Origin of the sequence: Achromobacter sp. Root565 (assembly GCF_001427425.1) — a bacterium.
In the GTDB taxonomy this organism is placed as follows: Bacteria; Pseudomonadota; Gammaproteobacteria; order Burkholderiales; family Burkholderiaceae_B; genus Achromobacter; species Achromobacter spanius_D.
This window is the reverse complement of record NZ_LMGO01000008.1, coordinates 1-112,046: the sequence shown is the minus strand read 5'-3', so window position 1 is coordinate 112,046 and position 112,046 is coordinate 1. Positions and strand designations below refer to the sequence as shown.

Below are 112,046 nucleotides of genomic sequence, written 5' to 3'. Positions count from 1 at the left end.
CGTCTGGCGCACCAGCCACGCCGATTTCAGGAGGGCCTGCATGTCCAGGACCACGTCGTAGCGCACGGCGCGCAGCCGTTCACGCAGCGCGCGGCGCTCGGCCCGCACCTGGGCGGACCACCACGACTTGCGCCAGCGCCGGTGCGCGACCTTGATGATTTCGTTGACGGCGGGATGCCACGTCGGGATCTCGGCAAACGCTTCCTCGACGACCCAGTCGATCTGCGCGTCCGGCACGTGCCGGGCGATATCCGTGATCGCAGGCAGCATGTGGACGAGGTCGCCCAGCGAGGACGTGCGGACAATGAGAATGCGAGTGGGCATCAAGAAGAAAGCAGAGGTTCAGGCCGTGCGCAAGGGTCAATCACGGTTGCATTGACCCGTTGGAAGGCGATGGAAAATCCCGAGAATTCCGGCAATTTACAACAAACCGTCCCCTCCATGAGCCTGGGGCGTCCCAAGGGGTGAAATTTTGCGCGGCGCGCGGCGGATGCCTACGGTTCGAATGCCGACGGCCGATAGCCCAGATCCCGTTGGGCGGCGTCATGCGGAAACACCAGGTCCTCGTTCATGCGTTCGGCCATGCCGACGGACCAATGCCGGTAGCGCGGCACACGCCGCACAACCGCCAGCGCAAGCTTGAAGACGCCCAGCGGCACCGTCAGGATGCGGGGCCGCTTGCCCATCGACGCGAACACTCGCGCGACCATCTCGCGGTAGTGAAGGGTTTCGCCGCCCGACAGGTTGTACGCCTGGTTGGCCGCCGCGGGCGCACTGACGGCCGCAACGCTGGCCGCGGCGATATCCGCAGCCTTGACGGGCTGCCGCAAGCCCCGCGCCGCGCCAAACACGGGAAAGACGCCAAACCGGCGGATGAACCGGGCGATTTCGGAAATATTGCCGTCCTTCTCGCCGCCGTAGATCAGGGTCGGGCGCAGGATGACGTATTCGATGCCGGACGCTTCGGCCCATTCGATCAGGGCGGTCTCGGCGTCGATCAGCTTGCGGGCGAGAGCCTGCTCGGATTCCACTGAGGAAGACGTCTTGGTGAACCGGCTGGTCGACGACAGCGCGACGATGCGCTTGGCGCCGCTGGCGCGCAGCGCCTCGAAATACTGCGGCAGGATCCAGATGGGCGCCAGAGACACCCAGACGGGAATGTGTTCGCCGCCAAACACCGATTCCGGCTTGCCCCCGGCATCGGGCAGCGCGCGCCACTGAACGCCGTCGTCCGTGGAGGGGCCGCGCCGGCGCGAATACGCGATGGGCGCGAATGCCTGGGCCTTGAGCTCGCTCAGCAGCGCGGCGCCCACCAGGCTGGTCGCGCCCAGCACGCCGACCCGGGGCGCGTCGATGCCGGCCGTCACGGCGACTCCGCCGTGCGCGCGGCCGCGGCCGCAGCATCCTCAAGCCCGTTGGCATGGACCTTCGGCGTGTACTCCGGCACCCATCGCAACAGACCCGCGCGGACGACCTCATCGGCGAACGTCTTTCCGCTATCCAGCCACGCGCTCAATTCGCGCAGGAAATCCGGCGGCACCGGCCGGGAGCGCGCGATGCGCAATTTGGTGTGCGGCGTCGGCTGCGTCTGCTCGCAGTCGGCCAGCAATTCTTCATAGAGTTTTTCGCCCGGCCGCAGCCCGGTGAACTCGATCCTGATCTGCGCTTCGTCGTATCCCGACAGCCGGATCATGTTGCGCGCCAGGTCCACGATCTTGACCGGATAACCCATGTCCAGCACGTGGATCTCGCCGCCGTGCCCCATGGCGGCCGCCTGCAGCACCAGCTGCGCGGCCTCGGGAATGGACATGAAATAGCGTGTGATGTCGGGGTGCGTCACCGTCACCGGCCCGCCATGCTGGATCTGCTGATGGAATTTCGGGATGACGCTGCCGGTGCTGCCCAGCACGTTGCCGAAGCGGACGATGCCGAATCGCGTGCCCGCCTTTTCGGCCTGAAACGCTTCGCAGACCATTTCGGCCAGGCGCTTGGTCGCGCCCATCACGTTGGTCGGGTTGACGGCCTTGTCGGTGGAAATCAGGACAAACCGTTCGGCCTTGTGCCGTTGCGCGCACTGGGCCACGACCAGCGTGCCGCCCACGTTGTTGCGCACCGCCTGCCAGGCGTTGTCGACTTCCATCAGCGGCACATGCTTGTACGCCGCGGCGTGGAAGATCACCTGCGGCCGGTAGCGCGCAAAGATCTCGTCCATACGGTCCGCGTCCTTCACGTCGCCCGCCAGCGTCACCACGTCCACGGCCGGCCAATGCTGGGAGAACCATTGCTCGATGACGTAGAGCGCGTATTCGCTCGTTTCGACCAGCACCACGCGCGCCGGCGCAAAGCGCACGAGCTGATGGCACAGCTCGCTGCCGATCGACCCGCCGGCGCCGGTGACCAGAACGGTGGTGCCCCGGAGCAAGGTGCTCACGTTGGCGGTGTCGATCTGCACGGGGTCACGGCCCAGCAGATCCTCGATTTCGACGGGACGCATCTGGCTGATGGCGACGCGTCCGCTCATCAGGTCGTCGACCTCGGGCAGCACGAAGACCTGCGCCCCCGAATGCACAGCCACCTGCGTCACGCGGCGCTGGACCTCGGGCGGCGCGCTGGGCATCGCCAGGATGATGTGGCGCGCCTTGAACTCCTGCAGCACCCCCGGCAGGCTGTCCAGCGAGCCCACGACGGGGTAGCCGCCCAGCTCACGGCCCCACTTCTTGCGATTGTCATCGACCAGCGCCACGACCTGCCATTCGGGGCTGCGTTCCAGCTCGCGCACCAGCGAGGCCGCGCGGCTGCCGGCGCCCACCAGCACGACCGGCTTGCCCTGGGCGATCAGGCCGCCATACAGCCGGTGTTCCTTCCACATCCGCCACGTGGCCCGGCCACCGCCCATGAACAGCAGCAACAGCAGCGGGTACAGCAGGAACAGCGAACGGGGAATCGAATACGAGGGCGGGACCAGATTGGCCACGATCAGCAGCGCGATCGCCGACACCGCCACGGCCTTCAGCACGCGCTTCAGATCGGGCAGGCTGGCGAACAACCAGATGCCGCGATAGAGACCGGCCCAGCGGCACGCGATGGCGTGCACGACCAGCAGCAACGGCAAGCCGAGCAGCATCTGGTTGCCATAGCCGACCGGCCATTCGAAATTGAAGCGCAGCAGAAAGCCACCCACCCATGCGACGAGCGCCGCAAACAGGTCGAACAGAAACACCATGAGTGAGCGAAATGCGATGGGTAACGGCACGGTCTACGTCCTGCTGCGTCCAGTTAAAGGATTGACAAGAAATTCGGTCAAGCGAATCAACTGCTCAGCGCGGTTCCCGGCGGATACACCGTTTCGGGGGGAACGACCACGCCATACCCCGCGCAGCACCCGGCCTGCAGCCAGGCGCCCGCGCCGATCTTCACCCCCCCGGCCAACTGCACGCCGGTACCCAGGTGCGCGTAGCTGTCCAGATGGGTGTCGTGATCCGCGGTGCTGTGCGCATTCAGGATCGACGCCATTCCAATATAGGCACTGGCGCCGACCATTGCCATCGCCAGGATGGCCGTACCCGCTTCGATGGTGGCGCTGGGACTGACCGACGCCGCAGGGTGGATCACGGTGGCCAGGGGCAGCCCCGCATCCTGGATGGCCGCGACCCAGGTAGCGCGCAACGCATTGTTGCCCACCGCCGCAATCGCTTGCGTAGCGTTGGCCGCCAGGCCGCTCAAACCGGCCAGATTGGACACGACCTTGCGGCCCGCGGCCTCCTGGATGGCCGGCCAGCGGTCGTCAACGAACAGGATCTCCTGCCAGTTTCCGCTGAGCTCGGCGGCCTCGGCCACCGCGCGCCCGTGCATGCCCGCCCCGATAATCACTAGCGATCTCGCCATCGTCTCTTTTTGTCCCTTATTGTCGACCCCAACCGAGCGGCGCCTGCCGGCCATCCATGCCGCTCGTCCTGCTTAAGGCTTGGTCATTCAGCGTCTGGTCACTAAGCGTCTGGTCACTCGGCGCTTGGTCACTCGGCGCCTGATCTTCGTGGTCTCGATCAAGACACGAAACGGAAGTGTAGCAATACGCCCACCGCCCACCGCCCGGCGGCTGCCGACTGCGCCGACGTTAGCACGCCGGCGCCTGAAAACAGATAGCAGTTGTCCGAGTGTGCGCCGCGGTGTTACGACGGCTGCGGGTGCTGACCCTTGTTCTCGGGCTCTCCGGCCTTGCAGCCGATGGCAAGCGCCAGCAACGGCGCATAAGCCAGCGGCACGCCAACCCCGGGAGACATCCAGCCCCGCGACACGCAAAGCGCCAGGGGAAACAGCCAGAACAGGTTCAACGCAATCACGGTCAGCAACACCGGTTTGTGCGCGCCAAACCGGCGCGTCGCATGCTGGTAGGCGTGCATGCGATGCGCAAGATACACGCGCTCGCCGCGTCCAAGCCGACGCAGCAGCGTCCACGTTGCGTCCACCACAAAGACGCCCAGCAGAATGATCCAGGCCCACAGCAATGCGGGTTGCTGCCACGCGGCTTGCAGCGCCAGACCCCCCAGGACGATGCCCAGGAAGCTGCTGCCGGCATCGCCCATGAATATGCGCGCCGGCGGGAAATTCCACAACAGGAATCCGGCCACTGCGGCGGCCAGCAGCAGGGGCGCCACCGCCGCGCCGTCGTGGCCGGTCAGGATGTAGATCGCGCTGCCGCCAACGGCCGCACAGATCGCCTCGGAAGCGGCCAGGCCGTCGATGCCATCCATGAAGTTGTACAGATTGAGCAGCCAAACCAGCGCGAAAACGCCCAGCACGCTTGCGGCCGCGGCCCAAAATGCGGACGTCTGGCCCAACACGCCCGCGGGCAGGCCGCCAAACCACGCCATCAGCCAGGCGGCGCTGCCAAAATGCACCAGCAGGCGCCACCGGACCGCGACGTGGCCGCGGTCGTCCAGAAAACCGATGATCGCAACTGCCGTGCCCGCCCCGCCCAGCGCAATGGCGGTGACCGCGGGCAGCAGCCCCAGCAAGACGAGCACCGGCAGTCCGAGCAGAAAGCTCACCACGAAGGCCACGCCGCCGCCGCGCGGGGTCGTCACCACATGCGAGCTACGGCTGTTCGGGACGTCAAGCAAGCTGCGGCTGGCCAGCGCATACCGACGCAGCGCGCCGGTAAGCAACCACGCCAACCCCAGGGCCGCCGCAAGGATGCACCAGATAATCACTGTAGGCATGATTCGGCAGTCAGGTCACGGTTCAGGACTTCGACCACACAGTCCGATTCACGTAGTCCGTATAGCTCAACACCGCGCGCACGACCTGCTTGGACACCGGGCCGCCTTCGTAATCCTTGACCACGGGAATCACGCGTTCGCCGCGACGGTGCTGGCTGGTGACCACGCGCACCGCGTCGGCAACCCGCTCAGCCTTCAGGCCGCTCATGATCAGCGTGCCTTCGTCCATGCCTTCGGGGCGCTCGTGCGCATTGCGCAGCGTGATCGCCGGCAGATTCAGCAGCGACGCCTCTTCGGTGATCGTACCGCTGTCGGACAGCACGCAGAATGCGCCCATCTGCAGCTTGATGTAGTCGAGCAGGCCGAACGGCTTCATGAAGCGGATCAGCGGATGATCCAGCGCGTCGCCCAACGCCTCCAGGCGCTTGCGGGTGCGCGGATGGGTCGACACGATGATGGTATGCCCGTAGGTGTCCGCCAGGTTGCGCAGCGTATCGAGCAGGTCGCGCAGGTTCTGCGGCGTGTCCACGTTCTCTTCGCGGTGCACGCTGACCACGAAATACTTGTCTTCGGTCAGGCCTTCGCGGGTCAGCACATCCGACTTCAGGATGTCGTCCATGTAATAGCCAAGGACTTCCTGCATGTGCGAGCCGGTCTTGATGATCGTCTCGGGACGGATGCCCTCGGCGATCAGGTAGCGGCGCGCATGCTCCGTCAGGACCATGTTGATATCGCTCAGGTGATCGAGCACCTTGCGATTCAGCTCTTCGGGCACGCGCTGATCGAAGCAGCGATTGCCCGCTTCCATGTGGAACACCGGAATCTTGCGGCGCTTGGCGGCGATCACCGCCAGGCAGGTGTTCGTGTCGCCATACAGCAGCAAGGCGTCGGGCTTTTCCTGCTCGAAGATCTCATCGGACTTGATGATGACGTCGCCGATCGTCTTGGCCGCGGTATCGCCCGCCGCCCCCAGGAAATAATCCGGCTTGCGGATCTGCAGGTCGTCAAAGAAAACCTGGTTCAGTTCGTAATCGTAATTCTGGCCAGAGTGCACCAGCACATGATTGACCTGGGCATCGAGTTCGGCAATGACGCGGCTCATCTTGATGAGCTCGGGGCGCGTGCCTACCAGCGTCATGACCTTAAGCATCGATCTGCCCCCGGATGTATTCCAGATTCAACAGCAACTTCTTCACACCTTCAACATTCAAACGTTCCGTGTTGTGGGACGTGTAATCGTCCAACTCGGAAATCTCGGTTTCGCCTTCGACGAAATACTTCTTGTAGTTCAGATCGCGGTTATCTGCGGGAATGCGGTAATAGCGGCCCATGTCCTCGGCCTTGGCCATTTCCTCGCGCGAGATCAGCGACTCGTACAGCTTTTCGCCATGCCGCGTGCCGATCACCTTGAGCGGGCTTTCGCCGCCGATCAGTTCCTTCAGCGCGACCGCCAGGTCGGCGACGGTGGAAGCCGGGGCCTTCTGTACGAAGATGTCGCCCTGCTGCGCATGCTCGAACGCATGCAGCACCAGATCCACCGAATCCTCAAGCGACATCAGGAATCGCGTCATGTTGGGATCCGTCACGGTCAGCGGTTCGCCGGTCTTCAACTGGCTGATGAAAAGCGGAATCACCGAACCGCGCGACGCCATGACGTTGCCATAGCGCGTCGCGCAGATCACGGGACCGCGATTGACGGCGACGCGCGACTTGGCGACCACCAGCTTCTCGGCCATTGCCTTCGAGATGCCCATGGCGTTGATCGGATACACCGCCTTGTCGGTGCTCAGCACGACCACGCGCTGCACGCCGGCGGCAATCGCCGCGTTCAGGACGTTTTCCGTGCCGATCACGTTGGTCTTGACCGCTTCCATCGGATAGAACTCGCAGGACGGCACCTGCTTGAGCGCCGCCGCGTGAAACACGTAGTCCACGCCGATCATCGCCTGCGAAATGCTGTCGTAGTCGCGCACGTCGCCGATATGGAACTTGACCTTGTCGTCGGCCAAGGCAATGCGCATGTCCTCTTGCTTCTTTTCGTCGCGGCTGAAGACGCGGATCTCCCGCACATCGGTGGAGAGAAAACGCTTGAGCACCGTGTGTCCGAAAGAACCGGTGCCGCCGGTAATCATGAGAACTTTATTGTCGAACATAAATTAACCATTAATCCGTTAGGGAACCAGGCGATGCGCGTGCATTTCTTGAATCAATTCTGGCCACGCGGGCGGCACATAACCCGTCGCCTGCAGCAGGCGGGTGGCGTCCAGTGACCGATCGATCTTCAAGCGATCATCGGCAACGATGTCGATGCTCTTTCCGTACACCTCTGCCACGAGCTTGAGGAGCGAATACTTGTCGATCGGCGCGACCGCGCAATGGTAGAGGCCATGCAGCTCGGGATGCGGAATCACAAAATCCTTCATCACCCGCGCCAGCTCGGTGGTCGGCAAGCCCGAGAACACCGCGCGCGTGAATCCCTTGACGGAACCCGTCTGCGACAGGAACCAATCGACCAGTGCGACATTGCTGCCCAGTTCGTGGCCGATGATGGACGTGCGCAGCGTGATGGCGTTGGCGTCGGAGGTCACCTCACCGATGTACTTGGACTTGCCGTAGAGATCTTCGGCATCGGAAGGATCCGATTCCAGGTACATGCCTTTGCTTCCGTCAAACACGCAGTCGGTGCTGACGTGGATCAGGCGGGCCGAGGCCAGCGCGCACAGGCGCGACAGGCGGTGCGGCAGCATGGCGTTCACGGGCAGCGCCGCCAGCGGATCCTTGGCATCGGCCAACTGCTTGATCAGACCAATACAGTTGATGACCACGTCCGGCTTGACCCGGCCGATCACCGACACCAGGGAATCGTTATCCAGCACATCGACGCCGGTCAGCAGGTTCTTGCGAAAGCGCTCGTCAAAATAACGCAGTCCCGCCGCGCCGCGCAGCGTGCCCCACGTCTCGAATGCCGGGTCTTCGCTGAAGCGCGCAAACACCGCGCTGCCCAGCATGCCCGTGACTCCTAGAACCAAAATTTTCATGCTAAACCTTCTCTTTCAAATCCAGTTTCTCGGAAAGAATACTCACTAATCGGTCCACCTGCCGGGTTATCTCGTAGTGCTCAAGATAGAACCGGCGCCCGGCGGCGGCAAGCGCATCGCGCTCGTTCTGATCCATGGCGTGCAGGCGGACAATGCAATCGGCCAGCCCGTCGGCGTCCTCGGCGGCGCATACCAGCCCGGCGCCCGCGCTTCGGATCACTTCCGCCCCCGCGCCGTCCAACGCGCCGATGATCGGCCGGCCGGCGGCCAGATAGGCCTGCACCTTGCTGGGTATCGTCTGCGCCAGAATGGCGTCCCGGTTCAGCGTGACCAGCAGCGCCCCCGCCCTGTCAAAGATATGCGGCATCTGGTCGCTGGGATAGCGGCCGGCCAGTACAACGTTGGACAGGCCGTCGCGTTCGACTTCGTCGCGGATCCGGCCGAGCATGCTGCCGCTGCCCACCAGCACGATCTTGCAGGTGCTCTGTCCCTTCAGCTTGCGCGCCGCGGCCAGAATGGTGTGCAGCGACTGCGCAGTGCCAAGATTACCCGCAAAGACGACGCAGAAACTGCTGTCCAGCGTGGCCAGCAGGTCGGGCGGCAGCGTGCAGGGGCTGCGGGTGGCGGTCTGCGGATCGGGGCTGGAATTGCCGTAGTAGACGATCTTGCGGGCCGACGACAGCCGGGCCACCGGCGCGCGGAAGGCCTCGGACTGCACCAGAAGGAGGGATGCGGCACCATATATCGCCCGCACCATCAGGCCCACGCCGGCAAGAATGCCGCGATTTCGCACGAATCCGGTTGCGCTCAGGCTTTCGGGCCAGAGGTCCTGAATCCAGATCGCCAAAGGCAATTTCTTGCGCCATTTCAGGTAAATCGCGGGAATTACCGACGTGATCGGCGAAAATGCGACCGCCAGCACGACATCAAAATCCTTGTTCCCAACGGCCCGCACGCCGTGGCGCAAGCCGTTGACGACAAACGACAGGTAATTGAGCACCAGATTCTTGCCGCCGCCGGCGCGGCGCGCGCGCAGCGGCACCCGGTGAATCAGTGTGCCATCGTCCCACTGCTCGCTCGTAAAACCCTGCTCGGCATGGCCATCGAATACCTTGCCGTCCGGATAGTTGGGCTTGCCGGTCAGCACCTCGACCACGTGTCCCTGCGCCGTCAACGCGCGGACGAAGTCATTGATGAAGAACTGCTCCGGCCAGAAATACTGGCTGACGATCAGGATTCTCACGTCGCGCTCGCTGCTGAGGAATCGGCGCGCAGCCTGGCCCAGAACTGGCCGGGCGTCTCGGGTTCCACGACCGGGCCGGGCGCGGAAAGCTGGCGCCGCACCGCGCGTGCGATGGACGTGGCCGAGGCCGGGTCGAATGTCTGGACCGGGACGCACACGTCGCGCACGTAATCCAGCTCCGACGCGACGATCTGCAGCCCGGCCTTGGTCGCCTCGATCAACGGCAGGCCAAACGATTCGCCGAACGACGGAAACACCAGCGCGCCGGCCTGCGCATACAACGCCGCCACGCCTTCCCGCGTCAGTTCACCCTGATTTTCCACTCGCAGCCCATGACGGGCCGCGACGTCCAGGAGCTCCCGCGCCAATACCTGGTCCCGGGCGCCCAGCGTAAGGACGAGGGACGGATACAAACCGTCTTCGGCCAGCAGCCGCCACGCCTCGATCAGGCGCCGATGATTCTTGTGCGCCACGCCGTCGGCCACATAAACGAAATCCCACTGGCGCGGGCGGTCCGACTGCTCCACCGGCGTGCCGTCGGTAATGTCGGCCACGAAGGGCGCGACCCGGACGGGCGGCAGGCGCGTCGCCGAGCCAAGCCAATCGAGCACCTCGCGGCGCATGGTCGGCGTCTGGACCACGTATTCCGAGACGCGATGACGGAAGCACCGTCCGATGGTTCGTTCGAACAGCAGGCGCAGCCGCGTGGGCAACGGGAACTGCGACAGCCGCACACCGCGCAGGTAATTCCGGTTCTGCAGGAACACGACGACCCGCGCGCGCGACGGCAGAACGGGAGGCAGGCCGTGAAAGCAGAAAAGAATGGATTGCGGCCCCGCCGCCCGCCGTGCGGCAAATTCACCCTTGAGGCGGGCCAGCGCCGTCGGCGCGACCCAATACACGGCGGCGCCCGCGGGAATCTCCAGGCGCTGCTGGACTCGCGCATCCAGGAAAAGACGCAGCGGCGCGCCCGCCGGCCACGCGCCCAGCAGCGCCTGCAGCAGCACAAAGCCGCCGCCGGTGTGCACGTTGGGCGCGTAAAGGACGACTTCTACAGCCATGATGGGAAGCAGCTTATGGGCATGGATAGGTGGAAATGGGCGTTGCCGTGCGGGCAAGCCAGCGTCAGAGCCCCTCCAGGATCTCGCCGAAGCGCTGGGCGATCCGTCTGCCGCTGAATGTATCGCGGTAGCCCTGATCACACCAATCGGCCCCGTCCTTGCGCAGGACGTGATCCACGGCGCCTTCAACCGCCTTTTCGATCTCTTGGACGTCGGACGGGCGGGCGTGCCAGCATCCCAGCTGCTTCATCGCGTCTTCGGAACCGCCCGGCGGTGTCAGGCCCACGATCGGGGTATCCGCGCCGATGTAATCGGACAGCTTGCTGGGCAGGAACAGGTTCTGGCGCACATTGGCTTCGATGAGCAGCAGGATGTCCGCGTCGTACATCTGCTCAAGCGATTCCACGAACGACACGTTGCCGACGGCGCGCACGGTGCCTTCCGGCAGGCTCTTGGCCGCATCGCTGGCCAGCATCTCGGGCGGCACCAGGCCGATCAGTTCGACGCAGAGCACACCACGCAGGTCCGGCCGCCGCTGAAAGAGGCGCACCAGCGCCTGGAACAGCGGTTCGGGCGACCGGCGGCCATACAGCACGCCCACGTAGCGCATGACGATGCGATCGTTCCTGGCCTTGGGGCGCTGCGGGAACAAGGCTTCGTCGAAGGCATGGGGAATCACGTCGGTGCGGCGGCGCACGGATTCGGGCTGCCCCTGCATCATCAGATCCAGCGAGTACCGCGAGCTGTGCACGATGAAGTCCGCCGCAGCAACTGCGCGCGGCTCGTGCCGGGCGTTCCACATCTTGGTCAGCCCGCTGACCTCCAGCGGGTTGCCGGCCCACGGATCGCTGAACTGCGCCAGCCACTTCACATTGGGCCGCGCCTTCTTCACGCGCGTCATCACCGCGTTGATCGAATGAAACGGCGACCACGTCATCACGGCGTCGTACTGGCTCAAGTCCGTGTCCATGAGCTTGCTGTACGCGGATTCCCGCAGCACGGTCATCAGGTCCGGCACACGATCCAGCTTGCGGATGGACGAACGCAGGAGCGTCATCAGGCCCTTCGCGGGCCGCAGACGATCGATCTTGCCGAAGGTCTTTTCGGCGAACGGCAACAGGCTATGGTCCAGCGGCAATTCGGCGCAGAAGGAATCCGCGCACACGACGTCGACGTCGTAGCCGGACCGGGCCAGCGCGGCCATCGGCTTGTAGACCGCGGCCGTCATCTGCACCTGCATGGGCGGGAAGGCATAGCTGAACAGAAGAATCCTGCCCTTGCGCGAGTTCGGTTGGTCCATGGTGCTTGAAACGTTATCCGGCAACACGGCTGGCTCCCGGAATCAGACGAATCGCGGCCGCAATGAGGCCGCTGATGAAAAAGGTGCTCAAGGAAATCAACAGAATCACAAGGAAAACGGGCAGATGCTCGGACGCGATGCGGATCGTGTTGCTGTAGCGCACATGCTCCAGAACGACCACGTGCACGAAAAATATGATGAAGGCGCGGTCGCTCATCCATTTTGCAATCGCCGCCGACCGCGCGGACAGGTCGAATGTCATGAACGCAAGAAACGCGGCGATCGACGCGATGATGACGTTGGGCGTGAAATACACGTAGGCGCGCTCGACCGCCACGCCGGCTTTTTCGCTGAAGCGCCAGGTCAGATAAAACGTGATGGCCGAGCAGATGGCGTAGACGGCGATGCACGTCCAGCGGGGAATGGCCTTGCGGTCGATGGTCGCCAGCAGGCCGCCCAGCACGAACAGACCGCCATAACCCAGGAAGCTGGTGAGCTGCATGATCCGTAGCACCGGCAGCGGCCAATACAGCGGCACGCAAGTGACGGCAAACCAGACCACAAAGAAATAGACGCCCAGCGACGGGCGGCTTCGCAGCACTTCATAGATTGCCTGCAGGAACGGCAGCAGGATGTACAGCCCGACGATCATGTACACGAACCACAGGTGGTACATCGCCGGTTCGGTAAATATCGAAAACAGGTTGACCCCGAAACCACCCAACGCGTTATTGCGGTACAGGTACGCGGCGCTCCAGAAGACCAGCGGGATGAACACCTTCAAAACCCGGCGCAGGATGCTTGCCGTCGAGGCCACCGGCAGGCCCGGGCGCAACAGCATCGCGCCGGAGATCATCACAAAGAGCGGCACCGCCACGCGCACGGCGGAATCCAGCGCATTGGCCGACAACCAGTCGGGCAACGGACTCTTGCCGAAGGCGTAGAACGCCGCGCCGCAAGAGTGGATCAGCAGCACGCCATAGATGGCCACCACGCGGCACAAGTCCGCCCAGGCCGCTCTCTGCTTTCCAGGGACCGCGTCGGATTTTGGATGCGCAATCCCGGTGGTCAACGTATCCGCCGTGGTCATTTTCCCGACTGCCTTCCCTGGATCACACGTTCATAAACGTCCACCATACGCTGCGCCTGCAGGCGTATGTCGTAGTGCTGCTCCGCCAATTGGCGGGATCTTGCGCCTCGTGCCAGCCGTTCTTGCGGGTCGCTGATCAGGCGCTCCATCGCCGCCGCCAGCGCCGCGGCATCGCGCGACGGCACGGCCAGGCCCGCTTCCGGCGTGAACACGACCTCGGGCAAGGCGGTGCCTTCGAAGCAGATCGTGGGCTTTCCGCACGCCATGGCCTCGACGGCCATCAACCCGAACGAATCCGCCAGCGAAGGCATCAGGAACAGGTCAGTCGCACTATAGACGTCCTGCATCACGCCATCGTCATTCGTCCAGCCTAGTTCGACAACCTGAAACCTTTCCTTGAACTTGTCGACCCGGCCCTTGTCATTCAGCGTCAACAGGCAGATGGGCACCTGCGTCTGCAGGCGGTCCAGCGCCTCGATCACATACTGCAGGCCCTTGAAGTCGTTGACCACGGAGCGAAAGCACAAGACCAGTCGATCGGGCTCGATGCCCAGGCGGGCCTTGGCCGCGGCCTGATCGGCCGGCTTGAAGAAATCCAGGTCCAGGCCAAACGGCACCTTGTGGACGGGCACGCCTTCCAGCAGGGGCGATTGCCGCACCATGTTTTCCATCCAGCTCGAGGCCACCAGGATCTCGAAGTTCGAACGGCGGTAAGCCGAACGCTTGAGCCGGAAGTTCAGCGCCGTCGTATCGTGCTGAATTGCAAAATCGGTCTTCAGGTCGGGACACTGGCCGCAGCCTGTTTTCCAGCGCTGGCACGAAAACGGGTGGATGCAGTGGCCGGTCATCGCCCACGGATCATGCAGCGTCCACAAGGAGGGCTTCGCGGCCGTCATCGCGGGCAGCGACTGCATGCTCAGGAAGCCCGAATGGATGATGTGGTAATGGACGAGGTCCGCCTCGCGGAATGCATCCATGCGGCGCATGTGCATGCCGTTGGAATACAGCTGCGACTGCAGCGACAGCACCTTTTCCACGCCGCGCGTAAGCCGGTTGACCTTGCGCGCCAGCTTGCCGTGCAGGCTCACGACGTCTTCTTCCTGACGGTCCTGTTCCCAAACGAAATGCTTTGAGGAGACCCCCAGCGCCTCGAGGTGAGGCTTCAGGGATAACCCATTGAAGCGACGCCCCGGCGACTGATATCCGTTAACTTGCAAAACTCTCATGGTGTGCCCGCCAATCCTCTTGTGTCGAACCAGGCCCGGTGCGAACGCCATCCATGCATGCTTTTCATGTGTGTCCTGTCCGCCTGGTACTACATGGGATTTAAATCATTCTCGTCATCGCGACAACGCAACCATGCGCTACTGTCGTCGCCCCCGGAAACCTCACACCGCTCAGGCAGACATCAGTTCGACCTTCCGAACAGCGCCCGATACGCGCGCCGCCAACGCGAGCCGGCCTCCGCAAGCGCCCTGCTTTGATATTGTTCCAGCGTGGTGCGCATGGCCGCGATCTCCGCAGCCTGCGTCTGGATCACCAGTTGCTGGTTCGCGTCATGCGCCTTGGCGTCCTCGAGCAGCGACCGCATGTGCCGGCCGTCGATGCGCACCAGCAGCTTGGCGGACTTGACGTAGGTGACCCACGGCGCGCCGATACGGCCTTCAACGCCGCCGTTGATCCAATGCTGCACGCTGGATTCCTGCGCAATGTACTTCTCGACGTGGTCGTCAGTGATGCCGATGCTCTGCATCCGCAGCGCTTCGCGCAGCAGTTCCAGGATCTCCAGCGGCGTGCCTTCGGCCGGCGGGGCGCAGCTGGACACGCTGGCCAGGCTGCCGAACAGACCACGCAAAATGACGTAGGACAGCGTCAGGTCCGATTCCAGCTTCCATTCCTTGTCGAAGAATGCCAGCTCGCCGGGCGCGACTTCCATGCAGTTCAACGGAGTCCAGTCGAACAAGGCCCCGGGCACCGCCTTGTCCAGCGACAGCGACACGGCAGGTCCCAGATCCGCCTCGCGGCAGATCGCGTCGATCCAGGGACGCGCCCAATTGCACACGTCGGTGGCGGACCAGCCCGGTGTATTCAGCACCTTCACCAGGCCCAGCCACCAGAGATTGCCGTTCAGATACGGACCATCGTCGATCGAATGGGTGACCGGCACCTGCGGCGCCGGCTGCTGGGTCACGTGATCCCGTGCCGTGCGGACTTCGCCGCCTTCCAGATAAAAGCGCTTTGCGGTGGCAAACGCGGGATGCCGTTCAACGCTGTAGTGCCAGGCAAGATCCTGCGCCTCGCGCAACGCCGCCACCGCCTTCTCCGACTTTCCGGCAATGATCAGGAACGAGTTTGCCAGGTCTTCGGCCAGGCCATTTTCGTGAATCGAATTCCAGGCCTGCTCCAGCGAGAAGGAAGGAACGATCCAATCGGGACGGGCGCGATCGCGGCCGACCGTGCCGGTCAGGAGCGGCCGGGCGGCAAACGGGCCCTTCGGATCCAGACCCTTCGAGGTCAAGAGCGACACCGGCATGTGATAGTCCGGCAGCGGGAACAACACTTCCTGCGCGCTCAATCCGACGGAGCCCAGAATGCCCTTCAGCTCGTCCAGTCCGAACCGGATGATGGTCTCCGGTCCGTACTGCCCTTCGACGCCGTAATAGGGCACGTCCACGTTGGGCTCTGGAAAGCCCGAGAAATATTTGAGGCCCAATTTGTTCTGGATGGCAATGACCAGCACGCCGTCGTCATTGAGCTGACGCGCGGCATTGGCAAGCAGATCCAGCTCGGCGCGGTCGCCGCAATGGGAAAAGAGGCGGGCGTACTGCAATACGCCGATCATCGTCACAACGTCGAATTTCTTTTCGGCGTTGAAGTCTTCGATGCGGTCGCAAACCACCGTGACGTTCTGCAAGTCGGCGGTGCGCTGGCGCGTGATCGAGGCGCGGTGGGCCGAAGCCTCCAGGGCAACGACGTCGCCGCCCAGCTCGCCCAGGTATCGCGTGATGATGCCGCAGCCCGAGCCCAGTTCCAGCACGCGTCCGCGGCAGAGCTTTTCAAGCGGCCGCAGGATGTTCGCGCGGACCGGCGACAGGTGACAGGCCGAACGCCAGTCCCAGACGGCGCCGACCAGCTCGCGCGAAAACAGCGAGCGATCCTGGGCCTGCGCGATGATGCGTTCGATCTGCTGCTCGAACTCGGCGCCATCGGTGTAGGTGAATTCGGGAATGCTGCCGTCCGTTTCCGGAAACAGCATCCCTTTATGTTCTTTGTAATCGGTCGGAAGATTATGCATTTCAGTTCTCTATCTTGCCGGTCGCCATCATTTATTCAGAGACCGCATCCAGCAAGATCCTGGGTTGGAATCCGATGTCGAAAAGGCCAGTCGCGGGCCGCGGCTCGTCCGCCATCACGCGGAAGACGATCGCGTCGACGATACGATGATGCAACGAACCGTCTTCGCCCTGGGCCGCGAAGGTGCAAAAATACGTTGCCGGATTAAGCGAGCATTCGAATTCGAATTCCAGATCGAACGACGTGCCGGCCGTGAAGTCGATGCCGTGCTCATCCAGAATGGGATGGGCGCAGCCCGCCAGGTCGATGCCGGACGTGGTTCGGATCAGCGCGTAGAACCGGACCGCCGGGCAGTCTTCGGTGAACTGAACGCTGCACTTCAGTTTGTAGCGATGGCCGCGCAGGATGTGATTGACCTGCGCGCCGCCCAGCGTCTGCAGCATGGGCGATCCCAGCTTGGCGCCCACCTCGTCATAGGACAACGTGTCCGGCACGAAGCTCGCGTCAAAGAACGGCTCAAGTCCGCCCGTGGGGGTCTCGCTGGCCGCCGCCTTCTTTTCTTCGGTTTCCGGCTCAGCCGCACTGGCCGCGCTCTCGCCCTCGGCATCGATGCGGCGGATTTCCGCGATCAGTTCAATTGCCTTGTCGCCGGTGGTATTACCCAGCTTCTGGCCAAAATAAACAGCGCGTTTCGGGATGCCCGTGAACAGGCGCTCGCCGGCATTGAGCAAAATGGCGCGGTCGCACAGGTTGATGATGGCCGCGCCCGAATGCGACACAAACAAAATCGTCGCGCCGCGATTCTTGATCGCGTCAATCCGGGCGAAACACTTGCGCTGGAAAGGCTCGTCGCCCACCGCCAGCGCCTCGTCAACGACCAGAATGTCGGGATCCACGTTGATCGCCACGGCAAACGCCAAGCGGGCATACATGCCGCTTGAATAATGCTTGACCGGCTGCTCGATAAACTGGCCAATATCGGCAAACGCCGCAATTTCATCGAAACGCTGCTCGACTTCGCTTTGCGAGAGGCCCAGCACCATTGCGTTCAGGAACACGTTTTCGCGGCCGGTGAACTCGGGGTTGAACCCCGCGCCCAGCTCCAGCAGGGCGGCAACGCGGCCATGCGTCTCGACGGTGCCGGAAGTGGGCATCAGCGTGCCGCAGATCATCTGCAGCAGCGTGGACTTGCCCGAGCCGTTACGGCCGATGATGCCGACGGTCTCGCCGCGGCCGACGTTGAAGGACACGTCGCGCAGCGCCCAGAATTCCCGGAAATAATTGACCGGCGGGCGTCCAAGCATATTGCGCACCCGGGGCGCGACAAACTGCTTCAACCGGTCGTGCGGCCGATCGTAGATCTGATAGCACTTGCTGAGGCGATCTACGCGAATGACATTGCTATCAGAGGACATCAGCAAACCCCTTGCGCGCCTTCTGGAACCACCAAAAACCTGCCCACGCAATCACCATGGCAATAGCCGCATAAATACCCAGCGCGCCCCAGTTCGGCAATTTGCCGTAAAGCAGCACATTCCGGGATTCTTCAATAATCAAGGTCAGCGGATTCAACATCACGATCATCTGCACCTTGGGCGGCAGATTGGAAATCGGATAGAACACCGGGGACACAAACAGCAGCACGGACATCAAGAGACCGATCGTCTGGCCGATGTCGCGCACATACACGCCCGTGGCGGAAAGAAACCATGCGAATCCCATGGTCACCATCAGCAGCGGAATCAGCACGATCGGGAAGAATATGGCCGTCCAGCTGATGGAGCCGCTGAGCACCAGTTGTGCAATCAACAGGACGCACACGCTGATGGCCGCATGGAACAGCGCCGCCCCCATCGCCACCCAGGGAAAGATCTCGAGCGGAAAGACGACCTTCTTCACGTAGGTCACATTGCTCTGGATCAGGCCGGGCGCGCGGCTGATGCACTCGGAAAACAGCCCGTGCACGATCAAGCCGACAAACAGCACGACCGCAAAATTCGCGTGGCTGGCTTCCTGGCTGACGCCCCAGCGCGCCTTGAAGACGACCGTGAAGAAAAACGTATAGACCGTCAACATCAAGAGCGGCGTAAAGAACGACCACGCCAGCCCAAAAATTGAGCCGCGATAGCGGCCCAGGACTTCCCGCTTGCACATTTGAACGGCGAGCTTTCGATTGCTCCAGATGCTGTCGAACATCGCAGCCGGAGATACACGCTGTGCCTGATGAGGATTCACACTACCTATCCCGCTTGAACGCCCCGCTTCAAACAGACGCGGGGCGGACATAAAGTTATTGGAAATAATCGCGATACTGGTCGCCGACAAATCCGCTGAGCGCCGTTTCGGCGGCTGATTCATCAAGCAAAATATGGGGCCCAATATGCGGCTGGCGCGACGCCTTGAAATTCTTCAGCGCGCATTACAGCCAGTAAAATATTGGCAACAATATCTTTGCAAACCATTCAAATTGAACAAAATCAAACTGAAGGCGCAAAGTGCGCATACTAAGTTTTAGCGCAACTGAACATCATAACATGCGGAAAACGCCGTTCTATGCGGATCTTCGGCCTTTTTCCCTCATCCCGACTCAACAAATAATAGTAAGTCTCACTATCCTTCAGTGGGAGAAGGTGCCGCCAATTCATGGCTATTTTCTCCGGACCGGTCCACAATGGATTCACGACACTGTTGGAACAGGGAGACAACCATGCGCATTGCCGATGCCCAATGGATTCCTTCGACGCAGCACCAGACATGGGATGCGTTGACTGACCCGCGAGTGTTACAGAAGTGCATTCCCGGGTGTGTCGAAGTCGCGATGCGTAGCCCCACCGAATATGCGGTCACGCTGCGCGCCAAGATCGCCGGCATCGACACCGACTACGAAGGCGAGATCCTGCTCTCCGACATGAACGCCCCCGACAGCTGCACGCTGGTGTTCGAAGGCAAGGGACGCGCCGCCTGCCTGGCGATCGGCACGGCGCAGATCAACCTGGCCACCAAGGACCAGGGCACCCGCGTGGCCTACACGGTCGCCGGCATGGCCGGCGGCAAGCTGGGCGAGTGCGGGGAAGGCGTCCTCTTGAAGGCCGGCGAGAAGATCATCGAGAAATTCTTCGCGTCCTTCATCGACCACATGGCGGCACAGCCGCGGATGGCGCCCCCTCCCCCGCCTCCCGAACCCGAGGCGCGGGGTCTCTCCAATTCCCGCTGGTCATGGATGCTGGTCGTGCTCGTCATCGCTGTTTTCTGGGGATACCACACGTTTTACAAGTGATAACCCTAGGGTGCCGGTGATATCCTTGGCGGCATGAATCCGCCGCCGACGCCACCGCAGCCAGCCACTGATCCCACACGCTCACGACGGGACCTGCTGATGGCGATGGCGGGCGTTTCGGCAACCGTGGTGCTCGCCGCCCTGGATTCCACCATCATCAGCACCACCCTGCCGCGCGTGGCCGAGGCGCTGAACGGCATGGCGCTATACGCGTGGGTCGGCACGGGCTATCTGCTGGCCACCGCGGCTTCCATCCTGATCTTTGGCCGGCTGGGCGACATGTTCGGCCGCAAGCCGTTGATGCTGGTGTCTGTGCTGATCATCGCGCTGGGCTCCATCGCCTGTGGCCTGGCGCAGTCCATGACCCAACTGATCGTTTTCCGCACCCTGCAGGGGGTGGGCGGGGGCATGATGATCGCCACGGCATTCGCCGCGCCGGCGGACTTGTTTCCCGATGCCAAGCAGCGCGTCAGATGGATGGCGCTGGTATCCGCTGCCTTCGCCATGGCTAGCGGCATCGGCCCGGTGCTGGGCGGCGCGGCCACGCAAGCGCTAGGGTGGCGCGCGGCGTTCTTTATTACGCCCATCGCGGCCGCCGCGGCCTTCTTCCTCTTGGCGCGCTATTTTCCGCGCATCCGGCCCATCCACGACGGCAGCCGCAAGATCGACTGGCTGGGCGCCATTCTGCTCGTATTGGCGGTGGGCGCGCCGCTGGCCGCGCTGGAACTTGCATTTGCCAGCGGCGAACACGCGCACCCGGTGCTCGGCCTGACGCTGGCGCTGGTCGGCGCCGCCGCCATCGCCATCCTGATTCCGACCGAACGCCGCGTGAAGTCACCGATCTTTCCGCTTCGCGTCCTGTCCGGCCGCGAGCCGCGCCTCTTGAACGCGGCCGCGATGATGGTGGGCGCGGTGATGTTCATCCTGATTTTCTACAGCCCGCTGCTGTTGCAGCAGGTGCTGGGCTACACGCCCAGCCAGGCGGGCCTGCTGCTCACCCCGCTGGTGGCCGCGATCTCGGTCGGCAGCATCATCAACGGCCGCATGTTCCCCAAACAGACCGAGCCGCAGCGGCTGATGGTGTTTGGCGGCGGTCTGCTGGCGGCCGGGTCGCTGATGGTGCTGCTGATTTCGCCGGGCACGTCGGCGTGGTGGATCCTGTCCGCGTTCTTCGTCAACGGCTGCGCGCTGGGCTTTTTGCTGCCCAACCTGACCCTCTTCATGCAGATGCTGAGCGAGCGGCGCGACGTGGGCGTGGCCTCGGCGCTGGTGCAGACGACGCGCGCCATCGGCAGCGCATTGGGCACTGCCGTGGTCGGCATTCTGATTTCGCACAGCACGGTGCTTTCCGGCGTGCGCACCGGGCTGGTCCTGTGTATTGTGCTGTCCCTGACCTGCGCGCTGCTGGCGCACCGGGTAAAGATGCGAAACCTGGTCACGAGCCGCGGTCAAGGTTGATTCAGAGCTCAACATGCAACGCCGCGATCTGCTGGACCTGATGATTCTTGCCGCCGTCTGGGGAGGCTCATTTCTTTTCATGCGCGTTGCCGTGCCGGAATTCGGGCCGGTGGCCCTGATCGAGCTGCGCGTGGGACTGGCCGCGCTGTTCCTGCTGCCCGCCGCGATCTGGCGCAACAAGCTGCCGCTTATTGCGCGCCGCTGGAAAGCCATTCTCGTGGTCGGCACGCTGAACGCGGCTTTGCCCTTCCTGCTTTACGCCTACGCCGCCCAGTCGTTGGGCGCGGGCTTCCTGTCGGTCGCCAACGCCGTGACGCCGGTGTGGGGCGCCGTCATCGGCTGGTTGTGGCTGAAAGACCGGCTGCCCTGGACCCGCTCGCTGGGGCTGCTGATCGGCATGTCCGGCATCGTGGTGCTGGTCTGGGACAAGCTCGACTTCCAGTCCGGCGGAACCGGCTTTGCCGTGCTTGCCGCCATTTCTGCGCCCGTCTTCTACGGCATTGCCGCCAACTGGACCAAGCGCTTTCTGACGGGCGTGGATCCGCTGACCAGCGCGACGGGCAGCATGGTGTCGGCCGCGCTGGTCCTGCTTCCAGCGGCCCTGGCCACCTGGCCGCAGCAGCCGGTCTCCTGGGAAGCCTGGGGCGCGACGGTCCTGCTCGCCGTGGTGTGCACCGGCGCCGCGTACATCGTGTTCTTCCGGCTGATCGCGAACGTCGGACCCACCGGCGCGGTCAGCGTCACATTTCTGGTCCCCATCTTCGGGGTCGTCTGGGGCGCCTGGTTCCTGGACGAAGTCATCACCGTGCCCATCCTTGCGGGCGCGGGCGTCATCCTCGTCGGGACAGCGCTGGCGCTCGGACTGGTCGGCATGAAACGCCGGGCCTGATCCGGTTCAGACCACCGCAATCCGGGGCGCCTGCCCCAAGGCGAGGCCTTGGCGGTCTTTGTCCGACACGATCGGCTCGCCTTGCACCGGCCAGGGGATCGCCAGCCCCGGATCGTCCCATCTCACGCAATGCTGGTGCGCCGGCGCGTACGGCGCGGTCGTCTTGTAGACCACATTGGCGTAGCCGGACAGCACCAGAAATCCGTGCGCAAAGCCTTCCGGCAGCCAGAGCTGGCGAAGGTTGTCCGATGACAGGATCTCGCTCGTCCATTGGCCAAACGTGGGCGATCCCTCGCGCATGTCCACGGCAACGTCGAAAATCTCGCCTTCGGTGACGCGCACCAGCTTTCCCTGCGGGTGCTGCGTCTGATAATGCAGGCCGCGCAGCACATGGCGCCGCGAGTGCGACTGGTTGTCCTGCAGAAAATGGACCGGACGGCCGACCGCCGCATCGAAGACCGATTGAACATAGGTCTCGACGAAATAGCCGCGCGCGTCCTGATGCTTCACGGGGTCGATGCGCAGGACATCGGGCAGGGACAAGGGTGTGATGCGCATCAGTGCGGCAGCCGGGTAAGAAGGTTCATCAGATATTGGCCATAGCCGCTCTTGACCAGCGGCCGCGCCAGCGCTTCCAGTTGCGCCGCGTCTATCCACTGCTTGCGGAACGCAATCTCTTCCGGGCAGGCGACCTTCAACCCCTGCCGGCGTTCGAGCGTCGCAATGAACTGCGACGCATCGAGCAGGCTGTCGTGCGTGCCCGTGTCGAGCCAGGCGTGCCCCCGTCCCATGATTTCGACGTTGAGCGCCCCCAGTTCGAGGTACGCCTGATTCAGATCGGTGATTTCCAGCTCATTGCGCGCGGACGGTCGGATGCGGCGCGCCAGCTCGATCACCCGGTTGTCGTAGAAATACAGCCCGGTCACCGCGTAGTTCGACTTGGGCGAGGCGGGCTTTTCCTCGATGCGCAGCGCGTTGCCCTGCGCGTCGAACTCGACCACGCCGTAGCGCTGCGGATCCTGCACGTGGTAGGCAAAGATGGTGGCGCCTGCGTGCCGCGACATCGCGCCGGCCAGCAGTTGGGGGAAGTCATGCCCGTAGAACAGGTTGTCGCCCAGCACCAGCGCGCACGGCGACTGTCCGATGAAGTCCGCCCCGATGAGAAACGCCTGCGCCAGGCCTTCGGGCGCCGGCTGCACCGCGTATTGCAGCGACAGCCCCCACTGCCCGCCATCGCCCAGCAACTGCTGAAAGCGCGGCAGGTCCTCGGGTGTCGAGATGACCAGGATCTCGCGTATGCCGGCCAGCATCAGCGTGGACAGCGGGTAATAGATCATGGGCTTGTCGTAGACGGGCATGAGCTGCTTGCTCACCGCGAGGGTCGCGGGATGCAGCCGCGTTCCCGAACCGCCTGCCAGGATGATGCCCTTGCGCGCGCCCGTTGCCGTCATCGCGCACCCCCCTCGGACGCATGGGAGCGGCTTGCCGCCTTCAGCAGCCATTGCGGGTGATCCAGATACCACCGCACCGTCTTCTCCAGGCCCGACGCAAACGTTTCGGCCGGCTGCCAGCCCAGTTCCTGCCGCGCCTTGCCCGCATCGATGGCGTAGCGGCGGTCATGGCCAGGCCTGTCGGCGACCAGCGCGATGAGGTCCCGGTACGCGCCGCCATCGGCCCGCGGCCGCAAGGTGTCCAGCAAGGCGCAAACCGCCGTGACGACCTCCAGCGTGGTGCGCTCATTTCGCGCGCCCAGGTTGTAGGTCTGGCCGGGCCGGCCATCTTCGAGCACCCTGCGCAAGCCGTCGCAATGATCGGCGACATACAGCCAGTCCCGCGCGTGCAGGCCATCGCCGTACACGGGCAGCGGCTTGCCCGCCAGCGCGTGATGGATCATCAGGGGAATCAGCTTCTCGGGAAACTGCCGGGGTCCGAAATTGTTGGAGCAGTGCGTCATGAGCACCGGCAATCCATAGGTCTGCGCCCAGGCGCGCACCAGATGGTCGCCCCCCGCCTTGCTGGCGGCGTAGGGATTGTTCGGCTGGTAGGGGCTGGCTTCGGTAAAGCCCGGATCGGCAGGCGCCAGCGAGCCGTAGACCTCGTCCGTCGAGACATGCAGAAACCGGAACGCATCGCGCTCGGCGCCGTCCAGTTCGCTCCAGAATGCGCGCGCGGCCTCCAGCAGCCCGAAGGCGCCGCCCACGTTGGTCCGGACGAAATTGCCGGCGCCCGCGATCGAGCGATCGACGTGCGTCTCGGCCGCGAAATTGACGATGGCGCGCGGACGGTGCGCGTGCAGCACCTCGGTCACCCGATGCGTGTCGGCGATATCCGCCACGACCAGGACATGGCGCGGGTCGTGTTCCAGGCCGCCAAGATTGGCGCGGTTGCCGGCGTAGGTCAGCTTGTCCAGATTGACGACCGTCTCATCGCCATGCGCCAGCCAATCCAGCACGAAATTGGATCCGATGAACCCGGCGCCCCCGGTGACGAGAATACTCATTGCGTTGTGCCTGATCGGAGGGCAACCCTCCAAAACGCGTAGTTTACTGCCCTGCCGCCGCCCGACCGCGTTCAGTATTTGTCCGACGTACCCGTGAACGCCACGCCGATCCGCAGCAGCGTGTAGGACGCCGCATCCACCCAGCGCCGCAGGAAACCCCGGCGCTGATAGTCCAGCGGCCGGATGAAGCGGCCACCCTCGCGAATGGCGGTTTCCAGGCGTTCCTGCAGGTCCCAGGCAAACGGCTGGCTGTCGACCACGACATTGGCCTCGCGCGCCAGCAGCAGGCTGAAGGGGTCCAGGTTCGACGAGCCCACGGTGGCGACGTTGTCGATCACCGCGACCTTCGCGTGCAGGTAGCTCGGCATGTACTCGTAGATCTCGATGCCGTCGCGCAGCAGCTTGTCGTATAGCGACCGCGTGGCGTGATACTGCATCCGGTATTCCACCTTGCCCTGCAGCAGCAGCCGCACGCGCACGCCGCGCGCCGCGGCCTTGGCCAGCGCGCGGCGAAAACGCACGCCCGGAAAGAAGTAGGCATTGGCGATCAGGATGTCGCGCCGCGCGCGCGAGATGCCGAACAGGTAGGCACGCTCGAATGTCCTGCGGAAACGCAGGTTGTCGCGCAGCACCAGCGCGGCGCGCAGCATGCCGCCCGGCGGCGCGGGAACGTCGCGCGGCTTGAGCAGCTGCAGCCGATGCCAGTCGCGCGGGTGGCGGCGCAGGCGCGCCCAGTTCAGGCGCACCCACAGGAGTTCCTGCGCATGGGCCGCCTGCGTGACGATCGGGCCTTCAATCTGCACGGCAAAATCAAAACGCGGACCGGTCAGGCCGTCGGTGGGATCCAGGTCATCGTAGTCGTCGATGACGTTGATGCCCCCGATGAAGGCGATGTGGCCATCGACGACCGTGACCTTGCGATGCAGGCGCCGCAAGCGGCTGCGCGACGGGATGAAGCGCGCGAACCAGCGCGGCTCGGGCCGGAAGATGCGGCACTGCGCGCCCGCATTGGCCAGCGCGACGCGCACGCGCTCGCCATGCAGCGCGCTGCCGAATCCATCCAGGACCACGCGCACCTTGACGCCGCGCCGCGCGGCCGCCGCCAGGCATTCCAGCACCTTCGTGCCGGTGCGGTCGAGCATGAAGATGTAGGTTTCCAGATGCACGCTGACGGTGGCCGCGTCGATCGCCGCGCACAGCGCGGGAAAGAAGTCGGCGCCGTTCTGGAGCAGACGGATATCGTTGCCCTGCTCCCACTCCAGCCTGTCCTGCTCGTCCTTCACGGGAGTTCAAGCTCCGCGAGCAAGGGCGAATGATCGGACAGCTTGGCCCACTCGCGGCCGCGCAGCACGCGGGCGCTGCGCACGGCAAAGCCGCGCTGGTAGATGCGGTCCAGGCGGAACCAGGGAAACACGGCAGGGAACGTGCGCGGCGGCGGCGCCAGCAACCGCGAGCTGCCATCCATGCCGAGCTGGTTGTTGCGCTCCATGACTGAGACGCCGCTGCTGGGCAATCCGCGCAGGGCGTTGGACAGCCGCTTGACCGAGTCGCGCAGGCGCGGCAGGTCTCCGCCATGGCTGCGCGGGGCATGCGAAAACACCTCGTACAGCCCGAGCTGCTGCACGAACATCGGCGCCAGCCGGTCATTCCAGTCGTTGAAATCCCCGGCGATCAGGATGGGCTCGCCATCGGGCACCATGCGCTTGATGCGCTCGGTCAGCGCCAGGATCTGGCGGCTGCGGCTGCCGGCGAACAGGCCCAGATGCACCACGAAGCAGTGCACCGCCCGATCACCCACGTCGATGCGCGCATGCAGCAGCCCGCGTTGCTCCAAGCGGTGGTCGGAGATGTCGAGATTTTCGTGGTCGAGGATGGGATAGCGCGACAGCAGCGCATTGCCGTGGTCGGTGGCGTGGCGCACGGCATTGCGGCCGTAGGCGACGTCCAGCCGCAATGCGGCGGCCAGCGATTCGTGCTGGGCATCGAGCAGCGACTTCTGCTCGTTGCGGCCCTGGACCTCCTGCAGGAAGACCAGGTCGGGGCGCAGGCCATACAGGCCCAGGCGAAGTTCATTCAGGGAGTCGCGCCGGCCCAATGCCGAACGGCCCTTGTGTATGTTGTAGCTGACGACTCGGATGAGCGACATGGAAGCAATGGCGCCTTTCAAATCTTGAGAACCGCCGGCCGGGTCCCGGAAGGTCCTCTGGCCAGCCGCCGCCGTGTTTGGCGGCGTTAGCCAGATTACTCCATTTCAGCCGGGCGTTCCCATCTTTGCGGCAGCGCGAGCTACCGGCGCACCTCAAGCGCACCGCAGCGGATCCGGCTCTGCCGGTCCGCCAGCGGGCCCCCTGGAGGGGGGCCCGCCGAGGGGGAAGCGCCGGAGGCGCTCCGGGGGTGGGCCTTCCTACGCTTTTTCGACGTTGCGCAGGCGGATGTGCAGCTCGCGCAGTTGCTTCTCGTCGACTTCCGAGGGCGCTTGCGTCAGAAGGTCCTGGGCGCGCTGCGTCTTCGGGAAGGCAATGACGTCGCGGATCGATTCGGCGCCGGTCATCATCGTGACGATGCGGTCCAGGCCGAAGGCGATGCCGCCGTGCGGAGGCGCGCCGTACTGCAGCGCGTCCAGCAGGTAGCCGAACTTCTCGCGGGCTTCCTCGGCGCCGATCTTCAGCGCGCGGAACACCTTGCTCTGCACTTCCTCGCGGTGAATACGGACCGAGCCGCCGCCGATTTCCCAGCCGTTCAGCACCATGTCGTAGGCCTTGGCGAACGCCTTGCTGGGATCGGATTCCAGGAAGTCTTCGTGGCCATCCTTGGGGCTGGTGAACGGGTGGTGGGCGGCGGTGTAGCGGCCGTCTTCCTCGTCGTATTCGAACATCGGGAAGTCGACCACCCACAGCGGCTTCCAGCCGGCCGTGAACAGGCCCGTCTTCTTGCCGAATTCGCTGTGACCGATCTTCACGCGCAGCGCGCCGATGGCGTCGTTGACGACCTTCTCGCGGTCCGCGCCAAAGAAGATGATGTCGCCGTCCTGAGCGCCGGTGCGCTTGACCAGTTCGGCCAGGGCAGCGTCGTGCAGGTTCTTGACGATGGGCGATTGCAGGCCGTCGCGGCCCTTGGCCACGTCGTTGACCTTGATGTAGGCCAGGCCCTTGGCGCCGTAGATGCCGACGAACTGGGTGTACGCGTCGATCTCGCTGCGCGACATCTCGGCGCCACCGGGCACGCGCAGGGCGACCACACGGCTGCCCGGCGCCGTGGCGGCGGCGGCAAACACCTTGAAGTCCACGTCGCGCATGACGTCGGTGATATCGGTGAACTCGAGCTGCACGCGCAGATCGGGCTTGTCCGAGCCGTAGCGGCGCATCGCTTCGGTCCACGGCATGATCGGGAACGGCGACGGCAGGTCGACGCCCTGCACCACCTTGAACACGTGGCGGATCAGGTTCTCGAAGATTTCACGGATTTCGAATTCGTTCAGGAACGAGGTTTCGCAATCGATCTGGGTGAATTCCGGCTGACGGTCGGCGCGCAGGTCTTCGTCGCGGAAGCACTTGGTGATCTGGTAGTAGCGGTCGAAGCCCGAGACCATCAGCATCTGCTTGAAGAGCTGCGGCGACTGCGGCAGCGCGAAGAAGTGGCCGGCGTTCACACGCGAGGGCACCAGGTAGTCGCGCGCGCCTTCGGGCGTGCTCTTGGCCAGCATGGGCGTTTCGATGTCGATGAAGCCCAGTTCGTCCAGGAACTTGCGGGTTTCGATGGACACGCGGTAGCGCAGCATCAGGTTGCGCTGCATCTGCGGACGGCGCAGGTCCAGCACGCGGTGCGTCAGGCGGGTGGTTTCCGACAGGTTGTCGTCATCCAGCTGGAACGGCGGGGTGACCGACGCGTTCAGGATCTCGACTTCCTTGCAGAGCACTTCGATTTCGCCGGAGGCCAGTTCGGCGTTGGCCGTGCCGGCCGGCCGCTCGCGCACCAGGCCGGTGACGCGGACGCAGAATTCATTGCGCAGGCGCTCGGCGGTGGCGAAGGCGGCGTTGTCCGGATCGAACACGATCTGGGCAAGGCCGGCGCGGTCGCGCAGGTCGATGAAGATGACCCCGCCGTGGTCGCGGCGGCGGTTCACCCAGCCGTACAGGGTGACGGTCTGGCCGAGATGGTCACGGCAAACCTGGCCGGTGTAGCAGGTACGCATGCGGGATGACTCCGTTTTGTGCTTGGTGTGTAAGGGTTACGAATCGGCGCGGGGTGCGTCCTGCACGCCCGGCGCCGGAGAGAGCGCAGCCGGCCGGACCACGGGCGTTGCCGCCGGGGCCGGGGCGACCACGCCCATGGAAACGATGTACTTCAAAGCCGCGTCCACGCTCATCTGAAGGTCGATGACCTCGGCGCGAGGCACCATCAGGAAAAAGCCGGATGTGGGGTTGGGTGTCGTCGGCACATACAGGCTGATGTGGTCGCCAGGCAGGCTGTCGGCCACTTCACCGCTGGGCGTGCCGGTGACGAATGCAATGGTCCAGGCGCCTGCCCGCGGATACTGCACCAGCACCGCGCGGCGGAACGCCTGTCCGTTGGGGGCAAGCACGGTATCACTGACCTGCTTGACCGAGTTGTAGATGGACCGCACAAGCGGGATGCGGCCCAGCAGGGTTTCCCACTGGTCCACCATGGTGCGGCCAATAAGGTTGGCGGCGAACACGCCCGTTAGAAGCACCACCACGATGACCAAAACGAAGCGGAAACCGGGAATGTCGATGCCGAACAGCGATTCGGACGACAGGAAGCCAGGCACGAACCCTTCCAGGGTGGCGACCAGCAGTCCCAGTACCCACACCGTGATGACCAGGGGAACCCAGATCAGCAGCCCGGTGATGAAGTACTTCTTGATGACGCGCATCCGCATCGCGATGCGCTCTAGGAAGCGGCGCTGCCGGCAGCAGGCGTCGTCGGCGCGGGGGCTGCGGCAGGCGCTGCAGCCGGCGTGGCGGCGGGCGCGGCGCTGTCAGCGGAGGCCGGCGCGCTTGCCGGGGCGGCGCCCGGGTTGCTGCTGTTGCCGCTGCTGCTGTTGCCGCTGCCGTTGTTACGGAAGTCCGTGACATACCAGCCGGATCCCTTGAGCTGGAATCCAGCTGCGGTCACCTGCTTGGAAAACGTGCTTTGGCCGCATTCGGGGCAGACCGAAAGCGGCGCGTCGGAAATCTTCTGCAAGACGTCTTTGGCGTGGCCGCAGGCGCTGCACTTATAGGCGTAGATGGGCATCGAGGGCTCCCAGGCGCAAGCCCGGCATATCAAATTCCGCCTGCTGCCGCGCGCGGGCGCAAGGCTCGGCGGCTGGGCATGGCCGGAAAAATACGGGAAAGTCTTGAATTTTAGCGGTTTTTCATAAAGCGTCGGAGTCCGCCCCGCCCTGCCGGCCGCCAGCCGACGGCCGGGGGATGGCCTCCCCGGTGCGGGCGGGCCTTTCCCTACACGGGCAGCAGGAACATCACGGCGGCCACCAAGGTGGGTCCCAGGGCGCACAGGAACAGGCGCCCGGACGAAATGCTGCCATCCGGGAAATGATTCTTCAGGATTGCGAACCCAGCCGGATTGGGCGCGTTGGCAATCACCGTCAACCCGCCGCCCGTGACCGCGCCGGCCACCAGCATGTAGCGCCAGGCCTCGCTGGTGCCCTCCACGAGCGACCCCAGGTAGGTGAGCGCAGCGTTGTCGGTGATGGCCGTGAGCGCGGTGGCCCCCCAAAAGAGGACAAAAGGCTCCAGCCCCCCCAGCAGATCCTGCAACCACCACTTCTGCAAGCCGCCCAGCACCACCAGCCCGGCCAGGAAAAAACCCACCATCAGGCCTTCCTTGATCATCAGGCGGTCCTGGTGCCGCTTGTAGGCCTCGGAAAACCCGATGAACATCATCAAGAGGCCCAGAAAAATGGCCGGATGATGCGCGGTCAGCACGATGGCGATCAGGAACACCAGGTGCACCAGAATCACGATGGCAGGCACCGGCGGGCGCTTGCCCGCGCCGTCCGGGGCATCGACGCCGCCCCGCGTGCCCACCGCGCCTTCAAGCAGCGCCTTGCGGCAGATGAACGTCAGCAGACCCGCATTCAGGACGACCGCCACTGCCGCGCGCCAGCCGAAGTGCTGCAGCATGAACGCCGAATCCCAGCCGAACGTGCCCGCCACCATCAGGACGGGCGGCGCGGCGTACGACGTCAGCACGCCACCGATGGACACGTTGACGAACAGCACACCCAGGGTCAGGTACTTGAAACCGGTCCGGCCGCTGCTGCGGAAGTACGCGTCGCGCAGCAGGATGGCGGCCAGCGTCATCGCGGCAGGCTCGGTGATGAACGAGCCGCCCAGCGGCACCATGGCCATCACCACGAAGAAGGTCGACAGCTCGCGCGGCATCGGCAGGACCCGCGCCACCAGGCGGACCAGCAGCCCCACCAGCTCAAGAATCGGCCGGCTCGCCGCCACCACCATGATCACGAACACGAACAGCGGCTCCGTGAAGTTGCGCGTGTCCATGTAGTCGATCGCGGCCGACGGCCCGGCCAGCGCCGCCATGGTCACGATCAGTGCGAAGGCCCAGACGCCGAAGACGGCCTCGACCTCGGAAAACAGGTGCCAGAAGCCCGCGTGCGGTCCGCCCCGATGCGCCAGGCGCGCGAAGAAGGGAACCGAGAAGGTGTGAAGAACCGCCACGGCAAACAGGAGGGTGGCGATGACTTCTAGCGTCTGGGGCATGTGCAGCAATTCCTATGACGCCCGGGGGATACGCGCTCCGGCGGGCTTGTCGGACAAGCGTCGCAATATAGCCCAGCGGCACGCCGGTGTAACGCAGGGTCAACACTGATCCCTGCCGCCTTTTCTACGCGATCGGGGCCGGCGGTTCGGCGCCCGCCTGCGCCGCCTTCATCTCCATCAGCAGGCTATGCAGCATCTCGGTGGACAGCCCGTGCAGCACCAGCCGGTAGCCCGCCCGCAACGTGGACATCGGCACCAGCGGATGGCTGTTGTTGACCAGAATCAGGTGCTGCGGCGCGCCCAGCAGCTTGGCCGCATAGATGCCGACGGTCTCATCGAGCTGCAGCGAATTGGCCGCGCGCCAGAAATCGTTGTCGGTCAGTAGCAGTTGATACAGCGGCGTGAACAGTTCGATGGCGCTTTGCAGGTCCAGGAAGTTCAGCTTGCCTTGCGGCATGTCCTCCAGCCGGATCGGCGGGTCGCGCAGCATGGAAAAGTCCACCGTCTGCGGCGCGTGCATTTCCACGCCCGCATCGCGCAGCGCCTGGTTCAGCCGGATGACGAAGTTGAAGAGATTCAGGTCGTGCTTGACGAACAGATCGTCCTTCAGGTCGTCGATCGTCATCGGCTCGAGCGGCGTGGTGCTGACGGGCACCGGTGAGTTCGCTGCGATGAAGGCCAGCGCCTGCGCCCCCAGGTGAAAGTGCCGCAGGATCAGCCAGTTGGCCTCGGGCGACACGAAGCGCTTCAATCCCCACGCCAGAATGCGGTGCAGCACCCGGGAATGCGACCAGCGGCGCGGCAGGAACGTCTTGATGACCTGGATCAGGATGATGAAGGCGCGCGCAAGCGGCCGCAGGAACGGCAGCAGGTACTGGCGCGACGCGCAGCTGGAATCCGTCAGCCAGGCCTTCTTGACCTTGTCCGGCAGCGGCGTGCTGCGGTCCAGGTACAGCGCGAGCCAAGGGCTGGGATCCGCGGGATCGTGCTCCCGGGCAAGGAATTCGGGTTCCTTGTTCATGCCGCGTCCGCCTCCATCACGTGATGAAACTGCATCAGGTAAAGCGCCGCCGTGCGGCGCGCGGTGTCGACGATGCGCTGCTCGGCGCGGCCGTCCTCGTCGCAATCGAGCGCCAGCTCCACGGCCGACAGCCAGCGCGCCAGATGGTGCTCATCGTTGTGGCCGTGGTATTCCAGGAAGCGGAAGGCGTCGGGCGGCAGCTTCAGGCTGGCCTTGAGCAGCGGCAGCAGCGCCGGCACGATGCGCTGACCCGTGCCCTCGATGATGTAGATGGCGCCCAGGAGCCCGATCGGATCGCGCGTGGCGGCCAGGCTGTGCAGGTAGGCATTGAGCGCCTCGCCGCCGGGATTGCGGCGCAGGGCGTCGATGCTGTCCACCGTGCCGCCGGCGGTGCGGTAGTCGTCGAACAATATCTGGAAGTCGTTCTGCTCCTCGCCCGCGTGCATGTCGATCAGCGCGGCCAGCGGCGCGTACTGCTCGGTCAGCGACGCGGCGCCCTCACGCATCCACTTGCTGCCCTCGCGCACCTGCGGAATCCAGTTCTCCATCCACGTCAGGTAATCCGCGGTCTGGAACTGGCGGTTTCGCAGGCGGCGGACCACCGGCGTGCGCCACACGCGCGAACGGTAGTCGTGCCAGATCGCCGCCAGCTCCGTCAGCAGTTGGCCCAGGCCTTGCGGCGCCATGTCGGGATCATGCGGCGGCGCGATGGCGTCGGCGTCGATGGACGCCGCATCCTCGCGTGCGGCGGCGCCCGACGCAGCGGCGCCCGACGCAGCGACGCCCGGCGCCCCAGCGGCGACCGCGGGCTTTGCGTGCACCGCTTCGGCTTCCAGCAGCATGTAGGCCGCCATGAAGCGCCCGGATTCGGGGATGTAGCAGAAGATCTGCTCGCCCGGCTTGACCTCGCGCGTTTCCAAAAACTCGGCCAGCATGATCATGATGGAGGCGGCGCCCGTGTTGCCGCGCCACGCCAGGTTGCTGAACCAGCGCTCGCGCGGGATCACCAGGCCGGCCTTTTCCATCAGGTCTTCCACGACCGGGATGAATTTTTCCGACGAGTAATGACACAGGAAGTGATCGACCTGATCCGGATCCACCCAGCCGTCGCGCACCAGCTTGGCGTACTCATGGATGCCGATGTCGAACAGATGCGGCAACAGGCGGATGTCCTGGCGCAGCGACAGCGCGCCATCGGCCTCGGCCTCGTTCCAGGACGGGTAGTCCAGATGCCCCTTGCTCCGGTCGGCGGACAGCCCAAGCTGCATGCACACCGGATAGTCGCCCGAGAACGAGCGCTGATGCACCCACTTCAAGCGCAGCCGCACGCCCTGCGAGGCGCCGGGCAGCGGCCGATCGCCATTGCCCAGCAGCACCGCGCCGGCGCCGTCCGACAGCATCCAGCGCAGGAAGTGCGCGTCGAAGTCGGCGTCGTACCCGCGCGCGGCAAAGCGCGAGCGCTTGAACAGGCGCGACGGCAGTTCGCTGGCCACGGCCAACGCGCTGGCATGCGCGCCCAGCTCCACGCCTTGCGCGGCTGCCTGGATCGCCGACACGCCCGCGGCGCAGATGCCATGCACCGACAGCGTTTCCATCGGCGGCGCGGCCAGCTCGCCCTGGATCATGTTGGAAAAGCCCGGCATCAGCGCATCGCCGCCGGACGAACCGCTCGCCAGCAACGACACGGCCGACAGATCGGTGTCGTGGCGCCGCAGGCAATCGCGAATCGCGTTGGCCGCGAGCTGCGCATTGGAGAACACTGTCGCGCCCTCGCGATCAATCGCGTAGTAGCGCTGCTTGATGCCGTTCTCGGTCAGGATGCGGCTCTTGATCCGGCTGGACATGCGGTTCAGCGGCGCGATGTAGTCGTCCATGGCCTCGTTGGACACGGGCTCGCCCGGCATGAAATAACCGGCGCTTTCCAGGTAGACACGATGAAACGCAATGGGCATGGCGGATCTCTGGTTGGGAAATGGGGGGTGCGGCGCTAGCGGACGTGCTCGGGCGCCATGCAGGAACGGCTGCGCAAGCGCGGCACGAAAGCGGCCAGCACGAAGACGCGGAACATATAGGGCACGAGGCCGCGTTCATTCAGTTCGGCGCGCACGCGGCTGCGGTAGTGGTCATGATGCAGGACGGTCAGTTCGGACCAGTGCGCGCGCGGATGCTCGTGATGCGCGGTGTGCAGGCCGATGTTGAAGAGCAGCGGATTGACCAGCCCCTCGAAATTGCGCGCGTAGTTCAGGCCCGCGATGTGCCGTGGCCCGCCGTCCGCATGCGCGTGCTGCAGATAATTGGTGGCCAGCAGCCAATGCAGGCCGTGCAACTGCGGAACAATCACGAACACCAGCGCCTTGACCGGGTTCACCGCGATCAGCCCGGCCCACAAGCCCAGCCACGCGCCGTACTGCGCCATGCAGTAGCGCCAGGCGCCGGGCCAATGGCGGCGCAGCCGGCCCAGCCACGCGAAAAACAGCGGATACAGCACCCAGGCCGCTTGCACGGGATGGATGATGTAGCCCCACAGGTGATTGGTGTCGCCGCCAAACCGGTACGTGCGCGCCACGTCGCGCTCGCCATGCTTGTAGCGGTGATGATTGGCCACGTGGGCCGGATAGAACACGAACGTCGGATGGCCCTGCAGCAGCGTGATCCAGAAATCGGTCGTGCGGTTGGCCCAGCGGCCGCGCCACATCCGGATGTGCGTGTGGTTGTGATGGATGACGCCAATGCCCAGGGTCAAAAACAGCATCAGCGCGTAGGCCGGCCACCAGAACCCGTTGAACCACTGCCAGGCCGCCAGCAGCGGCAGCGCCGCCAGATAGGCCAGGCTCTGCCAATCGCGCCGGTTGCGCAGCGCCGGCAGCGCGCGCCGCGGGCCAATCGGTGCATTCGGGCCAATACTTGCCGCCACTATGCGGAGCCTCGCACGCCGGCGCCGGACTCACGCTGCCGGTAGGCTTCCAGCTGTCGCTCGGCGGCCTCCGCCCCCAACCGCGTGCGGAACAGGCGATCCATGAAGGTGAACTGGAAGCCGTAGTTGCCGTTGTAGCAGGCATGGTGCAGATGGTGCCGGCGGCTGGCGGCGAACCAGTGCGCGTACGAGACCTTGGGAAAGAAATCGTAGTTGGCGTGGCCGATGCAATTGAAGAACAGGCTGAAAATCGGCACCGACAACAGCGACCAGAAGCTGAAATCGTGCACCACCATGGGCAGCAGGATCACGTTGCCCAGCATCAGCGCTTCGATGGGATGAAAGCTGTAGGTCGAAAACGGCGTCGTCACCACCGAACGGTGATGCGGCAGGTGAAAGCGGCGCAGCAGGCGCGTGTGCAGCAGGCGGTGATTGATCCAGAAATGCACGTCGTTCCAGGCCACCAGCGCCAGGATTTCCAGCACGATCTTCTGCCCGCTCGCGTCCGGGTCCAGGCGCGCCCATCCCAGTTGCAAGAGGCCCCACGGAAAAATCATGCCGGTGCCGAACAGCAGGATCGACAGGCCGGACTGCGCCAGCTCGCGGCGCAACTGGCCTGGCGCAAGCGGCCGTGGATCGAGCGGCCGGCCCAGGCCAAGGGCCGGCAGGATGTGCCGGGTCAGCAACCACGTGGCCGCGCCAAAGACCAGGTAGATGCCGCCGAAGAAGAGCAGCCCCGCCAGCATGACCTGCCAGGCGGACAAGGCTTCAAAAGCTTGACCCATGAAGGTTTTGTTTCACCCCGAAGAATGGCCGCATCATAAGCAATCCGTCAGCTTCCCGGTAGGTCATTTATTACCAATTGAATCCGGACGCCACAAAGCGCTCATGCGGCGCGCAGGGCGGGCTCGTGCGCCGGAAACTGGCGGTCCACCGCGTCCACGGCGGCATCCAATCGCGCCGCGAGCGCCGCGCTGGCCGGCAGCATGGGCAGACGCAGTTCATTCGACAGCAACCCCTGCCGTGCAAGCGCAGCCTTCAGCGGACCGGGATTCGGCTCTCCGAACACCAGCTGGATGACCGGCGCCAGCGCATGGAACAGCGCGCGAGCATCGTCCAGCCGCTGGGCTTGCACCGCGCGGTGCATCGCCACGAACAGATCGGGACGCAGGTGCGCCGCGGCGGCGATCATGCCCGTGGCGCCCAGGCACATCGCGGACAGCGATTGCAGGTCCTCGCCCGCCAGCACATTCAACTGACCATCGTTGATCAGCGCCACCGTCTTGTCCAGCGAGCCGCCGCAGTCCTTGATGGCGGCAATGTTGGGATGCGCGGCCAGCGCCAGCAGCGTCGGCGTTTCCAGCGTGGTGCCGGTCCGGTACGGAATGTCGTAGAGCACCAGCGGAAAACGCGAGGCATCGGCCAGGCAGCGGAAGTACGCCGCGGCCCCTTCCTGGCCCGCCCGCACGTAGTACGGCGCGGGCGCCAGGATGCCGGCCAGCGGCCGCGTGCCGAACGCCGTCAGCCGCTGCAGCACGTGGCCCTGATGATTGCCCGCCAGCCCCATGACGATGGGCAGGCCGCCCGCCTCGGCCAGCACCGCATCCAGCACGGCGAGCTGTTCGGCATCGTCCAGCGCCGCGGCCTCGCCCGTGCTGCCGCACACGACCAGCCCGTCAACGCCCGCTGCCACGTAGTGGCGCACGAGGCGGCGCAGCGCCCCGCCATCGACATGGCCGCCCGAAAACGGCGTGACCAGCGGCACCCAGACGCCCTGGAACAGAGATTGATTTGATTGCATGAGAACACTCCTTCGTATGGACCGTTGGGGGGACCGTACAGAAGTGCTCGGGATGTCAGGGGGTGCGCGCAGAGGCGCCAAAGCGCCGCCAGGAGGCCGCTGTTCCGTCGCCCATCTGACGGAACAGCATGCTCCGGTCAGATGAGCGGCTGTTTTTTGGATTTCAGGCCGGCGGCAGCCAGCACCACGCCAAGGGCGCGGAGTCGGCTAGCAGTCTGGTGGGCCTGATGAATCATGGATGAGCGGGACGCGATAAGCGGCGGTTGCAGAAATCTACCGGGCGGGCGCGTCGGTGTCAACGCGGCGGCAAGGCGGTCGCCCGGCAGCGCTGCGGGACGGGGTTCAGCTGAGCGTCGCCAGGAACACCGCGCACAGCGCTTCCATGCCCTTGCGGTCGTCTTCGTCGAACCGGTCCGGCACGGGGCTGTCCACGTCCCAGACGCCGATCAGTTCGCCCTTGTGCACCAGCGGCACCACGATTTCGGAACGCGAGGCCGCGTCGCAGGCGATGTGGCCGGGAAAGGCATGCACGTCCGGCACGAGCTGCGTCTGACGCTGGCTGGCGGCCGCGCCGCACACGCCGCGATTGAGCGGAATGCGCACGCACGCGGGCTTGCCCTGGAACGGTCCCAGGACCAGTTCCGTGCCGTCAAAGAAATAAAAACCCACCCAGTTCAGGTCGGGCAAGGCCTGGAACGCCAGCGCGCTCAGGTTGGCGGCATTGGCGATGCGGTCGGGCTCGCCTTCCAGCAACGCACGCGCCTGGACGGCCAGTTCGGCATACAGGGCGGCTTTGGACTCGGCGGTGATGGGAGCGGCTTCGAACATGGATGTAACTGTACTGGCGGTTATCGATGCAGGTGATTTTAGGGGTTCCACCCGTTAAAGGGGCCGGACTGTTACCGTGTGGGACAATACTTCGTTGTCAAACGTATCAACCGACCCACCCTTCTTGATCAAGAAGCACTCCATGGACAAGCCTATCGAACCTGCGTTTTCCTTTTCGGAACGCGCCCTGCAACTCACCAGCTCCGCCATCCGCGAGATTCTCAAGGTAACCGAGCGCCCCGAAGTCATTTCGTTCGCAGGCGGCCTGCCCGCGCCCGGCGGCTTCCCGGTAGAAGTGGTGCGTGCGGCATTCGACAAGGTACTGTCCACCAACGGCCGCGCGGCCCTGCAGTACGGTCCCACCGAAGGCTACGCGCCCCTGCGCAAGTGGGTCGCCGATGACCTGACCGCCTCCGGCGCCGACATCGCCCCCGACCAGGTCCTGATCGTATCCGGCTCGCAGCAGGCGCTGGATCTGCTGGGCAAGGTGCTGATCGACAAGGACAGCAAGGTGCTGGTCGAAGACCCCAGCTACCTGGGCGCGCTGCAATCGTTCAGCCTGTACCAGCCGAACTTCGTGCCGGTGCCCACCGACGAAGGCGGCCTGATCTCCGAAGCGATCACGCCCGAACTGGCTGACGGCGCCCGCTTCCTGTACGCCCTGCCCAACTTCCAGAACCCGACCGGCCGCACGCTCAACCTGGAACGCCGCATCGCGCTGGTCAAGCGCGCCGCCGAACTGGGCCTGGTCATTGTCGAGGACGATCCCTACGGCGAACTGCGCTACGCAGGCGAGCCGCAGCCCGGCCTGATTGCGCTGGCCAAGGAGTACGGCGCCAACGTCGTGCGCCTGGGCACGTTCTCCAAGGTGCTGGCCCCCGGCCTGCGCCTGGGCTACATCGCCGGCGGCCGCGCGCTCATCAACAAGCTGGTGCAGGCCAAGCAGGCAACCGACCTGCACACGCCCACGCTGACGCAGATGGCCGTGTACGAGATCGTCAAGGACGGCTTCCTGGCCGAACACCTGCCCAACGTGCGCGAGATCTACCGCGCCCAGGGCAGCTGCATGCTGGACGCTATCCAGAAGGAATTCCCGTCCACCGTCACCTGGACCAAGCCGGAAGGCGGCATGTTCATCTGGCTGACGCTGCCCGAGCACATCGACAGCACCAAGCTGCTGGAAAAGGCCATCGCGCAGAACGTCGCCTTCGTGCCCGGCGCGCCGTTCTACAGCGGCGAAGGCAAGCGCAACACGCTGCGCCTCAGTTTCGCCACCGTGCCGGAAGACAAGATCCGCACCGGCATCGCCATCCTGGGCAAGCTGCTGAAGGCGGAATGACGGGTTACACCGCCGACGTCCCGCCAGGGACCACGCGGAGGCCTTGAACACCGATCGGCCGGGCGCGATGCCCGGCCGTTGTTTTATGCTGTCGGCTTTCCCGACCACTTTTGACCGTGACAGTGAGCGCTTCGCAACAATCCCCCGCCGATCTCAGTGACATCGTCTTCACCGACTGGGTCGAACGCTGGCTCCCGAAGTCGTGGCGGCCCTACGCGCGGCTGTGCCGCCTGGACCGTCCCATCGGCACGTGGCTGACGCTGCTGCCGGCCATCGCCGCGCTGGTCCAGGCTGCGGGCGGTCTGCCCGACCTTCAACGCCTGATCGTCTTCTCGCTGGGCGCCCTGTTGATGCGCGGCATCGGCTGCACGGTCAACGACATGTGCGACCGCGACTTCGACAAGCACGTCGAGCGCACGCGCTTCCGTCCGCTGACCAGCGGCCAGTTGTCGATGAAGAACGCCGTGTGGTTCCTACTGGGCCAGTTGCTGGTCTGCGGGTCGCTGCTGTTCTTCCTGAACGACATGAGCCGCTGGCTGGCCGTGGCCGTGCTGCCCTTCGTCTTCATCTATCCGCTGTGCAAGCGCGTCACCTACTGGCCGCAGGTCGTGCTGGGCATCTGCTTCAATTGGGGCATGCTGATGGCCTGGTCGGACACGCAGAATCACGTGCCGCTCGCCGCCATCGCCATGTGGCTGGGCGCGGTGCTGTGGCAGGTGGGGTACGACAGCATCTACGCATACGTCGACGTGCGCGACGACCGCAGCGTGGGCCTGCACTCGACCGCCATGCGTTTCGGCGACCAGGGCAAGCTCTGGATCGGCGGGTTCTATCTCGGCACCGTGCTGCTGTGGGCCTGGGGCGGTTATGCAATCGGCCTGTCGTGGGCGTATCAGGTCGGCATGGTGGCCGTGGCCGCGCATCTTGCCTGGCAATTGAAGGTCTTCGACATCCAGCATCCCCACCGCAACTTCATGCTGTTCCGCGCCAACCTGTGGCTGGGCGCGTTGCTGGTCGTGGCGGCGCTCGCCGGCACGGTGATCCGCTGATGCGGCGCGGTTGACGCGCAGCATTGGCGATGGGGGCCCAGCCGCCCCCAAACCAATCGTGTCGTGCATTTGCGGGATTGCCAACCGCGGGCGATGATGGGCTTTCCACCCCCACGTCACGGAGTCACCGCATGCCCGCAATGATCAAATCCCTGACCACCGCCGCCGCCGTGTGCGCCCTCTTTGCCACGCTGCCGGCACAAGCCGCCACCGATTGCGCCCCGCTACGCGGTTGCGAGGCCAAGTTCTGCCACATCGAAAACGACATCACCGCAGCGCAGGCACAGAACAACTCGCGCCGCGAGGCGGGCCTGCGCAAGGCGCTGTCCGAGGCCAAGGCAAGCTGCACCGACAGCCGCCTGCAGTCCCAACGCGAAGCCGATGTCCGCGAAAAGCAATCCAAGGTCGCCGAACGCCAGCAGGAGCTCAAAGAGGCGAAGGCCAAGGGCAAGCAGGACAAGATCGACAAGGCCCAGCGCAAGCTTGAAGAAGCGCAGACCGAATACAACGACGCATTGGCCGATCTGAACCGCTGACGCGGCGCCACCCACGGGCCAGCGCGTCCGCACGCGCTGGCCGCACATCTGACACGTCACGCAATGGAAATATCGCCATCCATGGCGCCAACATGGACAATCCAAACCGATTAGCCATGATTTTGGAAAGATGTTTTCAGGTAATAAGGGTTTATCCCAGGGTTGTTTAGGCACAGAATGCCTCTCATCGGGACACAGCAAGCGAGCCCCAGGCAGTCAGGCCTAGGGCTCGAATCCCAAGCTCACAAGACTCGGAGGTCTGCCATGAAAACCCTTGCTACCGCACTGATGCTGTCCATGTCTGTTCTGGCTGCTGGCGCTCAAGCCGCCGAAGCCGACCAAGCTCCCACCCGCGCTCAAGTTCAAGCTGAACTGCAACAAGCCAAGGTTTCGGGCCAATACACGTTCGGCGAAGAAGGCTATCCCGCCCCCATCGCTCAACACTCCAGCCTGACCTCGCAGCAAGTCCAAGCCGAACTGGCCCAGGCCAAGAACGCCGGCCAAGTGACCTTCGGCAACATGGACTACCCGCCCGTCGCCGCCTCGGCTTCCGCCACGTCGCTGACCCGCGCCCAAGTTGAATCGCAACTGGCGCAAGCCAAGACCGAAGGCCTGGTGACCTTCGGCAACCTGGACTATCCCCCCCACCTGGGCAGCTGATCCACGGGCCACGCCGGCCGTGAATCCGCTACCAGGCAGCCCTCTGGCCACAAGCCAGAGGGCTTTTTGTTTGACGTTTCAACGGCTTCAAAGGTCATAACGACGTAACTTACGGCCGATACGACGCTTTAGCCGCTACAAATCGACAGCACTCCCGCATAGGATGGGGCCACTTCCCTTCCCTCTCATTTGCAGGAGCCGCACCATGTCCACGCACACCAAGCCCATCGTTCTGCTGGGCGCCGGAAAAATCGGTTTTGCGATCGCGCTGATGCTGGAACGCAGCGGCGACTATTCCGTCCTTGTCGCGGACCAGGACGCCAGCCGGCTGGCCGTGCTTGCCGAACTGGGCTGCGAGACGCGTCAGGTCAGCGACGATGCCGGCGTGGCCCGCTGCATCGAAGGCGCATACGCGGTGGTCAATGCGCTACCGTTTCATCGCGCGATCTCGGTGGCGGGCCTGTGTGCGAAGGCCGGCGTGCATTACTTCGATTTGACCGAAGACGTGGCCAGCACCCATGCGATCCAGGCGCTGGGCAATGACACCGGCGGCGTGCTCATGCCCCAATGCGGCCTGGCGCCCGGCTTCATCGGCATCGTCGGCAACGCGCTGGCGCGCCGCTTCGACACCTTGCTCGACCTGCGCATGCGCGTCGGCGCGCTGCCGCGCTATCCCTCCAACAGCCTGCGCTACAACCTGACGTGGAGCACCGAAGGGCTGATCAACGAATACTGCAACCCGTGCGAGGCGATCGTCGACGGCCAGCTCACCAGCGTGCCCGCGCTGGAAGGCTACGAAACCTTCGCGCTGGACGGCGTGGAGTACGAAGCCTTCAACACCTCCGGCGGCCTGGGCACCTTGCCCGCCACGCTGCTGGGCCGCGCGCGCAACGTCGACTACAAGTCGGTGCGCTATCCCGGCCACTGCAACATCATGAAGCTGCTGCTCAACGACCTGCGCCTGCGCGACCGCCGCGACCTGCTCAAGGACATCTTCGAGTCGGCCATCCCCACCACCGAACAGGACGTGATCGTGATCCAGGCATCGGCCTCCGGCTACCGCCACGGCCGTCTGGAAGAAGAGTCGTATCCGATTCGCGTGTTCGGCGCCGAAGTCGACGGCCATCGCCTGAGCGCGATCCAACTGTCCACCGCTGCCGGCATCTGCGCCGCGCTCGATCTGGTGGCGCACGGCAGTTTGCCGCAACAGGGTTTCGTGGGGCAGGAGGCCATCGGCCTGGAGGCATTACTCTCCAACCGCTTTGGCCGCATCTACGCGGGCAAGCCGCTGGCGCTGGCCGGCTGCGCCGTGGCCGACCGCTAGAACCGGAATCGCCTGCGGCCGCGCGCGACGCTACGTCCAGCCTTCCAGGCGCAGCGTCGCGCGCACCAGCCGCTGCTCTTCCTGCTCGATATCCGAAAGGCTCTGGCGCACGCTGTCCACATGATCGGCCGCGGCCTTGCGCGCCTGTTCAGGCTGGCGTCCGATCACGGCGTTGAACAGCCGCGTGTGCTGGCGGTCGATCTGCCGTTTTTCCGGTTCGCGGTGGTACAGGTTGTTTACGCATGCAAACACCGATCCCAGCAGCAGATCCGTCAGCGATTGCAGCGTGTGCACCAGCACGGGATTGTGCGAGGCCTCGCAGATCGCCAGATGAAAAGCGTGGTCCAGATGCGCGTGCGTGGCGGTATCGGTGGCGGCGCCCTGCGCGGACACCATCTCGTCATACCGGCGCCGGATCATGATGAAGTCGGCCTCGGTCCCGCGGATGGCCGCCAGCCGCGCGGACTCGGCCTCCAGCAGCGATCGCACTTCCAGCAGGTCGTACAGCGTGCGCGGCTGCGAATTGAACAGGTGCATCAGCGGCCCGGCGTCGACCTTCGAAATGCGCGCGACGAACGAACCCTTGCCCTGCGCCGTATGAATGATCTCGCGCGCGCGCAGCAGTTTCAGGCCTTCGCGCAGCGCCGTGCGCGATACGCCCAGCTTTTCGGTCAGGCGCCGTTCGGACGGCAGGGCCTGGCCGGCCTTGAGGACGCCGTCCAGAATCAGCCGTTCAATACGTTCGGCCACTTCATCGGCCACCTGACGGGGCTTCTCTTCAATTTCCGCGTGCATGCAATCTCCGCACCAGTGGTATGACCATGCGCGGTCGGCGCTCGCGCGGCTCGGCCTTGCCTCGGTAAGTGGCTGATATCAAACCATAAAAATCGGCACTCTGCCCGGCGCTCGACGCACAAACTGGTATGACCACCGGGTTTCCGTATGGACATCGGCGCGGTCGCGGACGATGATGTCAGCACCCCTCACCCGGCGCGGCGCGCCGGTCAGCCTTACTCATCGTCAGAGACCCGCATGACTCAACGCATCCAGCACCACGGCCTGCAAGTGGCGGCCAATCTCAGCCAATTCATCGAACAGGAAGCCCTGCCCGGCTCCGGCCTGGATGCCGACGGCTTCTGGCAAGGCTTCGCCGCTCTGGTGCACGATCTGGCGCCGAAGAACCGGGCCTTGCTGGCCGAACGCGACCGCCTGCAGGCCGAACTGGATGCCTGGCATCGCGACCATCCCGGCCCCATCACGGAGCCCGCCGCGTACCGCAAGTTCCTCGAAGGCATCGGCTACCTGCTGCCGCAACCCGCCACCGTGCGTGCCACCACCGACAACGTGGACACCGAGATCTCGCAGCAAGCCGGCCCGCAACTCGTCGTGCCGATGTCCAATCCTCGCTATGCGCTGAACGCCGCCAACGCGCGCTGGGGCAGCCTGTACGACGCCCTGTACGGCACCGACGCCATCCCGGCCACGCCCGGCGACACGGGCAAGGGCTACAACCCCGAACGCGGCGCCGCCGTCATCGCCCGCGCGCGCAGCTTCCTGGACACTGCGGCGCCCCTCGCACAGGGCTCGCACGCCGACGCCAAGGGCTACACGGTCGAAGGCGGCCAGCTTCGCGTGGCGCTTGCGTCGGGCGCCACCGGCTTGAAGTCCGTCGCGCAATTCGTCGGCTACCAAGGCGACGCGTCCGCCCCCACGGCCATCCTGCTCAAGAACAACGGGCTGCATTTCGAGATCCAGATCGACCGCGCCAGCACCATCGGCGGCACCGATGCGGCCGGCGTAAAGGATGTGGTGGTCGAGGCCGCGCTCACCACCATCATGGACTGCGAAGACTCGGTCGCGGCCGTCGACGGCGACGACAAGGTCCAGATCTACCGCAACTGGCTTGGCCTGATGAAGGGCGACCTGACCGAGGATGTCACCAAGGGCGGCAAGACCTTCACCCGCAAGCTCAACGCCGACCGCAACTACTCGCGGCCGGACGGCTCGGCTCTCACGCTGCATGGCCGTTCGCTCATGTTCGTGCGCAACGTGGGGCACCTGATGACCAACCCGGCCGTGCTGGACCGCGACGGCCAGGAAATCCCCGAAGGCATCCTCGATGCCGTCGTCACCAGCCTGGCCGCGGTACAGGACCGCAAGCTCAAGCTCAACTCGCGCACGGGCTCCGTCTACATCGTGAAGCCCAAGATGCACGGCCCCGCCGAAGCCGCATTCGCCAGCGAACTCTTCGACCGCGTCGAAGACCTGATCCGCGTGCCGCGCCACACCCTGAAAATGGGCATCATGGACGAGGAGCGCCGCACCAGCGTCAACCTCAAGGCCTGCATCGAAGCCGCCGCCTCGCGCGTGGCCTTCATCAACACCGGCTTTCTGGACCGCACGGGCGACGAAATGCATTCCGGCATGGAAGCCGGCCCCATGCTGCGCAAGGGCGACATGAAGTCCAGCGCGTGGATCACCGCGTACGAACGCAACAACGTGCTGGTTGGCCTGGACGCCGGCCTGCGCGGCCGCGCCCAGATCGGCAAGGGCATGTGGGCCATGCCCGACCTCATGGCCGCCATGCTCGAACAGAAGATCGCGCATCCCAAGGCGGGCGCCAATACCGCCTGGGTGCCCTCGCCCACGGCCGCCACGCTGCATGCGCTGCATTACCACCAGGTCGACGTGCAGGCGGTCCAGCAGGAACTCGAACGCACCAAGCTGGACAGCGTGCGCGACGAACTGCTCAATGGCCTGCTCACGGTGCCGGTTGGCGATCCGAGCAAGTGGTCCGCCGCCGACATCCAGCAGGAACTGGACAACAACGTGCAAGGCATCCTGGGCTATGTGGTGCGCTGGATCGATCAGGGCGTGGGCTGCTCGAAGGTTCCCGACATCCACAACGTGGGCCTGATGGAAGACCGCGCGACGCTGCGCATCTCCAGCCAGCACATTGCCAACTGGCTGCGCCACGGCATCACGAACCGCGATCAGGTCACGGAGACCTTCAAGCGCATGGCCACGGTCGTCGACGGGCAGAACGCGGGCGACCCGCTCTACCAGCCGATGACCGGCCACTTCGACACGTCGCTGGCCTTCAAGGCCGCGTGCGCGCTGGTGTTCGAGGGCCTGACCCAGCCCAACGGCTACACCGAGCCGCTGCTGCACAAGTACCGCCTGGAGTACAAGGCCGCGCGCGCCTGATCCAGCGCCACGTCTGACCAAAGCCGGACGGCAATGCCGTCCGGCTTTTTTTCGGGTTTGCGTTTGCCGCCCATCCCGCCCCGATTAAAAATCCCTTATTTTTCGCACGATCGTGCTAAATTCTCGCCATGACTGCAAAAACCGAGAAAAGCGAACTCACCTTCGCGGCCATCGTGAACGCGGCCCTCGACATGGCCGCCGCGCAAGGCATGGAAAGCCTCTCGCTGGGCCAGGTCGCCAAACGGCTCGGCATCAGCAAGAGCGGCGTCTTCTCGCGCGTCGGCTCGCTCGAAGCCCTGCAGCAGGCGGTGCTGGACGAGTACGATCGGCGCTTCGTTGAAGCGGTCTTCACGCCGGCCATGGCCTACCCGCGCGGCTTGCCGCGCCTGAACGCCCTGGTGTCGCTGTGGATCGACCGCGCCAGCAATGTCGAAATGCTCACCGGCTGCATCTACGTAGCGGGCGCGTTCGAGTACGACGATGTCGACTCGCCGCTGCGCTCCGTACTGGAACACAACCTGAAGCGCTGGCGGGCCGCGATGGTGCGTACGGTTAACCAGGCGCTCGAGGCCGGCCATCTGCGCCCTGACACGGACCCGCAGCAACTCGTGTTCGAGGTCTACAGCCTGATGATCGGCTTGATGCACGACGCCCGTTTCCTGCGCGACCCCAAGGCGCACGAACGCGTCAAGGCCGGCTACGAGCGGCTGATCTCCACGTATCGCAGCTTCAAGTACATCGAGTAGTCCCTCCGAGCCGGCGTTGCGCCGGCTTCGCTTTCACTAAATTTCGCACGACCGTGCGAATATTGACAGGAGCAGGTCATGTGGATTCTTATTCCGATTGGCGCGTTAGGCGTATCGTCCGTCCTATGGCGCCAGTGGCGATCGCTGCTGCGCCAGTTGCCCGACCGCGCCGAAGATCTCGTGCTGTTCTGACTTCACCCGCCCCCCCATCATGCCGCGTTCCACTCACCTGCTGATCGTCGACCCGCAAAACGATTTCTGCGACCTGCCCGAGTCGTACCGGCCCATTGACCCGCTGACCGGACTGGCGGTTGCGCCCGCGCTGCCCATCGCAGGCGCCCATGCTGACATGCAGCGGCTGGCGCGCTTCATCGACGCCACGGCCCCCGCGCTCTCGTCGATCACGGTCACGCTGGACTCGCACCACCGTCTGGACATCGCGCATCCCACGTTCTGGCGCGCGGGCAATGGCGATCCGGTTGCGCCATTCACGCCGATCACGGCAGCGCAATTGCGCGCCGGCGAATTCGTGCCGCGGCATGACGACGACCTGCCACGCACGCTCAACTACCTGGATGAACTCGAAGCGCGCGGCCGCTACACGCTGATGGCATGGCCAGTGCATTGCGAAATCGGCACGTGGGGGCACAACGTGCATCCCGACGTGCGCGCCGCGTACGGACGCTGGGAAGAAGATCGCCAGTTCATCGTGCGCAAGGTGCCCAAGGGCGCCAATCCGTGGACTGAACACTACAGCGCGCTGATGGCCGAGGTGCCCGACGCCGACGATCCGCGCAGCCAGCTCAACCGCGGCTTGCTGGATTCGTTGGACCGCGCGGATCTGATTCTCATCGCAGGCGAGGCGGGCAGCCACTGCGTCAAGGCCACCGTCGAACACCTGGCCGAGCACCTGCCCGGCGGCAACCTGTCGCGCCTCGTGCTGCTGACGGACTGCATGAGTCCCGTCGCGGGCTTTGCACACGCGCAGTCGAGCTTCCTGCAACGCATGCGGGATCTTGGCGTGCAGGAGCGCACCAGCATCGACATGGCGCGCGCGTTGGCGTGAAGCGGCGTCACGCCGTCGATGCGCCCAAACACAACGGCCGCCTGCATCAGCAAGGCGGCCGTGAAACGTGAAACGGTGCTGTCAGCGCGTGGCGTTCAGGCGCCGTGGCCCGTCTTGCCGTCGCATTCAACGTAAAGTGCGCTGATCGCCTCGCACAACGCGGGCGGCTGCTGGAACAGGCGCGACACCAGCAGACAGCCCTGGATCGTCGCGAACACCGCCCGCCCCGCCGCTTCGGGCGTGCCGGAAAACTTCAGCGTGCCCTGCGCCGCGCCTTCGGCTAGCACACGGGCCAGCCACGCTTCGTGGGCGCGGAAGAATCCCTGCAGCGCGCCGCGGACCCGTTCGGACAGGCTCATCACGTCGGCGGCCAACATGCCGCCCAGACAGAGTTCACCGGAGCCGCAGGCGGCGGATTCCATCATGGAAAGATATTTTTCGAGCTGCGCCTGCGCCGGTTGCGTGGTGTCGATACCGCGCACCGCGCCCAGTGCGCGCGTGCTGTAGGCCTCGACGGCCTCATACAAGAGGTCGTCCTTGCCCGGAAAGTAGTAATGGATGCTGGACGTCTTGACGCCCACATGTTCAGCCAGGTCGCGGTAGCTGAAGCCGTTGCATCCGCGCATGCGGATCAGCTTCTCGGCGTGGGCCAGAAGCAGTTCGCGAGTGGTGTTGGAAGTCGGGGTATCCATGGCCGCATATTACCTACTAATAGGTCGGTTCGTCATTGGGACGGTCCCTTATCGGCATCACCGAGAAGGCCGCTCAACGCCGCCGACAGTGCCAGCGGACCCCGGCCGGGACAAGATCCCGTTCCCGGGGTCCGCTTTGATTGCCATCTGCTTCAGCCTTGCACGGGCGGGTAGGCAAGTTCACCGCTGTCGGTCAGGCCTTCGGCGCGGGCAGCGGCCAGTTCTTGCTTGACCTGAGCGCGGGTCTTGTCGCCGGCGTGGGCAAATGCGGTGGCGGCGTAGCCTTCCTCACCGGACACCAGTTCCCCATTGGCACGGGCGGAGGCGAGTTCTTGCTGCACTTGAGCGCGGGTCACCGTGCTTTGGGTTTCCAGGGCGGGCGGATAGTCCAGTTCGCCAGCCTGAGCGGCGCCGATAAAGGAGGCGGAAAGGATCAGGGCGGATACGAGCGTCTTCATGAGAAATCTCCAGTCAGTTTGGTTTGCACTGCAATTGCTGCGTCGATGTTGGGTAGAAGCTATCTATCTATAGATAGATTTCAGGTCGAAAAAATCAGCCTTGAACGGGCGGGTAGTCCAGTTCGCCACCGTCAGTCAGACCTTGAGCGCGGGCAGCAGCCAGTTCCTGCTTCACTTGGGCGCGGGTCTTGTCGCTGGTGAACGCAATCGGGGCGGCGGCGTAGCCTTCTTCGCCGAACACCAGTTCACCGTTGGCACGAGCGGCGGCCAGATCTTGCTGCACTTGAGCGCGGGTCACCGTGCTTTGGGTGTTCAGCTCGGGCGGATAGTCCAGTTCGCCAGCTTGGGCAGCACCGATGAAGGAAGCGGAAAGGATCAGGGCGGAAACGAGGGTCTTCATGAGAAATCTCCAGTCAGTTTGGTTTGCAGTTGCTGCGTCGTTGTTGGGTTGAAGCTATCTATCTATAGATAGATGTCAGTTCGAAAAAAATCAGCCTTGAACGGGCGGGTAGTCCAGTTCACCACCGTCGGTCAGGCCTTGAGCGCGGGCGGCGGCCAGTTCTTGCTTGACCTGAGCGCGGGTCTTGTCGCTGGTGAAAGCGATCGGGGCGGCGGCGTAGCCTTCTTCACCGAACACTAGTTCGCCATTGGCGCGGGCGGCGGCGAGTTCTTGCTGCACTTGGGCGCGGGTCACCGTGCTTTGGGTGTTCAGTTCGGGCGGATAGTCCAGTTCGCCAGCTTGGGCAGCGCCGATGAAGGAAGCGGAAAGAATCAGGGCGGATACGAGGTTCTTCATGGTCAATCTCCAGTTTTTGGTGCAGTATGCGTTTCAGTTAGCTATCTACTTGTAGGTAGACATCGAAGGAAATAAAAAAGCGGTCCTACTGTATTTCTGATTTCGGCGCCGGGCGGTTTGGTTGGTTGCGCTGCGTCGATGGATGAATCTTACCTACTACTAGATAGACAACGCAAGCGGGAAAAGTGAAACAATTTATGTCTCGATGCGCAAAGACAACGTGCTTTTCGGCTTGCACGTAACCGCATGCCGCGGCCAGCGGTCCCCCTGGCAAGGCCATCAGGACCGCCCGCCGCCCGCGATCAGGCCGATAGCGCGCGCATCACCGCATACAGATCAGACTTGCCCTCGAAGCCGATGCCCGGCAAGTCCGGCATCGTCACATAGCCGCCCTCCACCTTCACGCCGTCCGGAAAGCCACCGAAGGGCTGGAATAGATCCGGATAACTTTCATTGCCGCCCAACCCCAGACCCGCCGCGATGTTCAGCGACATCTGGTGCCCGCCATGCGGCACGCAACGGCTCGCGGACCAGCCGTGCTGACGCAGCATCGCCAGCGTGCGCAGATACTCCACCAGCCCGTAGCTGAGCGCGCAGTCGAATTGCAGGTAGTCGCGATCCGCGCGCATGCCGCCATGGCGGATGAGGTTGCGCGCATCCTGCATCGAAAAGAGGTTTTCGCCCGTCGCCATGGGCTTGTCGTAGTAGTTGCGCAGCGTCGCCTGCAGCTCGAAGTCCAGCGGATCGCCCGCCTCCTCGTACCAGAAGAGGTCGTACTGGGAAAGCGCTTTGGCGTAGGCGATTGCGGTGTCCAGGTCGAACCTTCCATTCGCGTCGACAGCCAGCTTCTGGCCATCCTGCAGCACGCTCAGCACCGAGTCGATACGGCGCAGGTCCTCGTCCAGCGACGCGCCGCCGATCTTCTTCTTCACGACCGTATAGCCGCGGTCGAGATAGCTGCGCATTTCGTCCTTGAGCTTGGCGTGGTCCTGCCCCGGATGGTAGTAGCCACCGGCCGCATACACGAACACCCGCCGATCCGGCTGGCCATTGCCATAACGTTCGGCCAGCAACTGAAAAAGCGGTTTGCCTTCGATCTTCGCAACCGCATCCCACACGGCCATGTCGATCGTGCCGATCGCAACGGATCGCTCGCCGTGGCCGCCGGGCTTTTCGTTCTTGAACATCGCATCCCAGACCTTGTGCGGATCCAGGTTGCGTCCCGTGGCGTCCACCAGTGTTTCCGGGTCCGCTTCCAGCACGCGCGGGATGAAGCGCTCGCGCATGAGCTTGCCCTGTCCATAACGGCCATTCGAATTGAAGCCGTACCCGACCACCGGCTTGCCGTCACGGATCACGTCTGTGATCACGGCGACCAGGCTCAAGGTCATCTTGCTGAAGTCGATGTAGGCGTTACGGATGGGTGAGCTGATGGGCAGGGTCTGCTCGCGGATGTCGACGATTCTCATGGCTTGTCTCCGGTTGGGGCGCGTCGGGAATCGATAGATTAGTGGCGCATCCCTGCCCTAGAATTCACCCAAGTTCATTTGATTATTTACTTTCAGTGAAAGCCGACCTTGCCTCCGAGCTGCAATTCTTTGTGCTGATCGCCCGGCTGGGCAGCCTGTCGGCCGCGGCGCGGCAGCTGGATCTGACGCCACCGGCGGCCACCAAGCGGCTGGCCCTGATGGAAAAGCGCCTTGGCGTACGGCTGGTCAACCGCACCACGCGCAGTATCAGCCTGACCAACGAAGGCGAAACCTACCTGGCGTACGCCACACGTATCCTGGCCGACCTGCGCGAGATGGAAGATGTGGTGTCCAGCAGCAGCGCCCAACCCCGTGGCCTTATCCGCGTCAATGCCACGCTCGGATTCGGCCGCACGACCATCGCGCCGCTGGTCTCGGAATTCGCAAAGCGCTATCCGCACGTTCGGGTCGAACTGGAGGTGACGGACCGGCCCATCGACCTGGTGGAGGGCGGTTTCGATCTGGCTATCCGCTTCGGCGAATTGCCGGACAAGCGCCTCGCCGCTCGGCGCATCATGACCAACCGGCGCTTTTTGTGTGCCTCGCCCCGCTACCTGACAGCGCACGGCACGCCAGCAACACTGGCCGACCTCTCGCATCACCAGTGCATTCTTCACCGGCAAAACGACGAGGCACACGGCGTCTGGCGGTTTACGCACAAGGGCCGCGTCGAGGTGGTGAAAGTGGAAGGCGGGCTTTCCAGCAACGATGGCGACATCGTCCTGGGCTGGGCCCTGGACGGCCACGGCATCCTCATCCGGTCGGAATGGGACCTGGCCAAGTATCTGGAAAGCGGCAGGCTGCGGGTCGTGCTGCCCGACTTCACGCTGCCTTCGGCGGACCTGTTCGTCTATTACCCGCAGCGCCGCAACCAGACGGCCCGCACGCGCGCGTTTATCGACTTTCTGGTCGAGGCTTTTGTGCCGGCCGCCTGAGCGTGCCGGTTGCCGCAGCGTGCGGCCGGTCAGCGCTTGACGGCCTTGTCCCAGCTCCAGTGCCGATCCGCCATGTGGGCCTTGAGCAGCGCCGGCGTCTGGGCAACCGTATCGATTTCCCCTGTGTACTCCCTGCCGCCGGCAACCGTGGGCCGCATCGCCCGGCGCAAAAGCCGAACAAGCCGCTGCCGACGATATCGCTTCTTCTCGAACGCCACTTTCTTCAGAAACTCGGCTTGGGTCATGCCGACGATGCCCGCAGCCAGCGGGACGGCCTGCTCGATTTCGCTTGCGTACTCGCCGTGCAGCGTCTGGCACACGGCAAACAGCCGCGCAAAATTGAAGCGCGGTACATCGGCGGCGGAGATCTTTGCAATGGTCTCGAGCGCCGCGTGCGCCCAGACGGTTTCGACCGAGAAAAAGCGCGGCACGCCTTCGGTCCAGCCGGCGCTGACGAACGCCTGCGTTTGCGCTTCGTGTCCCAGCTTGCCCTTGTGCGTGTTCATGGCGCTACGGCCGGTATTGCTGCCGCCCGACGCGCCGGGAATGGTGAGCGGATAATCGATCTCCACGAATCGGCCCCCACACAGCGCCAGCCCTATCGCCCCAGACACATCGGGACTGGACCCATGGAAAAAACCGCCCGAAAGCGCTTTGATCTTTTCGAGCAGGCTGCGGCGGACGATCCCGTGGTAGATCTTCGGCAACCCATCCGTTCCCTGGGCGGCGTTCGACAGGGCTTCGGCGAGGCTGTCGGCGGATTCGCGCACCATCATCGCCCCAATTCGGCTCGGCAGATACAACCTGCCGGCGTGCCCCGCGCCAAAAATCTTGGATCTGAAATCGGGCCACACATAATTCGACATGACTTTCGGCGCGATAACGTCGATCTGATTGTCTTTCGCCCAACGCGCCGCCAGCAGCGCGTCTTCCGTAATCGTGTCGTCGTCGCCAACCAGGCACACGAACTCACCCGTCGCGGCACCGATCACATGGTTGTGATTGCCGGTCATATCCAGCTTTTGGGTGGGCCGCAGATACTTGAACCGGGGGTCATCGCACGGCGGATTGTCCCCTTGCCGAACAAGCTCCTCCAGCAGCCCGTCCGTGCTGGTGTCACTGACAACCAGTTCCAGGCTGCGATCCCCGATGGCCAGAATGGAACGAACCGCATGAATCGCATACTTCGAGCGATTGTGCGTGGGAATCACAACGGAGAGCAATATTTCCATTTTCTGAGCAACTTATCGCAATTATTATCAGTCTTCCCGAGCCGGCGGGGAGGGCGTGTGTCAGTGCCAAAACCAACATCAATGCAAGCAACACTTCGAATGCCGCCGAACCCACGAGGGGCTCGAACAGGGAAAACACCAGCAACACAACAAAAACCACACGCAAATAGCGAAACCACGGCGTCGTCTGCTCTGCTCGGAGCAAGTGCCTATAGATTACCCGCAAGTACCATCCATACAATATGGCCCCAAATAGCCCGTAATTCAGCAACAGTTGGAGAATCGAGTTATGCGTCCCCCAAACGTCCTCGATACCATGGTTGAGCTCGATGAACGTTCTGAATGTATTGGGGCCAATGCCAAACCACGGGTGCTGAAGCCATAGGTCAAAGCTGAACGACCACAGCAGCAGGCGATTCACCACGGAACTCAGTTCGCTGGCAAAAAGTCCATCATATTCACGAAGCTGATTCTGAATATCAATCGAAAAGATTAGAATCGCCGAAACGAACGCGACCAATGGCACGACCCACACCAGCCATAGCAACCGCTTCCTATCCATCTGCAGCGCCAAGAGGAACAACGCGAATATGATCACGCCGCCTCGAGACATCGTGCAAAAAATGGCAATCGCAAATAGCCATCGCATCACACGCATTCTTGCCGACGCGAGTGCAAACAGAAATACGAGAAACGCAGCAAGATAATTCGATCTGCCAAGCGGTGTCGCGACAAACAGCTTGCGCGCGTAATAATCACCCGGACTGAATACCGCAACAAAAAACAGCAGTACGACGCCGATTGCCAGCACCGCGCCTCCCGCCAGCATCATGCGTACAATCCATTCCTGCTTGATGAACTGATAAACCTGCGCGTAGAAAATCAACGTGCATATTGCATAAACCACCGGCAAAACGCCGGCGGCTGCGCGCATATATTCGCCCTCGGGGGTCATCGCCACCCCCACTGCGCCAAAAAATATCATTCCCGACAGCAATAACGCCGAGGTGGGAACCGTAATGCGGGGCAGCATTATCGACGCGCCCAACAGGGGAAGAATAATAAATAGCCCCGTCGGAACGGTCATCGTGCTTGCGCCGATGGGCACCTGCACATCGCCGATAAACACAAGAAAAAACGGAAGCAGGATCAAGCCCAATGCAATCCGCATATCGACGCGAGACGGCAGGGCGACATGCGGTCTCATGCCCGGCCCCTATCGCCAACACACGCGCCACCGCGCAGGGCAATCAATAGCACCAACGCCATGACCGCTAACAGCCACGCCGCCCGGACGGACGGGCTGGGCACGATCGCCCCGACAAATCCCAGCACCGCAAGTGCTGTAACCCCCATGAGCTTGAGGCGGGCTCCGCCGAACATCGAGCGGTTCAGCACGACCTTCGCGCCCCAGAACATCAGAACAGCATCAATTGCCACACGGAAAAACCAGGCAACGGCGGCGCCGGTCAAACCGTAATTCCGCGCAAGGAAGAACAACGCCGCAAGGAATAAGGGCACCTCGATCAGATGAATCATCGCCGTCAGGTGCGATCTGCCCGCCCCTTGAATCACCGTAAAAGGGATCTGGGCGATGCAAGTAATGAACATGCCTGCCGAGAATATTTGCAGCAAGACATAGCTTTGCAGGGCGAACGGCTCTCCCACCCACAACGTCAGCAGTTCCTTGGCAAAAATGGCGATGGCCGCGGTGATCGGCAACAAGGTCAGGAAAATCCAACCTGCTGCCTTGGTGATCAGGGGCATCACCGCTTCGTCCTGCCGGGCAATCTGCGCCGCCAGCGCCGGAAACAACACAGCAGTCAGCGCGCCCGGCAGAATCGACAATTTGGTAATCAGCTCCTGGGGGGTAACGTAATAGGCCACGGCCGCCGACGATATGACTGCGCCGACGATAAACCTGTCCGCGTAGCTCATGATCGGGCTCACCACATTGCTGACCGTCATCCAGCCTCCAGAACTGCAAAGCGGCCGGATCAGCGTCTTGTCGAACTTGAATGACCCCACATCGTCCGGCAGGTAGCGTTTTGCGTACCAGGCGTGCAATGCGCAGGTCACCACTCGTCCGCCAGCGAGAACCAGCGTAATCACGTCCAGCCGCGGCGGACCGTAAAGCACGACCGCCAAGGGGCCCAGAAAGGTCAATAGGCCCATCGGCAGCCGGATCAGATTGATAACGGCAAATGCGTGTCTCGCTTCCAGAATTCCCCGAAAGCCGGCAGTCAGCACGACAGCCGGCATGGCAAGCGCCATGATCCAGATGGCGTTGATTGCTTCGGTTTTATCCGGAACGGCGGCGATGAATCCCAACCCCCACGGTCCAACTGCCGCCATCAGCGCGCCCGCCACAACACTGAACAGCGCGATCACGACGATCGCGGTCGCCACCAGTGCGCCCACCCGCCGCCGCTCCTTGCCTTCGAGCATCACCGCCAGATGCTGCGTCAGGGCGCGTCCCAGTCCGAGGTCGAACAGGCTCAAGTAGCTGACGATTGCCCAGATCAGCGTCAACAGGCCGAACCGGGCGTCGCCCAGTTCCCTGATGAGCACCGGAATGCTGAATACTGCGGTAAGTAGCGGAAGCCCTAGGCCGAGTAGGTTGTAAACGGAATGTCTGATTAATTTCACGGAGTTCTCGTGGTCGCCTGGGTACTACCCCGGGGGCCCGAATTTCTACTTGAGAAGAACAAAACGCGTTGTGCCCCGAAAAACCGAAAAGATGAAGCCGCAAAGAATTCCAAGCAGTATTGCGGGAGGCAGGAACTTTCCCAATTTTGGGTATACCGGCTCCACGTAGATTTCAGCCTGGGTGACGACCGCGGTTTGGCGTCCTGCCGTAATACGCTGATCCAACTCGTTTGCCGCTCGGGTCAACATGTTCATCCGCGCCTCGCTCTCATAAATCTCCGCTCTGGCTTGGGGAGCAATAAATAGCTGTGCATCAGCGGGCTGCCGGGAAATGTCCTCGTACTTGCGGCGTAGATCTTGATATCTTCGCTCCTCAGCCGCCAGCTCGCCATCATATTTATTCCGTAGGCCTTTCAGCGCCTCCAGGCGCGCGTCCATGACTTGGTCATGGGCGGCACGCACTTGATTTCCTATTGCATCGACATACGCTTGCAATTGCTGGTGCGAATAGCCCAGATAATCCACTCTGAGCAACTGGCTGCCTGGTATTGCCTTCGCTGTCAGCGTCTCCTTGAAGAGCTTGGCATCCGAAGACTCACCGTTGGCGCGCGCGGCCGCTGCAGAGCCCATCGAAGACAACATTGGGTCGATAAATTCCTTGCTGCTGATCCAGGCCGCGGTCAGCGACAGTTGTTCCAGCAGTTCGCGCTCAAACTCATGGCCCGGCGCCGCATCACCGACGCGGACGAGAACGGTGGCCTGCCATTTTTTTGGCACGACAAAATAAGCCACGACTCCGCAAGCGGCGCCAATTACCGCTGCAACCGCCAATGTTTTCCAGTTGCAAAATAGCCGCCTCCAGAAATTATCAGAGCGAAAGCTGCCAATCGGCATTATCTCCGTGGCGGCGCCGTAATCGCGTGCTGCGGCGTTTATTAATAAATTCTCGCCCACTTTCGATGTTCCTTTCCCGCAGCGTCCCAGGTCAGTTACGGACCATTTTCCAGAACATTCGGTTGACCATCGAAAAGGCTATCAGAGAGTTAAGCCGCGGGCAAGCCGCCCTTACGGATCAGGGCCATGGAAAACCCTCAGACGTTTAAAACAATCGGCGCCGTCTGATTTTAAAGGGAATAGTGTTACCAATACCGACTAAGCTTTGCGATATTTGAGCGGATATACGACCGCGAGTCACAATTTGTACAGTGTGCCTGGAAGCGGTCGACAGGCGAGTTCGAGAATGTACTTAGCGGTTTCGCCAGACTGCACGCAAAAAAAAAACGCCGCAATGCGGCGTTTTCGTTTGATTGGAATGCGGGGTGGCACCTAGCGCCATATAAATCCCGGCCCGTGTGAGGCTGTCATTCAACTGGGAGCAAATCTCTATGCGGAGTCAATAAGGCGAGCAAGCCGCCGGGGATATTCACGAGGAACATTCCAAGCCGAAATGTCAGATAAATGGTGGCAAACGGGCCGACCGTGCCCGATAACTCTTCAACCACCTTGGCAAAGGCGACCTCGCCCACGCCCAGTCCCCCGGGTGAAATCGGAATGGCGGAAAACAGATTGCCAAATACGCCCGCTACTGCCGCCACCAACGGATCCGGCGCAAACGGGAAAATCATCGCAATGAGGACAATACTCAGGGCGACCAGCGCGCTGGCGGCAACCGATATGACGGCGCAGAACAGAAGCTGAAGCCACTTTGCCTTATATACGCTGGCGTTCTGCCGGAAAATTCGTGCGTACTCGAGCAGCCTGTCAGGCAAGAACCTTCCCAAATTAAAGAATCTGGCCAGCGCAAATGCGATAAGCATGGCGACGCCAGCCACGCACGACGCCACAAAAATCCATTCGATGCCTTCAATGTAGGAGGCTGCCTTCGCTCCTTTGTCTGAAGAAAACACCAGATAGACGCTCAGTAGACAGGCAGCACCCAACAATCCGAAAAGGGAAAACGCACGGTCTGACACAATAGATAGCGTCGCGGCGCCCCGGCCCTGCCCCTTTTTCATGCCTCTGAAAATGTACATGGCCCGCACGACATCGCCGCCTGCGGCACCTGGCATATATAGAGAAAAGAATCCGCTCATCAGCTGGATGCGCAATATCGTTGGCAGCTGAACAGGAAATCCGGCTATGCGCAGCAGCAGCCACCACCGGAATGCCCCCGCAAGAATGCCTATGAACATCAGCACGAGCGCCGGGGCGAAATACGCAGGCTTGGTGAAGGCCAACACCAACGCTCCGGCGTCGATGTAGTCACCTTTGAAGAGCGCGAATACAAGCAGCGCACCAAAGCATACCTTCAGTGCGCTGAGTATCCATCGCTTTGGATTCCTCACGATCTGCCCCAATCAGTCTGGCTTTTATCTGCGATGGGTAAACCCAAATCGCGCACAAAGCGATCAATCCGTCTGCGGCATGCAAATATCAGGACGAGCAGGGCGAGGCTTGCGAAGCTTAAGGACAGCGCAAGCGTCAGGGTTTTGGGACGATATTTCAGTTCGACGCGGAAGTCGCCGGCGGGCACTTGAATGCCCCGGAATAACCCATTTACCCTCAGCACCTGCGCGGGCTTCCCGTTGACAGTAGCCGACCAATTTGGGTGCCAGTTATCAGTAAACACGACAAGACCCGGTTCCGCCGCGTTGCTCGCAAGAACGACCTCCGCATTCCGATACCGCACAATTTCTATCGGGGTGGCCGATGACCGGTAATCGTCACGCAGCGTCAGAGCTTCATCCTGGGCCGGCTCCACGCGCGGGACAAAGAAAGCCCTGGCCATGACCGTCGGGTTTTCGTAAACGAATGACCCCGGCGTCTCGAAAGCCAGGCTCAGCCCGTGCTCGAGAAACGCTTTTCTATAGTTCAGGTACGAAGACGGCGTGATGATGTATTTGACTCCAAGCAAATCCAGGGCAGCCCAGTCGATCTTCGTTTTTTCCGGCTCGTCCTGAATACTATATAGGCTCGGAAAAGGTCCTCTGTTCAATGTGTAGTTGAAGCCGAATTGTTGCGAAGGCTCCATGTCGAACGTGTCGTAGAAATAGTCCCGAAAATATGGAAGATTTCCTTCGTTGGTCGAACTGACTTCCTGGATTCCGAACGCCGAGCCTAGATCTGGATATAGCGCACTCGTTCCGAAGTTCGCCGTGCGGTAATTACCAACGTTTTTCTTCACGAATGCGATGACGTCGGTCGGCTTCTTGAAAAAGTCACTACGCTCGTAGCGAATCATTTTCGAAGACATCAGCAATTCGACAAACATTACCACCACGAACACCGCAGCAAGTGCCTTCAGCACCCAACCTACCCTGACAAACCTGGCGCACACCAGACCCGAGACAAGAGCGACCAGCAGGATCCCCGTCCACATAAGAGCGCTCTGCTTGAACTCCAGGTTGGGTTCGCGCAGTCCATAGGTCTGCCACAGGAAGATCGCGCCCGCGATCGCAATTCCTAGAACGGCCAGCGCGGGCAGTATCCGTGTGCTTCCCGAACGGATGTTGTCTAGTCCCAGCCCTACTAGCGCGACCATGGGCATGACGACCGACATCCACCAATATTGATTTCCGATGCTTCCAATAATTGGGATCGACGCCACAATCGGCCGGATGACTCGGGCGCCATATATATTGGCAAGAAAGAAGAGCACCGCAGCGGAGCAGACTAAGGCTACAACGCGGAACCTGTCATTTCTTCTAGATACAGCACACGCGGCCGCTGCGAAGGCGACCAGCCCAAAATGATAAACAGTATTCGGAAAATATTTCGGCCCTAGTGACGCAGGCTCGCGGAGGTTATAAGACTCGAAAAATAGAGAGGGTGAAAACAAACCTGCTAAGCCACCGGGAAATACCACGGGGTAGTAAATTCGGATCAGGTAGTTTTTCAACAGTGCCGTACTCTCGAGATTTTCGAGCACCGGCAGATACAGAAAAGCCAGAATAGACACCGCGAAGCCGCCAGCGACTGCCTGCAAAGCCAAAATATACAGGACCGCCTTAACGGAGATTTCACGACTGGCTGCGCGATGCGCGAGATACGCCAAGGCTACGACATACACCCCGATGATGCTCACTATGGTAGTGGGCGCAAAGGTGCAACTCAACGCCAACGCAAAGCTGAGACAGACCCAAACGAATCGGAGAGCACTCGGCGTCTTTGCGTGCATTAGCACTGCATAAAGACATATAGGAATGAAAGGATAGCTCTGCGCCACATTGGAGCCCAGGTTGGCGACAGCGTATCCGTTCAATAAGAAAAAAACCGCTGCGCCAATCGCTGCAGTCTTGGATAACTCAAAGACCCTGGTCATTGTCAGGATCAAGAAATAAACGCCCAGCACAAAGTAGATCAAGGCACTCACGTTGTAGCTCAAACTCGAGCCGCCCGTCAGGGCGGTCACAATCGTGGGCACCGAAAACTTCATATCCACCAGGCTTTCGGGACCCATCGCCCCCCCGGCTGCATAGGGGTTCCAATAAGGCGAATCTCCAGTTTTCATCACACGCCGCATGAATTCAATCATGGGCTCGGACTGGAATGCCGCTCCACCGGTATCGTTATAAGCTCCCCACCACTTGACGTGCTCTGGCACTGGATAGAACGGTCGCAATTCCTTGCCGCCATAATATTCAGCCGCCATGTGATCCGTCATTCGGAGGCTGGCGCCTTCGAAGATCACATCCGGAAAAACAGCAACGACAAGCGCAAGCGCAATGGCGGCACACACCAGATACTGGCGGGCCGCCCATTTTTTAAGGGAAGACATTGATTTTGAAAAACCGGATACCTGTTTCTGCGTTGCGCTCAAAACCAATATGCAATCTTGTAGCGATGCAAGAAGGAGCGCAGGAGGCAATATGAGAATCCAATGCCTTCCTTGCGGAATATGAATTTTGATACGCCCCGCGCGCGCACACCCTGCGCGCCAGGAATATATTTGACCTGGCCGCCCGTCAGAATCGCCTTGAAGGTAATCTCCGGGCTGATGCTGAAGCGATTCTGGCTCAACCCCATACCAAGCAACTCACGGCGCCGGAACATCTTGAAGGCGTAAGTGGAATCGGGGATGTATTGGCCCAATGCAATGCGTACACCGATCCGGAAGAAGAATTGGAAAAACTTGTATTTGAACGGGATGGTTGAGTCATCCCCTTTTTCCAAATACCGAGAGCACTGTGCCAGCACAGCGCCTTTCTCCATTTCGTCGTAGAGCTTGGGAATCAGTTCGATGGGATCGACGGCGTCCGCCGAAACGAAAATGCCGTAGCGGCCTACGCCATGGGCAGCCCCGTATCGGACCACGGCGCCATAGCCACGCCGCTGCAATTCACGACGCACCACGCGCACCGGAATCACACCCCGGTTGTCCGCCGCCCACTGGATGGCTCGCTCATACGTGGCGTCATCGCTCTGATCATCGACGACAACGATTTCGCTCGTGAACCTCTGACCCGCAACTGCCTGTTTCACGCTATTCAGAATATCTACAATATTCTCCTCTTCATTGAGGCAAGGAATAACGATCGTCAGATCAAGGGCGTCAACGCTGGAATTCAAGATTCTTCTCACAGAAGGGTTATCGGTCGCCCCTGATGCCAAGACACGCCCGACAATTCAAAAATTCATGATTGAAAATGGCCGCGCCAATTATACGTAGATCTATAGGCCTAGTCTGAATTGATGGTGTAAACCCTCATCGATCATCCTTTTCGCGACAAAAAAAGGCGGACCGCAAGGTCCGCCTTTTTGAAGTGCTGATTCCGCTTAGAACGGAATATCGTCGTCCATGTCCGCCAGGTTGGCGCCGCTGCTGGCAGGGGCCGCTGCGGGGGCCGGGCGCTGCTGGGGCGCCGGGCGTTGGGCCGGAGCCGCGCGCTGCTGGCGCGGCGCGTCGTCGTAGCCGCCGCCACCGTAGTTGCCGCCGCCACCGCCGCCGCCGTCTTCGCGGCCGCCCAGCATCTGCATCTGGTCAGCGACGACCTCGGTGCTGAAGCGGTCGGCGCCCGTGTCCTTGTCTTGCCACTTGCGGGTCTTGAGGCGGCCCTCGATGTAGACCGAGCGGCCCTTCTTCAGGTATTCGCCGGCGATTTCAGCCAGGCGGTTGTACATGACGACGCGGTGCCATTCGGTTTCTTCGCGCTTTTCGCCGCTGGCCTTGTCCTTCCAGGACGAGGTCGTGGCGATCGACATGTTGCAGATTGCCGCCCCGTCGGGGCTATAGCGGACTTCCGGGTCGCGACCCAGATTGCCCACGAGTATGACTTTGTTAACCGATGCCATGCCGATGTCCCTCTGTTGTTGACAGCCTGCGCCTTGCGTTGCCGCGAGCGCGCCGGCAACAACATAAAAAAGCGATGTTGAAGACCGGCTTCATGAAACTCGCCGGTCATCGAAGCGATGCCGGCGATGCCCAGGTGAAGCCTGTGTTGATGCGTATTATCGACGAAAAGCGCTCGCCGCGCCAAACGGGATCAGTGACAGATCGAACACTGCTGACAAACCATTTCGGCGCTGTTGGACGCCGTTCGGGGCCAGATCCACGACTTTCCGAAGTCTGCGGGAAAGCCCGCAGCCATCAGGCCAGGGGCCGCAGCGCCCAGGTGACCGCCAGCCATACCGCCGACAGGATTGCTGCAGCGATGAACACCGCGCTGGCGCCGGACTGCGACGCCAGCCAGCCGCCCAGGGCGCCCCCCGCGAAGAGGCCCGCGGCCTGCGCGGTGTTGTAGAAGCCTAGCGCCAGCCCTTTGTAGGCCTGCGGCGCCACGCGCGACACGAGCGAGGGCTGCAGGGCTTCCAGCACGTTGAAGGCGACGAAGAATCCGGTCAGCGCGATGGCCAGCGTGTAAAAGCCATGGCTGGCGGCCGGCAGCAGTGCGCACACCAGCACCAGGGCGGCGACCGACGCGCGCAGCGCGCCCCGGTGCGCCCGGCGCTTTTCGGCGACGAACACCACCGGCACCATCAGGACGAACGACACCAGGATGACCGGCAGGTAGACCTTCCAGAGGTCGCGAGCGTCCAGCCCGCCGACCTTGGCCAGCAACGCCGGCACCACGACAAAGAGCGACACCTGAATCAGATGCAGCACGAAGACGCCGAAATTCAGGCGCAGCAGGTCGCGATGGGTCAGGACCTCGCGTGGCTTGGCTGCCTGCATCGTGCGGGCCTGCGTGCGGGGCACGACCGGCACCACCCAGCGCGCGACCGCCAGGCAGACGACGCCCAGGCAGGCGATGGTCCAGAACAGACCCGACAGCCCCCACCAGCCCACCAGCACCGGCGAAAGCACCAGTGACACGGCGAAGGAAAGCCCGATCGATGCGCCCACCATCGCCATGGCGCGCGTGCGCACTTCGTCGCGGGTGGCGTCGGCCAGCCAGGCGGTGACGGCTGCGGAAATGGCGCCGGCGCCCTGGATGGCCCGGCCGATCGTGATCCAGAAAACATCCGTCGCCTGCGCACACACGATGCTGCCGGCGACAAAGAGAAGCAGCCCGAACAGCACCACGGGGCGACGCCCCCAGCGGTCGGAAGCCAGACCGAACGGGATCTGCATGAACGCCTGGGTCAGGCCGTACATGCCCAGCGCGAGGCCCACGCGGACGGGATCATCGCCGCCCGGCATGCCGCTTGCGGCAACGGCGAAGACGGGCAGCAACAGGAACAGGCCCAGCATCCGCGCGGCGAACAGGCCGGCCAGGGCCACGCTCGCGCGGCGCTCGGAAGGGGTCAATTTCAGTTTTTTGTCTGCCGGCATGCGGAAAGTTCAACGATGACTAGGGCGGCGCGCATGTTTGCATGTCATACGCTCACGGTCTGATTCTTGCGGTGCGGCGCCGGCCTCTGGCCTGTCCAACCCGATGAACGGCCTTGAACGCGAGAGGATTCGGCGCGCTATAGTACCAAGTTGGCCTTTGAAACCGCTGAAATGCGCCCAAAGGGTGCGCGGGATCAAAGGCGCCATCGACGACGCAACTGGACGTTACCCATACCGACGTGACCATACGCATTCGGGGTGCCCGCACCCACAATCTCAAGAACGTCTCGCTGGACCTGCCGCGCCACAAGCTGGTGGTCGTCACCGGCCTGTCCGGGTCCGGCAAATCCTCGCTGGCATTCGACACGCTTTACGCGGAAGGCCAGCGGCGCTACGTGGAAAGCCTTTCGGCCTACGCCCGCCAGTTTCTGCAACTGATGGACAAGCCGGATGTGGATCTGATCGAGGGCCTGTCTCCGGCCATCTCGATCGAGCAGAAGGCCGCGGGACACAATCCCCGCTCTACGGTCGGCACCATCACCGAAATCCACGACTACCTGCGCCTGCTCTACGCGCGGGTCGGCACACCCTATTGCCCCGACCACGGCCTGCCGCTGCAGGCCCAGAGCGTCAGCCAGATGGTGGACGCGGTGCTGGGCTGGACGCCCGAGACGCGGCTGGCGGTGCTGGCGCCCATTGCGCGCGGCAAGAAAGGCAGCTTCGAGGACGAATGCGCCAGCCTGCAGGCGCAGGGTTACGTGCGTCTGCGCGTCGACGGCCAGCTGGTGGAAATCGACGGCATGGCGCCGCTGAAAAAGACCGAGAAGCACGATATCGACGTCGTCATCGACCGCCTGCGCATCAAGCCCGAGAGCAAGCAGCGCCTGGCCGAAAGCTTCGAGACCGCGCTGCAACTGGCCGAAGGCCGCGCCCTGGCGCTGGACATGGACAGCGAGCGCGAACAGGTCTTCTCCAGCCGCTACGCCTGCCCGGTGTGCAGCCACAGCCTGCCCGAGCTCGAGCCGCGCCTGTTCAGCTTCAACAACCCCATGGGCGCCTGCCCCAGTTGCGACGGCATTGGACAGGTGGGCTTCTTTGACCCGAAGCGGGTCGTCGCCTTTCCGGAGCTGAGCCTGGCCGCCGGCGCGATCCGCGGCTGGGACCGCCGCAATGCCTTCACGCATTCGCTGCTGACCAGCCTGGCCGCCCACTACGAATTCGATATCGAGGCGCCCTTCGAGGAGCTGCCCGAAGCGTTGCGCGACAAGGTCCTGTACGGGTCCGGCGAAGAAGAGATCTCGTTCCTCTACCTGAACGAGAAGGGCCGCAGCACCGTCAAGCGCCACACCTTCGAGGGCGTCATCCCGAACCTGGAGCGCCGCTGGCGCGAAACGGACTCGGCGACGGTGCGCGAGGAACTGGGCAAGTACCGCAATATCAAGACCTGCCCCGACTGCGCGGGCTCGCGCCTGCGCCCCGAGGCGCGCAACGTGCTGATCGGCCATGATCCGCGCGGCGGCGAACGCCACGGCCAGGCCATCTACGAAGTCGAGGCCATGCCGCTGTCCGGCTGCCTGGACTGGTTCCGTAACCTGAACCTGACGGGCGCCAAGCAGGAAATCGCGCAGCGCATCGTGCGCGAGATCGAGGCCCGGCTGAGCTTCCTGAACAACGTCGGCCTGAACTACCTGTCGCTGGACCGCAGCGCGGACACGATCTCCGGCGGCGAGGCCCAGCGCATCCGCCTGGCCAGCCAGATCGGCTCGGGCCTGACGGGCGTGATGTACGTGCTGGACGAGCCCTCCATCGGCCTGCACCAGCGCGACAACGACCGCCTGATCGGCACGCTGCAACACCTGCGCGATCTCGGCAATAGCGTCATCGTGGTCGAGCACGACGAGGACATGATCCGCATGGCCGACTGGGTCGTGGACATGGGGCCCGGCGCCGGTGAGCACGGCGGCGAGGTCGTGGCCCAAGGCGACCCCGAGACCGTGCAGCGCGATCCCAATTCGCTGACCGGCCAGTACCTGAGCGGCGCGCGCGCCATTGCCATCCCGAAGCGCCGCCCCGTCGACGACGAGCTGCCGTGGCTGACGCTTACCGGGGCCACCGGCAACAACCTCAAGAACGTCGACCTCCACGTGCCCGCCGGCCGGCTCGTCTGCGTGACCGGCGTGTCCGGCTCGGGCAAGTCCACGCTCATCAACGACACGCTGGCCGTGGCCGTATCGCGCCAGCTTCATCACGCGCAGAGCGAACCCGCCCCCTACGTGTCGATGCAGGGGCTGGAGAACTTCGACAAGATCATCAGCGTGGATCAAAGCCCCATCGGGCGTACCCCGCGCAGCAATCCCGCCACGTACACGGGACTCTTCACGCCCATCCGCGAACTCTTCGCCGGCGTGCCGGAGGCGCGCACGCGCGGCTACGACCCGGGCCGGTTCAGCTTCAACGTGAAGGGCGGACGCTGCGAAGCCTGCCAGGGCGACGGCGTGGTCAAGGTCGAGATGCACTTTCTGCCCGACATGTACGTGCCCTGCGACGTCTGCCACGGCAAGCGCTACAACCGCGAAACGCTCGAGATCCGCTATCGCGGCCGCAACATCAGCGAGGTGCTGGACCTGACCGTCGAGCAGGCGCTCGAGTACTTCGAATCGGTGCCCGCCATCTCGCGCAAGCTGCATACGCTGATCGACGTGGGCCTGTCGTATATCCGCCTGGGTCAAAGCGCGACCACGCTGTCCGGCGGCGAGGCGCAGCGCGTGAAGCTCTCGCAAGAGCTGTCGCGCCGCAGCACGGGCCGCACGCTGTACATCCTGGACGAGCCGACGACGGGCCTGCATTTCCGCGACATCGAGCTGCTGCTCCAGGTGCTCAATCAGTTGGTGGACGCCGGCAACACGGTGCTCATCATCGAGCACAACCTGGACGTCATCAAGACGGCCGACTGGCTTGTCGACATGGGCCCTGAAGGCGGTGACGGCGGCGGCCGGGTCGTGGCGCAAGGCACGCCGGAAGTCGTGGCGGCAACCGAGGCCAGCCACACCGGCCAGTATCTGGGCAAACTTTTGCGGCGCAAGCCCGGCGACTGATCCCCCCCTCCTACCAACGGGAAAGCCAGCATGTACACCCTGATCATCGGCAACAAGAACTACTCGTCCTGGTCCATGCGTCCGTGGATCGCGCTGCGGGCGGCGGGCATCGCGTTCACGGAACAAAAGGTCGGCCTGTTCACCGAAGAGTTTTCACAACGCGTCGCCGCCGTGTCGCCCGCCGGCCTGGTGCCCGTGCTGCTGGACGGCGATTTCGCCGTGTGGGATTCGCTGGCGATCTGCGAATACGCTGCCGACCGTCACCCCGAGGCCGCGTTGTGGCCCAAGGATGCCAAGGCCCGCGCGCGGGCGCGATCGCTGGCCGCGCAGATGCACAGCGGTTTCGGCGCGCTGCGCCAGGCCATGCCGATGAATGTCGAAGCGGATTTACCAGGCATCGACTTCCCCGAAGCGGCACGCGCCGATGTCGCGCGCGTGCAGGCCATCTGGCAGGAAACGCGCGCGCAGTTCGGTCAGGGCGGCCCGTTCCTGTTTGGCGGGTTCTCGATTGCCGACGCGTTCTTCGCGCCGGTGGTCTCGCGCTTCAAGACCTACAACATCGCCGCGGCAGGACCGGTGCGCGACTACATGAACGCCGTGCTGGCGCTGCCCGCGATGCAGGAATGGATCCGGGACGCGCTGGCCGAAGCGACCTTCGTCGAGGCCGACGAGCCCTACCGCAAGCATCGCTGACAGCGCGCCGCCTGCGGGCCGGCGCAGGCTACGCCATGTCGAACAGCCGCTTGTGCTCGCGGATGGCGTAGCGGTCGGTCATGCCGGCGATGTAGTCGGCAATCGCGCGCGCCTGTTCGTTGAACTGCGCGCGGCGGTAATCAGGCGGCAACAGGCGCGGGTCATCCAGAAACGCCGCGAACAGGTCGCGCACAATGCGGCGTGCCTTGCGCGTCATGCGCAGCACGCGGTAGTGGCGGTACAGGTTGTCGAACAGAAATTTCTTCAGCGTGTCGGCTTCGCGGCGGATGTCTTCGGAAAACCCCGCCAGCGGCGGCGCGCGGCGCACGTCGTCCGCGCTGGCCGGCGCCGCGTCGCGGATGCGCGCAAGCGACGTGCGGGTCAGGTCGACAATCAGCGTGTTGATCACCCGGCGTATCGTTTCAGCCACCGCGCGCCGCGGCGCGAGGCCGGGATAGCGGTCCAGCACATAGGCATGGTGCCGCTCGAAGATCGACACTTCCTTCAATTGATCCAGCGTGATCAGCCCCGAGCGCAACCCGTCGTCAACGTCGTGGTTGTTGTACGCAATCTCGTCGGCCAGGTTGGCAAGCTGCGCCTCCAGCGACGGCTGCGTGCGGTTCAGGAACCGCTCACCGACGTCACCCAGCATGCGCGCATGGGCCACCGAGCAATGCTTGAGAATGCCCTCGCGCGTCTCGAAGCACAGGTTCAGGCCGTTGAAGTCGGCATAGCGCTCTTCAAGCTCATCCACCACGCGCAGGCTTTGCAGGTTGTGTTCGAAGCCGCCCGCCTCCGGGGCCAGCTCGCGCATGCAGGCGTTCAGCTCGTCCTGGCCGGCGTGGCCGAAAGGCGTGTGGCCCAGGTCGTGCGCCAGCGAAATGGCTTCGGTCAGGTCTTCGGACAGCCCCATGCTGCGCGCCAGCGTACGCGCGATCTGCGCCACTTCGAGGCTGTGCGTCAGGCGCGTGCGGAACAGGTCGCCTTCGTGATTGACGAAGACCTGCGTCTTGTATTCCAGCCGCCGGAAGGCGCCGGAATGGACGATGCGATCACGATCGCGCTGGAACTCCGTGCGGTTCTCCGGCGGCGGTTCGGCGTGCGTCCGGCCGCGCGATCGGGACGGGTGAGAAGCATAGGAAGCCAGTTCATTCATCTGCAACACCGTCCTTGACTGCGTTTACTGGGTGGTTCGGGCCAGCACGGCGCGCACCGCATCGTCGGGGGCCGGCCGCATCACGGCTTCGCCGATGCGTGTCATGAGCACGTAGCGGATCGAGCCGCCTTCGGTCTTCTTGTCCACCTGCATCAGGTCGAGCCAGCGGTCGGCGCCCAGGTCGGGTGCGATTGCCGGACAGCCAATAGCTTGCACCAGCGCGCGCACGCGCTCGACATCGACGCGATCGAAGCCCGCCACGTCAGCCGACAGCTCGGCCGCCTGGACCATGCCGCAGCCCACCGCCTCGCCATGCAGCCACGCGCCGTAACCAAGGCCCGATTCAATGGCGTGGCCGAACGTGTGTCCCAGGTTCAGGATGGCGCGCAGCCCGGATTCGCGCTCGTCCTTGCCGACCACCTGCGCCTTCAGCTCGCACGAGCGGCGGATCGCGTGGGCCACGGCATCGTGATCCAGGGCGCGCAGCTTCTGCGCGTTGTCCTCGCACCAGCGCCAGAACTCGGGATCCAGGATAAGGCCGTATTTAATGACCTCGGCCAGGCCCGCTGACACCTCGCGCGCCGGCAGGGTGCCCAGCACGTCGGTGTCGATCTCGACCGCGATCGGCTGGTAGAAGGCGCCGATCATGTTCTTGCCCAGCGGGTGATTCACGGCGGTCTTGCCGCCCACCGATGAGTCGACCTGCGCCAGCAGCGTCGTGGGCACCTGCAGGAAGCGCACGCCGCGCATGTACACGGCCGCCGCAAAACCCGTCATGTCGCCGATGACGCCGCCGCCCAGGGCGACCAGGACGCAGCGCCGGTCCAGGCGATTGCCCAGCAGCGCATCGAAGATCAGGTTGAGCGACTGCCAGTCCTTGTAGGCCTCGCCGTCGGGCAGCTCGATGCGCAGCACCCGCTTGCCCGTGCGCGCCAACGCGGCCTCGGCGCGCTCGGCGTACAGGGCCGCCACGGTCGGATTGGTGACCACGGCAATGGCGGTGGCATCCGCGGGGATGCACTGATCCAGGAAGTCCAGGCGGCCAGGTCCGATGTGGATCGGATAGCTTCCGCCCGGGGTTTCGACGTCAACAACGTTCATATGCGCTTCTCGAAAGCTTGTAGTTGCGGCAGCAGCGCCTTGACCAGGGTGTGGATGGGCATGGAGCCCGTTTCCACCACCAGGTCGGCGACTTCCTTGTAGAGGGGCTCGCGCCGGGTCATCAGGTCGCGCAGCGTGCCGCGTGGGTCGGCGGTGGCCAGCAGGGGCCGGTTGCGGTCACGGCAGGTCCGGCGGAACAATTCGTCCACGCTGGCTCGCAGATAGACGACAATGCCGCGCTCGTGCAACAGTTGCCGGTTCTCGGCGGCCAGGATGGCGCCGCCGCCCGTGGCAAGAATTATGTTGCGCCGTTGGGTACACTCTTCCAATGCGGCGGACTCTCGGCGACGAAAACCGGCTTCGCCCTCGATTTCGAAGATTACCGGCACCCGCACGCCGCAACGCGCCTCGAGCTCATGATCCAGATCCATAAAGTCGCGCCCCAGCGCCCGCGCCAGGCTACGGCCTATGGTTGTCTTGCCCGCGCCCATCATTCCGACCAAGAATACCGGCAGGTCGTGCGGCAACGACACGGTCTTGCCCGTGCACTCGACGGCGCAGGGCTGGCTTTCAGGCGCTGCGTCGGAGCGCTCCGGGTCCGGGGCTGCCTCCGGACATGAGTTAGCGGCAAAGTTCATGGCGGCATTATCACATTTGCCGCCAGTTGCCCGTGCACCACACTGAACTATTTTGTTACAGAAACCGATCCCCCGCCATGAGGTGGGCCCGGAGATACCCGTAAAATCGCCGCGATGAGCAAGCCCCAGAATTCCTCCAAAAAAGACAAGCCCGTCAGCAGCGGCTCCCCGATACTGCGGTTCTTCGTTAAAACCGGCATCTTTTTCGCCGGCCTGTTCCTGTGCGGCGTCCTGCTCGCGGGGATGGCGCTGGCGCTCGCGTGGCCCAATCTGCCCGACTTGAACGCCATGACGGACTATCGGCCGCGGGTGCCGCTGCGCGTGTACACGGCAGACCGCGTCCTGATCGGCGAGTTCGGCGAAGAACGCCGCAACGTGCTGCGCTTCAACGAAATCCCGGACGTCATGAAATCCGCGGTACTGGCGGCCGAAGACGACCGCTTCTACCAGCACGGCGGCATCGACTGGATGGGCGTGGTGCGGGCCGGCCTGACCAACCTGATCAGCATGTCCAAGACGCAGGGCGCCAGCACGATCACGATGCAGGTCGCGCGCAACTTCTACCTGTCGTCCGAAAAGACCTATTCGCGCAAGTTCTACGAACTGCTGCTGACCTTCAAGATTGAATCGGAGCTCACCAAGGACCAGATCCTTGAGCTCTACATGAACCAGATCTACCTGGGCCATCGCGCCTACGGCTTCGCGGCCGCCTCGCGCACCTATTTCGGCAAGCCCCTGTCGGAAGTCACGCCGGCCGAAGCCGCCATGCTGGCCGGCATTCCCAAGGCCCCGTCGCGCTTCAACCCCATCGCCAACCGCCCCCGCGCCGAATTGCGCCAGCGCTACGTGCTGGGCCGCATGCACTCGCTGGGTTACCTGACCGAACCGGAATACAAGCAGGCGATGGCGCAGCCCATCGTCATGAAGTCCGCCGAAGGCACGCCGGCCGGCGGCTATTCCATCCATGGCGAATACGTGGCCGAGCTGGCGCGCCAGCTTCTCTACAACGTGTATCAGGACAACGTGTATTCGCGCGGCATCAACATCTACACGACCGTGCAGTCCAAGGACCAGGAAGCCGCCTACCGCGCCGTGCGCGAAGGCGTGCTGGAATACACGCGCCGTGCGCCCTATCCCGGCCCGGAAGAACAGCTGGATCTGCCCGCGGGCACCGAGAACAACCCCGCCGCGCTCGACGAGTTCCTGGACGGCGTGTTCGACAAATTCCCGGACAGCGGCGACCTGCTGACTGCGGTGGTGCTGTCGGCCAGTCCCACCGAAGTGAAGCTGGCACGCAGCTCGCGCGAAGTCATCACCGTGACGGACAAGAAGGTGCTGGGCGTGGTCGCCCGCGCACTGAACGACAAGGCCAAGCCCGAGCAGCGCATCAAGCGCGGCTCCGTGGTCTACATCCGCAAGTTCGGCGACAACTGGGAAATCATCAACTTGCCGTCGGTACAGGCGGCCTTCGTGGCGCTGTCGCCGCAGGACGGCGCCATCCGCGCAATGGTCGGCGGCTTCGATTTCTACCGTGGCAACTTCAACCGCGTGACGCAGGCATGGCGCCAGCCGGGCTCGAACATCAAGCCCTTCATCTACGCCGCCTCGCTGGAACGCGGACTGACGCCGGGCACGCAGATCTCGGACCAGCCCTTTGAACTCACCGCCGCGCAAACCGGCTCCAAGGCCTGGAATCCCAAGAACTACGGCAACCAGTACGAGCCCATGCTGACGCTGCGCCAGGGCCTGTACAAGTCCAAGAACATGGTGTCGATCCGCATTCTTCAGGCCATCGGTCCGCAATACGCGCAGGACTACCTGACCCGCTTCGGCTTTGACAAGGCGCGCCAGCCCGCCGTGCTGCCGCTGGCGCTGGGCGCCGGCTCCGTCACGCCGCTGCAGCTGGCGGGCGCCTTCTCGGTGTTCGCCAATGGCGGCTACCGCGTCACGCCCTACCTGATCGACCGCGTCACCGACAGCAGCGGCAAGGTCATCATGCAGTCCAAGCCGGTTGTCGCTGGCGATGCTGCGGCTCGCGCCATCGACCCGCGCACGGCCTGGGTCATGGACGACATCCTGCGCGGCGTCACCACGTACGGCACTGCGGCGCGCGCCCGGGCTCTGCTCAAGCGCGGCGACATCGCCGGCAAGACGGGCACGACCAACGAATCCGTGGACGCCTGGTTCTCGGGCTACACGCCGACGCTGGCAGCGACCGCCTGGCTGGGCTTTGATCAGCCCAAGTCGCTGGGTTCGCGCGAGACCGGCGGCGGCGTCGCCATGCCGATCTGGGTGGACTACATGCAGAGCGTGCTGAAGGGCGTGCCGGAAGAAAAGCCGCGTCCCCGTCCGGACGGCCTGCTGGTGGAAAACGGCGAGTTCTACTTCTCTGAATTCCCGCCGGGACAGGCCGTGGCCCGCCTTGGACTACCCGAGGCCGACACGTTGGGTGAATTCCTGAATGGCCTGAGCAGCGGTTCCAGCGAGGAAACCCGGATCAAGGTCGCACCAGGCGTCGGTACGCAGACCGCCACGCCCTGGTCGCAGAAGATTCCCTTCTGATGCAAAAAGGCCGGCCCAACGGGCCGGCCTTTTTTTTTACAGCCGGATCGTCACGGGGACGCCGGCGGCAGCGGAGCAGATCTGGGACAAGGCGTCCGGCAACTGCGGCCCGCCCCGGGTATCGTTCCAATGCTGGCCATCAAAGCGGTAGTGGAATCCGCCGCTGCGCGCGGCGACCCACAGCTCCTGCATGACGGCCTGGCTGTTCACCACGACGTGGGTGTTGTCCTCGAAAACCAGGGTCAGCACATTGCCGCTACGGCTGGTTTCGACGTCGACGTCGAGCGAAGCCGCCCAGTCATCGGCCTGGCTTTCGATGCTGTCCAGCACCTGGTCGATCAACGCAAGAAATTCGGTTTCGGTCATAATCGAGCCTGCAAGAATTACGGAGTTCCCAGTGTTCCAATTGGCATATAGCCGCATGGCTCTTCGCATTGTAGCCACGCTCATGGCGGCCGGCATGGTGACGGCCTGCGGGTACAAGGGGCCGCTCTTCATGCCGCCGCCCCCTGAAGGCAGCAAGGCGCCGGCCCGCACGCAGCAGAACCCGCCGCCAGCGCAGATCCCGCCCGCCCCGGTCCTCCCATGACGCCTCCGTTCCCAACCCCGCCAGAGTTGGCCGGCCATCCCTACTTCCAGTACCGCAATAACGTGTTGTACGCCGAAGATGTGCCGCTTGACCATCTGGCCGAACGGTTGGGAACGCCACTTTACGTCTACTCCCGCGCGGCCCTGAAAGCCGCCTGGCAATCCTATTGCAGCGCCATCGGGCAGCGTCCGGTGCTCGTCTGCTATGGCATGAAGGCCAATTCCAACCTGGCGGTGCTTGGCGAATTCGCGCGGCTCGGCGCCGGCTTTGACATCGTGTCGGGCGGCGAACTACATCGTGCTCTCGCCGCGGGCGCCGATGCTTCCCGAATTGTGTTTTCCGGCGTGGGCAAGCAGGCCTGGGAAATGCGCGATGCCCTGCACGCCGGCGTAAAGTGCTTCAACGTCGAATCCGTTGACGAACTGCACCGCCTGTCCGACATCGCCGCGCACCTGGGCCTGCGCGCCCCCGTATCGCTGCGCGTGAACCCGGACGTCGACGCCCGCACGCACCCGTACATCTCGACCGGCCTGAAGGAAAATAAGTTCGGCATTGCCATCGGCGACGCACTCGAAGCCTACCGCACCGCGCAGTCGCTGCCCGGCCTTCGGATCGTCGGCGTGGACTGCCACATCGGCTCGCAGCTCACCGACATCAGCCCCTACTTCGATGCGCTCGAAAAGCTGCTGGACCTGATCGAGGGTCTGGAACAAGCGGGCATGCATATCGAACACCTGGACCTGGGCGGCGGACTGGGCATCCGCTATATGGACGAGACGCCGCCTTCACCACGCGCCCTGCTGGACCGCGTTTTCGAACGTTTGAACGCGCGCGGCCAAGGTCACCTGCAACTGGTGCTGGAACCGGGACGCTCGCTCGTTGGCAATGCCGGCGTGCTGCTCACCACCGTGCAATACATCAAGCACGCCGAAGCCCGCAATTTCGCCATCGTCGACGCAGCCATGAACGACCTGCTGCGTCCGGCGCTCTACGATGCATTCCATGGCGTGCAGCCGCTGCACCCCCGCGCCGGCGACGCCGCCGAATACGACATCGTCGGCCCTGTCTGCGAAAGTGCCGATTGGCTCGCGAAGCAGCGCCTGCTCACGATCCGCCAAGGCGACGTGCTTGCAGTGGAATCGGCCGGTGCCTACGGCATGACCATGGCCAGCAACTACAACTCGCGCGGCCGCCCGGCCGAGGTCATGGTCGATGGCGATAAATTCTATGTCGTGCGCCAGCGCGAAACCCTGGCGGACCAGCTACGCGGCGAATCGCTGCTTCCCTGAACCGGCGTCGCGCAAAAGACAAAGGCCCCTGCATGCAGGGGCCTTTGTTCGTCTGCGGGGATACTTGCGAGCTTAGAGCTGGCCGTACGAGTGCAGGCCCGACAGGAACATGTTCACGCCCAGGAACGCGAAGCCCGTGATCAACAGACCCATCAGCGCCCAATAGGCCGCCATCGCGCCGCGCAGGCCCTTGATGAGGCGCATGTGCAGCCATGCCGCGTAGTTCAGCCAGACGATCAACGCCCAGGTTTCCTTGGGATCCCACTGCCAGTACGCACCCCACGCATCGGCCGCCCACAGCGCCCCCAGGATGGTGGCCACCGTGAAGAAGGCAAATCCGATCGCGATGGCGCGATACATGATGTCGTCCAGCACTTCCAGCGAGGGCAGCGCTTCCGCGATGCGGCGGCGGCCCAGAAGAATGGCGCCCACGATCACCGCACCCACGCCGAAATACAGCATCCAGGTGGCCGACAGGCCGTCAGTGCGGAACACCATGGGCTCGGCGCACAGCAGCACGCCCAGAATGAACAGCGGCGCCAGCTTGGCCCACGACGTGGTCTGGCCGTGCTGCTTGACCAGGTACGCAAAGCCCACCATCGCCGCCAGCGAGAACGTGCCGTAGCCAATGAAGTTGGCGGGCACATGCAGTTTCATCCACCAGCTCTTGAGCGCGGGCACCAGCGGCTGGATCTGTCCCGCGTCGCGCGTGAACGAATACCAGAGCAGGAACACGACGGCCGACGTCACCACCAGCATCACGAAACCGCCGAGCGCGCGCGTGGCGTATTTGCGTTCGTAGTACAGGTAGAACAGCGCCGTAATGAGGGAAAACAGAACGAAGACTTCGTACAGGTTGCTGACCGGGATATGGCCCAGATCCGGGCCCATCAGATGGCCCTCGCGCCAGCGCACGAGTAGACCCGTGACGCCCGCGAACACAGCTCCCCAGCTCAGCGCCGTGCCCAGCCATGCGGCCGTCGGGCTGAACAGGCCAATCCAGTAGCAGACCATCGACAGCGCAAACAGCGCGCTCATCCACAGGATGGCGGACTGCGAGGAGAACAGATACTTCAGGAAGAACACCTGCTCGGCGCGGGCGAGATCGGTGCCATACAGCATCAGCGCCAGGCCCGACGAGATCGCACAGGCGATCATCAGCCGGCGCAGCGGCCGCCACAGCCAGCCCAGCCAGGCCACCGCAGGCACCGTGCCGCACAGGATGATCTTCTCGTAATAGTCCATCGCATGCCCGTATCGGGTCAGCGCGAATCCTGCCCCCACCGCAAGCAGCAAAAAGAAGACGATGTCGGTCCAGTCAGGCTTGCCGCGTTGCGCGCGGTTGTCGCCGGTTTCGGACAAGGCATCCTGCCAGAGCGATTCAGGCGACGGGGGTTGCGTGGTGGTCGTCGTGGACATAAATAACCTTAGGACCCTTTTTTCTGGCGCAGCAGCGCCTGCTTGAAGCGTTCGAACTCTTGATTGAAGTCAAGTGTACGCTTCTGTGACGTCATGGCCGCCAGGACGCTGCTGCCGCCGCCTTGCGGCTTGACCCAGATCCAGACACGACGATCGCGGATGTAGAACATGGAGAACACGCCCAGGACCAGCAGCAGGCTGCCCAGGTAGACGGTGTTCTTGCCGGGCGTGCGGCTGACCTGAAACACGCTGGCCTGCACGTGGTTGAAGTCGGCCAGCGACAGGAAAACCGGCGCGGGATAGACGGTCAGATCGGACAGCGCCGCCACCGCCAGGCGCGACCACACTGCCGCGCGTTCGCCCTCCTGGCCTTCGACGGGTACGGGCGGCTGACCCGCGCGTTCGCGCGCGATGGCGCGCAATTCATTCATGCTGGCGCCGATCAGGCGGATCACGACATCGGCCGCGCGCTCCAGATCCGGGGCCGGCGTGTTGGCTTGCAGGAAGGCCGCAACGGCCTGCAGGCCGCCGGAGGCAAAGGTGTCCAGCGCGCGCTCGGCCGCGGTCTCCAGCGGCTGGCGGTCGGCGCCCGACGGGCTGTTGCGCTCGGCAAAGCGGCGGGCCGCTTCCTTGCGCGCGGCCGGGTCGGCCAGGGTGGCGCGCAGGCGCATGAATTCAGCAATGGTGCTGTCGTCGTCGGCCGGAATGCGCAGATAGCGGAACGGCTCGGCCGCGTTGTTGCGCACGCCGGCCAGAAACACGGCCGCGCCGTCCAGCTCGACGGGCAGCATGTAGTTCTGGAATTCGTGCGCCTGGCCCGCATCGTCGATCAGCTTGTACTCGACGCTGGGACCCACGTTGCGCAGGTTCTCGTTCTTCTTGCCGGCCGCACTGCCGGCGACCGACGCCACGTGTTCCGCAAAGCTTTGGTTGGCGCCCTTGGGATCGCCGCGGGTCAGGTCCTCGACGTTGATGGGACGCATGGCCGTGATCTCGATGCCCATGCTGCGCGGGCCCTTGGCCGTCTGCGCGGTGAGTTCGCTGGTCTTGCCGACCGTGCCGTCGACCGAGAACGTGGCGTCGTTGGCGCCCACCAGCGGATAGCCCTTCAGCGCGACCGTGCTGCCGCCATCGTCAAAGCTCGACTGATACACCGTCATGCCCTTGAAGCGCAGCGGCTCGTTCACCTCGATGGTCGAATCGAAGGTCTTGCCGGTGTCAGGGTCGGTGACCTCGACTTCGCTGGCGAAGCGGCTGGGCATGCCGGTGGAGTAGTAGTCGACAACGAACTTCTTGAGCTTGAGCGTGAAAGGCATCGGCTGCACCAGAGCGCCGTCGCCCACCATCACGACCGCCGTGGTGGCCTGGCCGCCCTCGGGCACGAGCACGCTGGCACGAAAGCTCGGATTGTTGACGGACAGGCGCCCGCTCTCCGGCACCTCGGAAATCAGCATGTTGTCGACGATCGGCTGCTTGCCGCCAAACATGACCTGCAGGCGCACCGGCAGTTCGCTGTCGAGCAGGCCGCCGATACAGATGATGACCATGGCCGCATGGGCGAACACATACCCCAGGCGGTTCGCGCTACCCTTCTTGGCCGCCACCAGGACGCCGTCCTGGTCCTCGCGCACGCGCACCGCATACCCCATGCGGCCCAGCAGCGCCTTCAGGCCGGTCACGGTCTGCGGCACGCCGGTGGGCTCGGTGGTTTCCACGCGATGCGGGAATGCGCGCAGGCTGCCTTCGCGCACATGCTCGCGGAACGAACGCGCGTCGCGCAGCATCTTGGGCGCATTGCGGATCAGGCACACCGAGGTCGACACGACCAGAAAGCCCATGATCAGCAGGAACCACCAGCTGTTGTAGACGTGCCAGATGGAGAACTTGTCGAACACTTCAAACCAGAACGGGCCGAACTGGTCGATGTAGTTGTTGGACGAGCGGTTCTGCTGCAGCACCGTCCCCACCAGGCTGGCCACGCAGATGAACATCAGCAGGCTGACGGCAAAACGCATCGAACCCAGAAGTTCAAAGAGATCGCCTGGCAGGCTACGCAGAGAGGGGCGGGAGTGGGTTCGAGTCGAATTCATGAAAAAAGGGGGGCCGCGCTATCGGCTACCCCCCTCATAGACAGTGCGTGACGGAACGAGGTTCCGGCGCGCTCAAGTTGCATCAACGCGGACCGGCCGCGCACGTTGCGGCCAATCGTTTACCGAAGGCCGGCCGCGTAATCCGACACCGCCTTGATGTCGGCGTCCGACATGCGGTCCGCGATGGCGTGCATGACGTCGTTCTTGCGGTCGCCGCTACGGAAAAGCTTCAGTTGCTCTTCGATGTACACGGGGAACTGCCCCGACAAACGGGGGTACTGGCCGGGAATTCCGGCGCCATTGGCAGAATGGCATGCCGCGCAAGCGGGCACATTGCGGTCAGGCAAACCGCCACGCCAGATCTTTTGACCTAGCTCAACCAAGTTCTCATGGCCTGCCGTGGCGGGCTCTTTGAGCGGCTGCGTCGCCAGGTACAGCGCGACGTTCTGCATGTCGGCCGGGGTCAGGTTCTGCACCATGGCGGTCATGGCGCTGGGATTGCCGTCCGGACCATTGCGCACGGGAGTCTTGGCGCCTTCCTTGATCTTGAAGTCGGCAAGCTGCTTGGCCAGGTATTCGTGCGGCTGCGCGGCCAGGTTCGGGTTCACCGGAATGGTGCTGTTACCCGCCGCGCCGTGACAGGAGGCACAGGCAATGATGCCGCGGGCCGCGTCGCCTTGGTCAAACAGCTGACCGCCCTTGGCGGCATCTGGTTTGGCCGGGCCCGCAGCGCCATTGGCGGCGAAACTCGTAGCAGAGAGGGCGGAGGCGCCGAGCAACAGCCCGCTCGCAACCAACATCCGGGACAGCACACGCTTCATGAAGACCTCGACGATCACATCGATCAAGGCGCAAAAAGGCGCCCACGCCTGCCCGCACTCGCAGTAAAACCGTATCGAACCTGTTTTGCTTGTCCTGCTTGCGATCTTGCTGCGAGGCTGCGTCAGCACTGCCCGGGAAGGGCTTTTACTGGCTGGATGGCAGCTAAACAGTAAGCAAAAAAGACGGCTCCGCGCACGGGGACCACTGTAGCAAACGCCGGATTATACAATAGGGCTCGAAACCAACCGTATCGAAAGCCATCCGTGTCCCTCCTACATCGCGCCTCCTTCCTCACTTCCGCGGCTCGCCTCGACCAGTTGCCGCCCGCCGGCGCTCCCGAGGTCTGCTTCGTCGGCCGCTCCAACGCTGGCAAGTCCACGTCCATCAACGTGCTGTGCAACCAGCGCCGTCTTGCGTTCTCCAGCAAGACGCCGGGCCGCACGCGCCTGATCAACATGTTCGGCCTGCCTGACCCGCTGGACCCCGAAGCCCACATCGGCTATCTGGTCGACCTTCCCGGCTACGGCTACGCGTCCGTGGCCCGCAACGAAAAGGAAAAGTGGGCGGACATCCTGGGCGGCTATCTGCGCGACCGTGAATCGCTGGTCGGCATCGTGCTGCTCATCGACATCCGCCGCGGCGTGACCGAACTGGACCGGCGCCTGGCGAACTTCATTGCGCCCACCGGCCGCCCCGTGCTGGCGCTGCTGACCAAGGCCGACAAGCTGCCGTACGGACAGCGCATGCGCACCGTCTTCTCGGTCCGCAAGGACCTGGCCGACATCGGCGCGCTGCACACGATTCCCTTCTCGGCGCCCGAGCGCATCGGCCTCGAAGAAGCCGGCGCTCACATCGAAAATTGGATTTCCCCGAAGGTCGTACCATGAACCCGCAGATCATTACCCCTGAGTTTCCGGTCTCCCGCCCCCGCCGCCTGCGTCGCGACGACTTCACGCGCCGTCTGGTGCGCGAGAACGCCCTGACGGTCAATGACCTGATCTACCCGGTTTTCGTGGCCGAAGGCACGGGCCTGCGGCAAGCTGTCGCCTCCCTGCCCGGTGTGGTCCGCTATTCGCTGGACACGCTGCTGCCGGTGGCCGAGGAATGCGTGTCGCTGGGCATCCCGGTGTTGTCGCTCTTTCCCGCCATCGACCCGTCGCTCAAGACGCCGGACGGCATCGAAGCCACCAATCCCGACGGCCTGATCCCGCGCGTGGTCCGCGAGCTGAAGTCGCGTTTCCCGGAACTGGGCGTGCTCTGTGACGTGGCGCTGGACCCGTATACCAGCCATGGCCAGGACGGCGTCATCGACGCCGACGGTTACGTAATCAACGAACCCACCGTCGAGATCCTGGTCAGGCAGGCGCTCACGCAGGCCGAAGCCGGCGTCGACATGGTCGCCCCCAGCGACATGATGGACGGCCGCATCGGCGCGGTGCGCCGCGCGCTCGAGGCCAATGGCCACATCCACACCCGCATCATGGCGTATTCGGCCAAGTACGCCAGCGCGTTCTACGGCCCGTTCCGCGATGCCGTGGGCTCGGCTACCAATCTGGGCAAGTCCAACAAGATGGCCTACCAGATGGATCCGGGCAACATCGACGAGGCGCTGCGTGAAGTGGCCGGCGACCTGCAGGAAGGCGCCGACATGGTCATGGTCAAGCCGGGCATGCCTTACCTGGACGTGCTGCGCCGGGTCAAGGACACGTTCCGCGTGCCGACCTTCGCCTATCAGGTCAGCGGCGAATACGCCATGATCAAGGCCGCCGCCGCCAATGGCTGGCTCGACCACGACAAGGTCATGATGGAGGCGCTGCTGGCCTTCAAGCGCGCCGGCGCCGACGGCATCCTGACGTACTTCGCCATCGAGGCTGCAAAGCTGCTGAAAAACCAGCGTTAAGCGCGGCGGGCGCGGCGCAGTCCCAGCCACGTCCCGCCCAGCACGCAGCTCAGGCCAACGACATGCGTCAGCGTGACGTGCTCGTCCAGGAACAGGGCCGCGAACAGCAGCCCGAAGATCGGCAGCCAGTTCACGAACAGCGCGGCGCGGCTGATCCCCAGCCGCGCGATGCCCGCGTTCCAGACGATGTTGCTGACACCGGATGCGACCACCGCCGAGAACATCAGCACGGCCCAGGGCCACCACGTCATCTGCCACGTATCCGCGTGGTACGAGGACGGCGTCAGCGCGGCATGTCCAACCAGCATCACGCCGCCGGCCAGGTACATGTACCAGAGCATGCCCAGGGGATCCATCATCCGCGACATCCGCTGGATGACAAGGCCGCCAAACACGAAGACCAGCACGGCCACAAACACCACCGCATCGCCCCATCCGGTCAGCCCGAGCTGCGCGCCGCTGCCCGCCACCACCATGCCCACGCCCAACAGGCCGAGCAGCGCACCGGCAATGCGGGTGGCCGTCAGCTTTTCGCGATAGAAGATGGCGGCCAGAAAGGCGGACAGCAACGGGCTGGTGGCCATGATCAGCGTGCCGTTGGCCGCCGAGGAAACCCGCAGGCCTGACACCAGCGCCACCTGGTGCGCATACACCACCAGAAACCCGGCAAGCGCCACCCAGCCCAACTGCGCGCCGCCCAGTTTCGGAATGCGGCTGCCGCGCGCCTTCATGATGAGGGTGACGGTGATGAACGCAATGACGATCCGCACGGCAGCCAGCGCCTGGATATCCATGTGCTGCGTCAGATACTTGATGGAGACGATGTTCAAGCCCCAGGTGGCCATGACGAACATCAATTGAAGATAAATCAGACCGTTCCGGTCCTGACTTGCATCAACGGTGGTGGACGTCACAGCGCCGGCCTGAAGGGAGTTGGATGCGCCGCGCGGGCAGCGAAGCGATCATGGTATATCGCCGCTTTTCTTGATTCAACGCAAGCATTGCCGCGTTGCGCGCATCAGACGTTAACGCCTGCGCTGCCCCGCCCGCCCCTCAACGCACGAGCACGCGGTCCAGCGATTCCGTGAAGCGCTTTGCGTCCTGAAAGCCCACCACGCGCGCATCCGCGATTTCCTTGCCACCGGGCTCGAAGAACATGATGCCGGGCGGGCCGAACAGACGGAAGCGCTTGAGCAGCGCACGGTCGTCGGCATTGTTCGCAGTCACATCCGCCTGCACCAGCACCATGCCCGCCATGCGCTGCGCCACCCCCGGATCCGTGAACGTGAAGCGCTCCATCTCGCGGCACGACACGCACCAGTCCGCATAGAAGTCCAGCATGACCGGACGGGTGCTTTGCGCCAGCAGCGTGTCCAGCTCGGCGTTGCTGCGCACGCGGGTGAAATGCACCTCGCCCGCAGCGGCGCCGCCGGCAGCCGGCGCATCACCGCGCGCGGCCAGGTGCGACAGCGGCTGCAGCACATCACGTCCGCCGCTGGCAGCCCCCACGAGCCACGCCGCGGCCGCCAGGGCGAGCAACAGGCCCAGGCCCTTGCCGAACATGCGGCCGGCCCCCGCGCCTGGCGGCAAGGCGTCAAAGGCGCGCAGCATGACGGCCGACACGACTGCCAGGAACGCCCAGCCCGTCATCTGAACCCAGGTTGGCACGACCGGAATCAGCATCCACCACGCGGTCGCCAGCAGCAGCATGCCGAACAATCGCTTCACGCCGTCCATCCACGGTCCGGCCTTGGGCAGCAAGGCGGACGACGAGGCACCGACGATCAACAGCGGCACGCCCATTCCCCATGCCATCGCAAAGAGCGCCGATCCGCCCAGGACCACGTCCCCGGTCTGCGAGATATACAGCAAGGCGCCGGCCAGCGGCGCGGCCACGCACGGACCGACAATCAGCGCCGACAAGGCGCCCATGACCAGCGCGCCGGTGTAGCGTCCACCTGGCACGCGCGAAGAGCGCTCGGACAGCATCGCCTGCACACCCGACGGCATCTGGAACGTGAATACGTCGAACATGGCCAACGCCAGCACGGTCAACAGGATGGCAAAGAGGGTCAGGATCCAAGGCGTCTGCAGCCAGGCCGCGAGCCCCGCGCCGCTCAGGCCGGCAGCCACGCCCAGCGCGGTGTACACCACCGACATGCCCAGCACGTAAGTAGCAGCCAGCGCCAATCCGCGTCCGCGGCTGGGCCGTTCCTGCTGCGCGCCGCCCAGCACGATGGACGACAGGATGGGGATCATGGGCAGTACGCACGGCGTGAAGGCGAGCAACAGGCCCAGCACCAGAAAGACGCCGGCCGTCTTGATCCATCCCAGCCCGCCCAGCGCGTCGGCCAGCCCGGTGTCCCCGGCGTTAACCAGGGCGGACAAGCCGCCGGAAGCCGCTTGCGGCGCCAACGCCCCGCCCAGTCCCGTGCCCGCCACCGCGTATCCGCCCGCCACGGGCGTGAGCTTCACGGTGCTGTCCATCGGCGGATAGCAAAGTCCGGCATCCGCACAGCCCTGGCCCGTCAGCGTCAGCGTGAAGGGCTGTCCGCCGGTCCCCACCGGGACGCGGATCGTCACGTCCTTGTGGAAGACCTCCATGTCCTTTTCAAAGGTTGGGTCATATTTGACTTCGCCCTTGGGGTAAACGGCCTCGCCCAGCGTGGTGGCGTCGGCGGGGTTGATGGCAATCGCGAAGCGCTCGCGGTACATGTAGTAGCCGGGCGCTACCTTGTAATGCAGCTCCAGCGTGTCCGTGGACGCCATGTTGGCGCTGAACACGAAAGCCTTTTCGGGCTCGAGGAATTCGGCGTCCGCGCGCGCGGCAGCCTGCCATCCGAACAGCAGGAAAGCCATCGCCAGCAGCAGCAGGCAGTGCCTGAAAAAGGCGGAGGTCGCGCTCTCGGCGCGCCCGCGCGCACCGACCGTACCGGCAAGTTGCAACATCAGTTTCTCTTGTTCTGCGTAATGGCCGTCTGCTCGCGCACCCAGTCCAGGTATGGCGCCGCGCCGGCAATGACCGGCAGCACGATGATCTCGGGCACGTCGTAGGGATGGAGTTCCGACAACGCCTGCACGACGGCGGCATGCCGCGCGTAGGTCGTCTTGATCTGAATGGGGATTTCCTCAGCCCCTTCGACCTCGCCGTTCCACAGGTAGATGGACAACCCGGGCGCGCCGAGGTTCACGCACGCGGCCAGTCCATCCTCGACGAGCACGTGCGCAATGCGCTTGGCCAGCAACAGGTCCGGCGCATTGCTGATGACCAGCACGACGTCGTCATCGCGCAACATGGAACCTCCTTGGGATACCCGCGTGGGATGTAACTCGAGGTATTTTATCGGTATTGCCGTCCCCCTTCCCGGAACCGCCGCGCGCCAGGCCGCCGTGCAGTCCCCTTACACGCCGAGGCAAGCATGTCCGACAACTGCCTGTTCTGCCGCATCGCCCGTCACGAGATTCCCGCGCACGTCGTCCACGAAGACGACCGCCTGTTGGCCTTCCTCGACATCCAGCCCGTGCGCCCGGGGCACACGCTCATCATTCCCAAACAGCACTATCCCTATTACGAAGACATGCCGGCCGACCTGGCCGCCAGCATCGTCAACTTGGGCCAGCGCCTCGGCCGCCAGATGAAACGCCTGTACGGCGTCGAGCGCGTTGGCTTCGCGTTCACGGGCATCCACGTCGCGCACGCGCATGCCCATGTCATTCCGATGCACCACCCGCAGGACGTGACGTCCACGCAGTACATCGCGGAACAGGACCTGACGTTCCGGATGCCGCCTCAGCCGCCCCAGGAGGCGCTGGCCGCCACGGCCGCGGAGCTGCGCGGGCACTTGCGCGGCGGGCGCGATCGCGGGGATGAGGGCAACGCCTGATCGGCGATCGCCCACGCCAAAAAAACAAGGGCGGGTCCGAAGACCCGCCCTTGTCGCTTATCTAGCTGCCGAAATTACTCGGCGCTGTCCTCAGCGGCTTCATCGACTTCCGGACGGTCAACCAGTTCCATGAAAGCCATGGGAGCGTTGTCGCCTTGACGGAAGCCCATCTTCAGCACGCGGGTGTAGCCGCCGTTACGGGCCGCGTAGCGCGGGCCGATTTCAGCAAACAGCTTCACAACCGCATCGCGATCGCGCAGACGGGCGAAAGCCAGACGCTTGTTCGCGAGCGTGGGCTCCTTGCCCAGCGTGATCAGGGGTTCGATGACGCGGCGCAATTCTTTCGCCTTCGGCAGCGTGGTCTTGATTGCTTCGTGGGTGATCAACGAAACGGCCATGTTGCGGAACATGGCAAGACGGTGACTGCTGGTGCGGTTGAGCTTACGCAAGCCATTACCGTGACGCATGATAAGTTTCCTTTGAATCTAAAGAAGGCGTTTCCGCCATCGGGTTGCCGGCTCTTCTATCAGCCTGCAATCAGGCTGCGGTCCGGTAGAAAACGGGGCATTTTACGACGATTTCGCAAACCGCCCGGCGGTGAGGCCGGGCGCTGCGGGAGACGCCCCTTTTCAGGGGCGGCACCCTACTAAGACTTACGGACGCTCCAGGCCCAGGGGCGGCCAGTTCTCGAGCTTCATGCCGAGGGTCAGGCCACGTGCAGCCAGCACTTCCTTGATCTCGTTGAGCGACTTGCGACCCAGGTTCGGGGTCTTGAGCAGCTCGTTTTCGGTACGCTGGATCAGGTCGCCGATGTAGTAGATGTTTTCGGCCTTCAGGCAGTTGGCCGAACGCACCGTCAGCTCCAGGTCGTCGACCGGACGCAGCAGCACCGGGTCGATCTGCGGCGTGCCGCGGACCGGGGCTTCGTACGAATCGCCAGCGCCTTCCAGGGCGGCGAAGACCGAGATCTGGTCCATCAGGATGCGGGCCGACTGGCGCACCGCTTCCTCGGGCGAGATCACGCCGTTGGTTTCGATGTCCAGGACCAGCTTGTCCAGGTCGGTGCGTTGTTCAACGCGGGCGCTTTCAACGGCGTAGCTCACGCGGCGGACCGGGCTGAACGAAGCGTCCAGAACGATGCGGCCGATGGTGTGCGTACGGTCTTCCGACAGCGCGCGCACGTTGCCCGGCACGTAGCCGCGGCCCTTTTCGACCTTGATCTGCATTTCCAGCTTGCCCGCTTCCGTCAGGTTGCAGATGGCGTGGCCGGGGTTGATGATCTCGACGTCGTGCGGCAGCTCGATGTCGCTGGCCAGCACCGTGCCGGCGCCGGACTTGCGCAGAACCAGCGTCACTTCGTCGCGGTTGTGCAGCTTGAAGACCACGCCCTTCAGGTTCAGCAGGATGTCGACGACATCTTCGCGAACGCCCGGGATGGTCGAGTATTCGTGCACCACGCCCGTCATCTGGACTTCGGTCGGCGCATAGCCGGTCATCGAAGACAGCAGGATGCGGCGCAGGGCGTTGCCCAGCGTGTGACCGTAGCCACGCTCGAACGGCTCCATCACGATCTTGGCATGGTGCGTGCCGACCGGTTCGACTTCAATGGAGCGCGGCTTCAGGAAACCTTGAGTGGACATTTACTGTGTTCCTTTTCAATACCCTCGGCTCGTTACACCGATAAGGCTGATGGACAGGGTGAGGCGTGAAACACGGGCGGTGCAAAAACATCACCCGATACTTACCGCAAAGCCCGCTCCACCAAATGGCGAAAGCGGGCTGCTGCGGGACGTGCAGACGGGTCAACCGGGTCGCGGGACCAGCTTGCCAGCGCTTCCCCGAAGGAAGGCGCCGGCAGGCGTGATTAACGCGAGTACAGTTCGACGACCATCGATTCGTTGATGTCGCGAGCGACGTCAGCGCGATCGGGGGCCGACTTGAACGTGCCGGTCAGCTTGGCCGCGTCGACTTCCACCCACTGGGGGATGCCGATGCTGGTGGCCAGGTCGAGCGATTCCTTGATACGGCCTTGCTTCTTGGCCTTTTCACGAATCGAGACGACGTCGCCAGCCTTGACCAGCATCGAAGCGATGTCAGCCGTGTGGCCGTTCAGTTCGATGGCGCGGTGGCTCACCAGCTGGCGAGCTTCGGCGCGCGTCGAGCCGAAGCCCATGCGGTAGACGACGTTGTCCAGACGCGATTCCAGCAGCTGGATCAGCGTTTCGCCGGTGTTGCCACGGCGGCGCTCGGCTTCAGCGAAGTACTTGCGGAATTGCTTTTCCAGCACGCCGTACATGCGCTTCAGCTTTTGCTTTTCGCGCAGCTGCAGGCCGTAGTCGGAAGTGCGGGCACCCGAAGTGCGGCCGTGTTGGCCAGGCTTGGAATCCAGCTTGCACTTGGAATCCAGCGAGCGGCGGGCGCTCTTCAGGAACAGGTCAGTACCCTCGCGGCGCGAGAGCTTGCATTTGGGTCCAATATAACGTGCCATGTGGATTCCCTTTAGATACGACGACGCTTCGGCGGACGGCAGCCGTTGTGCGGAACGGGCGTGATGTCGGCGATGGACGAAATCTTGATGCCCAGCGCGTTCAGCGCACGGACCGACGACTCGCGGCCAGGACCGGGGCCCTTGATGCGGACTTCCAGCGTCTTGATGCCGTACTCGAGCGCAACGCGGCCAGCCGTTTCAGCGGCAACCTGCGCGGCAAACGGGGTCGACTTGCGCGAACCCTTGAAGCCAGCACCGCCCGACGTGGCCCACGACAGTGCGTTGCCCTGACGATCGGTGATGGTGATGATGGTGTTGTTGAACGAAGCGTGAACGTGCGCGATGCCGTCCGAGACGTTCTTCTTGACCTTTTTGCGCACGCGCGAAGCGCCGCTGGTGGAAGCTTTCGCCATAATCCTGTTCCTCGATTATTTCTTCAGGGACGCAGCAGCACGACGCGGGCCCTTGCGGGTCCGGGCGTTGGTGCGAGTGCGCTGGCCGCGCACGGGCAAACCGCGCTTGTGACGCATACCGCGGTAGGTTCCCAGGTCGATCAAACGCTTGATCGAGAGCTGTACTTCACGACGCAGGTCGCCTTCAACCGTGAACAAACCAACATGTTCGCGGACGCGTTCCAATTCAGCGTCGCTCAGATCCTTGACCTTTTTGTCAAAGGGTACGTTTGCCGCTTCGCAAATCTTGCGAGCGCGCGTACGACCGATGCCAAAAATGGCGGTCAGGCCGATCTCGGCGTGCTGTTGCGGCGGAATGTTAATGCCAGCAATACGGGCCATGACTGTTCCTTGAATAAATCCGTTGCGTAGTCGCTAACCCGAGTTAGCCTTGACGCTGCTTGTGACGCGGGTCGGTGCAGATAACGCGCACCACGCCGTGACGTTTGATAACTTTGCAGTTGCGGCAGATCCGCTTAACCGATGCCATTACTTTCATGGTTGACTCCTAATTTTCCGTAATCCGGTTTCGCTCACTTGGAGCGGAAAACAATCCTGGCTCGCGTCAGGTCATAGGGCGTGAGCTCCACTGTGACCTTGTCACCCGGCAGGATCCGGATGTAATGCATACGCATCTTGCCGGAAATATGGCCCAACACCACGTGGCCGTTTTCGAGCTTGACGCGAAATGTCGCGTTCGGGAGGTTCTCAAGAACCTCACCTTGCATCTGAATGACGTCGTCCTTGGACATTCTTTTGCTTACCGCATCGGCAAACCCGCGCCCTTGAAGTTGGCCTTCTTGAGCAACGAGTCGTACTGGTGAGACATCATGTAGGCCTGAACCTGCGCCATGAAATCCATCGTCACCACCACAATGATCAACAGAGACGTACCACCGAAGTAGAAAGGAACGTTCCAGCGCATCACCAAGAATTCCGGCAACAGGCACACCAACGTGATGTAGATGGCACCTGCGAGCGTCAAACGCATCAGGATCTTGTCGATGTAGCGCGCTGTTTGCTCGCCCGGACGGATGCCCGGAACAAACGCACCACTCTTCTTCAGGTTGTCCGCCGTTTCGCGGCTGTTGAAAACCAGAGCCGTGTAGAAAAAGCAGAAGAAAATAATCGCGACCGAGTACAGCGTGATGTAGAGCGGTTGACGAGGCGACAGGGCCGCAGCCAGGTCGCTAAGCCAGCGCATGTTCTCGCTGCTGGAGAACCAGCTCGTGATCGTGGCCGGGAACAGAATGATCGACGACGCGAAGATCGGCGGAATCACCCCTGCCATGTTCAGCTTCAGCGGCAAATGCGAGCTTTGACCACCGTAGACCTTGTTGCCGACCTGACGCTTGGCGTAGTTCACCGTGATCTTGCGCTGTCCGCGTTCCACGAACACCACAAAAGCGGTAACCAGCACCACCAGAGCCACGATGAACAGTGCCGAAAGCACAGACATCGCGTTGGTGCGGACCAGGTCCAACAGTGCAGCCAGCGCCGCGGGAAGACCCGCCACGATACCTGCGAAGATCAGGATGGAAATCCCGTTGCCCAGACCGCGCTCCGTGATCTGCTCACCCAGCCACATGACGAACATGGTGCCAGTGACCAGGGTCACGACGGTCGTGAAGCGGAACAGCATGCCCGGATCGATCACCAGTCCCTGCTGAGACTCCAACGCCACCGAAATGCCCACAGCCTGCACCAGCGCCAGCACGACCGTGCCGTAGCGGGTGTATTGGGTAATCTTCCGACGGCCGGATTCGCCCTCTTTCTTGAGCGCTTCCAGCGACGGCACCACCACCGACATCAACTGCATGATGATGGATGCCGAAATGTACGGCATGATCCCCAGGGCAAAAATCGAGAAACGCGAGAGCGCTCCGCCCGAGAACATGTTGAACAGGCCCAGGATCCCGCCCTGGTTCTGACGGAACAAGTCCGCCAGCGCGTCCGGGTTGATACCCGGAACCGGGATGTGTGTACCCAAACGGTAAACCACCAGGGCGAGCACCAGGAACACCAGACGGCGCTTCAGATCGCCGTATCGTGCTCCGGATTTGCCCAATGCCTGCGCGTTAGCCACTCGTCACCTCTGATCAAGCAAGCGAGCCGCCCGCGGCTTCGATGGCGGCGCGAGCGCCGGCCGTCGCGGTAATGCCCTTGAGCACGACCTTGCGCGAGAGTTCACCAGACTTGATGACCTTGGCGTAACGAACCGCCTGGCCAATCACGCCGGCCGCCTTCAGCGCTTGCACATCGATGTCATCGATGGGCAGGGCTTCGAGGTCCGACAAGAGAACTTGTGCATACAGGTGTTGACCCAGCGGGGTGAAACCACGCTTGGGCAGGCGACGTTGCAGCGGCATTTGACCGCCTTCGAAGCCAACCTTGTGGAAACCGCCCGAGCGCGACTTCTGACCCTTGTGACCACGGCCGGCGGTTTTACCCAGACCCGAACCGATGCCACGGCCGACGCGGCGCTTGGCGTGCTTGCTGCCCTCAGCGGGCTTCAGCGTATTAAGTTGCATATCCGACATGGTGATTCCTTAGGCTTCCGAGACGGAAACGAGATAATCCACCTTACGGATCATCCCACGCACCTCGGGCGTATCGACCAGCACGCGGCTGCTGTTGATGCGGCCCAAGCCCAAACCGCGAACCGTATCACGGTGCGATTGCTTGGTACCGATCACCGAGCGCACGAGGGTCACTTTGATCTGCTTCTGAGCCATGATTTACCCCAGGATCTCTTCGACCGTCTTGCCGCGCTTGGCAGCAACATCGGCCGGGGTCAGGGAGGCGCGCAGGCCGTTCAACGTGGCGCGAACCATGTTGTAGGGGTTGCTCGAGCCCAGGCTCTTGGCAACCACGTTACGCACACCCATCACTTCGAAAATAGCGCGCATCGGGCCGCCGGCGATAACGCCAGTACCTTCAGCAGCGGGCGAAATCAGCACGGTAGCGGCGCCATGCTTGCCGACCACGGTGTGGTGCAGCGTGCCGTTCTTCAGAGCGACCTTGAACATGCCGCGACGGGCCTGTTCCATAGCCTTCTGAACGGACACCGGCACTTCACGCGCCTTGCCCTTACCCATGCCGATGCGGCCATCGCCATCGCCAACCACGGTCAGCGCGGCAAAGCTCATGGTGCGACCACCCTTGACCACTTTGCTCACGCGGTTGACCGCGATCATCTTTTCGCGGAGGCCGTCATCGTTCTCTTTTTCCGCGGCGTTCTTGCCTTGTACTTTAGCCATTTGACAGATCCTCGCTTAGAACTTCAGGCCGGCTTCACGCGCGGCATCGGCCAGCGCCTTGACGCGGCCATGGTAACGAAAGCCCGAGCGATCGAAAGCGACCAGTTCGATACCGGCAGCCTTGGCCTTTTCGGCCACGCGCTTGCCAACCAGCGTCGCAGCGGCTTTGTTGCCACCCTGACCGGTTTGGCCGGCCAGTTGCGCACGCACTTCGGCTTCCACCGTCGAGGCGCTGACCAGAACGCGATCGCCTTCCGGCGAAATGATGTTGGCGTAGATGTGCTGGTTCGAGCGGAAAATCGAGAGGCGATGAACGCGCAGCTCGTTGATCTTCCGGCGAGTCGGAACCGCACGACGCAAACGGGAAACTTTTTTGTCCATGATTCGTCCTTGCGTGCGCCGTTATTTCTTCTTGGTTTCTTTGATGACGACGCGTTCGTCCGAGTAACGCACGCCCTTGCCCTTGTAGGGTTCGGGTTCGCGGTACGCGCGGATTTCAGCGGCCACCTGACCGACGACTTGCTTGTTGGAGCCCTTGATGACGATTTCCGTCTGGGTGGGGCATTCGGCCTTGATACCGGCCGGCAACTGATGCAAAACGTCGTGCGAGAAACCGAGCTGCAGCTTAACGGCGTCGCCTTGAACCGAGGCGCGGTAACCCACGCCGACCAGGTTCAGCTTGCGCTCGAATCCCTTGCTCACGCCATTGACCATATTGGCCACCAGCGCGCGCACGGTGCCCGACATGGCATTGGCGTGACGGGAATCGTTGGCGGCGGCAAACGTGAGCTTGCCACCGTCCAGCGAAATCGTGACGTCGCCAGTCAGGGGTTGGGTCAAGGAACCCAGCGGGCCCTTGACAGTGATCTGATCCTGCTTGACGTCAGCTTCGACGCCCTTGGGCAGTTCGACCGGATACTTAGCGATACGTGACATTCGAATTTCTCCTTAGGCCACGTAGCACAGCACTTCGCCGCCGACGCCGTTGGCGCGAGCCTTACGGTCGGTCATGACGCCGCGCGAGGTCGAAACGATAGCCACGCCCAGGCCATTCATGACCTGAGGAATGCTGGTACGGCCCTTGTAGATACGCAGACCGGGGCGCGAGACGCGTTCGATGCGCTCGATGACCGGACGGCCAGCGTAGTACTTCAGGGTGATCTCGAGCTCAGGCTTGGCCTGGGTGCCCTTGATTTCAAAGCTGTCGATGTAGCCTTCGTCTTTCAGCACAGCGGCAATGGCCGCCTTCAGCTTCGAGGAGGGCATGCTCACCGTAACTTTGTCCACTTGCTGCGCATTGCGAATGCGGGTCAGCATATCGGCGATGGGATCGCTCATGCTCATATTGTTTCTCCTACCAGCTGGCCTTGGTGATGCCGGGGATTTCACCCTTCATCGCCATTTCACGCAGTTTGTGGCGCGTCAGACCGAACTTGCGGAACACGCCGCGAGGACGACCGGTGACCACGCAACGGTTGCGTTGACGCGTCGGGTTGGCATTGCGCGGCAGCTGTTGCAGCTTGAGCCGAGCTTGGTAACGTTCTTCGTCGGTCTTCGACTGATCGTCGACGATCGCCTTCAACTCAGCGCGCTTGGCAGCGAACTTGTCAGCCAGCTTGGCGCGCTTGATGTCGCGATTGATGAGGGAAAGTTTAGCCACGTCATCAGCCCCTTAGTTACGGAACGGGAAGCTGAAGGCCGTCAACAGCGCCTTGGCTTCTTCGTCGGTCTTCGCGGAGGTGGTGATGCTGATGTTCAGCCCACGCAGCGCGTCGATCTTGTCGTACTCGATTTCGGGGAAAATGATTTGCTCTTTCACCCCGATGTTGTAGTTGCCACGGCCGTCGAACGCACGACCCGAGATACCGCGGAAGTCGCGCACGCGAGGCAGCGCAACCGCCACCAGGCGATCCAGGAATTCGTACATGCGTTGACCACGCAGCGTGACCATGCAACCAATCGGGTAGTTTTCGCGGATCTTGAAACCGGCGATTGCCTTCTTGGTCTTCGTCACGACGGGCTTCTGGCCGGCGATCTTGGTCAGATCCGACACAGCGTGCTCGATGACTTTCTTGTCGGAGACCGCTTCCGAGACACCCATGTTCAGGGTGATCTTGGTGATGCGCGGCACTTCCATGACGCTCTTGTAGCCAAACTTGGCCTGCAGGTCGCCAGCGACCTTGCTCTTGTAGAAATCTTGCAAACGAGACATGTCTATCGCCCCTTACGCCTTGGCGCCGACAACGGCACCATTGGAACGGAACACGCGGACCTTGCGACCTTCGACTTCTTGAACGCCCACGCGGTCGCCACGACCGGTTGCGGGGTTGAAGAGCGCCACATTCGAGATGTGGATCGGCATGGTCTTTTCGACAATCCCGCCCGGGTTGTTAGCCATCGGGTTGGCTTTGACGTGCTTCTTGGCAACATTGACGCCTTCGACCAGGACATGGTCGGCATCAACGCGAGCCAGCACGGTGCCGCGACGCTTCTTGTCGCGGCCGGTCAGGACGATGACTTCGTCGCCTTTACGAATGTTGTTCATCGTAGGGCTCCTTACAGCACTTCCGGGGCCAGCGACACGATCTTCATGAACTTCTCGGTACGCAGTTCACGCGTAACGGGTCCGAAGATGCGGGTGCCGATAGGCTCCAGCTTGGCGTTGAGCAACACGGCGGCATTGCCGCCGAAACGAATCAGCGAACCGTCTTTACGGCGCACGCCCTTGGCGGTACGAACCACCACGGCATTGTAAATTTCGCCTTTCTTGACGCGTCCGCGCGGAGCCGCATCTTTGACGCTCACCTTGATGATGTCGCCGATACCGGCATAACGGCGCTTGGAGCCACCGAGCACCTTAATGCACATGACATGACGCGCACCAGTGTTATCGGCCACGTCCAGCGTGGTCTGCATTTGGATCATGATTTTTCCTGTTCCAACTTAACTGGAAATACGGTTTTCCCAACAAGGGAACACTGCAATTCCTGCCAGTTTTGGTCCCGTCAGGTCAGCCGCCCTGCTTTTTTGTCGGCAAGTCCGTAACTTCTGGACCAGCAACTGGTGGCAACGCAACGACCCTGGGTTGAAATCCTGCGGGTATTCCCCCCGACGCGCTCACCTAACCTTCGGCTAAGTGAATCGACAATCTGGGAAAGCTGATAATTCTAACGTGGTTAATTTTTGAGCGCAAGCACTTTGTTGGGATTGCGCACAAAAGACCACGCCCCCTGTCAAGGGGGCCGGTTTGGCGGGCCATCCGCCCCTGTTTCTGGCGGTAGTAGCCCTTCGCCCATGCGTCACGATTTGCCTTGCCGCGACGGATTTCGTCCGTGGACGGCGCAGCCATGAGCACCAAGCGATCGTGCATTCTACAGGAACTCGGCAAGGGAGCCCGACATCGGCGCAAAGTACGGTTCTCAGGCCGTCAGCGTGCGGAAGCCTCAGCAGGCCAATGGCTCCAAGCTCACGGCAAGGATTGGCTCCTTAGGCGCGGGGCGAGCTGGTTTAGACTGCCGTGGGCAGCGACAGGCGCTGCCACCACCTAGCTATCCCTTCCTATTTCGCAAGGAACGACAGGCATGTATGAACAGTTGGCGCTGTATATCGACGGCGAATTCGTCGCCGGCGAGGGCAGGCGCACCCAGGACGTCATCAACCCGGCCACGCTCGAGGTGCTGGGCCAGCTGCCTCACGCCACGCAAGCCGATCTGGACCGCGCGCTTGCCGCTGCCCAGCGCGCCTTCGAATCGTGGAAGAAGTCTTCGCCCATGGACCGCTCTGCGATCCTGCGCAAGGTCGCCACGCTGTCGCGCGAGCGCGCCAAGGAGATCGGCCGCAACATGACGCTGGACCAGGGCAAGCCGCTGGCCGAAGCCGTGGGCGAAGTCACTTCCTGCGCCGAACATGCCGACTGGCACGCCGAGGAATGCCGGCGCATCTACGGCCGGGTCATCCAGCCGCGCAATCCCGACGTCCGCCAGATCGTGGTGCGCGAGCCCATCGGCGTCTGCGCCGCCTTCACGCCCTGGAACTTCCCCTACAACCAGGCCATCCGCAAGATCGCCGCCGCCATCGGCGCCGGCTGCACGGTCGTGCTCAAGGGACCCGAGGACTCGCCCAGCGCGGTCATGGCCATTGCGCGCATGTTCCACGATGCCGGCCTGCCCAAGGGCTGCCTGAACATCGTCTGGGGCGAACCCGCCACCATCTCCGACTACCTGATCCGTTCGCCGATCGTGCGCAAGGTGTCGTTCACCGGCTCCGTCCCGGTGGGCAAGCAGCTCGCGGCACTGGCAGGCGCGCACATGAAGCGCGTCACCATGGAACTGGGCGGCCACTCGCCCGTCCTCGTGTTCGACGACGCGGACATCGATCGCGCGGCCGAGATGCTGGCCAAGTTCAAGGTGCGCAATGCCGGCCAGGTCTGCGTGTCGCCCACCCGCTTCTATGTGCAGGACGGCGCGTACGAGCAGTTCCTGGCGCGGTTCTCGGAAGTGCTCAAGAACATCAAGGTCGGCGACGGCCTGGAAGCCGGCACCGAGATGGGACCGCTGGCGCATGAACGCCGCGTGCCCGCGATGAGCGCTTTCATCGACGACGCCAAGAAGCACGGCGCCAAGGTGGTGGTGGGCGGCGGTCCGCTGGACCGCAAGGGCTTTTTCTTTGCGCCGACCGTCGTCACGGAACTGCCCGACAGCGCCATGCTGATGACCGAAGAGCCGTTCGGTCCCGTGGCGCCCGTGGTCCGCTTCAAGGACACCGATGAAGTGCTGCGCCGCGCCAACAGCCTGCCCTTCGGCCTGTCGTCGTACGTGTTCACCAACTCGCTGAAGACCGCGACCAAGGTGTCCAACGGCCTGGAGGCCGGCATGGTCAACATCAACCACTTCGGCAGCGCGCTGGCCGAGACGCCCTTCGGCGGCATCAAGGACAGCGGCATCGGCAGCGAAGGCGGCACGGAAACGTTCGAGGGCTACCTGGTCACGAAGTTCATCACGCACGTCTGATCCCGCGGCCATCGCAACGCAAAGCCCCGAACCTGGCGTGCGGGGCTTTTTTTTTGCCCGTTGAGTGACGCGGACCGGTTCGGGATTCATGACGCTGTCATGCGGGTCAGTGAGCATTGGGCCCGCTTACAACTAGCTGACCCAAAAAAAGCTGACCCGCGGCTGCCACCTCGACATGGCCAATGCCCGTGCTCGACCGCCGCCGCACCCGAACCTTTCAGGATCCCAACGCCCGATGACGCTTCGCCCTTCCCGCTCCGTCCGCGCCGCAGCCTCCCTGCTGCTCGTTGCCCTGCTCGCCGCTTGCGGCGGCGACAAGGACGATGACACGCCGCCGCCTGTTGCCGAGACGCCGCCCCCGGCGGAAACGCCCGCACAGCCGCCCGCCCCCGTGCAGGTCGCGTTCATGCCCGACATCCATTTCCATGACGTTTACGCGGACTTCAAGGACGGCTCGTTCCCCGGCATTCCGAACCCGAAGGCCGGCGACAACGCGACCATCCGCACGATGTACGCGCAGCTGACGTCCACGCGCCTCTTCAACGAAAACTACTTCGCCTTCCTGGCCGCGCTGGACGACGCCGTCAAGCGCGGCGTGAAGTACATCGCGCTGCCGGGCGACTTCTCGGATGACGGCCAGCCCGTGCACATGCGCGGCCTGGTCAAGATCATGGACGACTATTCGAAGAAGCACGGCATCCAGTTCTTTGCCGCGCCGGGCAACCATGACCCCAACCGCCCCTTCAACCAGCCCGCGGGCAAGGGCGATTATCTGGGCCTGGATCCCGTAACGGGCGCGATCGGCTTTTCGCAGCCGATCTACAGCCGCGGCGCCAACGTGTGCAACACCGCCTACGGTGGCGATTGGACGCGCATTGGCAACACGTATTGCACCGAGGAAGTGCTGCACATGGGCTACTCGGGCATCACGACCGCGCTCGAGCAGCACGGCTTCATGCCGCAGCCGCAGAACGTGTATTACGAAACCCCGTACAGCACCTATAAGTACGAAGATTACGATTACGCCACGGCGGTCTCGCAAGCCAACTGGATCAACCGCCAGTACGAAATCTGCGCAGAAGGCACCGGCGGCCCGAACAAGCCGCAGAACTACACGCTGTGCAAGATGGTGCCCGACACGTCGTACGTGGTCGAGCCCGTCGAGGGCGTGTGGCTGGTGGGCCTGGACGCCAACGTCTACGTGCCGACGGGTCCAGGCGTTAACGACTTCACCGGCTCGGGCGATCAGGGGTACAACAAGATGCTGACCCACAAGGCGCACGTCATCACGTGGCTGACCGACGTGGTGGCGCGCGGCAAGGCGCAAGGCAAGCAAGTCATCGCCTTCAGCCACTTCCCGATGTCCGAATTCTTCAATGGCGCCTCCGACGACATCGAGGCGCTGCTCGGCGCCAACAAGATGCAGATGATTCGCCGCCCCGCCGAGAACACCACCCGCGCGCTAGCCGAGACCGGTTTGAAGGTGCACGTGGGCGGCCACATGCACTTCAACGACATGGCGCTGCGCAACTACGGCGGCGACCACGCGCTCTTCAACATCCAGGCGCCTTCCATGGCCGCCTATGTGCCCGCGTACAAACTCATGACGCTGCAAAGCGCGGACGAGATCGAAGTGCAGACCATCCGGCTCGACCAGGTGCCGCGCTTTGATGAACTGTTCGACCTGTACCGCGCCGAAAACGCCTACGACGTGCCGCCGCGCTGGAACGTGTCCATCCTGGACGCCAAGGACTACGGCGACTTCACCTACCGCTACATGAGCGAACTGGTGCGCCTGCGTCTGCTGAACGACGACTGGCGCTGCGAGATGCGCGAACTGGTCAAGAGCCCGTTGACGGGCGCCGACCTGCTGGCGTTGTCGCAATTGCAGACGACGGTCACGCTCAAGGAACTGGCGAACACCGGCAACCAGAACAACCTGACGCCCGCGTTCTTTGCGTGCCTGTTTGACGGCGGCGGCAGCGGCGCGAGCAACCCGGCCTATGCCGCGGATGCCGCCAACGCGCAGACGCGCGCGCAAGCCCTGGCGCAGGCCAACGGCATGCAGCTGGCGGACTTCGCGCAATGGACGGCGCTGGAGATGGCAGGCGATTTCGTGCGCCTGGCCAATGCGGGCGACCTGGCATTCGCCGACATCCCCGCGCAGCGCGCCAGCCAGTACAAACTGCTGGCCCAGGCTTTGGCCCAGACCAACGCCGCCGTGCAAATGAACGGCAACAGCGTCAGCAACGCCACGACGCCGGCAGACCTGTTCAAGGCGCGCTTCAAGCCGCTGATGGCGATCATGCTGAAGCTGGCCAACGGCGCGCCGTCCGAGCACATCCGCCTGGACCTGACGACCAACAGCATCGTCAACCTGTCCAACCAGCCTTCCCCGTTCTAGGCCGGCTTCGCGCGCCCTGAAAGGCCAACGGCCCGCTGATCAAGCGGGCCGTTTTCGTTGGCAGCGTTGCCCGCCGCGCGGGATCCGTGCGCGCTCACCCCTGCGCGGCACGGCCGCCTGCGCGCAGGTCGCGCGGCGTCACGCCGAAGCGCTGCTTGAACAGCCGGCTGAAATGCGAAGGATGAGAGAAACCCACCTGGTACGCCAGTTCGGCGATGCCGCGATGACGGTGCCGCGCGTCCAGCAGCAGTTCGCGGCACCGGTCCAGCCGCTGCTCGAAGATGAACGACTCCGCCGACAGTCCGCCCGCGCGCAGGATGCGGTGCAGATAGGCGACCGACACGCCGCAGCCCTGCGCCACCCGTGCGGGCGACAGATCCGGGTCCGCGAGATGCTGGCGGATGTAAGCCAGCACGCGCGTACGGTGCGCCACCGTGACGCTGCTGTCCGCCTCCGAGACCTGTCCCTGTCCCGGCTGCACCAGGAAGAGCACGATGAGGTCGATCAGGCGTTCGCCCAGTTCGGCCGCCTCGGTATCGGTCCAGCCGTCCATGCCTTTGAACAGGTGATCCATGTAGCCAGCCAGCAGCGCGCCGCGCGGCGACCCGTCGTCCGTGCGCAGCTTATAGAAGGCGCCGATCCGTGAATCCCGCTGCGACAGCGCGCTGCGCGGAAACGAGACGCTCAGGCTGCGGTAGCCCGACGCGCCATTCGCGGTTGCCTGATACGGCAGGCTCTGGTTCATCAGGTACACGCAACCCGGTTCCACCTGGAATTCGCGGCCCGCTTGACGCACCGCCAGCGGACCGGCCAGCGGCAGGCCAAAGGTGTAGAACTCCTGGTCCAGCCGTGAGACGTTGCCCGGGGTGCGTTCCAGCCGTTGGCCCTGGTAATGCAGGTCGTTGAACTGCAGGCTGGCGCGGCGCGCGTAGCGCACGTGCCCCGCGAAATGACCGGGTTTGCCGCCATGCACCTCGAACGGCCCGAAGGCATCGGCCAGCGCGGCGCGCCACGCATCGCGCCGGTCGGCGCCGGCGCTGGCCGAAATGGCGAATTCCGTATCTGCCATGGCACGGTCTCCTGGGGGGCTGCGCAAATTGATCTTGCGTCTACATATTGTTGACTCACCCTGTTTCGGGGTGGACGGCGCATTGTGGGCGCGCTTGCCGCAAGTCTATATTCAGCCCGATAAGCACACAACCTGGACAAACCGGGAGGAGACGCATGGACGAGTCAGAGGCGGCAGCCGCGCGCCATACGCCGGCGTCGCGCTATCTGCGCTGCGCGGGGCGCGAGTTGCACTACACGGAATGGGGCGCTGCTGACGCGCCGCCCATCATCATGTGGCACGGCCTGGCGCGCACCGGCCGCGACTTCGACGAACTGGCGCGGGCCCTGGCCGGCGGCTACCGCGTGATTTGTCCCGACGCGATCGGGCGCGGCCTGTCGCAATGGAGCCCTGATCCGGCCGCCGAGTACCGGCTCGATTTCTACGCCACGCTGGCGCGCGCGCTGGTGGACGGCTTGTCGCTGGCGCGCGTGCGCTGGGTGGGAACGTCCATGGGTGGCGCGACCGGCATGCACGCCGCTGCGACCACGTTGCGCGATCGCATTTCGCATCTGGTCATCAATGACATCGGACCGGAGCTGCCGCAGCCCGCCATCGAGCGCATCCTGGCCTATGCCGGCAACCCGCCGGCCTTCGACACGGTGACGGAGCTGGAAGCGTGGCTGCGGGCCGCCTACAAGCCCTACGGCTGGCAAAGCGACGAACAATGGCGCCGGATGACGGAAACGTCGGTGCGCCGGCTGCCCGACGGCCGCGTCACCGCCCACTACGATCCGGCCATCGTCGGGCAGTTCAGCCATCATCCTAGCGATTACGACCGGTGGGAAGGGTACGACACGCTACGCATGCCGACCCTGCTCTTGCGCGGCGCCGAATCGGACCTGCTGCTGCCGGAGGTTGCCCACGCCATGACGCAGCGCGGTCCGCGCGCGCAGCGCATCGACTTTCCCGATTGCGGGCACGCCCCCGCGCTGAACGTGCCCGCCCAGATCGAACCCATCCGTCAATTTCTTGCCAGGCCGGACAACACGGCCGCACGCGACCACTGACACCAGGAGACTTCCATGAAACGCATTCTGCTCGCCGCCATGGCCAGCCTGTGCATGAGTTCCGCACTCGCGGCAAAGGACTTCGTTGTCGCCCACGTCTATGACAAGACCGGCCCGCTGGAAGCCTATGCCAAGCAGACCCAGAACGGCTTGATGCTGGGGCTGGAATACGCCACGCAGGGCACCATGACGGTGGCCGGGCGCAAGATCCGCGTCATCGAGAAGGACAACCAGGGCAAGCCCGACGTCGCCCGCGCGCAGCTCGCGTCCGCCTATGCCGACGACAACGCCGACATCGCCGTGGGCCCCACGTCGTCAGGCGTGGCGCTTGCCATGCTGCCGATCGCGGAGGAATACGAAAAGATCCTGCTGGTGGAACCGGCGGTGGCGGACTCCATTACCGGCGAGAAGTGGAACAAGTACATCTTCCGCACCGGCCGCAACTCCTCGCAGGACGCCATCGCCAACGCCGTGGCCTTCGACCAGGAAGGCACGTCGATTGCCATGCTGGCGCAGGACTATGCCTTTGGCCGCGACGGCGTAAAAGCCTTCAAGGGCGCGCTCAAGAACGCCAAGATCGTGCACGAGGAATACCTGCCCGCCAACGCGACCGACTTTACGGCCGGCGCGCAGCGGCTGTTCGATGCGCTGAAGGACAAGCCTGGCCGCAAGATCATCTTCATCCTGTGGGCCGGCGCCGGCAATCCGTTCAAGATCGCCGATCTGGATCCCAAGCGCTATGGCATCGAGATCGCCACAGGCGGCAACACGCTGACCGCCATGACGCCGCTCAAATCCCTGGCGGGCATGGAAGGCGCCACGTATTACTACTACGGCATCCCCAAGAACCCGGTCAACGACTGGCTCGTCGCCGAGCATCAGAAGCGCTTCGGCCAGCCGCCCGATTTCTTCACGGCGGGCGGCATGGCGTCGGGCATCGCGATCGTCGCGGCCTTGAACAAGACCGGCGGCGATTCGGACACCGACAAGCTCATCAAGGCGATGGAGGGCATGAGCTTCGACACGCCCAAAGGCAAGATGACCTTCCGGCCCGAGGATCACCAGGCCATGCAGTCCATGTACCACTTCCGGATCAAGAACGATCCATCGGTGCCTTGGGCGGTCCAGGACCTGGTCAAGGAAATCACGCCAGACCAGATGGCCGTGCCCATCCAGAACAAGCGCTGATGTCCGCCGCTCATGCTTGAGACTCAATCGCTCACCGTACGCTTTGGCGGTCATGTGGCGGTCAACGATGTCAGTTGCGCCTACACGCCCGGCACCTTGACCGCCATCGTCGGCCCGAACGGCGCCGGCAAGACCACGTACTTCAATCTGATCTCGGGCCAGCTTCGCGTCAGCGCCGGAACGGTCAGGCTGAATGGACGAGACCTGACCAAGTTGCCGGCGCCCGCCCGCATGCACGCGGGACTGGGGCGCGCGTTCCAGCTCACGCAGCTTTTCCCGCGGCTGAGCGTTCATGAGAACGTGCGGCTTGCCCTGCAGTCGCGGCAGCAGGGCATGGGGTGGCGCCACATCCGGTTCTGGCGCACGTGGCGCGACGACCGCGGCCTCATGGACCGCGCCGACGCGCTGCTCGCGCGCACGCGGCTGGCGGCGCGCCGTGACGACCCAGCCGGCGACCTGCCGCATGGCGACCAGCGCAAGCTGGAGATCGCCATGCTCATCGCGCTGGAACCCTCGGTATTCATGTTCGACGAACCTACTGCCGGCATGAGCGTGGACGACGTGCCCATCGTGCTGGACCTCATCCGCGAATTGAAGGCCGACACTTCCAAGACCATCCTGCTCGTCGAGCACAAGATGGATGTCGTGCGCGAATTGGCCGACCGCATCGTCGTGCTGCACAACGGCAGGCTGATGGCGGATGGCGATCCGGCCACCGTGATCGCCTCGCCCATCGTGCAGCAAGCCTACCTGGGCATCAGCGCGCCGGAGGCGGCATGACGGCGCAACCGCTCCTGGAACTGAAGGACGTGCACACGCACATCGGCGCGTATCACATCCTGCACGGCGTGACGCTGTCGGTGCCCGCATCGGCGGTCACCATGCTGCTCGGACGCAACGGCGCGGGCAAGACGACGACGCTGCGCACCATCATGGGATTGTGGCGCGCATCGCAGGGCCAGGTCTGTCTGGACGGCAAGCCGATCGGCGGACCCGGCACGCGCACGTCGCCGCCCGACATGGCGCGCATGGGCATGGCCTACGTGCCCGAGAACATGGGCATCTTCGGTGACCTGTCCGTCAAGGAGAACATTCTTCTCGCGGCACGACTTGCCAGAAATGCCGCGCAACTGGATACCGCGCGGCTGGAGTGGATCTTCGGATTCTTTCCCGCGCTGAAGAAGTTCTGGCTGCATCCCGCCGGCAAGCTGTCGGGCGGACAGAAGCAGATGCTGGCCATGGCGCGCGCGATCATCGAGCCCCGGCGTCTGCTGCTCGTCGACGAGCCGAGCAAGGGCCTGGCGCCGGCCATCATCCAGAACATGATCGACGCGTTCATTGAACTCAAGCAGTCCAGCATCACCATCCTGCTGGTGGAACAGAATTTCAACTTCGCCCGCCGCGTTGGCGACTTCGCGGCGATCATGGACAACGGCCAGGTGGTGCACGCAGGCGCCATGGCCGATTTGGCCGCGGACGAGGCGTTGCAGACGCGCCTGTTGGGCCTGTCACTGGGAAGCCATCAATGAGCACGCTGGACATCGAAGCGCCGCTGCCGCGCGCACGCGCCGATCTGCTGCCTTTGCTGCTGGTGCTGGCGCTGGCGGTCATCGCGCTACCCCTGGTCGGGTCGTTCTCCACCTGGGTGACGCTGACGTTCGCCGGGCTGGCGATGGGCATGATCATCTTCATCGTCGCCTCGGGCATGACGCTCGTCTTCGGCCTGATGGACGTGCTGAATTTCGGGCACGGCCTGTTCATTGCCATCGGCGCGTACATGGCGGCCACCGTGCTGGGTTCCATGGCGGACTGGACGCAGTCCGGCAGCCTGTGGAGCAATCTGATCGCGGTGCTGCCGGCCATGATCGTGGGCATGCTGGTGGCGGGCGCCGTGGGTCTGGCGTTTGAGCGCGTGATCGTGCGGCCGGTCTATGGACAGCATCTGAAGCAGATCCTCATCACCATGGGCGGCATGATCATCGGCGAAGAGATCATCAAGATGATGTGGGGGCCGCAAGCGATCACGCTGCCATTGCCCGAATCCCTGCGCGGCGCATTCCTGCTGGGCGATGCCGCCATCGAGAAGTATCGCGTCGTGGCGCTGGTGGTGGGCCTGATCGTGCTGGGCGGGATGCTGTGGGTGCTGAACCGCACCAAGCTCGGCCTCCTGATCCGCGCGGGCGTCGAGGACCGCGAAATGGTCGAAAGCCTGGGCTACCGGATCCGCCATCTCTTTGTCGGGGTGTTCGTGGCCGGGTCCATGCTGGCCGGATTGGGCGGTGTGCTGTGGGGGATGTACCAGCAATCAATCGTGCCGCAGCTTGGCGCGCAGGTGAACGTGCTGATCTTCATCGTCATCATGATCGGCGGCCTGGGCTCCACGGTGGGCTGCCTGATCGGCGCGCTGCTGGTCGGACTGATGGCCAACTACACCGGCTTCCTGATGCCCAAGGCCGCCCTCTTTTCAAACATCGCGCTGATGGTTGCCATTCTGTTGTGGCGCCCGCAAGGCGTGTATCCCGTCACGAACCGCTAGGAGCCGTCGACATGCCGTTTCGCCTGCTTTCCGGCGACCCTCCGCGCAGCGCGATCCTGGCGCTGCTGCTCATGGCAATCGTGGCCGCGCTGGCCGCGGCGCCTTTCCTGTTTCCCGGCCCCAAGGCGCTGGCCGTCGCGGCGAAGATCCTCGTCTTCATCGTGCTGGTTGCCAGCTTCGACCTGCTGCTGGGATACACCGGCATCGTCAGCTTTGCGCACACCATGTTCTTCGGTATCGGCGCATACGGCGTGGCGATCGCCAGCATTCGCATGGAACCCGGGTGGACGGCGGTGTTGGCCGGGACGGCGGCCGGGCTGGCCGTGTCACTCGCCTTCGCCTTGCTGATCGGCCTGGCCAGCCTGCGCGTGCGCGCGATCTTCTACGCGATGATCACGCTGGCGGTGGCGGCGGCGTTTCAGACGTTAGTGTCGCAATTGTCGGAACTGACGGGCGGCGAGGACGGACTGAACTTCAAGGTCCCGCAGATATTGAGGCCCGCGTTTCGCCCGTTGTCGGAACCCCTGTTTGGCGTGACGGTGGACGGGCGGATCATCACCTATTACCTGATCGCGGCAGTCTGCGTGGTGCTTTTCCTGATGTTGCTGCGCATCGTGAATTCGCCATTCGGCCGAGTGCTGCAGGCCATCCGAGAAAACCCCTTCCGCGCCGAAGCGATCGGCTATCGCACCGTGCTGTACCGCAGCCTCTCGAATCTGCTTGCTGCGGCCTTCGCGACGCTGGCCGGCGCGATGTACGCGCTTTGGCTGCGCTACAACGGCCCGGACACGACCTTGTCGTTCGAGATCATGCTCAACATCCTGCTGATGGTCGTGATCGGCGGGATGGGCACCATGTATGGTGCGGTGGTCGGCGCGAGCCTGTTCGTGTTCGCGCAGAGCTATCTGCAGGACGGCCTGCATGCCGTGCATGAAGTCGTGGCGGGAATCCCCCCGCTGGCCCTGCTGTCCGAACCGGACCGCTGGCTGCTCTGGCTTGGAATTCTGTTCGTGCTGTCGGTGTATTACTTTCCGACCGGGGTAGCCGGACGGCTGCGGGAGTTTGCAAGACGCTCATAGGCGCGTCCGGGACGGCAACGCCTTCGGGCATCGGATGCCCGCCAGAAGCACTTGGCTACCGTCCGCCCTGTCTGAGCGTATCGGCCCCGCGCCGCAATTCATCGACCCGCCGCTGCATGTCATTCACGCTGCGCTGCGTCTGATTGCTGCCCCGATTCAATTGAGATCCCGATGGCGTAGGCATCAAGGGCGGCATGGTCATCTGACCGCCGGAGCTCAGCGGAATCATGGCGGGCGGGTGGGGGTCCGCGTTTGGCGGCGGCCCGTTCAGCACGCGTTCCAGCACCTTCAGTTGGTCGCGCTGTGCCTGCAGTGCGCGTTCCTGGTCCAGCAGGCCCTGTTCGTCTTCGTCATCGGTGCCGAAAATGGCGGCATGATCGCGGGACCTTCCGTCCAATTGAACCCGCGGATCCGGCCCGGCGTTCAGCAGTTGCTTGCCGAGCGTCGTGGCGTCCATCGGAGGTGGCGTGGAAGTCGGTGCCGCGGCCGACTGCGCACCCGTTGACGCCGCGGGCCGCACCCCCGTCGTGGTGCCTGGCGGCATCGCGGCGGGAAATATTCCGGGAATCGCGCCCTCGATCGCACCGGGCGTGGCGTCCGCGGCGCCGGCGGTCGACGCCACGGGCGCGGCTCGCTCCTGCGCGAACGCGGCGCCAGCGGCTATTGCCATCCCGTACGTGAAGCCGGCAATTCGAACTGATTTGCTGAAGCTGAACATCCTTCCCTTCAGAATTCCCAGATGCGAGACATAAAAAAACGGCAAGGGTTTTGGCCCTTGCCGTTTTATATCAGAACGGCGAACCGTTCCGAGGTGCAGCTTTCACTTAGATGATACGTGCGGCTTCAACCAGACGCACCACACGCCACGACTTCGAGCGCGAGATGGGACGGCCTTCAGCGATTTCAACCGTATCGCCTTCGTTGTACTGGTTCGATTCATCGTGCGCCTTGTACTTCGCGGAGCGCATGATGATCTTGCCAAAGATGGGGTGCTTGACGCGGCGCTCAACCAGAACGACGACAGTCTTGTCCATCTTGTTGCTGACGACCTTGCCAACCAGCGTACGCTGGCGCTTGGCCACTTGGGTGTTTTGAGTTTCGCTCATCTTTATTTCCCTGCCTTCTCGGTCAGCAAGGTGCGGACGCGAGCGATGTCGCGGCGCACGTTGCGCAGCTGGCTGGTGTTGGCCAGTTGCTGCGTGGCTTTCTGCATGCGCAGACCGAATTGGGCCTTCAGCAGGCTTTCGAGCTCTTTGCCGAGCTCGGCGGCGTCTTTCGAACGGAGTTCGCTAGCTTTCATGTTAGTACTCCTTAAGCACCGATATGACGCGCGACGAACGTGGTCGAAATCGGCAGCTTGGCAGCGGCCAGGCGGAAAGCTTCACGCGCGAGCTCTTCGCTAACCCCTTCCATTTCGTAGAGCACCTTGCCGGGCTGGATTTCAGCAACCCAGTACTCCGGGTTGCCCTTACCGTTACCCATACGGACTTCGGCAGGCTTCTGCGAGATGGGCTTATCCGGGAAAATGCGAATCCAGATACGGCCGCCACGCTTGATGTGACGATTGATAGCGCGACGAGCAGCTTCGATCTGACGGGCGGTCAGACGGCCACGGCCGGTAGCCTTCAGGCCGAACTCGCCGAACGACACGTGGGTGCCACGAGTCGCCAGACCGGTGTTGCGGCCCTTCTGCTCTTTGCGATACTTTCTGCGGGAGGGTTGCAGCATGGTTATTCTCCTTCAGGCGCCGGAGCAGCATCCGCCTTGCGGGGAGCGCGGCCACGACCACCCGGACGACCGGTGCGAGCACCGTCCGGACGATCGCCACGCGGAGCGCGGCGCGGACGACGTTCTTCTTCACGCGGGGCTGCGGTTTCCGGCGGCAATTCGCCGTTGGCCAGCATGTCGCCCTTGTAGACCCAGACCTTGATGCCAATCACACCGTACGTGGTGTGGGCTTCGGAGGTGCCGTAGTCGATGTTGGCCTTGAGGGTGTGCAGCGGCACACGGCCTTCGCGATACCACTCGGTGCGAGCAATTTCGATACCGTTCAGACGGCCCGAGCTCATGATCTTGATGCCTTGGGCACCCAGACGCATCGCGTTCTGCATTGCGCGCTTCATGGCGCGGCGGAACATGATGCGCTTCTCGAGCTGTTGCGAGATCGAGTCGGCGATCAGTTGAGCATCGGTTTCCGGCTTGCGGATTTCTTCGATGTTGACGTGCACGGGAACGCCCATCAGACGCTGCAGATCAGCCTTCAGGCTTTCGATGTCTTCGCCGCGCTTGCCGATCACCACGCCCGGACGAGCCGAGTAGACGGTGATGCGGGCATTCTTGGCGGGACGCTCGATGATCACGCGACCAACGGAGGCGCTCTTGAGCTTCTTCTTCAGGTACTCGCGAACGCGAATGTCTTCGGCCAGCATCGTGCCGAAGGCCTTGTCGTCGGCGAACCAACGCGAGGACCAATTACGGGTGACCGCGAGACGGAACCCAGTGGGGTGAATTTTCTGACCCATCGTGACTCCTTAAGCTCCGACCTTGACCGTGATGTGGCAGGTCTGCTTCTCGATACGGTTGCCGCGGCCCTTGGCGCGAGCGGAGAAGCGCTTCATCGACTGAGCCTTGTCCACAAAAATCGTGGTGACTTTCAGTTCGTCGATGTCGGCGCCGTCGTTGTGCTCGGCGTTGGCGATGGCGGACTCGACAGCCTTCTTCAGGATGACGGCAGCCTTCTTCGGCGAGAAGGTGAGGATTTCCAGCGCACGGCCGACCTTCTGACCACGGATCAAGTCCGCAACCAAACGGGTCTTCTGAGCGGAGATGTGAACCCCACGGATAATGGCAGTAGTTTCCATCGCTTACCTCTTCGCCTTCTTGTCCGCGGCGTGACCCTTGAACGTACGGGTCAGCGCGAACTCGCCCAGCTTGTGACCGACCATGTTCTCGTTGATGTAAACGGGAACATGCTGCTTGCCGTTGTGCACAGCGATCGTCAGACCGATGAACTCGGGCAGGATCGTGGAACGACGCGACCAGGTCTTGATCGGCTTCTTGTCTTTGCCCGCAACGGCCGTGTCCACCTTTTTGATCAGGTGAGCATCGACAAACGGGCCTTTCTTGATCGAACGTGACATAGTGTTCGCCTCTTACTTGCGCTTGCGCCGTTGGACGATCATATTGTTCGTCCGCTTGTTGCGACGGGTCTTGAAACCCTTCGACGGAGTGCCCCACGGGCTGACCGGCTCGCGTGCTTCACCGGTACGGCCTTCGCCGCCACCGTGCGGGTGATCCACCGGGTTCATGGCAACGCCACGAACGGTCGGGCGGACACCGCGCCAACGCATTGCACCGGCCTTGCCAATTTGGCGCAGGCTGTGTTCTTCGTTACCGACTTCACCGATGGTGGCGCGGCATTCGATGTGCACACGGCGGACTTCACCCGAGCGCAGACGCACCTGAGCGTAGATGCCTTCGCGAGCCAGCAGGACGGCGGAAGCGCCGGCCGAGCGGACCATCTGGGCACCCTTGCCGGGGAGCATTTCGACGCAGTGGATCGTCGTACCGACCGGGATGTTGCGGATCGGCAGCGTGTTGCCAGCGCGGATCGGAGCATCGGTGCCGGACACGACGGTCGCACCGACTTCCAGGCCACGGGGAGCGATGATGTAACGACGTTCGCCGTCGGCGTAGCACAGCAGAGCGATGTGCGCCGTACGGTTGGGGTCATATTCCAGACGCTCGACCTTTGCCGGGATGCCGTCCTTATCGCGACGGAAGTCGACGATACGGTAGTGCTGCTTGTGACCACCGCCACGATGACGGATCGTGATGTGACCGTTGTTGTTACGGCCAGAACCACGGGTCTTCTTTTCGAGCAGCGGCGCGTAGGGCTCACCCTTGTGCAGGTTCGGGCTGACAACCTTCACCATGCCACGGCGGCCAGCCGAAGTCGGCTTAACTTTTACGAGGGCCATTTACTTCACCTCCGCAAAGTCGATTTCCTGGCCGTCCTTGAGCGAGACGTAAGCCTTGCGCTCATTACGGCGACGGCCAACGAATCGGCCAAAGCGCTTGACTTTGCCCTTACGGTTGAGGACCTGCACGGACTCGACCTGCACCTTGAAGAGCAGTTCGACGGCAGCCTTGATTTCCGGCTTGGTAGCGTCAGCCACGACACGGAAAGCGACTTGCTGATTCTTCTCAGCGACGAACGTGGCCTTTTCGGTCACGATCGGAGCCAGAATGACTTGCATCAAGCGTTCAGCGTTCATCCCAGCATCTCCTCGAGTTGAGCGATGGCCGGCTTGGTGATCAGCACTTTCTTGTAGTGGACCAGCGACAACGGATCGGCATAACGGGGCTCGACAACAGCAACGTGCGGCAGGTTGCGGGTGGCGAGGTAAACATTTTCATCAACGCTGTCGGTGATGATCAGGACCGAGTCCAGGCCCAGGCTCTTCAGCTTTGCAGCGGCAGCCTTGGTCTTGGGCGATTCCAGATCAAACGATTCAACAACGGCGATGCGGTCTTCGCGAGCGAGCTGCGACAGGATCGAACGGATCCCGGCGCGGTACATCTTCTTGTTGACCTTCTGGCTGAAGTTCTCTTCGGGCGAGTTCGGGAAAGTCCGACCACCGCCACGCCACAGCGGCGACGAAGTCATACCGGCGCGAGCGCGGCCGGTACCCTTTTGACGCCAGGGCTTCTTGGTGGAGTGCTTGACTTCCGTACGGTCCTTCTGAGCACGATTGCCGGAACGCGCGTTGGCTTGGAAAGCCACGACGATCTGGTGAATCAGCGCTTCGTTGAAGTCACGGCCGAAGATCGTGTCGGGCGCGCTGAACGTAGCAGCGGCCTGACCTTGGTCGTTCAGGAGCTTGAGATCCATTTACTTACGCTCCCTTCTTGGCCGGGGCCTTGATGGCCGGGCGCACAACGATGTCGGCGCCAGCGTGGCCGGGGACAGCGCCCTTGACCAGCAGCAGGCCGCGCTCAACGTCAACGCGAACGACGTCGAGGTTTTGAACGGTGCGGGTGACGTCACCCAGGTGACCAGCCATGCGCTTACCCGGGAAAATACGACCCGGATCTTGTGCCTGACCAATCGAGCCGGGAACGCGGTGCGAACGGGAGTTACCGTGCGACGCGCGCTGCGAACCGAAGTTGTGACGCTTGATGGTACCGGCGAAGCCTTTACCAATGGTCGTGCCCGTGACGTCGACCTGTTGGCCGGCTTCGAACACGGATTCCACGGCGATCACGGAACCGGCCGCAAATTCAGCGGCGCGAGCGGGATCAAGGCGGAATTCTTTGAGGATGCTACCGGCTTCAGCGCCGGCTTTGGCGTAGTGGCCCGTTTGCGGCTGAGCCACACGCGAGGCACGACGAGTGCCATAAGCCACCTGGATAGCGGCGTAGCCGTCGGTTTCCAGCGACTTAACTTGGGTCACGCGGTTGTTGGACACGTCCAGCACGGTCACCGGGATGGATTCACCTTCCTCGGTAAAAATGCGGGTCATGCCGACCTTGCGACCCACCAGCCCCAGCCGGTGAGCGGCGGGCGTGGGTGTCGAATTCGACATCGTTTTCTCCATTCCCGACTGCGATTGGTCGGGGCTAATCAGGCAAAAGGTAACGGCCTTTGCCCTACGACTATGTTCAACCTGGACTAGGCACAGCGCCCTCAAACATCAAGGTGGCTTTCGCTTTGTCCATAGTTAGACTTGCCACAAAATGGCAAGCTTCGCATATTAGCATGTTTTTTCTAAGCGGCACAAGCACTTAGCGGATCTGGCGCATGTGGCGGCGGGCATTTTTGCCACGGTTTGCGCGCGCCTGGATGCGGGGGGCCATGCAGCGCTGGCCGCGCGGGTAGTGAGCGCATGCTCACATTCCGGAGATTCAAAACAAAATGGCCGCAATCCCGAGGGAATGCGGCCATTCTTTACGAACCTGCCGGCGAAGGTAGCAGGCTCGGAGCGTCTTACTGCAGCGCGATTTCGACGTCGACGCCGGCCGGCAGGTCCAGACGCATCAGGGCGTCAACGGTCTTGTCGGTGGGATCAACGATGTCCATCAGGCGCTGATGGGTACGGATTTCGAACTGGTCACGCGACGTCTTGTTGACGTGCGGCGAACGCAGAACGTCGTAGCGACGGATACGCGTGGGCAGCGGCACCGGACCGCGGACGACAGCGCCAGTGCGCTTGGCGGTGTCGACGATTTCGGCGGCCGATTGATCGATCAGCTTGTAATCGAAGGCTTTCAAGCGGATGCGGATCTTTTGGTTTTTCATGGCGTTTCCTAAAGAACGAGACGCGAGGGCGGGATCACGCCCTCGCTGGTTGGGTGCTGCTTAATAGATCCGAATTACTTCAGGATCTTGGCGACGACGCCGGCGCCGACGGTACGACCGCCTTCACGGATGGCGAAACGCAGACCTTCTTCCATGGCGATCGGGGCCAGCAGCTTGACCGTCATGGCCACGTTGTCGCCCGGCAGAACCATTTCCTTGTCGGCCGGCAGTTCGATCGTGCCCGTCACGTCCGTCGTGCGGAAGTAGAACTGGGGACGATAGCCTTGGAAGAACGGGGTGTGACG

115 protein-coding genes and 1 pseudogene (1 of these 116 running past the window's edge) are annotated in these 112,046 nt (G+C 63.5%); 28 read left to right on the top strand and 88 right to left on the bottom strand.

Annotation, left to right across the window (positions count from 1 at the left end; translation table 11 throughout):
* From waaC to ASD71_RS25640, 16 genes are all read right to left on the bottom strand, one after another.
* Positions 1-324 carry the start of a lipopolysaccharide heptosyltransferase I gene (gene waaC / locus ASD71_RS25715; RefSeq protein ID WP_056571182.1) on the bottom strand. It extends 714 nt beyond the left edge of the window, so 324 of the gene's 1,038 nt are visible here — the first part of the coding sequence; the start codon lies at positions 322-324; the stop codon falls past the left edge of the window.
* Positions 325-494: 170 nt separating this feature from the next.
* Positions 495-1,367 (bottom strand): SDR family oxidoreductase, encoded by an 873-nt coding sequence (locus ASD71_RS25710; RefSeq protein ID WP_200949486.1) that lies wholly within the window; start codon positions 1,365-1,367, stop codon positions 495-497.
* A complete protein-coding gene (locus ASD71_RS25705; RefSeq protein ID WP_082579060.1) occupies positions 1,364-3,223 on the bottom strand; it encodes a nucleoside-diphosphate sugar epimerase/dehydratase in 1,860 nt (619 codons plus the stop codon). The genes ASD71_RS25710 and ASD71_RS25705 overlap by 4 nt, the downstream gene beginning before the upstream one ends.
* Positions 3,224-3,309: 86 nt before the next feature.
* Positions 3,310-3,885 carry a hypothetical protein gene (locus ASD71_RS25700; RefSeq protein ID WP_056571180.1) on the bottom strand — a complete coding sequence of 192 codons (576 nt, stop codon included), beginning with the start codon at positions 3,883-3,885 and terminating at the stop codon, positions 3,310-3,312.
* A gap of 284 nt (positions 3,886-4,169) precedes the next feature.
* Entirely contained in the window at positions 4,170-5,219 is a 1,050-nt protein-coding gene (locus ASD71_RS25695; protein ID WP_056571178.1) for a glycosyltransferase family 4 protein, read from the bottom strand.
* 22 nt (positions 5,220-5,241) lie between these two features.
* A complete protein-coding gene (gene wecB / locus ASD71_RS25690) occupies positions 5,242-6,369 on the bottom strand; it encodes a non-hydrolyzing UDP-N-acetylglucosamine 2-epimerase (RefSeq protein WP_056571176.1) in 1,128 nt (375 codons plus the stop codon).
* The gene (locus tag ASD71_RS25685) at positions 6,362-7,372 is read right to left on the bottom strand and encodes a polysaccharide biosynthesis protein (RefSeq protein ID WP_056571174.1); all 1,011 of its coding nucleotides are present in this window, start codon (positions 7,370-7,372) and stop codon (positions 6,362-6,364) included. The genes wecB and ASD71_RS25685 overlap by 8 nt, the downstream gene beginning before the upstream one ends.
* Before the next feature lie 18 nt (positions 7,373-7,390).
* Positions 7,391-8,257 (bottom strand): SDR family oxidoreductase, encoded by an 867-nt coding sequence (locus tag ASD71_RS25680; RefSeq protein WP_056571171.1) that lies wholly within the window; start codon positions 8,255-8,257, stop codon positions 7,391-7,393.
* A gap of 1 nt (position 8,258) precedes the next feature.
* Positions 8,259-9,500, bottom strand: coding sequence for a glycosyltransferase family 4 protein (locus tag ASD71_RS25675; RefSeq protein WP_056571169.1), 1,242 nt, complete (start codon positions 9,498-9,500; stop codon positions 8,259-8,261).
* Positions 9,497-10,561: a glycosyltransferase gene (locus ASD71_RS25670; RefSeq protein ID WP_056571167.1), complete on the bottom strand. Its 1,065-nt coding sequence runs from the start codon at positions 10,559-10,561 to the stop codon at positions 9,497-9,499. The genes ASD71_RS25675 and ASD71_RS25670 overlap by 4 nt, the downstream gene beginning before the upstream one ends.
* 64 nt (positions 10,562-10,625) lie before the next feature.
* Positions 10,626-11,861 (bottom strand): hypothetical protein, encoded by a 1,236-nt coding sequence (locus ASD71_RS25665; protein ID WP_056571165.1) that lies wholly within the window; start codon positions 11,859-11,861, stop codon positions 10,626-10,628.
* Between the two features lie 13 nt (positions 11,862-11,874).
* Positions 11,875-12,951: an acyltransferase gene (locus ASD71_RS25660; protein WP_082579059.1), complete on the bottom strand. Its 1,077-nt coding sequence runs from the start codon at positions 12,949-12,951 to the stop codon at positions 11,875-11,877.
* The gene (locus tag ASD71_RS25655; RefSeq protein ID WP_056571161.1) at positions 12,948-14,039 is read right to left on the bottom strand and encodes a glycosyltransferase family 4 protein; all 1,092 of its coding nucleotides are present in this window, start codon (positions 14,037-14,039) and stop codon (positions 12,948-12,950) included. The genes ASD71_RS25660 and ASD71_RS25655 overlap by 4 nt, the downstream gene beginning before the upstream one ends.
* 320 nt (positions 14,040-14,359) lie before the next feature.
* Positions 14,360-16,207, bottom strand: a complete 1,848-nt coding sequence (locus ASD71_RS25650; protein WP_056571159.1) for a bifunctional 2-polyprenyl-6-hydroxyphenol methylase/3-demethylubiquinol 3-O-methyltransferase UbiG — start codon at positions 16,205-16,207, stop codon at positions 14,360-14,362.
* 70 nt (positions 16,208-16,277) lie between these two features.
* A complete protein-coding gene (locus ASD71_RS25645) occupies positions 16,278-17,549 on the bottom strand; it encodes an ABC transporter ATP-binding protein (RefSeq protein ID WP_369819007.1) in 1,272 nt (423 codons plus the stop codon).
* Between the two features lie 100 nt (positions 17,550-17,649).
* Complete coding sequence (locus ASD71_RS25640; RefSeq protein WP_056571157.1) at positions 17,650-18,441, bottom strand: ABC transporter permease; 792 nt, start codon at positions 18,439-18,441, stop codon at positions 17,650-17,652.
* A 511-nt stretch (positions 18,442-18,952) separates the two neighbouring features.
* Between ASD71_RS25640 and ASD71_RS25635 the strand changes: the two genes are divergently transcribed.
* The 3 genes from ASD71_RS25635 to ASD71_RS25625 all read left to right on the top strand — a co-directional run bounded on the left by ASD71_RS25635 (position 18,953) and on the right by ASD71_RS25625 (position 21,869).
* Positions 18,953-19,522 carry a carbon monoxide dehydrogenase subunit G gene (locus tag ASD71_RS25635; protein ID WP_056571155.1) on the top strand — a complete coding sequence of 190 codons (570 nt, stop codon included), beginning with the start codon at positions 18,953-18,955 and terminating at the stop codon, positions 19,520-19,522.
* Positions 19,523-19,621: 99 nt separating this feature from the next.
* Positions 19,622-20,980: an MFS transporter gene (locus ASD71_RS25630; protein ID WP_056571153.1), complete on the top strand. Its 1,359-nt coding sequence runs from the start codon at positions 19,622-19,624 to the stop codon at positions 20,978-20,980.
* 13 nt (positions 20,981-20,993) lie between these two features.
* Positions 20,994-21,869, top strand: coding sequence for a DMT family transporter (locus ASD71_RS25625; RefSeq protein WP_056571151.1), 876 nt, complete (start codon positions 20,994-20,996; stop codon positions 21,867-21,869).
* A gap of 6 nt (positions 21,870-21,875) precedes the next feature.
* On the opposite strand, the gene rfbC is transcribed toward ASD71_RS25625, so the two are convergent.
* The 15 genes from rfbC to ASD71_RS25550 all read right to left on the bottom strand — a co-directional run bounded on the left by rfbC (position 21,876) and on the right by ASD71_RS25550 (position 37,679).
* Positions 21,876-22,427 carry a dTDP-4-dehydrorhamnose 3,5-epimerase gene (gene rfbC / locus ASD71_RS25620; protein WP_056571149.1) on the bottom strand — a complete coding sequence of 184 codons (552 nt, stop codon included), beginning with the start codon at positions 22,425-22,427 and terminating at the stop codon, positions 21,876-21,878.
* A complete protein-coding gene (gene rfbA, locus ASD71_RS25615; protein ID WP_056571147.1) occupies positions 22,427-23,320 on the bottom strand; it encodes a glucose-1-phosphate thymidylyltransferase RfbA in 894 nt (297 codons plus the stop codon). Before rfbA ends, rfbC begins: the two co-directional genes overlap by 1 nt.
* Positions 23,317-24,369, bottom strand: coding sequence for a dTDP-glucose 4,6-dehydratase (gene rfbB, locus ASD71_RS25610; RefSeq protein WP_056571145.1), 1,053 nt, complete (start codon positions 24,367-24,369; stop codon positions 23,317-23,319). Before rfbB ends, rfbA begins: the two co-directional genes overlap by 4 nt.
* 71 nt (positions 24,370-24,440) lie before the next feature.
* On the bottom strand, positions 24,441-25,652 hold the full coding sequence (gene clsB / locus ASD71_RS25605; RefSeq protein WP_056571143.1) for a cardiolipin synthase ClsB: 1,212 nt from the start codon (positions 25,650-25,652) through the stop codon (positions 24,441-24,443).
* Positions 25,649-26,515, bottom strand: coding sequence for an endonuclease/exonuclease/phosphatase family protein (locus ASD71_RS25600; RefSeq protein WP_056571141.1), 867 nt, complete (start codon positions 26,513-26,515; stop codon positions 25,649-25,651). The genes clsB and ASD71_RS25600 overlap by 4 nt, the downstream gene beginning before the upstream one ends.
* 258 nt (positions 26,516-26,773) lie before the next feature.
* Positions 26,774-28,561, bottom strand: coding sequence for an aspartate--tRNA ligase (gene aspS, locus ASD71_RS25595; RefSeq protein ID WP_056571139.1), 1,788 nt, complete (start codon positions 28,559-28,561; stop codon positions 26,774-26,776).
* A 36-nt stretch (positions 28,562-28,597) separates the two neighbouring features.
* Complete coding sequence (locus ASD71_RS25590) at positions 28,598-29,263, bottom strand: DUF502 domain-containing protein (RefSeq protein WP_369819008.1); 666 nt, start codon at positions 29,261-29,263, stop codon at positions 28,598-28,600.
* A 17-nt stretch (positions 29,264-29,280) separates the two neighbouring features.
* Positions 29,281-29,625 (bottom strand): FmdB family zinc ribbon protein, encoded by a 345-nt coding sequence (locus tag ASD71_RS25585; RefSeq protein ID WP_056571136.1) that lies wholly within the window; start codon positions 29,623-29,625, stop codon positions 29,281-29,283.
* Between the two features lie 206 nt (positions 29,626-29,831).
* Positions 29,832-31,115 (bottom strand): putative Na+/H+ antiporter, encoded by a 1,284-nt coding sequence (locus tag ASD71_RS25580; RefSeq protein WP_056571134.1) that lies wholly within the window; start codon positions 31,113-31,115, stop codon positions 29,832-29,834.
* Positions 31,116-31,239: 124 nt separating this feature from the next.
* The gene (locus tag ASD71_RS25575; protein WP_056571132.1) at positions 31,240-32,136 is read right to left on the bottom strand and encodes a hypothetical protein; all 897 of its coding nucleotides are present in this window, start codon (positions 32,134-32,136) and stop codon (positions 31,240-31,242) included.
* Positions 32,133-34,088, bottom strand: a complete 1,956-nt coding sequence (locus tag ASD71_RS25570) for a StlD/DarB family beta-ketosynthase (protein ID WP_056571130.1) — start codon at positions 34,086-34,088, stop codon at positions 32,133-32,135. The genes ASD71_RS25575 and ASD71_RS25570 overlap by 4 nt, the downstream gene beginning before the upstream one ends.
* Before the next feature lie 35 nt (positions 34,089-34,123).
* Positions 34,124-35,050, bottom strand: coding sequence for a fatty acid desaturase (locus ASD71_RS25565; protein WP_235512344.1), 927 nt, complete (start codon positions 35,048-35,050; stop codon positions 34,124-34,126).
* Positions 35,050-35,835, bottom strand: a complete 786-nt coding sequence (locus ASD71_RS25560; RefSeq protein ID WP_056571128.1) for a sterol desaturase family protein — start codon at positions 35,833-35,835, stop codon at positions 35,050-35,052. The genes ASD71_RS25565 and ASD71_RS25560 overlap by 1 nt, the downstream gene beginning before the upstream one ends.
* 101 nt (positions 35,836-35,936) lie before the next feature.
* The gene (gene dapA, locus ASD71_RS25555) at positions 35,937-36,851 is read right to left on the bottom strand and encodes a 4-hydroxy-tetrahydrodipicolinate synthase (RefSeq protein WP_056571126.1); all 915 of its coding nucleotides are present in this window, start codon (positions 36,849-36,851) and stop codon (positions 35,937-35,939) included.
* 342 nt (positions 36,852-37,193) lie between these two features.
* Complete coding sequence (locus tag ASD71_RS25550) at positions 37,194-37,679, bottom strand: GAF domain-containing protein (protein ID WP_056571124.1); 486 nt, start codon at positions 37,677-37,679, stop codon at positions 37,194-37,196.
* 142 nt (positions 37,680-37,821) lie between these two features.
* Between ASD71_RS25550 and ASD71_RS25545 the strand changes: the two genes are divergently transcribed.
* The 5 genes from ASD71_RS25545 to ASD71_RS25525 all read left to right on the top strand — a co-directional run bounded on the left by ASD71_RS25545 (position 37,822) and on the right by ASD71_RS25525 (position 42,587).
* A complete protein-coding gene (locus ASD71_RS25545) occupies positions 37,822-39,018 on the top strand; it encodes a PLP-dependent aminotransferase family protein (RefSeq protein ID WP_056571122.1) in 1,197 nt (398 codons plus the stop codon).
* A gap of 122 nt (positions 39,019-39,140) precedes the next feature.
* Positions 39,141-40,067 (top strand): 4-hydroxybenzoate octaprenyltransferase, encoded by a 927-nt coding sequence (gene ubiA / locus ASD71_RS25540; protein ID WP_056571120.1) that lies wholly within the window; start codon positions 39,141-39,143, stop codon positions 40,065-40,067.
* Between the two features lie 131 nt (positions 40,068-40,198).
* Positions 40,199-40,603: a DUF1090 domain-containing protein gene (locus ASD71_RS25535; protein WP_056571119.1), complete on the top strand. Its 405-nt coding sequence runs from the start codon at positions 40,199-40,201 to the stop codon at positions 40,601-40,603.
* Between the two features lie 264 nt (positions 40,604-40,867).
* Complete coding sequence (locus tag ASD71_RS25530) at positions 40,868-41,263, top strand: DUF4148 domain-containing protein (protein ID WP_082579055.1); 396 nt, start codon at positions 40,868-40,870, stop codon at positions 41,261-41,263.
* A 205-nt stretch (positions 41,264-41,468) separates the two neighbouring features.
* Positions 41,469-42,587 carry a saccharopine dehydrogenase family protein gene (locus ASD71_RS25525; RefSeq protein ID WP_056571115.1) on the top strand — a complete coding sequence of 373 codons (1,119 nt, stop codon included), beginning with the start codon at positions 41,469-41,471 and terminating at the stop codon, positions 42,585-42,587.
* Positions 42,588-42,617: 30 nt separating this feature from the next.
* Here the strand turns inward: ASD71_RS25525 and glcC are convergent, their stop codons facing one another.
* Positions 42,618-43,382: a transcriptional regulator GlcC gene (gene glcC, locus ASD71_RS25520; protein ID WP_056571113.1), complete on the bottom strand. Its 765-nt coding sequence runs from the start codon at positions 43,380-43,382 to the stop codon at positions 42,618-42,620.
* 237 nt (positions 43,383-43,619) lie between these two features.
* Here glcC and ASD71_RS25515 point away from each other — a divergent pair, with 237 nt between their 5' ends.
* The 3 genes from ASD71_RS25515 (at position 43,620) to ASD71_RS25505 (ending at position 47,606) form a co-directional block, all read left to right on the top strand.
* Positions 43,620-45,794, top strand: coding sequence for a malate synthase G (locus ASD71_RS25515; protein WP_056571111.1), 2,175 nt, complete (start codon positions 43,620-43,622; stop codon positions 45,792-45,794).
* A gap of 128 nt (positions 45,795-45,922) precedes the next feature.
* Positions 45,923-46,540, top strand: coding sequence for a TetR/AcrR family transcriptional regulator (locus ASD71_RS25510; protein ID WP_056571109.1), 618 nt, complete (start codon positions 45,923-45,925; stop codon positions 46,538-46,540).
* Positions 46,541-46,751: 211 nt separating this feature from the next.
* The gene (locus ASD71_RS25505; protein WP_056571107.1) at positions 46,752-47,606 is read left to right on the top strand and encodes a hypothetical protein; all 855 of its coding nucleotides are present in this window, start codon (positions 46,752-46,754) and stop codon (positions 47,604-47,606) included.
* Between the two features lie 95 nt (positions 47,607-47,701).
* On the opposite strand, the gene ASD71_RS25500 is transcribed toward ASD71_RS25505, so the two are convergent.
* The 5 genes from ASD71_RS25500 to ASD71_RS25480 all read right to left on the bottom strand — a co-directional run bounded on the left by ASD71_RS25500 (position 47,702) and on the right by ASD71_RS25480 (position 51,021).
* The gene (locus ASD71_RS25500) at positions 47,702-48,298 is read right to left on the bottom strand and encodes a TetR/AcrR family transcriptional regulator (protein ID WP_056571105.1); all 597 of its coding nucleotides are present in this window, start codon (positions 48,296-48,298) and stop codon (positions 47,702-47,704) included.
* A gap of 152 nt (positions 48,299-48,450) precedes the next feature.
* Positions 48,451-48,756, bottom strand: coding sequence for a DUF4148 domain-containing protein (locus ASD71_RS25495; protein ID WP_056571103.1), 306 nt, complete (start codon positions 48,754-48,756; stop codon positions 48,451-48,453).
* 94 nt (positions 48,757-48,850) lie between these two features.
* Complete coding sequence (locus ASD71_RS25490) at positions 48,851-49,156, bottom strand: DUF4148 domain-containing protein (protein WP_056571101.1); 306 nt, start codon at positions 49,154-49,156, stop codon at positions 48,851-48,853.
* Between the two features lie 90 nt (positions 49,157-49,246).
* Entirely contained in the window at positions 49,247-49,552 is a 306-nt protein-coding gene (locus tag ASD71_RS25485; protein ID WP_056571099.1) for a DUF4148 domain-containing protein, read from the bottom strand.
* Positions 49,553-49,854: 302 nt separating this feature from the next.
* The gene (locus ASD71_RS25480) at positions 49,855-51,021 is read right to left on the bottom strand and encodes a mandelate racemase/muconate lactonizing enzyme family protein (RefSeq protein ID WP_056571096.1); all 1,167 of its coding nucleotides are present in this window, start codon (positions 51,019-51,021) and stop codon (positions 49,855-49,857) included.
* Positions 51,022-51,116: 95 nt separating this feature from the next.
* On the opposite strand from ASD71_RS25480, the gene ASD71_RS25475 reads away from it, so the two are divergent.
* Complete coding sequence (locus tag ASD71_RS25475; protein WP_056571094.1) at positions 51,117-52,016, top strand: LysR substrate-binding domain-containing protein; 900 nt, start codon at positions 51,117-51,119, stop codon at positions 52,014-52,016.
* A gap of 29 nt (positions 52,017-52,045) precedes the next feature.
* Here ASD71_RS25475 and ASD71_RS25470 read toward each other — a convergent pair whose 3' ends face one another.
* The 9 genes from ASD71_RS25470 to ASD71_RS25430 all read right to left on the bottom strand — a co-directional run bounded on the left by ASD71_RS25470 (position 52,046) and on the right by ASD71_RS25430 (position 63,668).
* Positions 52,046-53,248, bottom strand: coding sequence for a glycosyltransferase family 2 protein (locus ASD71_RS25470; protein WP_082579054.1), 1,203 nt, complete (start codon positions 53,246-53,248; stop codon positions 52,046-52,048).
* A complete protein-coding gene (locus tag ASD71_RS25465) occupies positions 53,133-54,455 on the bottom strand; it encodes an O-antigen ligase (protein ID WP_082579062.1) in 1,323 nt (440 codons plus the stop codon). The genes ASD71_RS25470 and ASD71_RS25465 overlap by 116 nt, the downstream gene beginning before the upstream one ends.
* A complete protein-coding gene (locus tag ASD71_RS25460; protein WP_082579053.1) occupies positions 54,452-55,897 on the bottom strand; it encodes a flippase in 1,446 nt (481 codons plus the stop codon). Before ASD71_RS25460 ends, ASD71_RS25465 begins: the two co-directional genes overlap by 4 nt.
* Before the next feature lie 45 nt (positions 55,898-55,942).
* Positions 55,943-56,851 carry a Wzz/FepE/Etk N-terminal domain-containing protein gene (locus ASD71_RS25455; protein ID WP_082579052.1) on the bottom strand — a complete coding sequence of 303 codons (909 nt, stop codon included), beginning with the start codon at positions 56,849-56,851 and terminating at the stop codon, positions 55,943-55,945.
* Between the two features lie 407 nt (positions 56,852-57,258).
* Positions 57,259-58,242 carry a lysylphosphatidylglycerol synthase transmembrane domain-containing protein gene (locus tag ASD71_RS25450; RefSeq protein WP_162253579.1) on the bottom strand — a complete coding sequence of 328 codons (984 nt, stop codon included), beginning with the start codon at positions 58,240-58,242 and terminating at the stop codon, positions 57,259-57,261.
* On the bottom strand, positions 58,239-60,716 hold the full coding sequence (locus ASD71_RS25445; RefSeq protein WP_156395307.1) for a YfhO family protein: 2,478 nt from the start codon (positions 60,714-60,716) through the stop codon (positions 58,239-58,241). Before ASD71_RS25445 ends, ASD71_RS25450 begins: the two co-directional genes overlap by 4 nt.
* A complete protein-coding gene (locus ASD71_RS25440) occupies positions 60,713-61,465 on the bottom strand; it encodes a glycosyltransferase family 2 protein (RefSeq protein ID WP_200949484.1) in 753 nt (250 codons plus the stop codon). Before ASD71_RS25440 ends, ASD71_RS25445 begins: the two co-directional genes overlap by 4 nt.
* Positions 61,466-61,672: 207 nt before the next feature.
* A complete protein-coding gene (ssb, locus tag ASD71_RS25435) occupies positions 61,673-62,188 on the bottom strand; it encodes a single-stranded DNA-binding protein (RefSeq protein WP_056571078.1) in 516 nt (171 codons plus the stop codon).
* 295 nt (positions 62,189-62,483) lie between these two features.
* Complete coding sequence (locus tag ASD71_RS25430; protein ID WP_056571076.1) at positions 62,484-63,668, bottom strand: MFS transporter; 1,185 nt, start codon at positions 63,666-63,668, stop codon at positions 62,484-62,486.
* A gap of 239 nt (positions 63,669-63,907) precedes the next feature.
* Here ASD71_RS25430 and uvrA point away from each other — a divergent pair, with 239 nt between their 5' ends.
* Complete coding sequence (gene uvrA / locus ASD71_RS25425) at positions 63,908-66,763, top strand: excinuclease ABC subunit UvrA (RefSeq protein ID WP_056571074.1); 2,856 nt, start codon at positions 63,908-63,910, stop codon at positions 66,761-66,763.
* A 30-nt stretch (positions 66,764-66,793) separates the two neighbouring features.
* The gene (locus ASD71_RS25420) at positions 66,794-67,456 is read left to right on the top strand and encodes a glutathione S-transferase family protein (RefSeq protein ID WP_056571071.1); all 663 of its coding nucleotides are present in this window, start codon (positions 66,794-66,796) and stop codon (positions 67,454-67,456) included.
* Between the two features lie 28 nt (positions 67,457-67,484).
* Here the strand turns inward: ASD71_RS25420 and ASD71_RS25415 are convergent, their stop codons facing one another.
* From ASD71_RS25415 to ASD71_RS25405, 3 genes are read right to left on the bottom strand one after another with little or no spacing between them, the layout of a single operon-like run.
* Positions 67,485-68,612: a deoxyguanosinetriphosphate triphosphohydrolase gene (locus tag ASD71_RS25415; RefSeq protein ID WP_056571068.1), complete on the bottom strand. Its 1,128-nt coding sequence runs from the start codon at positions 68,610-68,612 to the stop codon at positions 67,485-67,487.
* A 24-nt stretch (positions 68,613-68,636) separates the two neighbouring features.
* Positions 68,637-69,713: a 3-dehydroquinate synthase gene (gene aroB / locus ASD71_RS25410; protein WP_056571066.1), complete on the bottom strand. Its 1,077-nt coding sequence runs from the start codon at positions 69,711-69,713 to the stop codon at positions 68,637-68,639.
* The gene (locus ASD71_RS25405; RefSeq protein ID WP_056571064.1) at positions 69,710-70,351 is read right to left on the bottom strand and encodes a shikimate kinase; all 642 of its coding nucleotides are present in this window, start codon (positions 70,349-70,351) and stop codon (positions 69,710-69,712) included. Before ASD71_RS25405 ends, aroB begins: the two co-directional genes overlap by 4 nt.
* A 114-nt stretch (positions 70,352-70,465) precedes the next feature.
* Here ASD71_RS25405 and ASD71_RS25400 point away from each other — a divergent pair, with 114 nt between their 5' ends.
* Positions 70,466-72,913 carry a penicillin-binding protein 1A gene (locus ASD71_RS25400; RefSeq protein ID WP_056571063.1) on the top strand — a complete coding sequence of 816 codons (2,448 nt, stop codon included), beginning with the start codon at positions 70,466-70,468 and terminating at the stop codon, positions 72,911-72,913.
* Positions 72,914-72,949: 36 nt separating this feature from the next.
* On the opposite strand, the gene cyaY is transcribed toward ASD71_RS25400, so the two are convergent.
* Entirely contained in the window at positions 72,950-73,279 is a 330-nt protein-coding gene (gene cyaY, locus ASD71_RS25395; RefSeq protein ID WP_056571060.1) for an iron donor protein CyaY, read from the bottom strand.
* 55 nt (positions 73,280-73,334) lie between these two features.
* On the opposite strand from cyaY, the gene ASD71_RS27815 reads away from it, so the two are divergent.
* Positions 73,335-73,502 (top strand): lipoprotein, encoded by a 168-nt coding sequence (locus tag ASD71_RS27815; RefSeq protein WP_235512342.1) that lies wholly within the window; start codon positions 73,335-73,337, stop codon positions 73,500-73,502.
* A complete protein-coding gene (lysA, locus tag ASD71_RS25390; protein WP_056571058.1) occupies positions 73,499-74,791 on the top strand; it encodes a diaminopimelate decarboxylase in 1,293 nt (430 codons plus the stop codon). Before ASD71_RS27815 ends, lysA begins: the two co-directional genes overlap by 4 nt.
* Positions 74,792-74,863: 72 nt before the next feature.
* On the opposite strand, the gene ccsB is transcribed toward lysA, so the two are convergent.
* From ccsB to ASD71_RS25375, 3 genes are all read right to left on the bottom strand, one after another.
* Positions 74,864-76,210, bottom strand: coding sequence for a c-type cytochrome biogenesis protein CcsB (gene ccsB / locus ASD71_RS25385; protein WP_056571056.1), 1,347 nt, complete (start codon positions 76,208-76,210; stop codon positions 74,864-74,866).
* A gap of 8 nt (positions 76,211-76,218) precedes the next feature.
* Entirely contained in the window at positions 76,219-78,300 is a 2,082-nt protein-coding gene (locus ASD71_RS25380) for a cytochrome c biogenesis protein ResB (RefSeq protein ID WP_056571054.1), read from the bottom strand.
* 119 nt (positions 78,301-78,419) lie between these two features.
* Complete coding sequence (locus ASD71_RS25375) at positions 78,420-79,121, bottom strand: cytochrome c (RefSeq protein WP_105241762.1); 702 nt, start codon at positions 79,119-79,121, stop codon at positions 78,420-78,422.
* Between the two features lie 264 nt (positions 79,122-79,385).
* Between ASD71_RS25375 and yihA the strand changes: the two genes are divergently transcribed.
* A complete protein-coding gene (yihA, locus tag ASD71_RS25370; RefSeq protein ID WP_056571052.1) occupies positions 79,386-80,009 on the top strand; it encodes a ribosome biogenesis GTP-binding protein YihA/YsxC in 624 nt (207 codons plus the stop codon).
* Positions 80,006-81,022 (top strand): porphobilinogen synthase, encoded by a 1,017-nt coding sequence (hemB, locus tag ASD71_RS25365; RefSeq protein WP_056571050.1) that lies wholly within the window; start codon positions 80,006-80,008, stop codon positions 81,020-81,022. The genes yihA and hemB overlap by 4 nt, the downstream gene beginning before the upstream one ends.
* Here the strand turns inward: hemB and ASD71_RS25360 are convergent.
* The 3 genes from ASD71_RS25360 to cutA form a co-directional block, all read right to left on the bottom strand.
* Entirely contained in the window at positions 81,019-81,876 is an 858-nt protein-coding gene (locus ASD71_RS25360; RefSeq protein WP_056571048.1) for a DMT family transporter, read from the bottom strand. The genes hemB and ASD71_RS25360 overlap by 4 nt on opposite strands.
* Before the next feature lie 199 nt (positions 81,877-82,075).
* Positions 82,076-83,971: a protein-disulfide reductase DsbD gene (gene dsbD / locus ASD71_RS25355; protein WP_056571046.1), complete on the bottom strand. Its 1,896-nt coding sequence runs from the start codon at positions 83,969-83,971 to the stop codon at positions 82,076-82,078.
* A complete protein-coding gene (gene cutA, locus ASD71_RS25350) occupies positions 83,971-84,318 on the bottom strand; it encodes a divalent-cation tolerance protein CutA (protein ID WP_056571044.1) in 348 nt (115 codons plus the stop codon). The genes dsbD and cutA overlap by 1 nt, the downstream gene beginning before the upstream one ends.
* 123 nt (positions 84,319-84,441) lie before the next feature.
* Between cutA and ASD71_RS25345 the strand changes: the two genes are divergently transcribed.
* Complete coding sequence (locus ASD71_RS25345) at positions 84,442-84,906, top strand: HIT family protein (protein WP_056571042.1); 465 nt, start codon at positions 84,442-84,444, stop codon at positions 84,904-84,906.
* A 74-nt stretch (positions 84,907-84,980) separates the two neighbouring features.
* Here ASD71_RS25345 and rplQ read toward each other — a convergent pair whose 3' ends face one another.
* From rplQ to rplN, 18 genes are all read right to left on the bottom strand, one after another.
* A complete protein-coding gene (gene rplQ / locus ASD71_RS25340; RefSeq protein WP_006389635.1) occupies positions 84,981-85,373 on the bottom strand; it encodes a 50S ribosomal protein L17 in 393 nt (130 codons plus the stop codon).
* A gap of 186 nt (positions 85,374-85,559) precedes the next feature.
* Entirely contained in the window at positions 85,560-86,546 is a 987-nt protein-coding gene (rpoA, locus tag ASD71_RS25335) for a DNA-directed RNA polymerase subunit alpha (protein ID WP_008169002.1), read from the bottom strand.
* Between the two features lie 224 nt (positions 86,547-86,770).
* Positions 86,771-87,394 carry a 30S ribosomal protein S4 gene (gene rpsD / locus ASD71_RS25330; protein ID WP_056571040.1) on the bottom strand — a complete coding sequence of 208 codons (624 nt, stop codon included), beginning with the start codon at positions 87,392-87,394 and terminating at the stop codon, positions 86,771-86,773.
* A gap of 11 nt (positions 87,395-87,405) precedes the next feature.
* Positions 87,406-87,807, bottom strand: a complete 402-nt coding sequence (rpsK, locus tag ASD71_RS25325; RefSeq protein ID WP_006216516.1) for a 30S ribosomal protein S11 — start codon at positions 87,805-87,807, stop codon at positions 87,406-87,408.
* A 15-nt stretch (positions 87,808-87,822) separates the two neighbouring features.
* The gene (gene rpsM / locus ASD71_RS25320) at positions 87,823-88,188 is read right to left on the bottom strand and encodes a 30S ribosomal protein S13 (protein ID WP_008168996.1); all 366 of its coding nucleotides are present in this window, start codon (positions 88,186-88,188) and stop codon (positions 87,823-87,825) included.
* 43 nt (positions 88,189-88,231) lie between these two features.
* Positions 88,232-88,345, bottom strand: a complete 114-nt coding sequence (rpmJ, locus tag ASD71_RS27810) for a 50S ribosomal protein L36 (protein WP_003806928.1) — start codon at positions 88,343-88,345, stop codon at positions 88,232-88,234.
* Positions 88,346-88,379: 34 nt separating this feature from the next.
* Entirely contained in the window at positions 88,380-88,598 is a 219-nt protein-coding gene (gene infA, locus ASD71_RS25315; RefSeq protein WP_003806927.1) for a translation initiation factor IF-1, read from the bottom strand.
* Positions 88,599-88,606: 8 nt separating this feature from the next.
* Positions 88,607-89,932 (bottom strand): preprotein translocase subunit SecY, encoded by a 1,326-nt coding sequence (gene secY, locus ASD71_RS25310; RefSeq protein ID WP_056327063.1) that lies wholly within the window; start codon positions 89,930-89,932, stop codon positions 88,607-88,609.
* 13 nt (positions 89,933-89,945) lie between these two features.
* Positions 89,946-90,386 carry a 50S ribosomal protein L15 gene (gene rplO / locus ASD71_RS25305; protein ID WP_056571038.1) on the bottom strand — a complete coding sequence of 147 codons (441 nt, stop codon included), beginning with the start codon at positions 90,384-90,386 and terminating at the stop codon, positions 89,946-89,948.
* A gap of 9 nt (positions 90,387-90,395) precedes the next feature.
* On the bottom strand, positions 90,396-90,581 hold the full coding sequence (rpmD, locus tag ASD71_RS25300; RefSeq protein WP_006216520.1) for a 50S ribosomal protein L30: 186 nt from the start codon (positions 90,579-90,581) through the stop codon (positions 90,396-90,398).
* 3 nt (positions 90,582-90,584) lie between these two features.
* The gene (gene rpsE / locus ASD71_RS25295; RefSeq protein WP_008168987.1) at positions 90,585-91,106 is read right to left on the bottom strand and encodes a 30S ribosomal protein S5; all 522 of its coding nucleotides are present in this window, start codon (positions 91,104-91,106) and stop codon (positions 90,585-90,587) included.
* A gap of 15 nt (positions 91,107-91,121) precedes the next feature.
* Entirely contained in the window at positions 91,122-91,487 is a 366-nt protein-coding gene (rplR, locus tag ASD71_RS25290) for a 50S ribosomal protein L18 (protein ID WP_008168985.1), read from the bottom strand.
* 21 nt (positions 91,488-91,508) lie between these two features.
* The gene (gene rplF / locus ASD71_RS25285; RefSeq protein ID WP_056571036.1) at positions 91,509-92,042 is read right to left on the bottom strand and encodes a 50S ribosomal protein L6; all 534 of its coding nucleotides are present in this window, start codon (positions 92,040-92,042) and stop codon (positions 91,509-91,511) included.
* Positions 92,043-92,054: 12 nt separating this feature from the next.
* On the bottom strand, positions 92,055-92,450 hold the full coding sequence (gene rpsH, locus ASD71_RS25280) for a 30S ribosomal protein S8 (protein ID WP_006216525.1): 396 nt from the start codon (positions 92,448-92,450) through the stop codon (positions 92,055-92,057).
* Positions 92,451-92,460: 10 nt separating this feature from the next.
* The gene (gene rpsN, locus ASD71_RS25275; protein ID WP_056571033.1) at positions 92,461-92,766 is read right to left on the bottom strand and encodes a 30S ribosomal protein S14; all 306 of its coding nucleotides are present in this window, start codon (positions 92,764-92,766) and stop codon (positions 92,461-92,463) included.
* Positions 92,767-92,778: 12 nt separating this feature from the next.
* Positions 92,779-93,318, bottom strand: a complete 540-nt coding sequence (gene rplE, locus ASD71_RS25270; RefSeq protein ID WP_006216529.1) for a 50S ribosomal protein L5 — start codon at positions 93,316-93,318, stop codon at positions 92,779-92,781.
* A gap of 12 nt (positions 93,319-93,330) precedes the next feature.
* Positions 93,331-93,651 carry a 50S ribosomal protein L24 gene (rplX, locus tag ASD71_RS25265; protein WP_056571030.1) on the bottom strand — a complete coding sequence of 107 codons (321 nt, stop codon included), beginning with the start codon at positions 93,649-93,651 and terminating at the stop codon, positions 93,331-93,333.
* Between the two features lie 11 nt (positions 93,652-93,662).
* On the bottom strand, positions 93,663-94,031 hold the full coding sequence (gene rplN, locus ASD71_RS25260; RefSeq protein ID WP_006216531.1) for a 50S ribosomal protein L14: 369 nt from the start codon (positions 94,029-94,031) through the stop codon (positions 93,663-93,665).
* Positions 94,032-94,687: 656 nt separating this feature from the next.
* Here rplN and ASD71_RS25255 point away from each other — a divergent pair.
* Positions 94,688-96,115, top strand: a complete 1,428-nt coding sequence (locus ASD71_RS25255) for an NAD-dependent succinate-semialdehyde dehydrogenase (RefSeq protein WP_056571028.1) — start codon at positions 94,688-94,690, stop codon at positions 96,113-96,115.
* Positions 96,116-96,350: 235 nt separating this feature from the next.
* Positions 96,351-98,519, top strand: coding sequence for a metallophosphoesterase (locus ASD71_RS25250; RefSeq protein ID WP_056571026.1), 2,169 nt, complete (start codon positions 96,351-96,353; stop codon positions 98,517-98,519).
* 94 nt (positions 98,520-98,613) lie between these two features.
* Here the strand turns inward: ASD71_RS25250 and ASD71_RS25245 are convergent, their stop codons facing one another.
* Positions 98,614-99,588 (bottom strand): helix-turn-helix domain-containing protein, encoded by a 975-nt coding sequence (locus tag ASD71_RS25245; RefSeq protein ID WP_056571024.1) that lies wholly within the window; start codon positions 99,586-99,588, stop codon positions 98,614-98,616.
* 155 nt (positions 99,589-99,743) lie between these two features.
* Here ASD71_RS25245 and ASD71_RS25240 point away from each other — a divergent pair, with 155 nt between their 5' ends.
* The 6 genes from ASD71_RS25240 to ASD71_RS25215 are packed head-to-tail and all read left to right on the top strand — an operon-like array spanning position 99,744 to position 105,440.
* A complete protein-coding gene (locus ASD71_RS25240; RefSeq protein WP_056571022.1) occupies positions 99,744-100,637 on the top strand; it encodes an alpha/beta fold hydrolase in 894 nt (297 codons plus the stop codon).
* Between the two features lie 15 nt (positions 100,638-100,652).
* Complete coding sequence (locus ASD71_RS25235) at positions 100,653-101,825, top strand: substrate-binding domain-containing protein (protein ID WP_056571020.1); 1,173 nt, start codon at positions 100,653-100,655, stop codon at positions 101,823-101,825.
* Positions 101,826-101,837: 12 nt separating this feature from the next.
* On the top strand, positions 101,838-102,605 hold the full coding sequence (locus ASD71_RS25230; RefSeq protein WP_056571017.1) for an ABC transporter ATP-binding protein: 768 nt from the start codon (positions 101,838-101,840) through the stop codon (positions 102,603-102,605).
* On the top strand, positions 102,602-103,354 hold the full coding sequence (locus ASD71_RS25225; RefSeq protein WP_056571015.1) for an ABC transporter ATP-binding protein: 753 nt from the start codon (positions 102,602-102,604) through the stop codon (positions 103,352-103,354). The genes ASD71_RS25230 and ASD71_RS25225 overlap by 4 nt, the downstream gene beginning before the upstream one ends.
* On the top strand, positions 103,351-104,361 hold the full coding sequence (locus tag ASD71_RS25220; RefSeq protein ID WP_056571013.1) for a branched-chain amino acid ABC transporter permease: 1,011 nt from the start codon (positions 103,351-103,353) through the stop codon (positions 104,359-104,361). Before ASD71_RS25225 ends, ASD71_RS25220 begins: the two co-directional genes overlap by 4 nt.
* Before the next feature lie 11 nt (positions 104,362-104,372).
* Complete coding sequence (locus tag ASD71_RS25215) at positions 104,373-105,440, top strand: branched-chain amino acid ABC transporter permease (protein ID WP_056571011.1); 1,068 nt, start codon at positions 104,373-104,375, stop codon at positions 105,438-105,440.
* A gap of 55 nt (positions 105,441-105,495) precedes the next feature.
* On the opposite strand, the gene ASD71_RS25210 is transcribed toward ASD71_RS25215, so the two are convergent.
* The 13 genes and pseudogenes from ASD71_RS25210 to ASD71_RS25150 all read right to left on the bottom strand — a co-directional run.
* A complete protein-coding gene (locus ASD71_RS25210; protein ID WP_235512340.1) occupies positions 105,496-106,110 on the bottom strand; it encodes a hypothetical protein in 615 nt (204 codons plus the stop codon).
* A 154-nt stretch (positions 106,111-106,264) separates the two neighbouring features.
* Entirely contained in the window at positions 106,265-106,546 is a 282-nt protein-coding gene (gene rpsQ, locus ASD71_RS25205; protein ID WP_006216549.1) for a 30S ribosomal protein S17, read from the bottom strand.
* A 2-nt stretch (positions 106,547-106,548) separates the two neighbouring features.
* On the bottom strand, positions 106,549-106,740 hold the full coding sequence (rpmC, locus tag ASD71_RS25200; protein WP_003806912.1) for a 50S ribosomal protein L29: 192 nt from the start codon (positions 106,738-106,740) through the stop codon (positions 106,549-106,551).
* A gap of 11 nt (positions 106,741-106,751) precedes the next feature.
* Entirely contained in the window at positions 106,752-107,168 is a 417-nt protein-coding gene (gene rplP, locus ASD71_RS25195; RefSeq protein WP_006389610.1) for a 50S ribosomal protein L16, read from the bottom strand.
* A 2-nt stretch (positions 107,169-107,170) separates the two neighbouring features.
* On the bottom strand, positions 107,171-107,962 hold the full coding sequence (gene rpsC, locus ASD71_RS25190) for a 30S ribosomal protein S3 (RefSeq protein WP_056571007.1): 792 nt from the start codon (positions 107,960-107,962) through the stop codon (positions 107,171-107,173).
* Positions 107,963-107,971: 9 nt separating this feature from the next.
* The gene (gene rplV, locus ASD71_RS25185; protein WP_006227021.1) at positions 107,972-108,301 is read right to left on the bottom strand and encodes a 50S ribosomal protein L22; all 330 of its coding nucleotides are present in this window, start codon (positions 108,299-108,301) and stop codon (positions 107,972-107,974) included.
* A gap of 3 nt (positions 108,302-108,304) precedes the next feature.
* The gene (gene rpsS / locus ASD71_RS25180) at positions 108,305-108,580 is read right to left on the bottom strand and encodes a 30S ribosomal protein S19 (RefSeq protein WP_006216555.1); all 276 of its coding nucleotides are present in this window, start codon (positions 108,578-108,580) and stop codon (positions 108,305-108,307) included.
* Positions 108,581-108,592: 12 nt separating this feature from the next.
* A complete protein-coding gene (rplB, locus tag ASD71_RS25175; RefSeq protein WP_056571006.1) occupies positions 108,593-109,420 on the bottom strand; it encodes a 50S ribosomal protein L2 in 828 nt (275 codons plus the stop codon).
* Positions 109,421-109,717 carry a 50S ribosomal protein L23 gene (rplW, locus tag ASD71_RS25170; RefSeq protein ID WP_006216557.1) on the bottom strand — a complete coding sequence of 99 codons (297 nt, stop codon included), beginning with the start codon at positions 109,715-109,717 and terminating at the stop codon, positions 109,421-109,423.
* Positions 109,714-110,334 carry a 50S ribosomal protein L4 gene (gene rplD, locus ASD71_RS25165; protein WP_008168948.1) on the bottom strand — a complete coding sequence of 207 codons (621 nt, stop codon included), beginning with the start codon at positions 110,332-110,334 and terminating at the stop codon, positions 109,714-109,716. Before rplD ends, rplW begins: the two co-directional genes overlap by 4 nt.
* A 4-nt stretch (positions 110,335-110,338) precedes the next feature.
* Positions 110,339-111,028 (bottom strand): 50S ribosomal protein L3, encoded by a 690-nt coding sequence (gene rplC / locus ASD71_RS25160; protein ID WP_008168945.1) that lies wholly within the window; start codon positions 111,026-111,028, stop codon positions 110,339-110,341.
* Positions 111,029-111,429: 401 nt separating this feature from the next.
* On the bottom strand, positions 111,430-111,741 hold the full coding sequence (rpsJ, locus tag ASD71_RS25155; RefSeq protein WP_003806903.1) for a 30S ribosomal protein S10: 312 nt from the start codon (positions 111,739-111,741) through the stop codon (positions 111,430-111,432).
* Positions 111,742-111,815: 74 nt separating this feature from the next.
* A pseudogene (locus tag ASD71_RS25150) lies at positions 111,816-112,046 on the bottom strand (elongation factor Tu); the annotation flags it as partial.

Bases quoted from the DNA above. Each gene is read 5' to 3' on its own strand.
- ASD71_RS25255 (WP_056571028.1), top strand. From the start codon at position 94,688: ATGTATGAACAGTTGGCGCTGTATATCGACGGCGAATTCGTCGCCGGC.
- ASD71_RS25600 (WP_056571141.1), bottom strand. From the start codon at position 26,515: ATGTCGCTCATCCGAGTCGTCAGCTACAACATACACAAGGGCCGTTCG.
- ASD71_RS25470 (WP_082579054.1), bottom strand. From the start codon at position 53,248: ATGGAAATATTGCTCTCCGTTGTGATTCCCACGCACAATCGCTCGAAG.
- ASD71_RS25250 (WP_056571026.1), top strand. From the start codon at position 96,351: ATGACGCTTCGCCCTTCCCGCTCCGTCCGCGCCGCAGCCTCCCTGCTG.
- ASD71_RS25550 (WP_056571124.1), bottom strand. From the start codon at position 37,679: ATGTTCGAAGCCGCTCCCATCACCGCCGAGTCCAAAGCCGCCCTGTAT.
- rpsC (WP_056571007.1), bottom strand. From the start codon at position 107,962: ATGGGTCAGAAAATTCACCCCACTGGGTTCCGTCTCGCGGTCACCCGT.
- rpsD (WP_056571040.1), bottom strand. From the start codon at position 87,394: ATGGCACGTTATATTGGACCCAAATGCAAGCTCTCGCGCCGCGAGGGT.
- rpsK (WP_006216516.1), bottom strand. From the start codon at position 87,807: ATGGCGAAAGCTTCCACCAGCGGCGCTTCGCGCGTGCGCAAAAAGGTC.
- ASD71_RS25535 (WP_056571119.1), top strand. From the start codon at position 40,199: ATGCCCGCAATGATCAAATCCCTGACCACCGCCGCCGCCGTGTGCGCC.
- rplN (WP_006216531.1), bottom strand. From the start codon at position 94,031: ATGATCCAAATGCAGACCACGCTGGACGTGGCCGATAACACTGGTGCG.
- rpsM (WP_008168996.1), bottom strand. From the start codon at position 88,188: ATGGCCCGTATTGCTGGCATTAACATTCCGCCGCAACAGCACGCCGAG.
- ASD71_RS25590 (WP_369819008.1), bottom strand. From the start codon at position 29,263: ATGCGCGTCATCAAGAAGTACTTCATCACCGGGCTGCTGATCTGGGTT.
- ASD71_RS25640 (WP_056571157.1), bottom strand. From the start codon at position 18,441: ATGTTCGACAGCATCTGGAGCAATCGAAAGCTCGCCGTTCAAATGTGC.
- ASD71_RS25575 (WP_056571132.1), bottom strand. From the start codon at position 32,136: ATGAACAAGGAACCCGAATTCCTTGCCCGGGAGCACGATCCCGCGGAT.
- ASD71_RS25400 (WP_056571063.1), top strand. From the start codon at position 70,466: ATGAGCAAGCCCCAGAATTCCTCCAAAAAAGACAAGCCCGTCAGCAGC.
- rpmD (WP_006216520.1), bottom strand. From the start codon at position 90,581: ATGGCTCAGAAGCAGATCAAAGTGACCCTCGTGCGCTCGGTGATCGGT.
- ASD71_RS25695 (WP_056571178.1), bottom strand. From the start codon at position 5,219: ATGCCTACAGTGATTATCTGGTGCATCCTTGCGGCGGCCCTGGGGTTG.
- ASD71_RS25430 (WP_056571076.1), bottom strand. From the start codon at position 63,668: ATGCCGGCAGACAAAAAACTGAAATTGACCCCTTCCGAGCGCCGCGCG.
- rplB (WP_056571006.1), bottom strand. From the start codon at position 109,420: ATGGCCCTCGTAAAAGTTAAGCCGACTTCGGCTGGCCGCCGTGGCATG.
- ASD71_RS25220 (WP_056571013.1), top strand. From the start codon at position 103,351: ATGAGCACGCTGGACATCGAAGCGCCGCTGCCGCGCGCACGCGCCGAT.
- ccsB (WP_056571056.1), bottom strand. From the start codon at position 76,210: ATGTCCACGACGACCACCACGCAACCCCCGTCGCCTGAATCGCTCTGG.
- ASD71_RS25545 (WP_056571122.1), top strand. From the start codon at position 37,822: ATGGACAAGCCTATCGAACCTGCGTTTTCCTTTTCGGAACGCGCCCTG.
- ASD71_RS25215 (WP_056571011.1), top strand. From the start codon at position 104,373: ATGCCGTTTCGCCTGCTTTCCGGCGACCCTCCGCGCAGCGCGATCCTG.
- ASD71_RS25405 (WP_056571064.1), bottom strand. From the start codon at position 70,351: ATGAACTTTGCCGCTAACTCATGTCCGGAGGCAGCCCCGGACCCGGAG.
- rplD (WP_008168948.1), bottom strand. From the start codon at position 110,334: ATGGATCTCAAGCTCCTGAACGACCAAGGTCAGGCCGCTGCTACGTTC.
- rpmC (WP_003806912.1), bottom strand. From the start codon at position 106,740: ATGAAAGCTAGCGAACTCCGTTCGAAAGACGCCGCCGAGCTCGGCAAA.
- ssb (WP_056571078.1), bottom strand. From the start codon at position 62,188: ATGGCATCGGTTAACAAAGTCATACTCGTGGGCAATCTGGGTCGCGAC.
- infA (WP_003806927.1), bottom strand. From the start codon at position 88,598: ATGTCCAAGGACGACGTCATTCAGATGCAAGGTGAGGTTCTTGAGAAC.
- ASD71_RS25635 (WP_056571155.1), top strand. From the start codon at position 18,953: ATGCGCATTGCCGATGCCCAATGGATTCCTTCGACGCAGCACCAGACA.
- rplR (WP_008168985.1), bottom strand. From the start codon at position 91,487: ATGGACAAAAAAGTTTCCCGTTTGCGTCGTGCGGTTCCGACTCGCCGG.
- aroB (WP_056571066.1), bottom strand. From the start codon at position 69,713: ATGAACGTTGTTGACGTCGAAACCCCGGGCGGAAGCTATCCGATCCAC.
- ASD71_RS25645 (WP_369819007.1), bottom strand. From the start codon at position 17,549: ATGCTTGGACGCCCGCCGGTCAATTATTTCCGGGAATTCTGGGCGCTG.
- ASD71_RS25685 (WP_056571174.1), bottom strand. From the start codon at position 7,372: ATGTTCGACAATAAAGTTCTCATGATTACCGGCGGCACCGGTTCTTTC.
- ASD71_RS25670 (WP_056571167.1), bottom strand. From the start codon at position 10,561: ATGGCTGTAGAAGTCGTCCTTTACGCGCCCAACGTGCACACCGGCGGC.
- rpoA (WP_008169002.1), bottom strand. From the start codon at position 86,546: ATGTCCACTCAAGGTTTCCTGAAGCCGCGCTCCATTGAAGTCGAACCG.
- rfbB (WP_056571145.1), bottom strand. From the start codon at position 24,369: ATGAGTATTCTCGTCACCGGGGGCGCCGGGTTCATCGGATCCAATTTC.
- ASD71_RS25560 (WP_056571128.1), bottom strand. From the start codon at position 35,835: ATGGGTCAAGCTTTTGAAGCCTTGTCCGCCTGGCAGGTCATGCTGGCG.
- dapA (WP_056571126.1), bottom strand. From the start codon at position 36,851: ATGCAATCAAATCAATCTCTGTTCCAGGGCGTCTGGGTGCCGCTGGTC.
- ASD71_RS25625 (WP_056571151.1), top strand. From the start codon at position 20,994: ATGCAACGCCGCGATCTGCTGGACCTGATGATTCTTGCCGCCGTCTGG.
- ASD71_RS25660 (WP_082579059.1), bottom strand. From the start codon at position 12,951: ATGACCACGGCGGATACGTTGACCACCGGGATTGCGCATCCAAAATCC.
- ASD71_RS25225 (WP_056571015.1), top strand. From the start codon at position 102,602: ATGACGGCGCAACCGCTCCTGGAACTGAAGGACGTGCACACGCACATC.
- ASD71_RS25530 (WP_082579055.1), top strand. From the start codon at position 40,868: ATGAAAACCCTTGCTACCGCACTGATGCTGTCCATGTCTGTTCTGGCT.
- ASD71_RS25570 (WP_056571130.1), bottom strand. From the start codon at position 34,088: ATGCCCATTGCGTTTCATCGTGTCTACCTGGAAAGCGCCGGTTATTTC.
- ASD71_RS25345 (WP_056571042.1), top strand. From the start codon at position 84,442: ATGTCCGACAACTGCCTGTTCTGCCGCATCGCCCGTCACGAGATTCCC.
- ASD71_RS25375 (WP_105241762.1), bottom strand. From the start codon at position 79,121: ATGAAGCGTGTGCTGTCCCGGATGTTGGTTGCGAGCGGGCTGTTGCTC.
- ASD71_RS25700 (WP_056571180.1), bottom strand. From the start codon at position 3,885: ATGGCGAGATCGCTAGTGATTATCGGGGCGGGCATGCACGGGCGCGCG.
- rfbC (WP_056571149.1), bottom strand. From the start codon at position 22,427: ATGCGCATCACACCCTTGTCCCTGCCCGATGTCCTGCGCATCGACCCC.
- ASD71_RS25210 (WP_235512340.1), bottom strand. From the start codon at position 106,110: ATGGCAATAGCCGCTGGCGCCGCGTTCGCGCAGGAGCGAGCCGCGCCC.
- rplP (WP_006389610.1), bottom strand. From the start codon at position 107,168: ATGCTGCAACCCTCCCGCAGAAAGTATCGCAAAGAGCAGAAGGGCCGC.
- ASD71_RS25420 (WP_056571071.1), top strand. From the start codon at position 66,794: ATGTACACCCTGATCATCGGCAACAAGAACTACTCGTCCTGGTCCATG.
- rpmJ (WP_003806928.1), bottom strand. From the start codon at position 88,345: ATGAAAGTAATGGCATCGGTTAAGCGGATCTGCCGCAACTGCAAAGTT.
- ASD71_RS25485 (WP_056571099.1), bottom strand. From the start codon at position 49,552: ATGAAGAACCTCGTATCCGCCCTGATTCTTTCCGCTTCCTTCATCGGC.
- ASD71_RS25495 (WP_056571103.1), bottom strand. From the start codon at position 48,756: ATGAAGACGCTCGTATCCGCCCTGATCCTTTCCGCCTCCTTTATCGGC.
- rplE (WP_006216529.1), bottom strand. From the start codon at position 93,318: ATGTCTCGTTTGCAAGATTTCTACAAGAGCAAGGTCGCTGGCGACCTG.
- ASD71_RS25380 (WP_056571054.1), bottom strand. From the start codon at position 78,300: ATGAATTCGACTCGAACCCACTCCCGCCCCTCTCTGCGTAGCCTGCCA.
- rplC (WP_008168945.1), bottom strand. From the start codon at position 111,028: ATGTCGAATTCGACACCCACGCCCGCCGCTCACCGGCTGGGGCTGGTG.
- ASD71_RS25415 (WP_056571068.1), bottom strand. From the start codon at position 68,612: ATGAATGAACTGGCTTCCTATGCTTCTCACCCGTCCCGATCGCGCGGC.
- rplF (WP_056571036.1), bottom strand. From the start codon at position 92,042: ATGTCACGTATCGCTAAGTATCCGGTCGAACTGCCCAAGGGCGTCGAA.
- ASD71_RS25510 (WP_056571109.1), top strand. From the start codon at position 45,923: ATGACTGCAAAAACCGAGAAAAGCGAACTCACCTTCGCGGCCATCGTG.
- rfbA (WP_056571147.1), bottom strand. From the start codon at position 23,320: ATGACGGCAACGGGCGCGCGCAAGGGCATCATCCTGGCAGGCGGTTCG.
- rpsJ (WP_003806903.1), bottom strand. From the start codon at position 111,741: ATGAAAAACCAAAAGATCCGCATCCGCTTGAAAGCCTTCGATTACAAG.
- ASD71_RS25490 (WP_056571101.1), bottom strand. From the start codon at position 49,156: ATGAAGACCCTCGTTTCCGCCCTGATCCTTTCCGCTTCCTTCATCGGT.
- ASD71_RS25585 (WP_056571136.1), bottom strand. From the start codon at position 29,625: ATGCCCATCTACGCCTATAAGTGCAGCGCCTGCGGCCACGCCAAAGAC.
- ASD71_RS25680 (WP_056571171.1), bottom strand. From the start codon at position 8,257: ATGAAAATTTTGGTTCTAGGAGTCACGGGCATGCTGGGCAGCGCGGTG.
- ASD71_RS25240 (WP_056571022.1), top strand. From the start codon at position 99,744: ATGGACGAGTCAGAGGCGGCAGCCGCGCGCCATACGCCGGCGTCGCGC.
- aspS (WP_056571139.1), bottom strand. From the start codon at position 28,561: ATGCGTACCTGCTACACCGGCCAGGTTTGCCGTGACCATCTCGGCCAG.
- rplW (WP_006216557.1), bottom strand. From the start codon at position 109,717: ATGAACGCTGAACGCTTGATGCAAGTCATTCTGGCTCCGATCGTGACC.
- ASD71_RS25525 (WP_056571115.1), top strand. From the start codon at position 41,469: ATGTCCACGCACACCAAGCCCATCGTTCTGCTGGGCGCCGGAAAAATC.
- rpsH (WP_006216525.1), bottom strand. From the start codon at position 92,450: ATGAGCATGAGCGATCCCATCGCCGATATGCTGACCCGCATTCGCAAT.
- ASD71_RS25245 (WP_056571024.1), bottom strand. From the start codon at position 99,588: ATGGCAGATACGGAATTCGCCATTTCGGCCAGCGCCGGCGCCGACCGG.
- ASD71_RS25665 (WP_056571165.1), bottom strand. From the start codon at position 11,861: ATGGACCAACCGAACTCGCGCAAGGGCAGGATTCTTCTGTTCAGCTAT.
- ASD71_RS25630 (WP_056571153.1), top strand. From the start codon at position 19,622: ATGGCGATGGCGGGCGTTTCGGCAACCGTGGTGCTCGCCGCCCTGGAT.
- ASD71_RS25505 (WP_056571107.1), top strand. From the start codon at position 46,752: ATGCCGCGTTCCACTCACCTGCTGATCGTCGACCCGCAAAACGATTTC.
- ASD71_RS25515 (WP_056571111.1), top strand. From the start codon at position 43,620: ATGACTCAACGCATCCAGCACCACGGCCTGCAAGTGGCGGCCAATCTC.
- rpsQ (WP_006216549.1), bottom strand. From the start codon at position 106,546: ATGAGCGAAACTCAAAACACCCAAGTGGCCAAGCGCCAGCGTACGCTG.
- cyaY (WP_056571060.1), bottom strand. From the start codon at position 73,279: ATGACCGAAACCGAATTTCTTGCGTTGATCGACCAGGTGCTGGACAGC.
- ASD71_RS25360 (WP_056571048.1), bottom strand. From the start codon at position 81,876: ATGTTCGTCATGGCCACCTGGGGCTTGAACATCGTCTCCATCAAGTAT.
- rpsE (WP_008168987.1), bottom strand. From the start codon at position 91,106: ATGGCTAAAGTACAAGGCAAGAACGCCGCGGAAAAAGAGAACGATGAC.
- ASD71_RS25480 (WP_056571096.1), bottom strand. From the start codon at position 51,021: ATGAGAATCGTCGACATCCGCGAGCAGACCCTGCCCATCAGCTCACCC.
- lysA (WP_056571058.1), top strand. From the start codon at position 73,499: ATGACGCCTCCGTTCCCAACCCCGCCAGAGTTGGCCGGCCATCCCTAC.
- rplQ (WP_006389635.1), bottom strand. From the start codon at position 85,373: ATGCGTCACGGTAATGGCTTGCGTAAGCTCAACCGCACCAGCAGTCAC.
- wecB (WP_056571176.1), bottom strand. From the start codon at position 6,369: ATGCTTAAGGTCATGACGCTGGTAGGCACGCGCCCCGAGCTCATCAAG.
- rpsS (WP_006216555.1), bottom strand. From the start codon at position 108,580: ATGTCACGTTCGATCAAGAAAGGCCCGTTTGTCGATGCTCACCTGATC.
- glcC (WP_056571113.1), bottom strand. From the start codon at position 43,382: ATGCACGCGGAAATTGAAGAGAAGCCCCGTCAGGTGGCCGATGAAGTG.
- ASD71_RS25650 (WP_056571159.1), bottom strand. From the start codon at position 16,207: ATGCTGTTTCCGGAAACGGACGGCAGCATTCCCGAATTCACCTACACC.
- dsbD (WP_056571046.1), bottom strand. From the start codon at position 83,971: ATGTTGCAACTTGCCGGTACGGTCGGTGCGCGCGGGCGCGCCGAGAGC.
- ASD71_RS27815 (WP_235512342.1), top strand. From the start codon at position 73,335: ATGGCTCTTCGCATTGTAGCCACGCTCATGGCGGCCGGCATGGTGACG.
- ASD71_RS25230 (WP_056571017.1), top strand. From the start codon at position 101,838: ATGCTTGAGACTCAATCGCTCACCGTACGCTTTGGCGGTCATGTGGCG.
- hemB (WP_056571050.1), top strand. From the start codon at position 80,006: ATGAACCCGCAGATCATTACCCCTGAGTTTCCGGTCTCCCGCCCCCGC.
- cutA (WP_056571044.1), bottom strand. From the start codon at position 84,318: ATGTTGCGCGATGACGACGTCGTGCTGGTCATCAGCAATGCGCCGGAC.
- rplO (WP_056571038.1), bottom strand. From the start codon at position 90,386: ATGTCGGATATGCAACTTAATACGCTGAAGCCCGCTGAGGGCAGCAAG.
- ASD71_RS25500 (WP_056571105.1), bottom strand. From the start codon at position 48,298: ATGGATACCCCGACTTCCAACACCACTCGCGAACTGCTTCTGGCCCAC.
- ASD71_RS25235 (WP_056571020.1), top strand. From the start codon at position 100,653: ATGAAACGCATTCTGCTCGCCGCCATGGCCAGCCTGTGCATGAGTTCC.
- ASD71_RS25580 (WP_056571134.1), bottom strand. From the start codon at position 31,115: ATGCCCCAGACGCTAGAAGTCATCGCCACCCTCCTGTTTGCCGTGGCG.
- ASD71_RS25705 (WP_082579060.1), bottom strand. From the start codon at position 3,223: ATGGTGTTTCTGTTCGACCTGTTTGCGGCGCTCGTCGCATGGGTGGGT.
- ASD71_RS25465 (WP_082579062.1), bottom strand. From the start codon at position 54,455: ATGAGACCGCATGTCGCCCTGCCGTCTCGCGTCGATATGCGGATTGCA.
- rplX (WP_056571030.1), bottom strand. From the start codon at position 93,651: ATGAACAACATTCGTAAAGGCGACGAAGTCATCGTCCTGACCGGCCGC.
- rplV (WP_006227021.1), bottom strand. From the start codon at position 108,301: ATGGAAACTACTGCCATTATCCGTGGGGTTCACATCTCCGCTCAGAAG.